Below are 103,654 nucleotides of genomic sequence, written 5' to 3'. Positions count from 1 at the left end.
ATAAATATATGAAAATCAACACTTTAAACCAAAAAATAACATAAAAAAATATAAAAAATTTAAGCAAAATAAAAGGACTGATCATTTTATTTATGATACAGCCCCTTAGCAAATCGAAAATAAATTGAAAGACCAAACTGATTTTTGTTAATTTAGGAAACCATAGTATAAGCAGGGACTTATTTCACAAATTAGGATAAGTGCGCCCGAAGCATCCACGCCATTGTCTCATGCTTTTCCAATAACCCGGTGATGTAATCGCTCGTACCTGCATCCCTTAGGGGACCGGAATAATTATCGATATTCTCCCTAAGATGAATCAATATACTCTCATGGTCAGCAAGAAGAGCCTTAATGTAGCTGACGGCATCATTTTTACCTCGATCATCTTCTGTAAGATGGGTTAGCTCGAGTATTTGCTTTAGTGATGCTGGAGCATAATGCCCAAGCTTACGGATTCGCTCTGCCACCTCATCAACGATAGTTTCCAAATCATTATACTGCTCTTCAAAAAATTTGTGTTTGTTGTAAAAATCTGGTCCCTCTACATTCCAGTGCGCTCTCCTGGTTTTGGTGTAAAGCACATATTCATCCGCAAGAATGTTACTTAGGGAATGTGCAACCTTGGCAAGGTTATCCTGATTGATTCCAATTTTAGCTTCCATTTCTTTATTGATATTAGTTGATTTAGTGAGTATTTATGTATCTATAACCTCATTAGGCCTTTCTGGCTTTAATTTAGATGCCCAATCAAGCTGCCCATAAATATATTGCTGAAGGTATATAGTATACTTAATTGGCGCCTTTTAAAGCAGCAGCAATTATAACTGCTGAAACCTCTTGTGGATGAGTCATGAACACGACATGGCTTCCTTTCATCTGGGTTACAACACTATTTGATCTTTTGTAGCCGTTGAGGGTAATAACCGGATTGATGCTCTTGTCATCCGAGGCTGATATTCCAAATGTTGGCTTGTTTTTCCAGGCGGCTTCGGTCACGCGTGCTGCGAAAGCAGAAGCAGGAATAAATCCTGAGGATGCGAACATAAACTCAGCTGTTTCCTTATTTACATCGGCGCAAAAACCTGCGTGAAACTTCGCTTTTTCATAATAAACATTACCTTTTTGATCAGGTGCCATCAGACCATTTTCCGGTTTTGGAGGTGCACTTCCAGCAAGGTCCAGGGTATTTTCGCCCACTTCCGGCTGAAAAGCATTTACGTAGACAAGCGCCACAACTTTTGCGTTGGCCCCCGCTTGAGTAATTACTGTTCCACCATATGAATGTCCAACAAGCACAACTGGTCCGTCCATCTTGTCTATCGCAAAATTTGCGGCCTCAACATCTTCCTTTAGCGAGGTACATGGGTTTTGCACCAAAGTTACGTTATAGCCCTTTTTGGTAAGCTGTTCATAAACACCCCTCCAGCCTGATGCATCTGCAAAGGCACCATGGACGATCACGATGTTTTTTACAGGCATTCCCTGAGCATTAGTTTTTGAGGTAAAGCAAAAGGTGCATAAAAGGACTAACAAAGCCATTAGATTCCTGAACCAGCTGGTTAATTTTCGTGTTTTCATGTTAAATTGATTTAATTTGCAAGATTTTAATTTTGTACAATATATCCTAAATCAGTGCCAAGACACAAACAACTCATTAACAGCTATTTAAACATAATTTGAATTTATTGATATCGCGGTATATCGACATTTTACAAACCATTAGTTAAATCCCGGAATAGATTTGAGTCATCAGGTGGGTATCTATTTTTTGTTCTCTATTGGTTTTAAGATCCGATTGTTCGCATATCATTCTGAGAGAATAAAAATTGATATCTCGCAGGATCAAATAATACGATAAAGACACAAATTACTGATTTATAACGACATAAACATTGGCACTAAATTTTTACTGTAATAACCTAAAGGAATAAATTTTTAACTAACGATTGCAAAAACAATGAACCTGAATAACTCTACCAAAATTTCATTTATTCAATTTATGCCGGTCAGCCTTTTTGGAAGCGTAATGGGACTGTGCGGATTGTGCTTTTCATGGAGACGTGCAGAAAAATACTGGCATTTTACAGAAGTACCTTCCATAATATTTGGATGGATGGCAGTCGTGTCGTTTATCGCACTGGCTTTTTGTTATAGCGTGAAAAGTATAAAATACCGGGATTTAGTTTCATCAGAATTCAAAAATCCTGTGACACTCTGTTTTTTTGCGACAATTTCCGTCAGCTTATTACTACTACCCGGCGTGATATTACCCTATCTCCCTCTGACTGCAAAAGTCATGTGGATATTCGGCGCCTCAAGTATGTTTCTTTTTGCATGGTACGTCTTTCGAAGCTGGATTGACAATATGCAGGAACAGGAAAAGGCAATGCCGGTCTGGGTTTTACCGATTGTCGGTATGCTTGATTTACCCATAGTGGGTCATCAGATCGACCTGCCTGGTATGAGTGAGATATCAATTATGGCCTTTGGCATCGGATCAATATTTTCGATAATCTTATTGACAATTATAATCAGCAGACTTATCTTCCAGCCCGCGCTGCCCGAGGCCGTCCAGCCCTCGATTTTAATTCTTTTGGCACCGATGGCCCTGGCTTTCACAGTCTACGGACAATTCAAAGGAGTATCCGATACCATTCTGGGTGCACTTTTTTATTTTAACATCTTTTTGCTGCTGGTACTTGGAAGCAAAATATCAATGGTCCTTTATTCCTGTCCTTTCAAGGTAAGCTGGTGGGCGGTGAGCTTCCCCTTATCTGCAGTTACTATTTCTACACAGATATATGCTCAGCACAAACCTGACTGGGTGCATCAGTTATTAGCTGCTGTACTTTTGGTGTTGACTACAGCTGTTATTATCTTTCTATTTTTCCAAACCTTATATAAAATAGCAAAAAGAAAGTTAGCTTAATATTATTAAGAGAAATTGGAGATTTTGAGGGAAGAATAATACTGGCTTGTTGCGGGATTATGCAACACTATTTGCTCCTCAAATATCCCTGACTGCAAGCATATGTTGGCAGAAGTCTTTCACTCAACATGCTAGAGGATACCCTTAAAACCCTTACTTCCAGCCACCTCCAACCGAGCGGTATAGATCCACCATAGCATCTAAACGCTCCTTTTGGAGGTTGGCCAGCTGCAGCTCACTCTGCAGAACATTACCTTGGGCAAGTAGAACCTCTAGATAGCTCGCTAAACCATTTTTAAAAAGTAATTGTGAATTAACAGTAGCATATCTCAGTGTGCTCGCTCGCTGGGCTTCAATGTTTTGCTGCGCTTTTAATTTATCGAGTTTTAACAGTGCGCCTGATACCTCCTCGACAGCGACAAGAACAGATTGCCGGAAGCGAACAATAGAAGATTCGCGTTGTATTTTCGCAAGCTCATACTGTGTGCGCAGTTTCTTCTGGTTAAATATGGGCTGTGTGAGGTTTGCTGCAGCGCTTCCAAACAGGGAGGCCGGGATGTTGAACCAGTTACTGGCTTTAAAAGCATCTAATCCGGTAAGGGCGGTAATAGTCAGTGAAGGATACATTTGCGCCTTGGTGTATCCGACATCCGCATTTGATCTGGCAAGCTCGAATTCGACTGCCCTTACATCGGGCCGATGGCTGAGCAGTTCTGTAGGCACACCTGCACTTAAGCGTTCAGGCAGTATATAATCAGAAAGTTTTTTTGTCCGCTGCACGCTAGATGGAAATTCACCAATGAGCAGGTTGATGGCGTTCTCCTGCAGCGTGATCCGCTGTTGAAATGCCGGAATAAGTTCTTCGGAGGAAAGCCTCTGAGCTACCGCTTGTTCAACAGCAAGAGCACTCACCAACCCAGCATCAAACTGCAGTTTGACAATATTGACAGTGCTGTCGTTAAGCCTTAGATTTTTTTCGGAAATCTCTAGTAATGCATCTAGCATGAGCAGGTTGTAATAACCCTTGGCTACCTCACTTACAATTCTAGTTTGAACGACATTTCTCACTTCCTTGGTTTGCAGGTAACTGGCGAGCGAGGCTGCTTTTTGGCTCTTTATTTTTCCCCAGATATCAGCTTCCCATGATATGTAAGCTGCAAGGCTATAGTCTTGGACATGAGTAGTATTTATTGACTGCTTAAGATTTAAGCTGTTGATACTATTATCAGAGGGGCGATTAATTGAGCTTGTTGCCTGCAGTCCCAAAGCCGGAAGATTAGCAGAACTTACCTGCTGGAAAATAAGTTGGGCAGACTCAATATTTTTTAGGGCAATCTGGAGATCATTGTTTCGCTCGATAGCCTTCGAAATAAGATTGGTCAATTGCTGATCTGCGAAAAAATCCGACCACCTGACCGTAGAAATGGAGTTGGTGTCCATGACTGCAGCAGCATTATTAAAACCTGCTGGAAGATGCATGTCCGGAGCAGGCATATTTTTGGAAACGCTGCAGGACGACCATATACTGGCGGTGAGCATCGCGAAAACCAAAGTGCAGAAATAATATTTAAAGTTCATCATAGCTAAGAGTTTGAAGATGGGTCTGCAACTGATACAACAGGCCTTCTGCTGATTTTTTCCTGGAGGGTCTGAAATACGACAAAGAAGACCGGAATAAATGATAAGCCCAACATCACCCCAAAAAGCATACCGCCCGCAGCAGCAATGCTAATTGAATGATTTCCGTTTGCAGATGGTCCTGAAGCGCTCATCATTGGGATCATTCCGGCAACAAAGGCATAGGAGGTCATAATGATCGGGCGTATTCGGAGCCTGGCAGCCTCGATCGCGGATTTGATAATGGTCTGACCTGCTCTTCTGTGCTGTACGGCAAATTCGACGATAAGGATAGCATTTTTGGAGAGGAGTCCAATCAACATTATGAGCGCCACCTGAACATATATATTGTTTTCGATGCCTGTTAAACCAATCGCTATAAAAACACCAAAGATGCCGTTAGGAATGGAAAGAATTACCGCAAAAGGAAGAATATAGCTTTCATACTGGGCAGACAAAAGAAAATACACGAATACCAAACACAGCGCAAATATGATCAGAGCCTGACTACCAGCGCTAATCTGTTCTTTTGTGAGTCCCGAGAAAGTCTGGGAATAATTTTCGGGAAGGGCGGTTGCGGAGACTTCCTGCACCGCTCTGATGGCGTCACCTGAACTATATCCCTCTTTTGGAAGGGCGGTGAGTGATATGGAGTTGAACAGGTTATAACGGGTTGCTGTCTCAGGGCCGTAGACCCGCTTCAATTTCACCAGGGTATTTAGCGGGAGCATCTCACCGTTTCTTGATTTTACAAAGACTTCGTTCAGTTTTGTCGGGTCCGAACGATCAGAGACGTCAGCCTGCGCTACGACCCTGTAGTATTTGCCAAATCGGTTAAAATCGGAAGCCTGAATACTTCCAAAATAGGTTTGCATGGTTGAAAGAATATCTCTAATTCCGACGCCTAACTGTTTCGCCTTTAATTTATCTATTTTTAGGTCGAATTGGGGATAGTCTGATCGGAAGGTTGTGAATGCGTAGGCAATTTCCTTACGCTTCATCAGGGCAGAAAGGTAATTATTCTCAATATCGCTGAACTTGTTGAGATTAGCATCTCCGGTCCGGTCCTGTAAGACAACATCAAGACCTTCTACATTGCTGTATCCGGGAATGGATGGAAACTCGAATACGAAAAAGTCGAGGCCTTTAACCATTGACATTTTTTGCTGCGCAGCAACCATGATGTCGGGAATACTTTTCACCGGTCCGCGCTGGCTGACCGGCTTTAGGATAATAAATAGTTGAGTTGAGGATGGACTGTTGGAAAAGGTCAGAAAATTAAAGCCCGTTAGGGTATTTACTGCTCTAACTTGTGGCATATCCTCCAGTGATCTTTCGGCCTGGGCGGAAAGCTTTTTCATTCGGTCAAGCGATGCCCCGGGTTGCATGTTTATGGCAATTGCCAAAAAACCAACATCCTCGGTCGGTATGTACCCTGTTTGAGTCTTTTCAACCATTACAGTTGTTACCCCCACGATTAATCCCAATGCAACAAAGCACAGCCACTTAAAACGGATCAGAACATACAGGCTTTTCACATATTTTTGAACCATAAAGCTGAATGCGGCGTTGAAATACATGAAAAATCGCTCCTTAAAGCTGGGCTTCATCAAGCCATCACTTTTCTGGTCATGTGGGCTGCGCAGGATCAGGGCGCAGAGTGCGGGGCTGAGCGTTAAGGCATTCACCGCCGAGATAACTATGGCGATGGCAAGTGTGAAAGCAAATTGCCTGTAGAATAAGCCTGTTGAACCTTTTATCAGACCAACTGGAAGAAACACTGCGGCCATCACTAACGTTATGGAGACAATGGCACCCGAGATTTCATGCATCGCGGCTAAAGTAGCCTCGGCAGGAGCAAGTTTTTCGTGTTCCATCTTTGAGTGTACAGCCTCTACGACCACAATGGCGTCATCGACGACAATACCAATGGCTAACACCAACGCAAATAGAGTCAAAAGATTAATGGTAAAACCAAAAATATCCATGAAAAAAAATGTCCCGATTATCGCTACGGGTACGGCAATCGCAGGTATAAGCGTAGAGCGGAAATCCTGAAGAAACAAATACACGACAATAAAAACCAGGATGAAGGCTTCGATCAACGTATGTTTTACCTGTTCTATGGAAGTATCAAGCGCGGTCTTCGTGTTATAAATGGCCAGGTTATGAACGCCCTTTGGATAATTTTTACTCGCATCACTCAATAATTTGTTGGCCTGGATCTGAATCTCATTTGCATTGGAACCTGGCAATTGTGTCAAGGCTAGGGTAATTCCGGGCTTACCACTTACTGTATTTACGCTGTTATAGGTATATGAACCAAATTCGACCCGGGATACATCTTTGAGTCGCAATGTAGAGCCGTCCGGGTTTGCCCTGATGACAAAGTCTTCATATTCGGCAGGCCTGTTTAGTTTTCCTTCATATTTTATAACATATTCAAAAGATTCCCTACTGTCCTCTCCGAACTTTCCTGGTGCAGCTTCTAAATTCTGATCATCTATCGCTTCCAGCACTTCCCTGGTGGAAAGATGATAAGCCGCCATTTTGCTCGGTTTTAACCAAATCCTCATGGAATACTCCTTATTTCCTCCTATAATGAAGGCCTGACCCACTCCCTCTATACGCTTTAAATCGGGTATGATATTAATATTAGCGTAATTGGTCAAAAACTTCTGATCATACTGACCGGATTTATCACTATATATGGTTTCTACCATAAGTATACTGTTTTCCTGTTTGGAGGTAATTATACCTCTTTGTACCACTTCCGGCGGAAGCTGGCTTGTTGCCTGGGAGACACGGTTCTGTACATTCACTGCTGCCTGGTCCGGATCGGTTCCCTTTTTGAAAAAAATGGAGATCACCAGTGAGCCATCATTACTGGCAACTGAACTGATATAGGTCATATTGTCCACTCCATTAATCGCCTCCTCTAAAGATGGTGCAACGGAGCGAAGGATTGTTTCGGCATTAGCGCCAGGGTAGATAGCGGTTACCTTTACAGCTGGTGGAGCAATATCGGGAAATCTTTCTAACGGTAAACTGTAAAGGCCAATTATTCCCAGAATAACAAGTATAGACGATATCACAGTCGCCAGTACAGGCCTTTCAATAAATCTCTTTAACATATGCTTATATTAATTTTTAACCACGGGTTCATTGCTTATAGGAACCGGTTTGATGAGATCACCTTCATGAAGGTGATCAAAACCGTTAAGCACAATCTTATCACCTGCCTTTAAACCTCCTTTTAATTCTGATTTTATCAGATAGTCTACACCGGATTTACCAATGATGCTGACCAACTGCTTGGAGACCTTATTATGGTTGTCAACAACGAACACAAATGTCTGATCCTGCATTTCCAGGGTAGCGGACTGGGGTACAACCAACTGCCCGCTGAAGTTGAGACCCATTTTGATCTTCCCGGTATTTCCTGCCCGCAGAGTCCTGTCGGGATTGTCGAAAGTCGCCCGAAAAGTAATCGCACCTGTATTGCGGTCGAACTGCCCGTTCACGATATCAACCTTGCCTTTGGTTGCGAAGGTACTGTCATCTGCGGTAAGAAGTTCAACCGGCGGAAGGTTTTTGAGCTTATCCTCAAGTGTCCTTCCTGGATACTGAGTTTTGAAAATTATGAAATCACCCTCCCCCATAGCAAAAAACACTCGCACCTGATTTACCTGCGAGAGCTCTGTCAATGGGGAGGGGTCGCCTGGCCCAACAAGACTTCCCTGCTTTCGAAGCAATCGACCTATGTAACCAGTTGCAGGTGCTTTGATAATGGTATAACCGAGATTGATTCGAGCTGATGCGATATCCGCTTTCGACTGTTCTAGCATACCCTGTGCACTCTCTCTTGCAGCGAGCGCGGTCTTGAGCTGATAATCCGAGACCACATGGTTTTGAACTAGCGGAGTTAGTTTGTCAATTTCGATCTGCGCATGATCGAGGGAGGCTTTGGCAGATTTTAAACTGGCCATCGAATTTTTAAGCTTTTGATCGAAGGGAGCACTTTCAATTCGAAATAACTTCTGCCCTTTGAGCACATACCCACCATCATCCACATAGGTTTGCTCCAAAATGCCGTTTATCTGGGGCCTGATCTCAATATTGAGAATACCTTCGATCGAGGCGGGATAGTTTTGAAAGGTCGTTACTGATTTTTTTGAAACAATTCCTACGGGCAGTTCAGCCAGAGCAGTTTGCTGCTGTTTTTTTTGTGAACAACCAAAAAGGCAGAAGGCCAGTATGGTTAGTGAGATGGAAATTTTCATATCGGATGATTAAGGGTTTACGAAATGTAAATTTAAAAGGCGCTGAAGCTTACTACACACATCGAAACAAGTGATGCCTGCCTTTACATTCACCCAATTCAGTACCAAAAGTTATACACCTGAAAAACAGTTAATTACCAACAAATCAAGTATTTACTTTTAGCGAAATCTCGTTTTATGGATCACACCATTCGAAATAACATCAATTAATTCAGGTATGTAGATAGATTTAGGCTATTCGAATTGGATTTGCTGGGACAGCATGGGGCAAGGGGTGGTATATTGATAAGATAACATCTGCTAAATTAAAACGAAATCAATTCAGCGCTGTTCTCGAAGACATCGAACTCAACAATAAGAACCTCTTTATCAAAGCTTTAGGAAAAACGGACTCAAAAAAAGTTCTTCTTTCTTTAAATTTCATCAATTGGAGGCTAAAGAGCGAAATATGGCTAATAAAAAAAATGCAAGATTAAGGATATAACGCTGTATACCAGCGGAATAAAGAAATGGCATATAGCTTGATTATAAAGTTAAATGGTTATCCTAGTACTTATAACAAAAACAAAATAGACCCATGGAATCAAAAAAAAATCAAAAAGAGGAAGAAAAAGAAGAGGTAAAGGGTTCAGAAGAACAACATCACCATTCACATCCAGAACTGGAACAAGATCATATTCCAGCAAGCGAGCATGAATTTCCCTCTTATGGGCATGCGCAAACTGATTTTGTAACCAGAAACCATGGACGCTCCTCCCATCGCATGACTGATCATGAACCGGGTGGGTTTTAATTACCCTTTTCAAGAATTCCTTAGACAAAGGCTATCAAGGGATAGCCTTTGCTACTCGATCTCAGCCTGGTAATTGCTCCTTCTGTTAGAACACGCTGTTAATTCATTTTTTAGAGTCGGCAATACGCTGACAATCATATAATAGATATCAACCAATTAAATAACGCTTAACGAACATGACTATACTCCTATTAACGGTGACAATCCTGCTGGGCTCTTATTTCGCTGGATTGATTGGCTCAATGACGGGGATGGGAGGTGGATTTATCGTCATACCACTTTTAACGCTCCTTTTGCATGTAAATATCCATTATGCGATCGGTGCTTCCCTACTCTCTGTCATTGCAACCTCATCAGGCGCGGGAGTAGCATATGTTCGCGATGGGGTTGCGAATCTCAGACTGGCCATGTTCCTGGAAATCGCAACCACTGCCGGAGCTATGGCAGGGGCATTATTGTCTGTTTATGTACCCGTTAATATTATACCCATTTTAATCGGCGCTATTTTAATTTTCTCTTCAATTATGTCATTGCGCAGCAAAAAAGAGATTTGTTGCGAAGATGTTTCGAAGTTGGCAGAGCGGCTAAATCTTAATGGAACCTATCAGCTTGATAAGCGGCAGATAAAGTATAGCGTTGTCAATGTGGTGGGAGGCTTCTTCGCTATGCTGTTTGCCGGGGTGACCTCAGGTCTGCTCGGGATCGGTTCTGGTGCGTTAAAGGTTTTTGCTATGGATACCGTTATGCGCGTTCCATTTAAAGTCTCCACTACCACGAGTAATTTTATGATTGGGGTAACCGCCTCTGCAAGTGCAGTGGTCTATTTCCAGCGTGGTTATATTGATCCGGTTATTTCTATGCCAGTTGCAATTGGCGTAATACTTGGATCTTTAACTGGAGCAAAGTTACTAACCAAAATAAGTTCACCGAAACTGTTGCGTTTAATATTTGCTTTTGTTGTCGCCCTCCTTGCCGTCCAAATGATTTATGAAGGCATTAAATCGCATAAATAAATGAAAAAACTGACAAAAAACGGACTTCAGGCCTTCATCGGAAATGCGCTCAGGATTGGGGTAATTACTTCGTTCTCATTTATCCTCTTTGGCGGCATTAGTTACCTGATTGCCCATGGAAGTCACTTTAGTGACTTTACATCATTCAAAATTTATACGGTGCCTTTAAAAGAAATGTTTAAAGGGGTGCTATCGCTCAATTCCAAATCAATTATCCAGTTGGGCATCATTATACTTATTGCCACCCCAATCATGCGTGTTGTCTTTTCTGCAATTAGTTTCGCACTGGCAAAGGATATCCTGTATACTGGAATTACCTTGCTTGTTTTGCTAATCATTGCCTTTAGCATGATAAGCGGCTATACTGGCTAGTTCAAAGGCCGTATCTCTAAAATATTAAAAAAATTACAGCACTATCAGAGCTACCGCTGTTGAACCTCTAGGTATTTGATTATTAGATCCAAAAGTTTTCGATTTTGAAAAAGTTCATTTTTTCCAAAAAATAGACCAAAACGGTTGAAGCAAATATTTTACCCGAATATTTCTGTAACTAAAGGTTAACATCCCTCTCACATCTATTTTAGTGTTACCTTTTTTGCTGTGAAAAACTGGTCGCATCAGCAAAAGCACCTACTTCGGGGTGCGATGTAATTCTTGGTACCGGGTAGATCCGTTCAATATCTTCTAAAGCTTTGCACAGTCCACCGCTACTAGTGTCTGAGGCTCAAATCAGTATAGGTTATTTTGACAGTGGCGAGCGCATTCCGCTGTACAAAATTAGTAGTATGGTTGCAAAATAAGAATGTGACTAAAAGCAGATCGTGTTTATTTTATCCAAACAGGTTTGTGCAAACATTTATCTGAAGAAATAGCTTAGATGTAAAAGTGCTGAGAACTTAGTACCGGGGGTAAAAGTTATTCCATTATCTATGGGTCCGCCCCGAAGCCTCGTTTCTTCCTGAAACTGAGATTCTTTCCATCTTACACCTAGCAGATTATTTATAGTCAAGCCAACTTCATATCTTTTTTTTGTGTAGTTGAGCACCAGGTCATTAATAAAATATCCTCTTGCAATCAGGCTATACGTTTCATCTGCTGGACGGTCCGATAAATACCGGAAGCGAACTGACCCGTTCAGTCCACTCTTGAGAACGCAGGTCATTCCGCCCGAACTGCTCCAGATAGGGGCAAGTGGAATATAATTTTCGCCTGGAGCACTGTCAAGTGAGCGACCATTGGCAAAATTGACATCCACATCGAAATAAAGTGCTGAAATGGGCTGATAACGTGCGGAAATATCGATGCCAAGTCTTCTGGATCTGCCACTGAAGTCTATGGTGCCGCCATCTCCACCATAGACATATTCTTGCTGTAGATAGCTGTACCATAAAACGGCATTGAGCAAAAAATTTCTCATGGGTTTCAGGACTGTACCCAGATCGATCCCATAGGCCGCAGGTAGTGTCGGAAGCCCCTTTGATGCCACCACTGATCTGGTATCGTTAGAGTTGAAGCCCTTGCCTAAAAACAGGTAGATCTGAGAACGGTCATTAATGGTGTAGTAAAAATTTACTTTGGGGCTGATGATCCGATCTTTGGAGCGATAAGCCCCCACTCCCTCAAATGTAGAATCCGAACTCAGTTTATTTTTGTAAAGAAAGAAAAAACGGTCATACCTCACTCCCGCCCTCATCGTAATTTTTGGACTGAAATGAAATGTCTGCGCAAAATATGCGCTATAACTTGATTCTGTGATATCTCCAAGTTTAAGTATCCCCAGGGTAGTATATCGATTAACGGTATGCTCCATTTGCGTGTTGTGGGTTGCATCTAATCTAAAATTTATGCCCGCTTCGATAGTTGTTTTGAGCGATCCTATCGAGCCCTGATGTCTATAGCTTCCATTATAGCCAACCAGATTTCTGGATTCCCGTTGTCTGATTTCATCTCCATTTAGCGTATCGGTTAAAAATAAACTGAAGTTACTATGGAGATCAAACTTGTAATAAGTGTAATATAATTGATTTTTAATCCTATCCTCACCTGCGGTTTTACTTAACAGCTGAATATTCAGGTTCGCCCTAGAGGTTGCCCCTCCTTCGTTGGGATCTACAGCTCCAAAGTAATCCAAGGCTCCAGAATTGACGGCATTTTCCGGAATTTGGCCGGACGCTTTCCAATCGCTGTTTAAATACGAACTGGAGATGGACAAGTAGTTTTTTTCACCCAATTTGTTACGTAACTTGGAGAAGAAATTGAATCTTTTGAAATGTTGGGGGTTTTCAAAATAACTGTTGCTATATCTATATTCTGAAGCGGCATACCATGAATTTTCATTTATACTATTTTTTTTTCCGAGCAGATCAACAATACCAAAGATCCGGTAAGTATCAAATTGCCCCACTTCTACTTTGAACTGGGATTTATCAATGACATCAGCCGTATGGTAATCAACAGCGCCGCTTACCGCTAGATCCCCTTTTTCGGCATTATAAACGCCTTTCTCATAGCTGGTTCTATCAATGGTCTCGGGGATGATAAAATGGCTGTCGGCGTAACCTTGCCCATGAGCATGTGAAACCAAATTTATGGGCATACCGTCGGAATATAAGGCAATGTCTCTGCCATGGTCATTATCAAAACCCCGGAGAAAAATCTGCTCAGCCTTTCCCCCACCCTGATGTTGACTTATAAAAAGACCTGGGACCAGGCGCAGAACTTCCTGCGAATTTGATACCCCACGAAAGCGGATATCTGTCTCGCTAATAAACTTGTTGGGGTTTTTAACATCAGGTGTGATTACAACCTCGCTTAACTGGCTCATTTTCTCATTGAGCACAATATTTATCATTGATCCAAAATCGCTGACAGTAAGCGCTCTGGAATCATAACCGATTGCAGATATGACAACTGAATACTTTTTCCCCGAAACCAGCTTGAAGAAAAAACTCCCCGTCTCATCCGAACTGGTTATAATTTTACCAGGACTTAGCGTAATTGTTGCTCCCACTATCGGTGCTGATGTGATGCTATCGGTTATTCTTCCGGTAAATTTTTCCTGTGCAACACCTGAAATAGCAGCGATTAGCAAAGCCAGGATCGAGATTAATCGTTTCATTAGTATTTAGAATAAGCGTTATGGTCGGTCGTTAAGCCGTAAGAGATCAATTCATATTTTAATTTTCAGAAAACAATGGAATTTGTCAAGTCCCACCAAGTTCTCCTGAAACCGGGACTTCGTTAATCTTTCCTTCTCCAAGAAGATAAAGTAGCTTGTCTGGTTGAAGGTCTCCCTTGATTATAAATTTTTCAACGAAACTTCTTGCATAGGGTACACTCATTTCCTTAAACCACTCTCCCCCGGGCATAGAGATCACAATTGGACCATCTTTACAACGACCGTTGCAAAGCGTTTTCGTTGTATGCACCAAATCACCAAGTTTGTACTCCTGTAGCACTGCCCTAATTGCAGCGGTTGAATCTTCGGCACCTTTGAGTTTACAGCTTCCTCCATTGCAGAGAAATAAGTGCATTTTTACAGTTGTTAAATCTTTAATGGCCATTTATTTCCTGTTTTGACTTGGGTGTTGACCCGTAAATTATATAGAGATAAAAGGCGCTCATCAGTATAAAAAACGAGATTCCAATAAGTGTCAATAATCCTTCGTCTAGCGAAAACTCCGGCAGAACATGCGTTAGAATCTTGTAGCTGCCCACCAATAAAGAAACATAAACAATGATCCAACCGAGTTTCCTACGATAATTCAGCACGGACTCGTTATTGGCCGAACGAAGCATCAGACTGAAAAGAATCCTGCTGTCCAGCGTATCGGTCAGGATCATTCCACAGGAAAAGGAAAGCCCTAAAATTAGCGCATTTCCTATAGTGAGCTTTGAAGTAGCTGCATAAGCCCAGGCTGCCGCCTGGGTATTGGTATCAAAGACCATAGCAAAGAGAATTCCGATAAATACAATAGCCAGTGGGCTTGAGCTGTTTTTAATGCGTCTGGGTACCAGCATCCACTTGATTCCTTGTGGACCATAGTTATCGCTTCTGAGCAACATTCTCAGGTTCATGATTCCTACAGTGATGAGCAGGATTCCCGGAAGCCAGTCCAAAAAATCCCAGACGAGTTTTGGAAAGTGCCAGGAATGACTGATAGCACTAATGGTTACCGTGATTCCGGTAACCACCGAACCGTGGCCAAAGGCGAACAATGTTCCTGTCCACTTAGCCAAGTTAGGCTTTGTTGGAGCGAGCCTCACCCCCACACCATCGATAATGGCGATGTGATCAGGATCAAAGCCATGCCTTAGTCCCAGCATAAGCATTAACAATATTGCTGAATACTGCATTACAGTTCAATATTATATCTTGCTCCTACCTCTTTAGTTTTCAGCGCGATTTCATCCGGTTTTAAAATTCCCTTTTGCAGGAAGCAGTTTGCCGCGGAAACAATCCATTTTTCGTAATACGTCAGCTTTGCTGCCATCTCAGATCCAAGGTTCTCTGTGCCCCTTCTTTTTTCTTCGGTATTGACTACCTTATAGTAATCGAGAACATCCAGCAGGGCGTGGATTCTTTTCTCCCATGGATACAAGGGTCTTTCATATATCTCTATTTTATCATCGCTACATCCCGTACCCCCAAAATCATTGGGAAGATGTTTAACTAATCCTTCTGTTGACATTATCTGTTAATTTAAATTGAACATTGTTTTATTTCAGGAATTGCGCACAACGATACGCCGATCATGGTATCTCTTGTCACCAGCGCCTCTAGCTGCTCATCGGTAAAATCCTCAGTGCCCTCAGGTCTTAGCGGCATTACCATATACCTTTGATTTGCCGTTGAATCGTTAACAACAATCTGTACATGATCCGGCACGATGGTACCGAACTCTTCAAGAACTGCCCTTGGCTCCTTTACGGCACGTTGACGGTATGTTTTATTTTTGTACCAGTCAGGAGGCAGTCCCAGTACAGGCCTGGGATAGCAGGAACAGAGCGTACATACGATCATGTGATGGATCTCCGGGGTATCTTCAAGCACAGTAAAGGCGGTATCGTCATACATCGTGATCCCCATTTCTTCAGCTGCTAAATTACCATCTTGGAGTAATCGCTTTCTAAAAGCATCGTCTTTCCATGCCCTGACAACAAGTTTTGCTCCCAGTGCAGGAGAACGTGAGTCCAATACCTCAATTTGCTTACGCACATCGTCCCTTGAAATAATTCCTTTTTCAACCAGTAATTCTGTTATAGCTATCTCAAGAATTTCATAATATGCCGGTTTTTCGTCTTCAACGATCGGTGTATGATCGTGAGGATGGTTGTGTTCTGTTCCCATATGATGTTTTTAATTAGTTTCTAACCAGTTTTCAAATATCTCAATCTGCAGGGTATCGGACCTTTTCCCCTGGTAATCTGGCCATACCTCAGTCTGCTCAAAGGATACCATGTAATACCAGAGTTTATTTCCCGCATTTTTGCCGAATGATTCTTCCTCAGGATTGATATACTTGCCAAGATTCCTGACAATTATTCCCTGCTTTCCCCTGATGTAGCTGGGTACTCTATAATGTCCGATGGGAAATTTCACGGACACTTTCACCTTGTTACCAACCTTGAATGGCGCTGGATTGTGTTCAACTGTTGTTACCATAATTTTAGTTTTGAATCTGTTATACTCCTCTCGACCAAACCGAATGCCACACATCAAGATGCTTAAAATCAAATACTTAAACAAAATATTAAAAGATTTTACTATCGAAATCCCGTCAGATTTCGCAAGAACCTTGATATACCGCAAATTTAAAAGCACCTCTTGCTCGAATAGCCAAGGGGATTAATTTTGAAATAAAAACGGTCTGGTTTTGTGAGGATTTGATCCCGGCTACTTCTTTATCAAATGCAGGCCGGATATTGAAAAAAGCTAATTTAGATCAGTATGACAAAGTCATGAATCGACGCAGGTTTTTAACCATTGCAGCCTGCCTCAAAGTGGCTCAATAGGAACTGATAAAGGGAGTAGCCGCCTGGCAGGCAGTACCGAATAAATTATGGGTTGAGAACGCTAGTGATGTAATTCAGTAATTGACACCTGGTTGGTTAGTGCGAGCGCAACTTATATGCCCAAGCTGGTTACTCCTGTCTTAAAAAGATTGATCAATGAAGGAGTGATATCTTTATAGTTAGAAATTTTGTGCAAAAATGCCGATGCAACAGCCTTTATTGCCTCACGGATATAAAACTCGTCAATTTCGGAGGATAAGATAACAATTTTAGCTGAGGGCCATCTTTTGATAATTTCAGCTGTGGCTTGTATGCGGTTCATGTTGGGCATGTTTAAATCTGTCAAGAAAATATCCGGCTTTTGCTCGCTTAACTGGGTAAGCTCAAGAAGCTCCCGTCCATCACTTGCAACAATGAGCACCTTAAACCCCTCTTCTTCTAGCATCTCAACTGTACTTTCCCGAAAACAGCGTTCATCCTGGGCATAAGCAATTCAGATTTTTAAATCCTTGAGCAACGTATTGTTCTGATTCATAACTTTGTCTTTTAGGGTATTTAATAATTTAGATATTCATGAATAGCCGACCAAACAGTTTCTATGCAGGTAAAAATAAATACCGGATTCACTGGTCATCATTTCCAAATATCCACATATAGCTCAGGCTCCTTGCGAAATTTTGCTCTTACAAAAGGACAAAGTGGAATTACCTTAAGCTCCTTTTTTCGAGCGTAATCCACCATTGCCTGAATCAACTGGCCGGCGTATCCTTTTCCATTCGATTCCTTTTCTACTTCAGTGTGTAAAACCGTAAGGTCCCTACCATCTGTCTCAACATTCATAACGCCTATTTTCCTTCCATCTTCATAGAAGTTAAAAGCATCGGGCTCCCCGGTACCTGGCTCGTATTTTATCTCATTCATATGCTTAATTTTTTGTGAAATTCTATATAGATGACAAAAAATGATCCCAAGCAAGAAAAGCAATTAAACAATTGATTAACAAAGTATTATATAAAATAAAAGTTAAACTAATTCAGCGGAATAAAACTAAATAGCACCTAATTATTGATATGCTGAGAATGTTGGATTAAAATGAGGTTTAGAAAGCAATCTCAAAACTGTTGACATAGTCGGCGACGGTCGGATTTGAATTATGGCATTGTAGTGAAGCTAATAACTTATCACCCTTATTTATTGCTTCTGGGTCAGCCTTGCAGAGATTTATATAAAGCAAATAGGGTACCCAAGTGTAGGTACCCTGTGACCATCTAAAATCGTCAATGCCCGACTTATTTTTTGGCGGCGTCTATTTGTGGTTTTAAAACGAACTGTATCAAGTTTTTACCATCAACATACTTGTTGAATGATTCGGTTAATTTTTCCGTGGTTAAGGCGTCCAATAATGAGTTGTAGTTTAAGATTTCGCTAAATGGCTCGTCTTGTTGAATCTGTCCGGAAAGGTAAGCGAGCCAAAAAGCATTCGAACTGATCTGATTTTTATAAAAAACCTTTTCCTCTGCTTTAAATTTATCAAGATCATCTTTTGGAATGCCATTGGTTTTTAACAATGAAATTTCCTCCAAAGCCGCATTGATCAATTTGTCGACATTGGCCGGTGCGCAGCTGAATTGTATAGATAAAGTAAATCTTGGTGTTTCTTTTCGCCCCAAATTCAATCCCACCTGTGGAGAATATACACCACTTTCTTTCTCGCGAAGCCTTTGGTTCATTCTGATTCCGAGAACAAATTTTATAGCCCGAAGCTCTAAATTATTTTCGGCGCTACCTGGATTATCACCGCTAAAGGTGAGCTGGACTAAAGATTTATCTGCCGAACCGCTATTGATGGTTTTCTTGATCACCCCTCGTGGAATTTCTACCCCAAGGTTTCTAGTTTTTTCCGTTTTATTCTTTGTGGGAAGCGAGCCGATGTAACGCTCAATAAGCGGCTTAAGCTTCTCCGGATCAATATTCCCGACGAAGATGAATGTAAAGTTAGCAGCGTTACCGAATCTTTCCTTATAAATTTGATATACCTTTTGAGGGTCGATCTGGTTTATTTCTTCAATTGTAATCTGCTTTCTACGAAGATGATTACTGCTCAGTAATGCATTTAACGAATCTGAAAAAATCTTTTCCCCAGAATTCACCTGGCTCGCTATTGCAGCCTTTGAACGGTTAATAATTGTATTGAAAGCTGCTGTATCAATTCTGGGCTTGGTAAAATAGAGGTGGGTGAGTTGAAGGGCAATCTCAAGATCCCTGCCATTACTGGTGCCAGAGATGCCTTCATTCCGCTCGGATAGATAAGGATAGACGGAAATCTGCTTACCGATTAACTTTTCTCGAAGCAAATCTGCGCTGAAATCGCCAGCACCTGAGCTGATAGCCATCGTAGCGCTGAATTCCGCAGCTCTGAAATCACGATCAGAATATAAGGAACTTCCGCCCGGGCTGAATGCAACAAAATTTATCTCATCGTTCCGGAATTCGGTCGGCTTTACAAGAACCCTAACACCGTTGCTGAGCCGATATTCTGTTAAATCTAAGTCCTTTATTTTAGTGGTAGAGATTATTTTACCCTTATCTGGAATAGCCGCAAGTAAGGGAACATCATGGTTATGTGCAGGAATATCAGCTTTGACATCTTTCGAAGATGAGATCGAAGTTCCGAATTTACTGAACCAGTTGTTCAAATCGTTTTCATCGGGAAGGGAGCTTTTGGCCGAAGTAGGTGCTACGATAAAAACATCCCTATTTGTATCGGTGATATAGGTTCTGGCCATCTGAGTCATATGTGCAAGACTGATAGTTGCCAGATAAGCCTCCGCAAGCTGGGCCTCTTTATCTTGTCCTGGGCTCGCCTCATCCTGAGCGAAAAGTCTGACGTATTCCTGAGCATAAAGGGCAGATTCTTTCTTGTCCCCCAAGCTGACCATAGCCTGAAGCTGAGCCAAATATCCTGATTTTGCGGTTTCTAGTTCTGAGTTATCAAAGCCAATGGTTTTAATTTTATTTATTTCGCTCCATAAAGCACCGAATCCCTTTTCAAGTGTTCCTGGTTTAACAGAGAGTAGAATACTGAAAGCATCCACATTCGAAATCAGGGCATTGAGACCAGCACTCGCAAAGAGATAACTGCCAGCATTCTTCTGTGATATTGAACGGAGTCTATTGGACAGCAGAAGATTGAATAGATTTCTTTTTACCAGCTCAAGGTAATCCGCATGGGTGATTAAATTTTTATGGGGAAATTTTATGGTAATCTGCATATTTGTTCCAGGTGCCTCATCGTCCGTGACTGTAAAAAACTGATTTTTACCTGAGAGTTCGATAGCATAGTGTGTCCTTTCCTTTGGGCTATCTCCAACTTTTAAATCGGAGAACATTGATTTTATCTTCTCAACAGTCTCCTTTACATCGATGTCTCCAACAACAATTATAGCCTGCAAATCTGGCCTATACCAATCGCGATAGAAAGAATGGATGTCCTCATAGTTGAAGTTCTTCAAAACCTCTTCCGTACCAATAGGCTCGCGGTCAGCGTATTTGGAGTGGTTGACCAGAAATGGGAAGGTTTGCATTTGAATGCGTTGCTGAAGTCCAGACCTTTGGCGTTTTTCTTCCAAAATCACACCTCTCTCCTTGTCAATTTCAGATTGATCAAGAGTTGCCTCCTGTGCCCAGTCCCGAAGAACCTGTAGACCAGAAACCAACATCCCCGGTTTATCCAGCGGGAGCGGGAGCTGATATACGGTTTCATCGAATGAAGTATAAGCGTTGAGGTCAGCACCAAATCGCACACCTGCTTTCTCCAGAAAATCGACTAGTGAGGATAGTGGGAAATGTTTTGTACCGTTGAAGCTCATGTGTTCGATGAAGTGTGCGAGTCCCCTTTGACTATCCTTCTCCAGGATGGACCCGGATTTGTTGGCCAGGTACATGATAACCCTTTTTTTGTGGCTTATATTTTTCCTGACATAGTAGGTAAACCCGTTAGCCAACTTCCCAGTGGTGAGTTGGGGGTCAAGTGGAAGCTTTTGGGCTTGAGATGGATTTATACCAACTGATATCATGCAAATGATTATAACTATGATTCTGGAGTAAATTTTCATTTAAGTTTATTTTAAATTTATCGTAATGGCTGAATTGCTAGGATGCATTATTTCAAAAGCTGTTATTGTCCCTTCAATGTAAAAATCATACTTTTAGAATTTTGGGCGACCTTATTACCTCCAGCACTGACAATTGAAAATGCAATGAGGTACTTATTGGGGCCTGCTAATTTTGCAGGGATTATCTTTATCGGTAAGTTTACAGTCTGTGAGCCGGCAGGTATGGTTGTTTCCAAATTACCCAGTTCATAGCTTTCTGCGGGAAGGGGCAGATATTTAATGAAAAGTGTCGAGTTATATTGGGTAAAAAGTGCATCGTCCTTAGCGAAAACAATCTTTACATCCTCATTTGGAGGTGTCTGGAAAGAGTATTTACCTATCAGGTTTAGTTTGGTTGTCCCATAAGCACTATCGATGAGTGCTGGGGCAAATAATCCCTTTGATGGATAATTGGCATTAGGAATCATAACCACGGGTTCAATACCTCTATAGTCCAGAATATTGTCTTTTTTGAGGCATCCGCTCAATAGGCACATCGCCAAGAGCATTGTTAAATATTTTTTCATTTTTAAAGATTTTAGTTTCAAATTATGGCATCCACCAGATTCTACCGGTGAACATATCGATCGGTCCAAGCGCCTGCAGATTGGCCGAATTGGTAATTATTTCGTCGCTGGTATAGGCTAGACGAAATGGGACCGTATTACCCACTCTAGCTGGGTCTACTGAAACAGGCAGGTCAGGAAAACGACCGTTTCGCCTGTAATCAATCCAGGTTTCCACCGGGTCTATGCCATTTAAAGCAATATATTTTTGAAACATAACGAGTTTATATTTATCTGGGGCAGCACTCCAGCTCACCTGTGGATTATTCTGCTGGGCATTATACCACTGATCAAAAATCGCATCAGAAAGTGCCGGAATATTTGTGTTTCCTCCCATATTAAGCCATCTGAAAGATTCTTTTACAGCAATCTTATAACTCTGCTCTGCATCTCCCGGGATCCACCCTCGCCATACGGCTTCAGACTGCAGAAACGCGTTTTCTACACTGGTGATTACCCATGCGCTCATATTGTTGCCCTTGATTATTCCTACAGCCGAGGGGGAAACCACTCCGTTATTTGCTGATCCGCCGACTGCAGAAAGATATTGCTTGGTTTGATAAGGATATTGAAAGGTATTGATTGCCAGACCCAACCGACTACCCCTGAAGCTATTTGGCCCTGGCTGGGCGAAAGGCTGAGCCCCGCCAGCTGGGAATGGCTTTTCGATCTGCGAATAAAAGCCACCTATCCTTGGATCGCTATTATTTTTCAAGAGATTAAGGGCGTACTCGTTGGCGTGGGCGAAATCAACGCTGTTGACGCCAGAAAAAATGTCCCCGCGAGATCCCCCGTAACTATTATTATTTGAATAAAGTCCGAAATAAGTGGATACTTTAACTGTGGTCGACCAGCCTGGATTAACAGCTGCATCGGTTCCCATTGGCAAAAATCCAGACCCTTGGGTTTTGATCACCTGGATTTCTTTTGCAATATAATCTGCTCGGTCAGCGCGGTTAGCCTGGTGGATCAAGAGTCGAAGTTTTACCGTATTTATAAACTGTAGCCATTTTATCCTGTCACCGTGGAACATGATATCGGCCTCAGACAGCTTTTCATTTTTAGAAATGTCTGCACTACTGATTAAGCTGCTCGCCAGCGTAAGTTGTTTCATCAGATCCTCATATATAGATTTCCCATCCTCATATTTCGGCTTTAAAATATCCGCTTTGAATGCTTCGGTATAAGGAACATCATTTATTTTATCTACAATACGACTCCAGTATAATGCACGTAGGGTCTTTGCTATTCCCAAGTAAAAATCCATCCCAAGCGACTGCGCCTTTTCTTCCAGAAAGGGAAGGTTTTTAGATGGCATACTCGTATAAGGTATATTATTATAAGTTGTTATGTTAATTGCAGCTGGAAGCGTAGGAGAAGCCCAGTAACCCATCCACATGGATAGAAAATCGAAGTCAGGAGAGAAGTCGGCCGTGTATTCGAGCAGAGGGGCCAGCAATAGATATGGTCTGGCATTCGTATCTGTAAGATCCCTTGGATTGTAATTGACCTCTAACCAGTCTTTTTTGCATCCACTGTAAAGGGTCAGTAGGCACAGCAGAATTGCCGTAAAAAAAATTCTATTTAACGTTTTCATTTTTTTGTCTATAAATATTAAAATGATATACCAAAAGTAAATCCGTAGATTATCGTCCCAGGTGCAACATTGTTATCCGAGCTTCCCCCGCTTATATTGTTCGTCTGGGCCTGCGAACGCTCTCCGAGTCCCTGAATCTGGCTTTTCAGACCAGGTCCACTGCTTGCTACCGGATCCCCGTATATGTTTGAACTGGGATAGAAAGAAAACAGATCTCGGGCATAGATACTTGCCGCTAATTTTTTCACCCATTTGGACTTTAGCGACATTTGATATTGCAAAGCGATTTCTCTGATTTTCCAGTAAGATGCACTGGCTATGGAGTGAATAGTTGCATCCGCAAACTTTGAAAAAAGCTCCTTCCCGGCGTTTGCAGTTGCAATAGTTGTATTTTCAACATAATGTCCGGTAAGGTCCTGTATAACCGAATTAGGAAAAATAAATGGCTGTCTGTTATTTAGCAGGGTCAGTTTACTTATTCCGTTAGATATCAGACTTGGGTCAAAGGCGTGGTCATTCCCTGCGGAATAATCAGCCTGTGAGGAAAGGGTAAAGTTTTTGTAGGTAAAATTTAGCGTAAGGCCACCCTGATATACCGGAAGCGTTCTGCCCATTATTTTTGGATGCTGATAATCTACTGAGGGCATCCCGCTACTTTTATCCACGATCACTCGGCCTTCGGGATCTCTCAAGAAATCCAGTACGGGAAACTCAAAGGCTGAATAGCCTTCTCTGGCGTAATAAGTCTTGCCACCCGGATCCCTGGTTATAAAAGTTCCGTTATAAATATCGGATACCTTTAGCACTTTATTGTTATTGATAGAAAAACGTCCTGTAAGAGAAATACTTATGTCGCTCCCGATATCTACAAGTGGATTAAGTCCCAGATCAAATTCCCATCCGGTATTCCTTAAACTGCCCGCGTTATCAAGATCGGGGTATCCGCTCCATGCCGGAACGCCAACTGCCATAATTACCCCATTGTTAATCTGGCGGTAGTATACCGCATCAAAGTTGATTCGGTTATCAAAAAATCCCATTTCAGTGCCGTACTCCTGAGAAAAAACTCTTTCAGGCTTAATCAGTGGATTTGGATTTTTAACCAAAGTGTAACCAAGCACAGTCTTTGCGGTGTTGGGATCTGTTATTGGGTAGGGGAAGACAAGCTTCAATATGCGTTCACTCTGATTGGGTTCTATGTTCATGTTCGCAGTACGCGTAGCCGACAGCCTAAGTCTCAGGCTGCTGATCCACTCCTGTTTTTTCAAATATGGCACCAATTCTTTGAGTACGATTGAAGAGTTTAGTCCGAAGTAAACATCCTCCCCCCTCGCAACCTTTGCCCTTTTTGAATCCCATTCGTTCCTCCCTGTCAATTCCAGAAATAGCTTATCCTTATACCCAACCGAAACATTTCCCAAAGCAGAAATGCTACGAGTCTGCCGGGTCAGTTCTTCAGAACCTATGCCATAGTCTGAGCGGACAAATATTTGGCTGTATATTGGAATGGAAAGAATAGATTTATTTTTGAGCTGTTTTTCAAAATTGTCCCGTACAGTGGTACCTAAGTTTCCCCGAAGCACAAAATCCCCAGTTTTATGCAGCGCTGAGAGCAGCAAGTCGTTATTTACACCGTAAGCGGAAACTAGATAGTCCTCGGTTTGTGGAAGACCGTCGTATCTTTTAAAGGGATCGGCTCTCGCATATTCGGCATAATTCAGTGGTTCGATGTTTTTCTTTTGATTTTTACCAAGATAATTCATCGAAATCTGATCTTTCAAGGTAAGCCAGGAAAGTATCTTAACATTTGCGGTCAGACTTCCTGTAAAAACATTATCAGTACCTTTCTGCCGTGCGATATCAAGCGATGTGTATGGACTTACGCCCGACCAGTAGTTGTTTATTCCCCCCCAATAAGAGTTCTTATAATCCTGATAACTGAGTAAGGGAATAAAGCTTGGTAGTGTGAGCACCTGCCCTGTGACATCGGCTCCCCTGTCACTGGTAGTCCTTGCATAGTTGATGTTAAACTGAAAATCTGCGCTCCTGCCGATTTTTCTAACTGAATTAAAAAAAAGCGTAGTTTGATCCTGTTTATCTCCTGGCAGCATGCCAGTCTGCCCATTATGGCCAAGACCTAAATACATGGAGGAGTTCTGGTCACCCTGAGCAATCGAAACATTCGTCCTGACGGTTCTAGCAACATTAAAAAAGTCATATTTATCATTGAGATAGGAATAGGGCACCTTTTGATACTGACCGTTTTGATCTGGATAGCCGATTGCAAGAAGGCTTCCGTTGTATGCTGGACCCCAATTACTTACTGCCTTACCGTTTAAGAAGTCAAAGTCATCGCCCACCCCAAATGTATGCTGGTCGCTTCGTTGCCTAAAATCCATCCTTTGGTACGAGGTGTTCACCCTTGCGTTAATATTCAGATCACCTTGTTTTACCTTTTTGGTGTTAATCAAGATCACGCCGTTAACGCCTTCTGGCCCATACATAGCGGTTCCATTGGCGCCCTTAAGTACCGTAACTTCTTCAATATCGGCAGGGTTTAAGTTGTTAATGAACTCTACCGATCGTTGTCCGGCATCTCCATCTGATCCAAAAGAGAGTGGAGCGCCGTTAAAAACAAAAAGCGGCTGGTTATTACTCGACTGTCCAAACGAGCGGATTCCCCTTAAGAGAATTCTCATGTTGGGCGACATCTCAGAACTTTGCGCAGTGATGTTAAGTCCAGAAACTTTTCCCACCAGACCACTTAATATCGTTCCACTATTAGCTTTTGTAAGCTCATCACCAGATACCTTTGCAACCGAATACCCAAGTTCCTTCTTGTTCCTTTCTATTCCATATGCAGTGGTCACCTTAACCTCATCCAGTTTTGAGGATGACATCTGCATAAGGATAGTTTCATTTATATTTGACGCGTTAAGCTCCAGCGTTGTATAACCAAGATAAGACACCACAATCGTCGCCCTTTCATCAACCGAATTTAAGATGAAATAGCCGTTTTCATTTGTAGTGGTCGTCCGTTTTTTACCTTTTACAGTAATGGTTGCACCAGCCAGCGCAGTACCATTTTCTCCGACTACCCGGGACTGTATATCTATATCAGAAAACTGTTCTAACAATCGATCCAGTACATTCGGGATTTTGCTCCGAATGATAATATTGTTTTTATCAATAGAGTAATCCAGCGATTTATCAGTAGCTATCTTGTCCAGTACCTGAAGAACGTCTAGGTTTTTGAAGTCTGCGTCCAGTTTATCGTTTTCGTTTATATTGCCGTTAGAATAGAAAATCAGATACCCGGTCTGCTTTCGGATTTGGGAGAATGTCTCCTTTAAGGTGGCACCTTTTTTTGTAAAGTTTATTTTTTGAGCGAAGCCAGCTGCACTAACCTGAGTCAGGCAAAAAGTCATTATTATTATGACCAGTTTCATAATTAATAAAAGTTTTGGCGGGAGCCTGTCACAGCGCACACCTAGGTTAAAAGCATATATTTTCATACTTTTGGTCAGTTTGAGTTGATGGATAAAAAAGTTCGTATTATTTTTCCCGAATTTTCGGGATGGGTCGGCTCAAATGCTTGCCGGGAAGCGGGTCGAAACGCTTTCCGGCTTTTTTGGCTCCCTCGTTCTGGCTAGAGTATCAAATATCTTTTCATCATGGTTTGGTTTAGTTAGGTTTGGTTTTAGTTGAATTGTTTGCAGCCAAAGGCTACATCTAGTTATAATTACTTGCTGCGCAGGTTAGGACACAGCTAATTTACTACCAGTATTTTTCGGCCAGTCATTTCAAAATTCACAGCTCCGGTATTTTTTATTGCGTTTAAAAGCCTTGAAATATCCTCATATCGGGAAACTTCGCCGCTGAAAGTCTTTTTTCTTAGCCTGTCATCTAAATAAGTTACTTCAACATTGTACCATCGAGAAATCTGGCGCATAACATCCTCCAGGCTAGAATCATGGAAGGAAAAGTAACCGGATTTCCAGGCAATTGAAAGTTCTACGTCCGACTGTTCTACCTTTAATCCGTCCTCTCCCAAGGTTGCAAGCTCGCCTGGTGCAATAATTATTTCTTCTTTGCTACCGAGCGCTCTCAAGCGTATTTTACCTTCCAAAAGGGCAGTTTTTGTGTGTTCGTCATCCTTATAACAACTGATGTTGAAGTGGGTACCTAATACCTCTACGCGCTGCCTTGAAGTGGTGATCGTAAAAGGGTGTGCCTTATCTTTGGCAACTTCAAAATAAGCCTCCCCTTCCAGATAGACATTTCTGGGTGTACCGTTTGCAAAACTTGGGGGGAACTTTAATGTTGAGTAAGCATTTAGCCAAACTTTTGTGCCATCAGGTAGAATAATATTGTAAGTACTTCCTCTGGGGATTATCGCAGAAATTAGGCTTGTTGAGTTTTTGGGGTTGTCCAAATTCTGGTTCTTTTCATTTATCCGATCGGAATTACTGCTATATCGAGGCATTGCTGAGCTGGACCCATCCTGATAAATTAGCTTCTGATCAGTTACGGTTACCACGGAATTGCGTTCGTTCAGTATAATTTCCTGTCCGTTTGGCAAAACCAGGGAAGCTTTGTTTACATTTTGTTTTGGTGGAGAAACCGTGGATAGTAATATGGGAGAAACCTGGTTATTTAAACGGTAAATAAGTCCAGCAGTAAAGGCCAGCACCAAAACTGCAGCAGCTAGACGTAACTTTGGCCATAAGCTTGACTTTTTAGTTTCAACTTTGACAGGAAGTATTTCGGTTGATGGTTCGGGAAGCGTAATTTGCTGGATAATATTTAACCAAATTTCCTCCTTAAGGCCTTCAAGATTATCGCCTGTTGTAGGGCGTGATGATTCTTTCGATATCGACAGGTACCAGCTCTCCAAAAGAACAAGCTCTGCTGGGGAGCAAGATCCTTTTAGATGTTGATTTAACAAGTACTGGAGTAGATTTGATTGCATAGCGGGTTTTCTGTCCTTCAATTGTAAAACAGTTTACCTATGCAGGTAGTATTAGATGAATTTTTAAAAAAGATTAAATAATCACACAAAACCCTGTATAACAGATAAATAATTTTAACAGTCAAAATCTTAGGTAAGATTTCTATCTGTCGGAGAACAACTATCGGCTTGGCTAAATGGAAAGACAACAGAGGCTAAATATTGGGTTATGATTTATGATTCGACAATAGCATGTATATCACGATAGTTGGTAGTCCCATTCTGGAACGCAATATTGATAGCGCGTTACTCACCTGCCGTCTAACAGTATGTTCAGAAATATTGAGGCTTTCAGCAATTTCCTTATAACTTAAGAATTCTTTTCTGCTGAGCTCAAAGACCTCCCGCATCCTTGGAGGGAGAAGAGAAATTTCCCTTTCTATAATTAAAGCTAGTTCCTTTTCGCGTAGATGTTCTTCTGTGATTAACTCCCCTTCTTGAACGAAGTTTCTCAAAGATTCTTCATAATCGCTTTTCACCTTTCTGTGTGCAAGATGATTTAAGATTCTATTTTTAGTGGCGGTAAACAGATATGCGGAAAGTGAATGTCCAAAGTTAAGTTCATCGGCTTTATTCCATAACTGAACGAAAAGCTCTTGCACGATATCTTTGGCATCTTCTTCATCTCCCAAAACCCTGCTTCCATGGAGAAACAGGATTGTCCAATAGCGTTCGTAAATCTCCTTAAAAGCAGTTCCATTGCCATTTTTGACTAATAAAACAAGCTCACTATCAGAATAAGTATTCAGGGATGGCATTTGCTAATTTATCGTGTGATAATTTGAATTGACAGGCAAACTTATTGAAAAAACTTTTCATTTTAAATATACAAGCAAAAAATCTGTTCTGGATGCCAGAATTTAGAGCAGAATTCTCAATTTCTGGGTGTTGGATCGAACAATCAATTAGGGAGCAAGCTCATAATAACTCATAAATGCAATTATATATCAGATTGTTATGTGTCTTTCTGTCGAATTTGCCCAAAAGTGTAGATAAAAAGTCGCAGTTATGAAGCAGATTTATGTGTCTGGAACTATTTGATATACCTTTAAAATCTTCGGTCACATAATCGTAATATCAATGATTCGCAAAATTTAGTAATATATCGTTCAGCAAACAACCACATAAAAAACATAAAAATCTATAAATCAATAAATTAAATTTGGCAAAAGGATTGCAGAATTAAAAATTGGACTGTTTTGGTCTACAAAATCCGGATAGAAAGCGAGTTTCGCCAATTCGGTTAAAATTTATCAATTCAAATAATGAACCATGGACATTCAGGCCTTATTCGAACCATTTAAATACAAGAGTTTAACTTTAAAAAACAGAATTGTGATGCCACCGATGACTAGAAAACATTCTCCAGGAGGTATCCCATCACAGGAGGTAGCAGACTACTATTCCAGAAGAGCAATGAATGCTGGGCTGATTCTCTCAGAAAGCACCGCAATAGCGAGGCCTTCATCTAAACATTTCAATAACATTCCAGATTTTTACGGAGACGGATTAAAAGGCTGGGAAGAGGTGATCAAAAAAGTACATACCCATCAAGGGGTGATGGGTCCGCAGCTCTGGCATGTTGGAAAAGCAAAAGCGGATCCTTCCGGCTGGCGTCCGATTGCAGAATTTGAAGGACCAGACTCTATGGATCTGGAGGACATAGATGGAACGTTAAATGCTTTTGCTTCAGCTGCATTGAACGCAAAAAAGCTTGGCTTTGATTGTGTGGAAATACATGGTGGACACGGGTATCTGATAGACCAGTTCTTCTGGAAACAGACCAATCATCGCAGAGATGATTTTGGCGGAAAGACTATAAAAGAGCGATCACGCTTTGCTTTAGAAGTTGTCAAGGCAGTTCGAAAAGCAGTTGGAGTTGACTTTGTCATCTTGATGAGGCTTTCGCAGTGGAAACTTTCCGACTATGAGGCGAAGATTGCTGAAACACCCGCCGAAATGGAATCCTGGTTACTGCCTTTAGTGGATGCGGGAGTAGATATTTTTGACTGTTCGCAGAGAAGATACTGGCAACAGGAATTCGAAGGCTCAGATTTGAGCTTTGCGGGATGGACAAAAACGATTACAGGGCAACCGGTAATCACGGTGGGTTCGGTGGGACTTTCGTCTGAATTTCTAGGTTCGCTTTTCCAAGGTGAGAGTGCTCAGAAGTCTGGTTTTAGCGAGTTGATCAGGAGATACGAGCGAAATGAATTTGATCTCGTTGCAGTCGGAAGAGCCCTACTGCAGGACCCGCGGTGGATAGAGAAGGTTAAGGAAGGACATTATGATCAGCTTAAGAATTTCAATAAGGATAGCCTGGGCAAGTATTACTAAGGACTGAATTTTAAACCAGCCCTAAGACATCAATTTAAATTAGACGATTTCAATAAAATCTGGCATGTGTATACGATGCAGTATTTGAAGGTTTTTAGGAACAATTTAAAACGAAAAAGAGAAATTCCAGAGTGGTGATAAAAAATGTTCATTCTGAAGGATCATGAGTATTATCAAAGAGGTCTCAATATGATTTGGCCCGATTCAAGCCTAATTTCATAAGGCATGAAATTATTCTAAATAAGCCGATAATCTATACTTTTTTATAATTCAGAGCGCGATGGATATTCTGGAGCATGTTGCCTCCCGATTATGTTTACCAATTTCGGTTTACAATACCACGTCACATTGAAAATTCTAGATAAATGACGGATTGAGTAAACTAAAAGACTTATTTGATGTTTAGGTGGACAAATCAATTTATTTGACCCCACTGCACCCATTTTTAAATATTCGTTAGTGTGTTGGAAAATAGGGTGATATGATAAAACTACATTTTGGCGATAGGGGGTCAATTGACAGCGATTCGTCCAATCGTTACTCCCTTAACTTAGATTCCATTTCGAAGTATCTTAGACTTTGCGGATTCATATTTATTTATGAATTGTTGCAGGCGTCTAATGATTATATCCTTGAGCATAATTTTTTAGTGACTATATATAACCATAAAATTCCGGAGTTACTTTGAGGGAAAATATTCTCTGAGTTTGAAGTGAACGCCAATGAATCTGCAAAAATCTATACAAAACTACCGAATCATATAAATGCCCCTTAATATAAGTCATTAACAATCATAGATGAAGGTCAATAAAAGAACCGTAGTGCGTATTATGTACCTATTTTTGCAGCTTAATGAAAAAAAAACATGAACATAAAGCATAATATATTAGGATTAACGATTTTGACTTGCGCAATGGCAAGCTGTACAGAATCTAGAAATAAATCTGAAGCAAATAAAGCTTCGAACCAAATCATTAATAAAGATTCAATAAAAGGCTGCTATCTTTGCACTGTGAACCGGGATACCTTTCAACTTGCGATAAGGAAAGTTGAAGGTGAAAATATTGAAGGTTCTCTATTATATAATTTTGCAGAAAAAGATGATTCGAAAGGTAATTTTAAGGGAACATTTGCAGAAGGAAAATTAAATGGTGAATATCGTTTTCAAGCTGAAGGAAAAGAATCTATCCGCCAGGTGGCATTCAAAAAAGAGGGTGATGGATTCGTTGAGGGTTTTGGAGAGGTGAAAGAGGTGGATGGTATGGAAACTTTTATCGATACATCAAAAATAAGCTTCACTAATGGAATAAAATTCACTAAAATGGATACCTGCCTTCCATAAAAGACTTGCCCCCTACAACCTTATGAAAGAAATTGGTGTATAATATGCCCTAAAGTATTTTTCTATGTGCATTTGACCATATATTCGTGTTTAACAAAAAGTCCACATAAATTTGATAGGATATAAACTTAGAAAAATCCACATAATAATTGAATCATACTCAATATACAACTTTCAAAATGATAGAACCTCTATCAATATGTAAAATCATCAAAAGAGAGATGAACCCACTTCGGGCATCTCTCTTTAAGCTGAAAGGAAAATTTACTCAACTGTTTGTATATATTTGGTGGCGTAGAAAGAAGCTTCTCTGCTCAGTTAATTTACATTAGCACAGATATGTGATAATTTTGTTGACAAGCTTTCTTTAAAATCTTATATCAAAGCCACGTTATTGCTGATGGAATTGCATTGAATAAATATAGCTTTTTCGCTTTGGGAGGCATGTTTTGCATTATTTTTAATTAAGGAATAGTTATAGAGGTGGTCTTAGCAGATTTATATTTACCACTTGGATCCGTTACAGTTAGCTTTACTTCATAGCTGCCCGCAGTAGCGTATGTTCTCGAAGCGTTGGCTGTTAAAGCTGTGCTATTATCTCCAAATGTCCATAGATATGTTGTTCCATTAGTCGATGTACTTGTCACATTTAACTGTTTACCTGCTATAACGAAGGTAAAATCTGCTGTAGGCAATGTAAATGAGGTTGTTAAGACTGTTCTGTTTAAATCCTCTGTAACACCCAGAGCTGTCAAACTTATCGAATATGGTCCTGCACTTGCATATAGATGTTTCGGAGACGCCTCATTGCTGGTGGTGCCATCACCAAAATCCCAGATATATTTCAAGCCATTTTTTGAAGTGTTCGTAAAATTAATCTGCCTTTCTATTAATGGATCGCTGATAGATGTAAATACCGCTTCTGGAAATAAAAATTTAGTATCAATTAATATTATGGTAGTACTGAGATTTCGATTGACTTTAACGTCGGGGCTTTCTATCTTTAAAGCTATGGCATATTTTTTACCTGGATTGGCTGCAAGAAAGGCCAAATCAACAACTAAATTGAAAGTGCCCAAAGTTGCTCCACCCGATATTACTGCAGACGATGGAATTGAGTATTTTCCTTCCGGTAACGAGACAGCATCAAGAATTATATTTCTTTTTGCCTGCAACCTGGGAATTGTATCGTTGTCGACTTTTATATTAACATTGACACTTTCCTTTATTGAAAGGCCACCACGACCTACCCCTAGAGGAATGGTTAACTTATTACCGGCCACATCTGCCTGATATCTGTAGGTTTGGCCGGGTATGGATACCTGAGATACCCTGTAAATACCATCGAGAAAACCATCGTAACTTATTCTTTCAGCTGACGAGGTTGCTGTCATATACAATGATTGATCCGGAAAAACAGCTTCTTCTACTTCTATAGAACTGCAGCCCGATAACATTGCATATCCACATAGTACGAGTGCAATGAATTGTGTGCGTGTAGATTTTAATATTGACATTTAAGTATAGTTAAATTGAACTTGAATAATAGATGATTGGCTTCCTTACCATAAAGGATTTTGCACTAATCCCCTGGCAACCGTCAGTTCTGTGTAAGCTATAGGATATAAGTACATTTTTGCATTAAAGAACCGTCCTTCAACTTTAATCTTGCTGTGCGCAAAAGTATTTCTGGTAGTTCCAGTTATGTTTACGCCTAGTACATCAGCTTTTAAATTAGTTTCATCCATCCAGCGTCGCAAATCCCAATAACGGTGATCCTCAAATGCAAGCTCAACCTTTCTTTCATTTCTAATTCTTGCCCGCATATCCAACTGACTTAATCCATTAGGCAGAGGGGGCATACTAACCGGGCTTGTTGCTACAACCCCACTACCTCGGCTACGAACTAGATTTACATACTTGGCTATATCAGGATTGCCAGGACTATATTCATTCAGCGCTTCGGCATAGTTAAGGTAAACTTCCGAAAGGCGGAAAAGTACCCAATTGTATAAAATTAAAATTTACTTAATTTATATACTAGCCGTTAAGCATAGTCAATAAAAAACCGTCTTCCCTGTCTATTTGAAATATGGTTTACAAACCAATGAGCTATTTTTCCAGTTTATTGGCTTCTCTGTATTGCCACGCAGAACACTTATTGCAGCGTCCAATGAGGCGAAAGTTATCTCCCTTTATACTTACACACCATTTCAGATAGAGGAATCCAGTATTGTTCGCAGAACTACATCGCGCTGCTGAATGATGACCGCGTAGCAATAAGCATAACCCAAAGTGACAGTCGTTACGAAAATGAACTTACCTAAAGATTCAATGGAATTATCAAAAATGATTTCTTTCCAAAAAAAACATATCAAAACCATAAGGACGCACAGAAAAGCCTAATGACTATCATCGACAATTACAATCTAAGACGACCTCACTCCAGTATTGACTATCTAATACTAAATGACGCGCATACGTTAGGTGAATGAACCGCTGTCAGTTGACCCTATCCCACCAATAATAATTTCACTATAACAACTTAAATTCCAGCCAAATCACAAAAATCATAAAAGTGGAAGGACGGGGATCAAACAAATTGGTTGGTCCATTTTATCGATAAGTTGAAGGTACACTGTTATTTCAATGAAATTAGACGAATTGCGCAGTGACTCGTTTATTTGCTAATCCTCGGCACCTACTATCAAATAAATAATCAAACCGCTCCAGCGCCGCCAATTATAAAAACCAGTAAATAAAATATACTGTTCGGTTTCCATCAGCGATAATCCAAGCCTTTGATAAGCGGTAAAAACCTAATGCTATTAAAAATAAACCTCCGCCCAGACATTTATGCTCTTGCATCAATTTACATGCCTTGATAGTTCCGCACTGCTTTTTGACAGTCACTGATTATATCCAAAAATTACATGATTCACCGGCTAGCAGGTATACATGGACCTGCAAAAATTAAAAAATCTTGTGACTTTCTTGAATTAAAGCTGTCTGCAAGAAATAAAATCAGCAAAAATTTAACTGTGCAAATTTTGTGCAAATAAAAAGCCACACTCGGACGGAGTGGAGCTAACTGATTGAGCATCAGATCCCTCTGCTGGGCTCGAACCAGCGACCCTCTGATTAACAGTAATTTGAGTGGCCTTTACTCCAACCTTAACTTTTCCATCTTGAATAAATCCCTTTTGGGCTGCAAGTTTTTTAAAGTCTTCCACGCTTTTTCCTGTTTTTATCCTGATGTTATCAATATATGCTTGAAACGACATAAATTATTTTTTTAGTTTTTTTAAAAGTTAGTTAACTGCATGCCAATCATGCAGGGCTTATGAGACAAAGCATGGGGTGAAATGCGACAATAATAGGTCGAATAGAATAGGATTTAAGAATGGCCGTACCAAGCTGTTTAGTTATTAGCTCTTGGGTGAATATTACACTAGGTCAATCCCTGTTCCGTTTGTGTTTTAAATGGGAAAATGCCAATCTCCTCATGGCTCATCTCTAATGTCAATTTTGATTTTTACATTTTTCTTTTCAAATTCGTGATAGAGTTTGGTCACATCAGCTACCTCAATGGTCAGGTACATTCCATGGCATGAAAAGGGCTTGTTGGCTTGGATAATCACGAAGGAAAACGAATCTCTGACAGTATACGCTTGCAAGAAATAAAAGTTAGTTCTATGGGGTCAAATTTATTAGTTTGTCTACTAGACACGAAATCCTCGGATTCAGAAATCAAGGAGTCCGCGAAAAAACCTCTGGCAATGTTAAAAAAAATTAATAAAAAAATGCAATCAAAGATTTATTAAAAAACATATATTACACTGCGCTGATTGGGTTAAACGTCTCAAAAAAACCATAAAAAGATTTCAAGCCCTGGTGCCCTTAACAGTGAATAAAGAAACTTCTTTTATAAATGATATTTTATTTTAAAATGCAGGTAAATCCTTTATTTTTACATCGTTAATTTCGCTCAAACCTTTGAAAAATGATCAAGTACCTGACTTTCAGCTTTGCCATTTCCGTTATTTCTTGGATTGTAGGTATGGTAATCAACGCCGTACTCATCAAGACCGAATTCTACAAAAAGAACCTGACAAAGTTTAATTTTATCACAAATGAAAATCTAAACAGGTACATTGGGATTGAACTGTTCAAGTGGATCACCATACATTCCTTTTTCAGATATTTCAACCCGAAGTTATCGGTTAAAAAAAAGATCAGACCAACAGAACTACCTGAGCTGCGCAATGAAATGACCATCGCCGAAATCAGCCATTTAATAGCTTTCTTCTTTGTGAATGTTTTTGTTTTGATAAAACTTATTGGGGGAGCTTATTTATTCGCACTGGTCATCCTGCTGGTGAACATCGTTATGAACCTATACCCTACCTTGCTACAACAACAAAACAAAAGGAGAATCGATAAATATGGCACTATGCTGGCAGCCAGGGAAGCGCACCGCATCCGTACACTTTCCTCAGTAAGGGCCACCGCTCAATAGCATAGTTAATGTTCCATTGATTCGGCTCACGGTATCGCCTCGATTGATCACGCTATGTAAATTTTCGGATGTCCATAACCGTGATAAAAATTAAACATCCATTTGGAACATTGTAATAAAATGCAGGAAGAAATGATTGCAAAAACTCCTGCCAGTGAAAAGGAGTTCAACGAAATATTATTTAGTTATGGAAATGCTAGCTATCTATATCATGCTAATGCAAATCTTTTTACGCCGAACATAGAGGATTATAATGAGTGGCTATCTGGATTAGAACTAATGGCAAAAAAGCGATGGAGAAATGCGGATTTGATGAGTGTTTAAACGCTCTATCTTTTACACGATATGTTAATGAAAAAAATGATATTGGCATGGATGAATATGTAAAACGATTGATGGGAGAGTAAAACTTCGCTTCTCATAAAAATATAGTTAACAATCCCAAATAACTAACGAAAGGGTGATAATTTTGATGAGCGATTTTTAAATCCTTACAGGTAGCTTTTGAAATTAGACAATTAAACAAGGTTCACATCCAAGCGAGAATTACGAAAAGCCTCAAATTTTTGTTAGGATTTTTTGATTCTCAACAAAATACATTTTCAACCTAAATCGCCAGAATCTAAATTTATAGTGTATATGGGATTTTTTTCACAGTTTATAAATCCTAGATTTAAACTATACTTTAGGTGCAAATGGAAACCTTCTGAATAGATTATTGTTCATAGTTACCTGGAAGATAGGCTTATGAAAAAGAAATTTACTATTCAGAATTTTAAACAGTCACTCATTATAGCAACACTCTGCTCTTTAATATTTTATTTATTTGAATCAAAAAAAGACATAAATTGGGTACTAATGGCAATCATGTTTGTAATTTTTTTCTTGATCACCTTTTTCTTCAGAAGTTTTTACAGGTATTTTCCAGAAGCGCGGGAGCAAATATTAAAAGGAAAAAATAAGTTTAATTAAGATAATAATTTTTGCCCTCTGATAAGTATTCCACAAGATAACTTCAACCTCTTCACATCCCCCTAATAGTATCTCAACTATTGTATTTTTTCTACTAAAGAAGTCCTTAAATCACCTACATGTAAGCACCGAACTGTCTTAAAAAACGAAAGCATTTATCCCATACTGTATCTCTTTCTTTCAGCTGTAAGTTTACTTGCACGAATTACGGCAAAGAGAAAAAATGTCTCAAAAAAGGAAAGTATCCCTGCCCTATCTTCTTTTAGCTGTTAATTTTAATGTTAAGTACGGCAAAAGAAGAGGATAACTTCTGCAGCTGTATGGAAGAGGACAACCGAAGTGATAAGATATACATATCTTCCTCTTCCTTAAATATTTGACACTCCTAAAAACGAGCCTTTTCCGAATTCACTTACAGTGAGATAAAAAAAACATGAGCTGTTATATTACATTTTAAAAGATTTGGTTACCTACGATTATAAATATTTTTCTGTTAAGATTTTTTTAAGGATTAACACCTCGTCTATAAAATCATTTGTAAGGTCAGCCAACATCGGGAAATCAACTTGAGTAATGGCTTCTAGTTTAGAAGAATATTTTTGCAGCAGCATCAATCCGGCAGATGAGGAAGTTCCATAAATTTTATGTCCAAGCAATTGGATATTTTCTATATCGCCTATTTTAGCCAGTTCCTTTAGTTGTTCTGCTACCTCTTCTAATTGCATAATGGTTAACGATGCAATTTTTGCAAGCTTTTCTTTATTCTCGCCATAATATATGCTTAATCTTGATGGATCGAAATGCTCATCACCTTCAGCATCCGATTCGATTGCTATAGGTTTATCATCAGTAAGTTTTCCCATCCATTTATTTATAACCAATTCTAAAGCGCCTTGAAAGATTGGTTTCGTAATAAAATCGTTCATACCTGCATCCAAACACTTTTCACGCTCACCAGAAACATTACCAGCTGTTACCGCAATAATTGGCGTATGTTTTTCCGTTTCCAACTCACGGATAGCTTTTGTAGCTTGCAGCCCATTCATTACTGGCATTTGCACATCCATTAAAATAAGATTTGGCGCATGTTTGATAAAACACTCTAAACCATCCTTGCCATTATTTGCTTCAATAATTTCTATTCCATCCAACATATCTGAAATTAAGCTTCTGGTTAAAAATCGGTTTACTTCGTTATCTTCAACTATTAATATTTTTACTTTTCCGGTATCCGTTCTTATCACCGCTTTCGGTTCTTTTTTATTTGAGGCGACGTTTGTTTCAACATCTTGTTTAATATGCAATTTAGATAAGGCATCGTACAAATCGGGCATTTTAATTGGCTTAACCAGCCTGCGGTTAACGTGCAAAGTTTTGCTGGATGTAATTAATGTATTATCATCCGCCGAACTGTGTAGTAAAAGTATTGGCAAGCTTTCATGCGATTCAAAGAAGCTCTTTCTGATTTTATCTATCGTTTCCAAACCATCCATAAAGGGCATGTGGTAATCCATTAAAACAGCATCATACAATCTTCCTTCGGCTAAATACTGCAATGCCTCAAAGCCACTTTTAGCCAAGTCGGTATTAATGCCTTTTAAGTTGAGCATATCTCTAAGGAAATTCCTGTTGTTATCATTATCATCCACAATCAGAACGTTTTTAACCGCATCAATTTCTTTCCACTCAATTGCATCACCCTTTTCGCATTCAAGCCAGATGTCGAAATAAAATGTACTACCTTTTCCTGATTCACTTAAAAGTTCTAATCTGCTTCCCATCATCCTCAACAACTTGTTAGAGATGGTAAGCCCTAGTCCGGTACCTCCATATTTTTTGGTAGTTGAAGAATCCTCCTGTGCAAATGCCTCAAATATTTTATCCTGTTTATCAGCTTGTATACCAATACCAGTATCTCGAATACTGAATCGAAACATGCATTTTTTAGTATCTTCTTCTAAAATTTCTACTTTCAATTCTATCTCACCACGTTCGGTAAATTTAGCTGCATTACCGAGCAAATTGGTTATTACCTGTTTCAAACGAACATCATCAGCCCATACAAATCGTGGCAGTTGCGGACTTAAGTTTAGTAACATTTCCAGGTTTTTTGATTGAATTTGATACGTGGTAATATCAGTGGCCTGACAAGTCATTTCATATAAATCGCACTTATCAATATCCAGTTCGAATTTTCCGGCTTCGATTTTAGAAAAATCTAAAATATCGTTGATGATGTTAAGGAGTGCCCCGGCAGATTGGCTTACAATTTTGAGGTACTGCTGTTGAATTTCGTCGAGCTTAGTTTTTAAAACCAAATCGGTAAAGCCAATTACACCGTTTAATGGCGTTCTGATTTCGTGGCTCATATTAGCCAAAAATTCAGATTTTGCCAGGTTAGCCTCATCGGCATGTATTTTTGCAGTTCTAAGTTCTTCACGCTGGGCAATCATACCAGAAATATCTTGCGTAAAAATCATCATGCCACCAATTTCAGCTTCAGAACGATACCAAGGCCGCATTTCCATGGTTATGAAATGCTTCTCATCCGTTTGAGAATCTATAAAAATATCTTCCTCTCGCCTATCAATTTTGCCTTTTAAAATTTCTTTGTGCCTTGCCTTTCGTTCTTCATCCAAATTTGGAAACATTTGGTAGTGTGAAGCACCAATTAAATCGTTGGTTTTAAATTTATAATCATCAATCCATTTCTGGCTAACTGCCAGATATTTCATATCATTATCAAGCATAGCAACCGCTGCCGGTGTATGTTCTATAAAAGCCAAGAGGCGAGCTCTTTCAGTAGAAAGTGCCTCTTCCATTTTGTTTTGATTGGTGATATCAGTAGCCACACCAAGAAAACCGATTACTTCGCCTTGTGGGTTGGTAATTAAAGAAACAATTAGCGAAACATCGAACTTATTGCCGGTTTTGGATACGAAACTCAATTCGTGTTTGGCAGAAGAATTTTTCTTAGATATCTCAAGGAAATACTCAAAACCAATCAGGTCATTTTCGAAAACTTTAACGGCAGGCTCCTGACTTTCAATTTCATGCCTGATGTAAAGCATTTCAGGATTTTGCTTCCCAATCATTTCTGCAGCAGCATATCCAAGCAAACTTTCTGCACCTGTATTAAAAACGGTAATTATACCATTTAAGTCAGTTGCTATAATGCATAAATCAGAAGCAGCATTTAATACATCGTCCAAAAGTTTTTTAGATTCTGCCAACGCAATTTCCGATTTTTTATGTTCATCTATATCTTGGAAAGTACCGTATAAACGTGTACAAACGCCATCTTGAAATACTGCATTTCCAATAGCCCTAACCCAAATATCTCTGCCTTTTGCAGTTGTAATTTCCAACTCCAAATCATAAGGTTCACCAGTTGTTACATTATTCTGGAAAGCCTTTTCAATCTTCTCTCTACTTTCTCCAGGCTTATAAAAGCTAATGGCAACGGAAATGTCTGGCACAAAAGATTCATCCACTTCATGAATTTCTCTTGTTATTGATGTCCACTCTATTTTATTGGTAGCCATGTCCATCTCCCAACCACCTACTTTCGCAACCTTATTGGTTTGTTCCAAAATGCTCTTTGTTCGAAGTAAATCTTTCTCAAGAGCATGCTGTTCAGTAATGTCAACAGCATTACCAATAACATAAAAACCCCCAGTATCATCTTCCTGCACCACGTTTGAAAACATCCACGTTCTTTCGCTGCCATCTTTAGCTGAGGTTAGCATCTGACCTTTTGCAAATCCTTGTTTTTGTATTAATTGAAGATATTGGTCGAGATATATGTGCCTGTTTCTTGGAACAATATCGTAAAGTGAATATCCATCGAGTTCGACCTTTGTGTAACCCAGGATTTTTGCTCCAGATACGTTCACAGAAATGAATTTACCCGCCAAATCGTGTGTACACATTAAGCCTTGCGAATTTTCAAAGAATAGTTTAAACTTTTTCTCGCTTTGTAGCAGCTTTTGCTGCTTATCAAGCTGTTCAGTTATATCCCTACCAATAGCAGAAACTTTTCTCGTTGTAGGCACTATTGTTGCAACCCATTCTATTGTTTTAAAATCATTTTTCGCGGTTCGCAATCGATGTGTAAATCCTATTCTGCTTGCACCTTTTAGTAAACTGCCAAGTTTAGCTTTGGTGTACCATTTATCTTTTTTATGCACAAAATCGTACAGCAGTTTACCTAAAATCTCTTCGTTTTTCCAGCCAAGAATACGTTCAAAACTTGGATTTACGTTTTCCAGATTTCCATCTAAGCCGCATATGCAAATCAAATCTTCAGAAAGCTCAAATATTTCAGAGAAGTTCTGTAATTCAGTACAGCTCCATTCTTTATTTAATTTTCCGATTTGAGAACATAACTGGCCTATTGCCTCGATTTGTGAAGCTTGTAAAGGTTTTTCATCTTTATCCAACAAACCTAGTAAGGCGGATACTCCATCAGAGTCATTTTGTATGGCGAAAGTGTAAAAAGTTTTGTAAGGTTTTAGATACGAAAAATCACTAGCTAGGAATGTGTCGAAAGCTAGATTATTTTGGGATGTTTTTTCGCGACTATTGGATAGTAACGAATCAAATTCTGCTTCAGATAAAATATCGGTGCTGTGCTCGGGCATATTACCATAGACATCAGTGCCGTTAGAAGTGAGAAAAAAATATTCTAAGCCAGAGATTGACTTCGCAACAGAAGCAAGGTCGCTAAAATGACTAATCGTGTCAGATTTTATGTTACTTAACATAGAGATGGTTTTCTAATTATTTGGTTAGTCAAGATCGGATCGTCCTGGAGATGATTTGAAGTTAAATCAAGTTTTGGTAAAATACATAAATTTTATCCAATGTCATATGACTTCCTTGTTCATAACGATTCAATTTTTTTGTTTATATATTATTTACCGCAGTAAGTATATCAACTTCGATATCTTTATTTTGCGGTGGCTGCGTCTGGCAAACTTGACTTCAAATTTTCGATAAAGCTTATTTGCGGGAACGTTTTTATGGCATTTTCTGCGCCACTCTCTTTGGAATAGGTACCACAGTGGTCATGAAGGTGGAAATACTGTCCTGCGCTATTACCCCGATCTCCATATTATTCAATAACGGCTTTAATATAATAGCTTGATGAACATCCAATTTTAGTTTTTTATTTGTTTTAATGATTATAGAGTTATTTATTTAATTTTTGGGTGCTTTAATGTGGTGAATAATCCTATGCAAATAAAACTTCTTACAGACTCTATATTTTATCAAGATTTCCTAAGTGATGTAGCCAAATATATCGTAAAACCTGATTTCTCAGAATGATACGGCGCCAGGATAAAAGTGATGGTAATCATATCTTTCTAATACTCATTGAATCTATCGGCGATCTTTCCGATTGATGAGCTTTTATGCTCTTATCAAAACTATTGACTCATATCTGTTTCTTTACCCAAACAAATGTTGATATCTGCGAATAAATCAAAATATGGAACACGCGATTTCGCTAAAATCGAACATTAAAAATGCAATAGAAGGGCTGTTTACTATTGATGACCCAAGGCAATATAATCCATAAACTCAGCTGCATGCAAAGTTTTCAAATTTGAAGAATTTGGGATCCTTGTGGATAAACCAATCCATTTGACCCCTTCTCGCCAATTTACTAATATGCAGACAATCAAAAATTTATAACAAATTAATTTCCCGTTATAAGGGATTAATCTACTCCGGTTTATCCAATAATGACCAGTTCGCGTTAAGATAAAGGCTTTTGATGCATAAATGTTATCGAATGTTACCAAGTTAAAGATGTAATTAATAACTAACTTGTAAATCAGATTGTAGATCGGTTAGAGAGTTTAACTGCACCTTATTTTTATAAAAAGATAAAAAAGTTCATGATGATCTTTTTGGACCGAACTTGCGTAGCTAATATTATTTATTTATTAACCCGTTTTCTTACATTTGGTTTCTATGAAAGCTCAGTCCAAATTATTACGCGCTGGTGGAGAGATGGGGGAACTGACCCGTTCCTTCGATTGGTCTAAAACACCCTTAGGAGCAGCTGACTTATGGCCCCAAAGTTTATTAACTCTTTTGAACGTGGTTCTTAACTCTAAATTTCCTATGTTTTTGTGGTGGGGACCAGGACTGATCCAATTTTACAATGATGCTTACCGTCCAAGTTTGGGATTCGAAGGAAAACACCCAAGAGCACTGGGTCAACGGGGAGAAGAATGCTGGCCTGAAATATGGCCGGTTATCAAGCCTATGATTGACCAGGTCCTTTCTGGAGGAGATTCGATCTGGCATGAAGATCAGCTCATCCCAATATTTCGCAATAATAAATTGGAAGATGTTTATTGGACTTTCAGTTATACCAGAGTCGAAGATGAAATGGGCGATCCCGCGGGGGTGCTCGTTATCTGTAATGACACAACCAATACAGTCCAAAACATAAAAACAGTTACCGGGGCAAACGAAAAGTTGCGTATTGCTCAGTTACAAGCGGAAGGTCAGCGTGATAGATTCAACCGCTTCTTTATGGAAACCCCTGTCGGGATTTGTATCCTTGATGGGGCCAATCTGGTTTTTGAGCTGGTCAACCCACTTTATCAACAACTTTTTCCGGGCCGGAAATTAATGGGCAAGGCTTTATTGGATGCCATACCAGAAATCAAGGGACAACCAATTTGGGATATTTTACAGGAGGTTTTTCAAACAGGGAAAACTTATGAAGGGAAAGAATTGCTAATTCCCCTGGCCCAATATGAAAACGGCCCAATTGAAGACCGATATTTCAATTTTATTTATCAAGCTAGAACTGATACCCAAAATGAATCAGATGGTATACTTGTATTTGTTATAGAGGTTACAGATATAATATTATCCAAACAAGAATTGATAAAAGCTCAGGATACCTTAACAATGGCCGTAACAGCTGCGCAATTGGGAACTTTCGATCTTGACATTAAAAAAGGGACTATGGATTGGGACAAGCGCTGCCGTACGCTTTTTGGCATCAGCCATAACGATACGGTTGACTATGAAAAAGATTTCCTGCCGGGTCTTCATCCCGCTGATAGAGATAGGATCGAGACAATAGTCAAGAATGTATTTGTCAAATCGATTAGCAACGGCCATTACGATGTGGAGTACCGCACCATAGGTGTAGAAGATCATCAGCTAAGGTGGGTTAGAGCCATGGGCAAGGCTTATTTTGATGAACAGGACGAACCTGTTCGATTCATCGGCTCGGTAATGGATATAACGGAGCGAAAGCAGGATGAAATCAGAAAAAATGATTTTATCGGGATGGTAAGCCATGAGCTGAAAACCCCGTTAACCTCGCTTACAGCGCTGTTGCAAATGTTAAATTCGAAGCTAAAAAATAGTGCTGATCCTTTTGTTGTAGGGGCAATCTCAAAATCGAATACCCAAGTAAAAAAAATGGCAAATATGATTAAGGGGTTTCTTGACATTTCGCGTTTGGAATCTGGGAAAATACATATCGAGAAAGAACATTTTGCTTTGAATCAGCTGACCAAGGAAATTATTGAAGAGATTAAACTTACAGTAACCAGCCATTCTATCGATCTTTTGCCCTTTGACCCGCTTGATATTTATGCCGACCGGGATAAGATAGGATCTGTTATAACCAATCTGCTTACTAATGCTGTAAAATATTCACCGAAAGGAAAAATTATCCAGGTAGTGTTCGGTAGAGACCAGAACAGTGTGCAAGTTAGCGTTAAAGATCATGGAATGGGCATAAAACCAGATGATATTGAAAAACTCTTTGACCGATATTATCGAATAAAAAGCAAGCATACCAACAATATTGCCGGTTTCGGAATAGGCCTATACTTATGTGCGGAAATCATCGAACGCCATGAAGGAAAAATCTCTGTTGAAAGTAAGTCGGGTGAAGGTTCTACCTTTACATTCACGTTACCATTAACATAATTTAGTATTTAATTTAACGCTTATGTTTAAAGTATGCATATAGTAAATAATTCCTTCTCTGCTGCCAAAATTTGCGAATGCAGCTGGGAGATCAAGAGAAACGAGGTATCTACCTTATTTTTAAAGGCACTGGCGATCCGGGTATTATCGTAGGTGCACCAGATACTGATCCTGTAGATAACGGAAATGCCACTACCCCAACTCCGGGCAGAGGAACCCCCGAAGCAGGTGTTGATGCACCCCCATCGGGAGGCGACAATTCGAATTTATTGTTTGGTAACCCCTCATCTGCATCAACATCAATTGTCTCAGCAGAAAACTATCTGATAGATCAAAAATATTATGCAGAAAGCTACAGCATGAGCCGCGGGATACCCAACTGGGTAAGCTGGCATCTAGACCCAGATAACTTTAACGGAACAGCAAGCAGAAAAGATGATCTCGCTTCATTTACCGGCCTACCCGCAAATTGGTACCAGGTACACTGCCCTAGCGGAGACCGGACAAGCTCAAGTACGGCGAACTCGGCTACCTTCTTAATGACCATATGATCCCACAGGCACCCAACAACAACCAGAAAACAATGGGAATTTTTTGAAAGCTATCTCCGCGCCCCGGCATTAAACGGCTATGAGGTCTATGTGATCATGGGCAATTACGGTACAGGCGGTATCGGTTCGGCAAGTGCCTCTGTTGCCAATACCATAAACAGCGGAAAAGTGACGGTTCCGGCAAACGTATGGAAAATAGCCGTATTACTGAAAACCGGAGATAATGATCTGAACAGAGTGAGCGCTTCGACCAGAGTGATTGCAATCAATACACCGAACATAAACAGCACGAGTGCAAGTTGGAAAGACTATATCGTTTCTGTTCGCGATATTGAAAGCGCAACAGGCTATAATTTACTCTCAAATCTTCCACAAAATATACAAGATGTAGTGGAGAAAGCGAGGGATAGCGGCAGTTAACACACAAAATCATTAATGAAAGAATTTTGGTGAAAAACTAAAATGAAACGTCAAAAAATCTCCTGGCAAAAAATTGCCAGGAGATTTAAAATATCCCAAAACAGTCTTTTTTATTTATTTATCGCTGTTTTTCTTTTCAGTTACTTCAGCTCTGATTTCCTGAGCCAAAACCTTCAAATCCTGCATTGCCTTACGTAGACGGGTACCAGCGGCAGCATTTCCGTTTTCATAAAATTTTGTTGCATCAGCCTCGATAGCTGAGATCACTTCTTTAACTTTTTCAAACTTTTCCATAATTGGGTTTTATAGATAGCCGGAAATCCGGCCACCTGGTTTAACAATTGAATGATTCGTTTTACAAAAAACGAGCCGCGAAATTAACAAAAGGGAATTAAATACCCATACCCTGACTGGCAGAGTGACCTTTTTCTTTGCTGTTTGCTTTGGAAATAACCTTATTCTGGCTAGCCTCTTTGAGGAATTGCTCACGTTTCTCAGGCCTGCCATTCGCGGCAAACATATTGAGCTGAGAATAACGCGGCACGGCCTCTACGTGAAGTTTGACCTGTTCTCCATTCTTTTCCACAGTGATGGTTGGCCGGTCACCGTTTTTTAATTGAGCTTCCAGTTTCTCCCTTTCCTTTGGGGTTTCCAATTCCTTGATATTGAACTTATCGAGCACCTCTTTCAGGTTAAAACCGTATGATGGATCATGATACTGGTTCATGTTGAAATTCATGTGCCTATCTCTCGGACCATCCAGATCCAGCTTCATCCAAGCCTTATACGGCAAACCACCCTGGGTGAGCATATCCTCTCTATAGACCGCACGTCCTTCAATCAAGTTAATCGACTGCGAAGCGGTAAAACCTTTCCCCCTCTCCACCCAAATCGTCTGCGGTAAAGGAGGGTTTCGGAAAGTGCGACCGAAGTCCTTGTCGACATAATTGATTTTGCCTTCTTCCATTGTCGCCAGTTTGGTTTTATGGGCAGCATCTTTACCAACGGCGAGCTCTGCATTTCCGGTATGCTTTTTAAATACCTCGATTGCCTCGGCTACGTTTTCCCTTTTCCAGACATTGTTTTTTCCAGGTGTTTCGCTCGGTGAGATGACCAGATACTGTTGGCCAGGCTCAAGGGGTTTACCTTCATTGAGGGAAACATCGTACTTATTTAAATAATAATTTTCCGACTGGCCGGATTGTTTAAAGTACAGATTCATATCGACTTGTCCCTTATGGCCAGCGACCTGATCCTTTAAGGTAAACTCGGGCACGTTGGCCTTCATATTCTGCTCCATTTTTTCTACCAGCTCCTTTTTGAAGCCAAGATTTTGCATTTCAGATTTGAGATTTTCCAGATTGTTCAAATTCATACTATTGTGTTTTATGGTTATAGAATTGCGCATTTGCGCCTTAATTAAATTTTGGATTCTTTAAGAGTGAAGGGGCAGCAGATCTTTCTGCTGTACACAATTAAGAGTTCACTATTTTCGGATCTGGTTATTGCGAAGCAGTACAGGAAAGCCTGCCTTGACCTTCATTTTCACCCGCCTTACTTTTTTTGAAAACAACCCTTTTGCTGCATCAATCCCCGCTCCTGCCATCTGCACACCAGTTGACTGATCCATGGTTAGCAACTGCAGACTTCTGACCGCATCATCCGCCCCACCGGAAATGGCACTACTGACGACCGCATCGGGCGCCTCTATACCTCGAATGCCGTCAAGTCCATACAATGACAGATCCACTGGAATGATATTGTTTTCCATCCTGATGGTCTTGACATCGACCATTAGCCGTTGATTTGTCAGGTTACAGAGACCATAAATAAAATGCCCCTTGGGCAATACAAAACCGTTAATGAGAAGTGTATCCTGTAAGATAAGCTTCAACACCGCCCCTTGAATAAGCGTTTGTTTTTCTGCAACCTGAGCTGGAATGGCCGCAAAAAGTTCATTAGGTGCCGCATTTACTTCTTTGATGTAAGCATCACGAACCCTTTGCGGATGCTGTATATCCAGCACCTTTTCCAGCATCCCACTAAGCTGCTTCATTTCCTGGTCTTCACCACTACTCCCATTCATAGAGGACATGAGTTTTTCCAGCCTGTCGACATCCGAACTCATACCGGGCACCGTTATGGTTCTATCAACTGATTTTTTCACCACTGGCTCAGCAGGTTGATTGATCTGGTTGTTTAATTGTGCAAGCTTGGCATCAATCTCCCGCGTGGGATCAGCCTGACTGGGCCTCCTAAAGCCAAGGCGATTAGCAATCTGATCAAGCCCATTGCTTTCTGCTTTGACAGAATCCCGCCCTCCCTGCTCATAGATTTCCATCTTATCAGTCGGTTTCTCTTTTTTAAAGCTGGCATCTGGCAGTGTCGCATTGAGACCCCTTTGCTTTTTGGGTCCAAGACTATTCCCCTGACCACCACCCATGGCGTAAAAAGCGAGCGCCAGGAAAGGCAAGATTAGTAAGGGAATGACTAGCAGGATTTTCCTCTTGTCAATTGTTCTTTGATTTTTCATCTTTGTGTTTTTTTTATTAATCCTAAATTAATTTCTGCCCAGAATCAGCCAGAGCAGGTAGGCACTACAAATCGTGCAAAATGCAATAAGCATGGCCAATAGCGCTTTTGCAGAAAGGTTCCGGCAATGCCAGTTCAGCCATGCCGAGATTCTTGACTGCATTTTTAGAAGCTGTCCTTTGAGCTCAACCAATGCGTTTGGTAGTGGCAGTTTTCTATTTTTTATTTTCCCCATGGCTCAATTTTTTAACGGCTCGTCGTAGTTGTCCAGTGTTTCCCAGCGCTGAATGAGAAAGCCATGCGGGTTATTATCCGACCGGGACACGTTTCTCAAAGTTCCTGTAGTGATGAGCTTCCTGGTTACCGTTGAAGTTGCCCGGATCAGTTTCTGGGTCGCATAACATCGAAAAGAGTATGGATATTGGTTGAGGTCTAGCTGTGTGCTATCCACCGTAATTTCCTGCGAGATATTGGCGGAAATCAAATTATTGAAATAGCCTTTCTCTTTCAGGTTATCATAGGCCTTCTTGGCGCTCTCATCAGCCAGGTTTAAAGCGGAAGAGATATTAGCCTGAATCACCTTTTCATCCGGGTCAAGGGTAAAAAAGTAATGGTGGAACATCTTGATGTGATCGCGGATCTCTACCGCAATATTATCCTTTCGCTCTGCCGATACTGCCTCCAGCACTTTCCCATTGGCCAGTATGTAAACGGTACCATTTGCCTTTGAAGCCATTTCAAAACCTTTGTAAATCGCAAACCCGGAAATCAGCGCACAGGCAATGATGAGAAATATACTGAAACGCTTGATGTGGCTAAAGGCGGTATCGATGTTCTTGAATTGTGTAAACATAGTGTTGGAATTTTAAGTGGTTTTACCGGATATCTTGTCCTTTTGATGGCTGTTCTGATCTGGGAAATAATCACCTTGAGCAGCACTGGCATAACCCTGCGACTGCATCCGGGCACCATCCCCTAGCGCATCGGCCACCATTCCACCCGCACCCATGGCAGCGCTAGCGCCCGATCTTGGTGCAGCAATTACCATCGAGTTCACCTTGGTTAGTATCGCATTTCCGCCACCTGCATGAACGATGTAGTTGGCAACATTTGGAACCGAGAAATAACCCACGATCCCAATGATGAGAAAGACGAGATAAGCGGTATCAGTGGAGGAGAAAAAAGTATCGCCCTGCGCCTCAATTTGCGCGAGATCCACTTTTATCATATTCTCCTGAATTTTGCCCAGAATGCTCCCGAAAATATTGGCGATGGGTAGCCAGAGAAATATGTTCACATATCTGGCGAGCCAAACCGTTAGCGTTTGCTGGAAGCCGTCGAAAACCGCAAAACCAAATACGAGTGGACCAAGAATGGCCAGAACGATGAGAAAAAAAGTTCGTATGGTATTGATGCAAAGCGAAGCTGCTGCATAAAGCACTTCCAGCACTTCTTTTAACCAGGACTTAATGGAATTGCGAAGGTTATAACTTTGTTTTTCCATCCAGAATTGCATACTGTTGCCTAGTCCATCAAGGAAGGTTTCATCCTCACGGCCCGGATCCTTGGGATGGGTGTACTTATACCATTTATCGCTATCCCCCTGCCCGCTCTCCCCAACATACATCTGCCAATTTTTGGATTTTTTGATAGCGGCCTCCTTGATTTTCAGCAACCTTTCAATGGCGAGGTTGCTACCGGTCACCATAGCGCCAGTTGCGGACACCGTGGGCTTTAGCACCCCATTCATGACGGCCAGCACTGCGGGAAACATCATGATGCAAAGGCCTAAGGCAAATGGGCGAAGCAAGGGGTAAAAGTCAATGGGCTCGGCGGCTGCAATCTGACGCCAGACCCGGCTGGCGATATACCACAGTGCCCCGAATCCAGCTATTCCCCGGGCAACATCGATCAGGCGGGAACAGAGCGGCAGCATAGGTCACCAGATCAAAGCATAATAATATTTTGATCGAAGCATATAAATTCCCCCTCTGGATTCTTAGCAGCCAGGCGAAGAATGCTGATGAGTATAAAACAATTACTATATATACAGAGGCAGTGTCATTTTGGATGTTCCGGCTTTCAACTTCCATATCTGATCACCTGAATAGTTTACGGTCTGCGCCGGTGGAGATTTGTCTGGAGTTCGAACAGGAAATGTTATTGGTAAGAGATTCCGTAATCTATGCGAATGCTGAACCTTTTACCGGAGAGATTGAATTGACAGTTGAGCAGAATGTAATTACCATATTGATTCCATTTTCCTTGGTCGGTCTTTTTTCAGCAGAGGATAACTTGGCAGAAAAACTCATCATGAAGGTGATCTTGACCGGATTCAATGTCCTGCTTAGAAAATCTGGCAAGGAACAGATGACAAACGCTTTCATCGATCAGGTTATCGATGAAACGTTAAGTCCATCAAATGCAAAAATGATACTGTTTTCGGATAGCTCTAGTAATCCATTGCTTGACAATAGAGATCTTGTACCTGTAAGGTACTTGATGGATACCGAAAAGGAATTGATCGCAGATCATTTAATTTCGATGTTAAACCCAGCCAAACCAATACCGGAGATGATTGAAGATACGAAGGAAAAAAATAAACTCTGCATGACAATAGTGGGAACGCTCCTGGTGAAGGTGGAAGAGAAGCTTTCTGTCTTTAGGGCAGATAAATTATTGGAATATCTGGTGAGGCTGAATGAATCCCTGATCTTTCAATCCGAGTATAACAGCTTGCTGCTTCCATCAAAAATTGCGTGCTACAGCAACTTTGAGGCAGAAGTAAAAGATGTTAAGAAGAAAGATGGAAAAATAGTTCCCACTTCACTGGCCGTAAGGGGGATCATTGAGTTCGTGGCTGCTAGCCCTACATTTGGTTCAGAGCCTGTTAACCTTGACCAAATCGACGAGATCATTGCATTGATGAACGAAGCGATTTTTTGGGCGAATCTGGCGGATTCCATTGAGCTTTTGGGCAACGATCCAAAGGTGGGATTACTTCCATCTGGAAGAATTGGTGTTTTGGATAATTTCTATGAGCTCGTGCTGAAACCGTTTAACAATTCACGAGCCGAAACTGAAGTGCATTATGCGATCCATCCTGACAAACAGGAGGACAAATTTGATGAAGGGGATGTGTTTGTCAATAATGAAGTTACTGATGCTGCCTTTAAATCTGAGTGGGGAGTTAGCTTTACAACCATTACTGCGCTCTTTGGCAGCTTACAGATGCTTGGTATGCAAAATGGATCATCATTTATGTCAATGAAAGAAAGTGATTTCTTTGCAGAAGTTCCAAAGCTTTTCCGCAAGCCTGTTGATGAGCAAGAGCTAAAAATTGCTATCAATCTTTTTATTCTGGATAAAAGGAAGTCTATAAAAAAGGCTCCAGATGGTTTTATCGCAAAGGATATATTGCCATGGAGGTACAACCGGGCATTAAGTTTTGTCAGAAGGCCCGTCATAAGGATAACCTACCCAGGTGACGACCAACCTACCTATCATTGGGGCTTTAGGCATGTTCTGAGATCTTATATGCAGTTGACAGCCCTGATTTCTTCGGGAAAGATCAAGGTTGCCAAAGAAGGGCAAATTGAAAGCAAGGTGATCAGTATTTTTGTCAAACATAGTGGTAAAAAATATAGAAATGAGGTATTCAAATGGCTTAAAGAAAATACCAATTTGCGTTTGATCGATCATGAAGTTACCATAACTGAAAATGGGCACCTCGTTGCTGATATTAATTATGGCGATGTGGATATCATGGCGATCGATGATGTAAATAAAATTATTTACTCAATCGAATGTAAAAATACCGCATCAGCAAGGGTTGTTCATGAAATGAAGACCGAGCTGGACAGTTACATCGGACAGAATGGAGAAGGTGGCCATATCCTTAAACATTCCAAACGTCATAAGTGGCTAAGTACGCACCAAGATCAGCTGGTTAAATATGTGGATAAGTCCGATGATTATAGAATTGTTTCCTTTGTGCTGAGTTCAAATGTGATACCCGTCGTTTATTTGGCTAAAAATAAGGCTGCATTGCCAATCCGTTCTTTTAGGGATTTGGTCAGAAATGGTTTTGAAACAATAGCAAGAGATTTAAACCAATAAATTCTATTCAGCATATTAGCAGCAAATGGGGAGATGATCTGGAAGCGGTACTTTTATGCATTGAAGCTACTGGCGAAAAGGTTGAGTGCATTCAATGGGAGAATATGACAAACATTACTTCTGATTCGATGTGAAGCACGATTTCCGTTCATAAATTGCTTACGTTCATGATACATGAACAATTAGTAGTAATGAACAATTTTAGTGCTTATTATTGAATTATCATAAATGTTCATTATATTTGATTGTTCATGTTACGTGAACGATGATAAAATGTGAACATGAAAGAAGAACAGATCCTGCTTCCAGTCTTAACAAGGTTTACCGAAATTACGGGTATCGAAGCGAGAATTTTACGAATATCAGAAGGGAAAAAAGCTTCATTTGATGCCGTACTTGAAATATCAAGAGGTCAGCAGAACTATATATTGGAGGTAGATGTTAAAAGTGAGATCAGGACTGCGGCTCTTTCCAGCATTCTCAGTAAGCAAAGATCAACTGATGGCAAACTTCTCATGGTTTCAAGATACATTCCTGCTCCAATGAAGGACGAACTAAAGTCGCATGGGATAAGCTATATAGAAGGTTCTGGAAATTGTTATATAGAAACACGTGGAATATATGTTTATGTAAATGACCAAAAAACTGCTCCGTTAAAGATGGCGGAAGAGACAAAACTTTGGGCGCCTTCAGGGATGAAGTTCATCTTTGCAGTTCTTATGGATAAGGAATTGTTAAATTCTTCATACCGTAACATCGCTTATACTGCAGGGGTTGCCTTGGGGAATATAGGAAGTTTCATAAACGAATTGAAAAGAGAGGGCTATGTGATCTTGGGAACCAGACAAAAGCAGGAAGTACTATTGTTGGAAAACCGAATGATGCTGATCGAAAAATGGGCGGACATGTACCGGGCAATACTTAGGCCAAAGCAACTGGTAGGAAAATTTCGCTTCAACAATAAAGAAGATAGAACGAATTGGCATCGCCAAGTTGCGGCCGACATGGGCATATATTGGGGAGCAGAAACTGCTGGTGCTATTCTTACTAAATACTTATCTCCGCAGATTTATACAATTTATTCAGATGGGGATCGTTTCGAGCTGATGAAAAAACTAAAGATCGTACCCGATCAGAATGGTGAGGTAGAGTTGCTCAGGCCTTTTTGGAATGAGGAAGTGTTTTCAACAGATGGAGATACGGTGCCCCCGTTACTCGCCTATGCTGAACTGATCAGCAGTTTTGACAGCAGGAACCGGGAAACCGCGATGCGCATAAAAGAGAAATATGTCAAATAACCCAATTCTTGCACCTGCCGTGGCTGAAATGCTTATCGATTTACAAGTGGTGTTTTCAGCGTTCAATATCGATTTCTATCTAGTTGGAGCAGTAGCACGGGACATACATCTTTCGGCAAATGAACAGCTGATGGCCACTCGTGGCACAAAGGATGTCGATCTGGCCGTAACGATCAGTGATGAAGGACAGTATAATCAGGTCAAGGCGGCGCTGGTTGAAACGGGACTGTTTGAGGCACACAAAACCGAGGCAATCAAACTCATGTACAAAAACAGCATCGAAGTTGATCTGCTACCGTTTGGCGAAATTGAGCAACCCAACAGAAATGTAAGGCTGACAGCCCCTACTTTTGTCCTGAATATGCCTGGTTTTACAGAGGTATATCCATTTGTCAAGGATTTTGATTTCGGAAATGGGCAGCTCATCAAGGTGTGTACAATGGAGGGAATCGTATTGCTGAAGCTTCTGGCAAACAACGACAGGCCCCAGAGAACAAAGGACATTACAGATATCGAGCATATCATCCAAAGCTATTTTGAACTTTATGATGATGACATCTATATGGTTCATTATGAGTTATTGGAATTATACGATACCAAAGATGTCGATTATATCCAGCTTGTCTGTTCTAGGCTGATCGGCAAAAAAATGAAGGTCATGCTGGAAGGCTCGCCCGAATTGGAGCAGCGTATAATTGCCATCCTTTCCAAAAGGGAAACTGCAAGATGGCAGGCCATGCTGGAAGGAATGAAAGATCTAAACACGATATAGGTAAAAGGATCTATTTTTTGTATAATTGATGAAATAATCACCAGATATGACTTCAGAAAACGCGCTTTCTTTACCCATATCCTTTCAGGCAAATTCCTGGAGCGGTATTTCTGATCAGGTACAGGTTGGACAGAGCCTTGAGATGATCAGAAGCGGGGCATACGCAACACTGGTCAACAGGCTCCGTGGATATTTGGATAAGGGCGATAGGGATACCTATGATCAGGAAAAGAGAAGACTTCCTGCGGTAACCTTCTCTGCAAACTTTAATCAAAAGCGGAACAGGTCTTCTATTTCTCAATACAACCAGCTACTGGTGCTGGATATTGACAAACTGAAGGAGGAGCAGATGGTCTCCCTAAAGGCGAATTTTTTAAATGACCCCTATATATTTGCATTTTGGGAGTCTCCTTCAAAAGCTGGGATAAAGGGACTTATTCATTTTGATTTCGGGAATGATTTTCCAGCAGAGGATGTAAATTTTAGACATTCCTATGGGTTTAGAAAAGCCTATGCCTACTTGCTTGGAAAATACGGGATCGAGATTGATACTAGCGGAAGCGATGTAACCAGGTTATGCTTTTTCTCTTATGATCCATTGCTGAAGGTCAAGACGGAATTTGAATCATTCCCAGTAACCTATAACGAGAGTGAGGCAATTGTGATCAGGGAGGCCGTTCGCTCGGCACACTATATCTATGCCGCGGAGCCAACCCAGAACCAGAAATTCAATCCAGCTGGAAAAAACAAACAGTTAGATCGAACTGCTGTCCAGGCCATCATTCGACATCTTAACAAAAGGGGGCTTTCAATCACCGACAGTTTTAACAACTGGTACCAGATTGGCTATGCGATAGCAAATACCTTTACCCATGAACTGGGCGTAAAGTATTTCTTTGCCCTCTCTAAAATGGATGGGAAGAAGTTCAATGAACAGGGTTGCAGGGATATGATCAACTATTGCTTTGCGAACTCGATGGGAAAGTTTAGCTTTGCCACCGTAGTCTATTTTGCAAAACAGGTGGGTTACAGGGAAAAGAGAGAGGTACCTAAGGTGGAAGTGATCCTATGAAAATGGGATATCAGTCGCAAGTATTAACAGCCATTCTGTGCACGACAAAGTTGGGAGGCGCTCTAATAGTTCAGTATTCTTATATCAGGAACCTCGATCTTTTTCTTTATGCTGGTTTTTAAGGATTTTTCCTCTGACAGGGCAATTTTGGAAATCCTTTGCAAAATGAGGGTTAAGCTGGCGCATCGAAGAAATAAAGATCACCTGATACATCTGCACACGTCAAATCCGCAAAAAAACTACCACAGAAGTGGACCGACTAAAAGCGAAGAACTACTCTGTAGTCTTTTTCCTCCAAGAAAAAAGTGGAAGACCGTTTTACAGCACAAACGATTTAAGGACGGAGCAGCAAGGAGCACGAGCGAAAAAACCTTGATTTCCCTGTATGCAACGATCAAGTATTTTGAAAGAACAGAGCCAACTGCCGATTTCCTGGTCCAAATGAACGATTTTATTAAGGAAATACAGAGTGCGTTGCACGAGGGAGGTTATAAAATTGCTTCCCCGAAGATCATTCCCAAGCTCAAGGAAGACAAGCCAAGTTTAACGAAAAAAAATATTTGCAGGCCAATTGCTTCTTTCGGATTAAAGGACAAGATCATTCTTAGTATTACCAACAGATACCTGACTGCCATATTTGATCCATTTTTTATTGATCGTTCATATGCTTTCAGGTACAAACGGATGATCAACGGCAAGGAGATGTGCCCGACACACCATGAGCCTGTGGAAGAAATACTGACCTATAGGAAAGAGCACGATGGGGTGAGCCTATTTGTTGCAGAATGCGATATGAAAAAATTCTTTGACACAGTGAACCATAGTGTTATCAAGGGAATTTTCAGACAGTTTTTTGACCGCAAATTAATTTTGGCATATCCAGTAGAGGACATCGACAATGCAAAACGTATTTTGTATGATTATCTTGATGTATATACTTTTAACCACAGTGTTCTGCCTTTGAATGACGACCAGAAAAACTTTAAGAAATTTAACATTCCTGGAAAATATGAGTGGGTTAAGGAAGAACTGATTTCAAATGGATATTATAAGCGCGTCGCTAGTGCCAAAATAGGAATTCCCCAAGGAGGTGCTTTATCCGGGCTAATTGCGAATGTTGTTTTACATGGGGTAGACAAACAAGTGATCCGTAAAACTGATGCAGAGCTATTGTATGTCAGGTTTTGCGATGATATGCTTATTATTCATCCTGATGAAAAAGAATGCGCATCTGCCTTTAACAGATATCTTTCAGGAATTCGATCGAAAAAGCTAGTGGTTCACCAGCCGGTGAACACGCCTTATTTGAATCCGCGTGACTTTTGGGCTGAAAAATCAAAGAGCTGTTACGTATGGGGAAGTGAACGTGGAATAGGATCGCCCTGGATTGGCTTTGTCGGCTATGAAATACACCATCAGGGCTATTTGAGAGTGAGGAAGAGTTCTTTGATGAAAGAGATGAAAAAACAGTTCAAGGTTGTTGGTGACCTTAAGCTAATCCTAAAGGATCCACATTGCAGGAGCAGCGAGAACACGATATATGAATCGGTCGCCAATAGGTTGATCGGTATGTCGGTTGGCCGGGTGAATCTTTGGAACTACAGGGATATGAAAAATGAGATGTGCTGGACAAGCGGTTACAGGCTATTGACCGACAATAAATATACACGCATTCAGCTCAAACGACTTGATTCTAGTAGGAATAGATTATTGTTGAAACTTCGCAACAAGATTGCAAAAATGAAGTCCAGTGAAAAGACCGAGGAGACTGAAGAAGAAGAAAATGCCATATCAATTGAGCAGATATACTTGGGCAGTCCCTTCAGCTATTACTATCAGACATTAAAAAATAAGAGATAGACAAATGATTTAGGGTTTCGGCATAGACTGGTTTGAAAGTAAACCCTTTTCTGGAAAATCTTTTAAAATAATAGCTCCATTATTTTCACGGCGACCCCTATCAAAACATACAGGCCAGATTCCTTCTTGGCTTTCAACTATACTAGCGAAAAATTTTATCGAATTGTTTAGACACGTGATCCAAATGTAAGCTTCCCTATTTTCAGCCAATATAGAGTACATTTATTTAACTATTTGTCTCAATAAACAAACCCTATTTTAAGGTTTATGATAATTAGCAACTTTCGCTAATTCCTGCAAATCAGATAGGAAGAAGTTCGAAATTTGTCCAATAAGGGCTCCCACTTGCAAGTGTTTAAAAATGATTTCACATCCTCGTCATGACAAGCAAAGTTTTTCAATTAGGTTTTTCTAGAGATGATAACATCCCCCCTTTATAACTCGTATTACACAATGACTTTGCTCATCATATATGAGTACCATAAAATGTTTGCCATTCGGTATAATTGAAGTTGGCAGTTTCTTCCCAATCAGCAGATCCCGAAATCCTACAATCCTGCTTTCAACATGTTGACATGAAACAAAATATTTATATTAAGTCAAGGCAGTAGCGATTTTAGGGTTTTCCCAAGAATAAATGCAGAAAAGTTTATGAATTTGCTTTCCAACTTTCCATTTATAAAGATAATCAACACCCTCCCATTTTCACTGCCAAATACCGGTAGCGCTAAGGTGTTAGTTCTAAGGCCTCTGTAGCTGCCAATAAGCAATTGGGCCGCAACCAAGTTTTGGCAATCTTCACCGATTACACGCGTTTGAATCTTGCCTCTCCCAGTTTATGAGATGTTTTCATCTCTATCTTTAATCAGGCGATTTCCATCATTTCGTAATTGTATAATTATATGTTTTTATTGTTGTTTTCTTGGGTTTCTCTCCTCCAAGCTTTAAGGTGAGTTTAGCCATGTCGTTATCAACCTTTTTATCCATAATTTTCGCATAATGCTGTGTCGTCTTGATATTTTTATGGCCGAGCATCTTGCTTACCGTCTCAATCGGTACATCATTCATCAAAGTTATAGTGGTGGCAAAAGTGTGTCGTGCCAGATGAAATGTGAGAATTGTTTTGATATCACAGACATCTGCGATTTCTTTCAGATAAGCGTTAGTTTTTTGATTTGAGCTGACCGGAAAAAGTTTTTCTGAATTTTTGCAAAGTGGATGATCTTCGTATTTATCTGACAGCTCTTTTGCTTTAGGCAGCAAAGGAATTCTGGTTGGTGTTCCCGTTTTCTGTCTATTGGATATAATCCAACGTTCATCTTCTTTTCCAATGATAACCTCGGTTTTTTTTAACTGGTAAATATCAATATAAGCAAGTCCGGTATAGCAGCTAAACAAAAATATATCTTTAACGCGCTGGAGGCGTTCATTAGGAAAATCTGTTTGCTCGAGTTTGCTTACCTCGTGTTCAGTAAGGCAAACCCTGTCGATTTCCTTAACCGTTGCCTTGAAATTGGAGAATGGATCCTTGATAATCCATCCATTTGCCAAACAGATTTTAATGACCTTCTTTAAGTTTTTAATATACTTTACAGCCGAGTTGTTTGAACATTTTCGCACCGATCGAAGGAAGAAATCGTAATCGGTTAAGAATTTATGATCGATTTGCTTGATATCAATATCCGAAACCTTGTATTTTTCTCTTAAAAATTGGCAGACATGACGTAATGCGGTCTGATATCTCAAAAGTGTCATTCTGGAAAAATCGCGGCCAACCAATTCTTTCATTTCTTTATTATGGTCTTCAAATACCTCAGTAAGCTTCCTTGACTTATCTGATTTACCTAAAAACTCATCCATTAAGCTCTCTGCATTAATTTCTTGACCCAACATCAAAAGCCTTCTTTGTGCATCCTGTACCTGTAATTCAAGTTGATTAAGGTATGCATTTAATATCTTGGCTCGTGTTGAATTCCCTTTTAGCCTCCCATTGTTCCATTCCTTTTCCAAACACTTTTTACCTGTCGCCGTCTCCACACGCTGTTTTGACATCGTTATTCTTAAATAAATTGATTGCTCTTCAACATTGTTGTTTTTTCCTTGTTTAAGGAAGAAGATTAAACTAAAATTTCTTTTCATAAAATTGCTCTTAAAAGGTGAATAAAGTTAAGATTGCAATCAAAAAAAATCAAGATGTTCAAGCATTAAACATCTTGTAAATCAATTACTTACCAACAAAAGAGGTGCGTCTTTTTTTTAACGTGCCTGACGCACCTCTTTACGCACCTCGCATATGCGATATTTAGGCCAAAATGCCACTAAATCCCTAAAAACAAAAGCCTGCAAATCGTTGATTTGCAGGCTTTTAGTGTTTTTTGATAAATTTGAGTACTGATTCCAGTGGAGCCGAAGGGAGTCGAACCCTTGTCCAGTTGTGAGATAACTTATACCTTCTACATGCTTATTTTTCAATTAATTTTCGGGAAATAAACGGGCTGAAAACCGACCTTATTTAAATCCTTAGATACTTTATCTCACTTTAAGTCGTATCTCCTTAAAGCCAGCTTTGTTATTTCGATGCCCCAGATTCTAACCTAACAATGCAGCAATTAGAGGGACAAAAGCTATTTAGTTCTAAACTAAGCAGCTAAGGCGTAAGTATTTTCGCCAACTAAAATGTGAACGTTCACTTTAAGTGCTCTCCGTACAACGCACTGCATGCTAACATAACCTTCGCCACCCTGTCAAATCCAAGAACGGCCCCAGTTTCGAGTTTTCAATTTCAATTGAGAAACAAGACAACAAATGTACATAAAATATCCCATTAGGAAATATTGAATAATTAAATTTTAAAGACTTTTGAGCTTTAATGAATTTGAGCATCTACTCTGCTCACAAAATCATCTATATCAAAAGGTTTATTAATATAATCTTCTGCATTACATCTGCTTCTCATTTCTGCGTCAGAAAAATTAGCCGACATCATTACAATTGGCATGTTCGAAGTTTCCTTATTTGCCTTTAATTCGCAACATAAATCTAATCCATTTCCATCAGGCAACATTACATCAAGCAAGAATAAATTTGCCCGAAATGCATTTGCACCTTTTTTAAAATCCTGTATATTTTTAAAGTATTTTACTTCGTAGTGCTCTTCCTCTAAAATGAAGCCTATGATTTCTATGATATCGTCATTATCTTCGAGTACACATATTCGCTTAGTCATAATCTGTAAATTTTAGTTCTTTCAATAGCAACCAAAATCAAGCTGTAATGTTTTGATTTTTAGAAAGTTAAAAGCACTCCGATAAGGTTTAATGTTTATCGAAGATTTAAAACAATAAGGGCGTCAGTCTGTTTATTTTTTTTGCACTCGATAATTTCTTAAACATAAAAATGGATAATATACTTAAGATAGGCAAAAACTCTAGTAAGCCTTTTGACGCTAATCGTATTGGTTATGGCACTATGCGCCTTACTGGTAAACATTTTTTCGGAGAACCCGAAAACAGACCCAAAGCTTTGCAAATTTTAAAAACAGCAATAGAATTGGGCGTAAATTACCTTGATACCGCAGATTATTACGGTTTGGATGTAACCAACCGATTGATTGCTGAAGCCCTTTATCCATATAATGATAATTTAATAATTGGAACCAAGATTGGCGCAATGCGTAAAGAAAATGCCAGCTGGAATACTTTTAGTACGCCAGAACAATTAAGGCAAAGCGTAGAAAACAACCTTAAAGTACTTAAATTAGAACAACTCGCCGTAGTTCATTTTAGGTATATGCCTGGCAGCCAAACATCTTTTGAGGAGTCGTTAAGTGCCGTTTTTGAAATGCAAGAGGAAGGAAAAATAGCTCATGTTGGTTTAAGCAATGTTTCTAGGGAACAATTAGAAACTGGTATAAAAATGGGTAGAATAAGTACAATACAAAATTTATACGGCTACACACAGCGTACAACTCTAGTAGGCCCAATGGGTGGTGCTGGAGCGGAAGAAATTTTCGATTTACTTGAGGCAAATCAAATACCACTAATTCCATATTTCTCTTTAGAAACATCATTAGGAAAAGGCCAGGAAAAAATAGAAGAAATTGCAAAAAAATATAATGTAAGTACAGCCCAAATGAATATTGCTTGGTTACTACATAAATCACCATTAATCCTGTTTTCCGCACTGGGACACCCAAGATTAAAACATAAGTCTTAGAATTGAATATTTGAAAACAAATTTATTAAAAAAGGCGTTTAGCAAATTCTCAGGGGCTCAAATTTACTTGGGACACCTAACCGCGGAAAACAGGAAAAAATAGAAGAAATTGCAAAAAAATATAATGTAAGTACAGCCCAAATGAATATTGCTTGGTTACTACATAAATCACCATTAATTTTACCAATCCCAGGCACAACCTCAATTAATCATCTTAAAGAAAATATAGCAGCAGCAGAAATTTCTATTTCTAAGGAGGATATGAATTATTTGGGTTAGCGTAAATTACAAGTCCGAATAATTTGTTGGGTAAAGAAACAAGGTTACATTTTTCGAAACATTGTGCTGATACTGTGGTAAGCCACTTATCTTTTTGTAATCGTCGCCAAATGCTGCCCAATGTTTATCTCTATCAGCTTTGTTATTAAATGTAGTTAAATACATCAAATTAGGCATTTTACTTCCCGAAATTACTTGACCATAGAAAACTGCATTAAAATTCAGTTTTGAAAAAATATCAACTTCATAATCGTTAAACATTTCAATTTTATTTGTTGCAAGTTTTTCAGTAGCCGATTCATAGCTTCTTAATTCGTAAACTCTTTCGCTTTTCGGCGAGTTTAAATTCGGAACGGCAAATTCTGGCATTGCCGCAAAGGCTTTGAGCAAAGTTGACTCTATTCTTGTGTAGGGTGCAGAATTATATTCGGCATTTAGATAGTCTGCTCCCGATTTCAGGTATTGTTTATCTGTTGCTAAAGCTTCATTTACCCTAATAATATCATCAAATTTTTTAAAAGGAATGAATACATAAATCAACTGTTCTAAAGTATCTGCTACAATAGGCTTGAAAACGCCAATGCTTTTAATTCCTGCCCTATGCAATGCGGGTAGATATGCATCTTTTAAATAGTTATCAACTTTGGTTTCCTGCAATTTAGTTTTTAAATGGTAAACTTTTAATTGATAATAATAGGATGTTTTAACTGCAAAAACATTTCCTGATGCAATGGCTAAAATTGCAAAAACAAGCAGTAGTTTAATTGATATATATTTCAAAATTTCGACTTTTTTAAGATTTAACTATTTACGCCCATGGCATATAAAATAATATTTACAGCAAACTTAGTATTATCTTCTGCAAGAAAACGCTTATTTCTGAAATCGTAGTCCCATTCACATCCGTAATCTTTATTGCTGTACAAAACACCAATTCTATTGTTAAATGATACAGCTTTCAAATAATCGTGAACCAAATCATCTCCCCAGCCATTTAATTCGAAAGAAGTAGTGGGTGGCCCCTTTTCAAATTTAAAGAATGAATTATAAATAGCATGGTTATTCGGAATCTTTTTTAAGGCCGATGCTCCAAATAAATTACTCATCTGAGTTTCAAAAGAACGGGCAAATAAACCATCAATATCATGATTACAATCATCTACAAAAACAAACCCACCGTTTTGAACATACATTTTAAAATTAGCGGCTTCTTGCTGGTTAAATTGAACGAGTTTATGCCCACTTAAATAACAGAATGGATATTTAAATAAGTCTGGGCTACTCAACTCTACTATTTTTTCTTCTTCATCGAGTGGAATTGTAGTGTACTCTAATAAAGAATTTAATACATTCGAAGGCATACGCTGGTCGGTATCCCAATCGCCCGAGTTGTATTTTAACCTAGCAAATGTAAATCTGGATCTTTGCATCGCTCTAAATTAGTGTCAATTTTTATTAATTAATGTTTTTAACGAGAGAATCTTGTAAATTTTTTGATATTCTTTCACTATAGCGAAAAATATATGCCTTAATGCGCTATATTGAGGCACAATATTCATACAAACTAAAAAAACTATTGTTTTGGAGCGTTCAGAAACTAACTTAAAAATATTGATCAGTAAGATCTCCCAATTAAAAAGCGAAATACAAAAAGTAATTGTTGGGCAGGATGTAATAATCGAAGAAATGTTAATTGCTTTAATGGCTGGTGGACATTGCCTTTTAGAAGGTGTACCGGGTTTAGCGAAAACCTTAATGGTTAAAACCATGTCGCAAGCACTTGATTTATCTTTTAGAAGAATTCAGTTTACACCCGATTTAATGCCTACCGATATTGTTGGAACGGAAATTTTGGAGGAAGATCATGTTACAGGAAAGCGTTTCTTTAAATTTAACAAAGGGCCTTTGTTTGCAAATATTGTTTTAGCAGATGAAGTTAACAGAACGCCTCCAAAAACCCAATCGGCACTTTTAGAAGCCATGCAAGAATTCGAAGTAACTTACGGCGGACAAACTTATCCATTAGATAGACCATTTTTCATCCTTGCAACACAAAACCCAATAGAACAAGCGGGCACCTACCCCCTGCCTGAAGCACAACTCGATCGCTTCTTATTGTATATTAAAATTGGTTATCCAACTGCGGCAGAAGAGTCAAGAATATTAAGCAGCACAACTGGTGCTAAGAAAGTAACAATTAACCCAATTATAGGTGCCGAAGAAATTAAAGAGTTACAAGCAATAACTCGCGAGGTAAGCATAAGCGATGACTTAATTACCTATGTAAGCGAAATTATTAGGGCAACAAGACCAGATACAACTACTGTACCTTTTGTTAAAGAATGGGTACGTTGGGGTGCCGGACCAAGAGCTGGTCAAGCCTTAATTCTTACCGCAAAAGCCAGAGCGTTATTCTATGGTAGATATGCTGTAATTATGGACGATTTACAAACAATGGCTTATCCAGTACTTCGACACAGGGTTTTAATGAACTTTAAAGCAGAGGCTGAAAATGTTTCATCGGATAAAGTTACAGATGAATTGATTAAGGCAATATCAAAACCAAAAGCTAATATTTAATGAGTAAACTGCTCAATCCAAAAGTATTAATGGCAATTAAAGACCTGAATTTGTCTGCTAAAATGACAATCGATGGTTTTATGAGTGGCATTAATAAAAGTACGGTTAAAGGGCCTGGATTGGAATTTAGCCAATATAGAAGCTACCAGCCTGGCGATGATTTACGCTCTTTGGATTGGAAAATGTTTGCCCGTTCTGACCGTTATTATATTCGGGAATCGGAGGTAGAAACCAATATTTCGGTTCGCATACTAATTGATGCAAGCGCATCGATGAATCATAGCGATGGAGATTTTACCAAAATTGAATACGCAAGATATCTAGGCGCTTCACTCGCCTATCTAGCTAATTTACAAGGAGATGCAATAGGCTTGTATGTTCTTAAAAATTCGGGTATTTTTTCAATGACACCGAAACAGGATTATCAACATTTGGCAAGACTATTTTATCAATTAGAAAATATAAATCCTAATGGAGAATTTACCAAACCAATATTTTATAAGGAACTTTTTGCTGGTGCACAAAAACGAGAGCTCTTAATTTTTGTTACCGATTTATATCAAACAGATGATGAAATTATTCATCTTCTGGATACTTTAAATACACTTCGCCACGAAATTGTTGTGTTTCATATACTCTCCAGAAACGAACTCGATTTAGATTTTAAAGGTTACTCTACATTCGAAGATTTGGAAACCGGAGAAACCATTCAAATCGACCAGTCGAAAGCAAGAACAGAATATAAAAACAAGCTAAATGCTTATTTAGAAGATACAAGAATTAAAATGCTCGACAGAAGAATTTTTTACCGAACAATTTCTACTGATGAGCCTTTAGATCAAGCGTTAAGAGATTTTTTAAAACAAAGAAGTAAACTTAGAATTTAGCCTGTGCAATTGTTATATCCCATCGGTTTACTCGCATTAGCAGGTTTAATTATTCCGCTAATTATCCATTTATGGAATGTTAAAGAAAGTAAAACGCTAAAAATTGGCAGCATTTCGCTATTGGGTGCTAGTGCCCGTACAAGTTCTAAAAGTTTTCGCATTACCGACTGGTTGCTTTTTATTTTACGTTGTCTTTTAGTTATTTTAATTGCTTTTCTTTTGACTCAACCTTATATCAGAAAAACTATAAATTCTAAAAATAAAGGTGGATGGATTCTGGTTGAAAAATCTAAATTCCCTGAAGTTTTTAAAAATAACCGAAAGCAGATAGATTCATTAATAAAAATTAATTACGAGATACACGATTTTAATCTGGGATTTGATTTACTGACGCTAAAAGACACAATAGCCCCGGAAAACCGAAAACAAGCCAATGAAGTAAAATATAGCGCTTTAATTAGTGAAATTAACAGTAAAATTCCATCAGGTTCTTCAGTTTATCTATATGCGAATCAACCTCTAAATCAATTTGATGATGAATTACCTTCAATTAATTATAAATTAAACTGGAAACCGATAAACCAAACTGATACAATAAGTAATTGGATTACACAATTTGCCGACAAAAAATACGAAGCAAAATCTACGCCTTCTTCTGTTTATTATAATGCTTTAAATAATGAGAATACTTCAGTGATTTCAGTTACAATTTATGATGAAACTGGTAACGATGCTAAATATATAAAAGCTGCTTTAAATGCTATTTCTAGTTTTAGTAAAAGAAAAATTGAAATCAATCAACAAAATAAATCATTCGATGTGGGTTTTTGGTTATCTGAAAAAGCAGTATCTAATAGCTTTAAAAATTCAATCAAAGCAGGTGGAAGCCTTTTTGAATATGAAACAGGAAAAATTATTTCAGAAAAATCAATCATTAATACCGAAGCCGGGAGCGTTGATTTAAACAAGAGACTGACATCTGCTAAACCATTTACAAAATTATGGACCGATGGCTTCGGAAATTCAATTCTATCAGAAGAAAAAAAGGATCGTTTAAATATTCTTCACTTTTACAGCAGATTAAATCCACAGTGGAATGATTTGGTATGGAATGAAATTTTTGTAAAAACCATAATGCCAATTGTAATTACGGATAAAAAAAATAGTGATTTCGGTTTCGAAGATAATCTCAACGACCAAAGAAAAATGCCTTTAATTCAAACGGAAAATATTGAAATAAACAAAGGAGAAAAGCAGGTAAATATTACAACAGATGAACCTGTAAACTATATTTTTTGGACTGCTGCATTGTTGATTTTAGCGCTCGAACGCATTTTATCATTCAGAAAAAAACCAGGTTATGTTAAAAACTGAAGGACAAGATTGGATTCATAACTTAAGAATAAAGTGGATTGCACTTTATCTGATTAGAACAATTGCTATCAGTTTGGCCATTGCCTTAATTTTATCTGCAATTGGCATTTATATGCTTCAGCTTTCGGCTTGGATTTTTGCAATTGCGTTTACTTTAATTTTAGTGCTTATTTTGTTTATCAAGCCTATTTGGAAAACAACCGATGTCGATATCTCCAGATACATTAATAATCAATATCCTGAGCTTGAAGAAAGTGCCGATTTATTATTAAAAAACCCAGCAGAACTTTCATTATTACAGCAATTTCAAAGAACCAAAATTGAGGCAGTATTACCAACCATTCGCCAGCCTGAAGAACCTTTAAAAAGACTTTACATCGGTTTAGGAATTCTTGCTGCAGCTTTACTAATAAGTTTTATTGTTTCAAAAGTTCCTGTTTCAACTAAAAAAGAACAATCTGTTGTTCAAAAGCAAAATTCAATTCCTAGAATAAAAGAGCAAATCCCAGTCGAGATTTCGGATTTCAGCGCTACAATTACTCCGCCAGCTTATACAGGAAATAATGCCAGAGCACAAAAGCAATTCTCAATAAAAGCCGAAACTGGTGCAAAAGTTAACTGGAAAATTGAAACAAATGTTGCCATTAAAAAGCTTAAAATCATTTTTAATGATAAAGAAATAACGACATTAAAACCTACAAATTCAACTTCCAGTAGTTTTGCTTATTCAAAAACAATAGATAAGGCTGGTTTTTATCAGTTGGAATTAGATGGCAAAAAATCAGACTTATATCAAATAGAAGTTATACCAGACTTGCCTGTTAATATCAAAATTACCCAGCCAAAACAACGTACAACAATTGATATTGGCAAGCCCCAAAAGTTTACCTTAAATGCAACTTTAAATGATGAATATGGAATAAAAGATGCTTTTATTTCGGCAACAATGGCCAGTGGAAAAGGTGAAGGTGTAAGTTTTACAGAGAAAAAAATATCATTCGATACAAATTTTGGAAATAGAAAAAATATATCCTTAACAAAACAAATTGATTTAAAAACTCTGGGAATGAAACCCGGCGACGAACTATATTTCTTTATCAAGGCGATGGATAATCATGGTCAGTCTAGCCGTTCTGATGTTTATTTTGTTTCGATTGTAGATACTACTGAATTGATGAGTTTAGTCGGTATGACAAATGGCGTAAATCTGGTTCCAGAATACTTCAGAAGTCAGCGGCAAATTATTATCGACACAGAAAAACTGCTTAAAGAACAAAGTACTATCCCAGCCGAAGCTTTCAAAAACCGCAGCAACAATTTAGGAATTGATCAAAAACTATTAAGGCTAAGATATGGGCAGTTTTTGGGTGAAGAAAATGAGACTGAAATTGGAGGCGACCATGATGACCACGACGAACATGGTGAGCATAAAGAAACAGAGGAAAAATTTGGTGATGTAACCGCTATAATGGATAAATATTCTCACAAACACGATATCGCTGAAGATGCTACCTTTTTTGAGCCAGAAATGAAAGCCCAGCTAAAAGCCGTTTTAACTGAAATGTGGAATTCGGAATTGCGATTGAGAACATATAAACCACAAGAAGCTTTACCATACGAATACAAAGCACTTAGATTACTTAAAGATTTACAGCAAAAATCGAGAGCTTATGTGGCAAAAACAAACGTAAAAACGGCTTCATTAAAGCCAGAAAAACGGCTAAGTGGAGAGTTAGATAAAATTACTCAACCTGTTCAAAAAATGAGTTTTGAGCAAAAAGAGTTAAGAAACGCATATTTAAAAAACACACTTTCACTTTTAGAAAGCAGAAAAGAAGGCAGAAAATTTACAACTAATGATAGATTTTTGTTGAGTGAAACGGAGAAATATATGATTGGTTCGGCGGCAGACAATCCGGCTACCTATTTAAACGCCTTAACCAGTTTAAGAAAATTATCTTCAAGCAATAAAATTTTAATTAAAGATATTGATATCGCACAAGTTGCAATACAAAACATGCTGAAATTCGAATTTTCTAAACCACAGATTCAAAGCTCAAAACCTGCTTCGTCTTTGTATCAAGGTTATTTCAAAAACCTAAATAAAACAGGGAAATAGATATATGGAATTTAAATACATCGCTATTCTTGTTTGTTTAATATTGCTTGCATTTAGTCTGTTCAAAGAATTTAAAAGAACCGATAAATCCAGATTAATCTGGAGGATTTTAGCTTCTGTTCTAGCAATTGGTTGTTTTGCCTTATTAATCATTCCAATAAAATATGAAACACATTTGCAACAGCGGGCAAACGAAATCTTTTTGTTAACGGATGGAACAAATCCCGATTCTGTTTCAAAAATTAAAGGCAAAAAATACATTTTATCATCCGCCAATGCTACTGAATTAAAAAGCAGTAAAGCCAAATCGATTGAAAATCTCTCCTATTTTTTAAAGGCCAACACAACGATTAAAAAACTTAACATTTACGGGTATGGGCTAACGGATTCAGAATTAAAAAGTTCTAAAGGGTATGAGATTTCCTTTCATCCATCTGCAAATCCCACTGGAATAATTTCGGCTAACTGGCAGCCAAAAATAAAAGCTACTAAATCTTTCCTGGTTCAGGGAATTTTTCAAAACGCAGGCAAAAAACCTGTTAAACTTATATTAAAAGGCTTAGGTTCAACAATCGATTCGGTTAATATTAATGCGCAATCTACATCACCATTCTCTTTTAAAAATAAGCCAAAGCAAACTGGAAAAGCTATATATCAATTAATTGCACTACAGGAAGGCGATACGATTGCTAAAGAACCTGTTCCATTTATTGTTGAAGAGCAACCACCGATGAAGGTTTTAATCTTAGCTTCATTTCCAGATTTTGAATATAAGTTTTTAAAAAAATGGCTTTATGACAATCAATATCCTTTAGCTTTTAGAAGTCAGATAAGCAAAAACAAATACAGCACAGATTTCCTGAATATGGATAGTTTGAATCTTAACCGAATTAATAGCACTACATTAAAAAGATTTGATGTTTTAATTATTGATGAAGAGGAACTAGCTGCCATAAACACCGAAGAGCGCTCTTCTATTGATAATGCTGCTAGCAATGGAATGGGATTATTTATTAGGATCTCAACTGTTAAACCAACAACCACTTTAAGCGCAAAATTCAGTCGTTACGAAACTCCTGCACTAAAAGAAAAAACGCTAAGCCTAAACATAAAAGACGAAAATTCTAAACTAACAAAGTTACCTATTGAACAAAACTTATTCCTTAAAGCAGGTACTAATGACCAACCATTAATTACCGATAACACTAATAAAATTTTGGTTAATAGCAGAATTAGTGGTGCTGGCAAAATCATAATTTCATCATTATCTGCAACCTATAATTGGCTTTTATCTGGAAAAAAAGCAGATTATACGGACTATTGGTCTACTCTTTTATCTAAAATAGCTCGTAAAAAATTAGAACTACAATCGTTAAGAATAATTCCACAATTCCCTGTCGTTAATCAAAAAATAAGGTTTATTGCAGATTTGAGTGAGGAAAATAAAATACCTTCAATAAAAATTGATGACGTAAAGCTGAGTCCTCGTCAAAACATGGAATTGCCATTTCAATGGGATGCAATTTCATGGCCACAAAAAGAAGGTTGGAATAATTTATCGGTTAATCAGCTTAATCAATCATTTTATGTTTATCAGAGAAATGACTGGCAATCATTAAAAAATCAAGCAAAAATAGAATCTAGAGAGCAATTTTTAAAAAATAGCGTTGATGTAAGCGATAAGAATGCAAAAACCAATCAGATTATCTATAACGAAGTATCTAAATGGTATTTCTTTGCCGGATTTTTATTATCAGCAGCTTTTTTATGGTACGAATCGCGTATCATCAAAGATAAATAACCGATTGAAACTAAAATGTTATATTCAAAATAGGTCAATTCATTATACAATTGGCTATCTTGTAATCGTAAACCACCTAAACTGAACCAATTGAAAAGAAAAGATTTCCTCTATTTGTCCGGAATGGGTATGGGCGCTTTAATGCTTCCCGACCTCTCCGCATTCGGAACTCCCATAGACCCACTACAGGCCCTGGATGGAGTTGATGTAAAAATTAAAAAAGAACTAGCTGATGTTGCACTTAATGCAGCAAAATCGAAAGGTGCAAACTATGCAGATATTCGCATTGGCCGTTACTTAAACCAGTTTGTTGCAACCCGCGAAAAACGCGTTCAGGGTGTTGCAAACACAGAATCTTATGGTGTAGGTATTCGCGTTTTAGTTAACGGCTGCTGGGGTTTTGCCGCAACAAACAATGTTACTAAGGATGCAATTGCTAAGGCCGCAGAACAAGCCGTTGCTGTTGCAAAAGCAAATGCTAAAATTGGGGGCGAACCTGTGCAACTTGCCCCTCAAAAGGGTTATGGCGAAGTAAGCTGGAAAACACCAATTGAAATTAATGCATTCGAAGTTCCGGTAAAAGAAAAAGTAGATTTACTACTTAATGTTAACGATGTTGCCATGCAGAATGGCGCTAACTTTGTTAACTCTGTAATTTTTGCCGTTAATGAGCAAAAGTATTTTGCATCAACTGATGGCTCTTATATCGATCAGGATGTTCATCGTATATACCCTAACTTTAATGTGACCAGAATTGATAGAGAATCGGGCAAGTTTAAAACCCGCAACTCGCTCAGTTCGCCAATGGGCAAGGGTTACGAATACATGCATGCACGCCCGGAAGATAAAGTTTCTGGCATTGTAACTCGATATAAAGGCCGCTACGATATGCTTGAAGATGTTAAGGAAGCTGCTCGCGTAGCTACTGAAAAGATAAAAGCAAAATCTGTTGAACCTGGTAAATACGATTTAGTTTTAGATCCATCTCATCTTTGGTTAACCATTCATGAGTCAGTTGGTCACCCAACGGAGTTAGATCGAGTATTGGGTTATGAAGCAAACTACGCTGGTACAAGTTTCTTAACACTCGATAAATGGGAATCTAAAAAATTCAAATTCGGAAGTGATAAAGTAAATATAGTTGCAGATAAAACCCAGGTTGGCTCATTAGGTGCAGTTGGTTATGATGATGAGGGTGTGAAATGCAAGAAATGGGATTTGATTAAAGACGGTACATTGGTAAGTTATCAAGCAATTCGCGACCAAGCACACATCATAGGTTTAACCGAATCAAACGGATGTTGTTATTCTCAAGGTTGGGATGATGTGCAGTTTCAGCGTATGCCAAATGTTTCACTTCAACCGGGAAAAGAAAAACTTAGCGTTGATGATATGATTAAAAATGTTGAAAAAGGCATTTATATCATTGGTGATGGAAGTTTTTCTATTGATCAGCAACGTTACAATTTCCAATTTGGTGGACAAATTTTCTACGAAATTAAAGAAGGAAAAATTGTTGGCATGTTAAACGATGTTGCTTATCAGGCAAATACCCAAGAATTCTGGAATTCTTGTAATGCAATTTGCGATGAAAGCGATTACCGATTAGGTGGCTCGTTTAACGACGGAAAAGGTCAACCAAGTCAAAGTAGTGCCGTTTCTCATGGTAGTTCTACTACAAGGTTTAATGGAGTTAATGTTATAAATACAGCTAGAAAAATATAATTATGGCCATATTAAGTAAAGAAGAAGCCCAAGCGATATTAAAAAAGGTAATTGGCTTTTCAAAAGCAGATTCCTGCGAAGTAAGTTTAAGGGGATCAGACGGAGGAAACATTCGTTATGCACGTAATGCAGTTTCTACAGCGGGCCAAATTAGTGTAATGAGCTTAGGTGTAAGTTCTACATTTGGTAAAAAAACTGGTTCTGCAACAATAAATGAATTCGATGATGCATCGTTGCAAAAAGTTGTAAAAAGAGCAGAAGAATTAGCCATGTTGGCGCCCGAAAACCCTGAGTTTATGCCACTTTTAGGCCCACAAACTTTTGCAGAATCTAAAACATTTAATGCCGCTACAGCAGCTATTACGCCTGATACCAGAGCGGAAATGGTTGGAAAAAGTTTAGGTGTTTCTAAAGCTGCAGGTTTAGACGCCGCAGGTTTCTTAGAAAACTCTACGAATTTTAATGCGATAATGAACTCCAAAGGTTTATTTGCATATAATAAAGGTACGAATGTTTCATTCTCCGTTACGGTTAGAAATAAGCAAGGAACGGGTTCTGGTTATGTAGAACAAGATTTTAATGAACTTGCAAAAATGGATACACTTGCTTTAAGTAAAATTGCTGCAAGTAAAGCAAATGGTTCGGCAGGTGCAAAAGCTATTGAACCCGGTAAATACACTGTTATTTTAGAACCTTTAGCAGCAAGCGATATGCTTGGCAATATGTTTAGAGGTTTTGACGCTAGAAGTGCAGACGAAGGCCGTAGCTTTATGAGTAAAAAAGGAGGTGGCACACGTTTAGGAGAACAATTATTTTCTGAAAATGTGAACATCTACTCAGATCCAATGAATCCTGAATTACCTTCTTCTACATGGACAGGCGATGGTTTACCTGTAAAAAGAACACAATGGGTAGAAAAAGGTGTGGTTAAAAATCTATCATATTCTAGATATTGGGCTGCTCAAAAAAATGTAGAACCAATTCCTTTTAGCCGTAGTATTGTAATGGAAGGTGGGAACCAATCATTGGAAGACCTAATTAAGAGTACAGAAAAAGGGATTTTAGTAACTCGTTTCTGGTATATCCGCTCGGTAGATCCTCAAACTTTATTGCTTACAGGACTAACACGTGATGGTACTTTTTATATTGAGAATGGCGAAATTAAATTCCCACTTAAAAACTTCAGGTTTAACGAAAGTCCGGTAATTATGCTAAATAATGTTGAGGCATTAGGCAAACCAGTAAGAACCGGAACAGGTATGATTCCACCAATGAAAATTCGTGATTTTACATTTACATCATTATCTGATGCTATTTAAATAATTAAAAACAGCGACGATTAATTTCTTCGCTGTTTTTTTACCATCAAAATTACAAAAATTGAGAAGACGAGATTTTTTATATATGACTGGTGTTGGAGTGGGTACAACCATTCTTCCGAACCTATCCGCCTTTGGCAAAATTATTTCTGTTGAAGAATCTTTAACACCTGTTGATGTAGCCTTGAAGAAAAAAATGGCCGATGTTGCTTTAAACGCAGCAAAAACCAAAGGCGCAACCTACGCCGATGTTCGCATTGGCCGATACCTAAATCAAGTTGTAGCTACAAGAGAAACACGGGTAGAGAACATTTCCAATTCAGAATCTTATGGCTTAGGTGTTCGTGTTATTGCTAACGGAAGCTGGGGCTTTGCCGCAACTAATAATTTAGATAATGCAAGCATTGCAAAAGCTGCCGAAGCTGCAGTAGCAATTGCAAAGGGCAATTCTAAGTTAATGGAAGAACCTGTTCAGTTAGCTGCTCAAAAGGGCTTTGGCGATGTTAGCTGGAAAACACCTGTAGAAATTAATGCTTTCGAAGTTCCCATTAAAGACAAAGTCGATTTGCTTTTAAATGTGAATAGCGAAGCTATGAAAGGTGGGGCAAAGTTTATTAGTTCGAATTTATTTATGATAAATGAACAGAAATATTTTGCTTCTACTGATGGTTCGTACATAGACAAAGATATTCACAGAATTTGGCCAACTTTCACTCTAACTAAAACCGATGCGGCAAGTGGCAAATTTGAAACCAGAAATGCATTAAGCGCTCCGATGGGAATGGGTTTTGAATACTTAAAACCGAGGGATGAAGAAAAAATTAAAGGTGGCCCAGTAACCATGTACAAAAAGCGTTACGATATTTTAGAAGATGTTCGTGAAGCTGCCGTTCATGTCGATGAAAAACTTAAAGCTAAACCAATTGCCCCAGGTAAGTATGATTTGGTGTTAGATCCTTCTCACCTATTCTTAACCATCCACGAATCTGTTGGTCACCCAACAGAATTAGACCGAGTTTTAGGTTACGAAGCAAATTATGCAGGAACTAGTTTCTTAACGCTAGATAAATGGGAATCAAAAAAATTCAACTTTGGAAGTAAGGAAGTAAATATTCTGGCAGATAAAACTGAACCTGGTTCTTTAGGCGCTGTGGGTTATGATGATGAAGGTGTAAAGTGCGGTAACTGGGATATTATTAAAGATGGAATTTTGGTTAATTACCAAACAATCCGCGATCAGGCACATATTTTAGGACTGAAAGAATCTCAGGGTTGCTGCTATGCAGATAGCTGGGATAGTATTCAATTTCAAAGGATGCCAAATGTTTCATTAGCCCCTGGTAATGCCGCCTTAAGTGCCGCCGAGATGGTTAAAAATGTTGAGAAAGGTATTTACATGTTTGGTAGAAACTCTTACTCCATTGACCAGCAACGTTACAATTTCCAATTCAGTGCGCAGTTAGCCTACGAAATTAAAGAGGGCAAAATTGTTGGTATGTTAAAGGATGCAGCATATCAAGCAAATACACAGGAATTCTGGAATTCTTGTGTTCAGCGATGTGATAAAAATGATTATCGCTTGGGTGGTACTTTTTCTGATGGAAAGGGTCAGCCAGGACAAGCAAGTGCGGTTTCTCATGGTAGTGCAACTACACGTTTTAATGGCGTAAATGTTATTAATACAGGAAGAAAGTTAGGTTAAATAATTGCCAGAGTTATGCTCTGGCAATTTTATCATATGATTTTATAATCATCCTATTAAGCTACGAATAGCCTCTTTTAGTCTGAATAGAGTCGAAGGATACTTATGTTTACCACCTAAGAAACCTTAGAATATTTTAGCATGGCATTCTTCTTTAGGATTTCAGCTTTTAGCTAGCCTGTCAATCCTGAACACAGTCGAAGGATACTTATTTTAGAATCTATAAAGCTACAATTGACGTTATATAAACTGATGTTTTAAGGTATCTAAGAAAATCTAAGCTGATCCATGGTCTGTGTCTTCACAGAACATAATCATTCATTCCCCTAGTTTACTTACTGTTAACGTCACTTATATTGATTTTATGAAATAAATTAACCCTCAGACTAACACTAAACCTTTTCCTCCACTTAAACATCTGAGAATAGAACTCATATTAGGAACGATATAGTTTGGCCTAAAATCGGTTGATTTGTTACAATCAACAGAAAATGAAAATATGTTCATATTTAATGAAACATGGGCAAACCAAAATGGACTAAACTTATATAACGAACAACCTTATCTAAAGGCTTTTCAAAATGAATCAAAGGCAATTATTGATGAGGTAATAATTTATAAAAGTGACAAAATAGACTAAGTAATCCACTACAAATCAATGCAATAAAAAAGGCTGGCTTAGTAACATTCGAAGTCGATTTTTTCAAACAACAAGCAACAAACATTCCTTATAGTTTTAAAATACAATTAAATAGCGATATATTTGAATTTAAATACAAATTCAATATCATATCAAGCTTATGGTTCATAATAGAACAATAATAATTCTATTATCTATTTTACTTTGGTCTTGCAAACCACCATTAAAAAATAATCCAGACAATAAGTTAGCTGTAGATAAGATTATTGACGAGGCTACTAATCTTTACGATTTAGAACAGCCAGACAAAGCAAACTCATTTTTACATTCATCTTTTAATACATTAAAAAACCCAGGAATCGGAGATTTGTGGCAAAAGTATAATCTAAAAGGGAAAAGAATTTTTTTAGCGCTAAGAATAAAAAATGATACTGCAGGCTTAGCTAAAGCAAAAATTTATGCTGATAGCATGTTTAATATTATCAAAGATAACAAAGTAGAAGAGCGATATAATAAACAACTTTATTCATCATATATTTTTAAAGGTGATATAGAGCTGGAATACGAAGCCTACTACCAGGCATATAAATATTTCTATTCAGGCAAAATACTTGCAGACAAAACATTAACAGATTGTGATAAATCTGATTTTTATAATCGTTTTGCTGCATTATGCTTTTTACAAGGAAAATTTAAGCAAGCAGCGCATTTGTATTTAGAGGCATATCGTGGCAAACAAAAATGCGAAACCAACTTTAAAAATTACCAAGAAATACAAGGTGCACTAGACAATGCTGGTTTAAGCTACCAAAACATTAAAATGACGGATAGCGCATTTATTTGCTATCAAAAGGCATTGAAATTTATAGATGAAAATGCTTACAGATTTCCAAGTAAAAAGAATTTCATAAGAGAGGCTCGAGGCGTTGTTTTTCATAATATAGGTGATATCTATCTGGATAGTGGCAAAAATGAACAAGCAGAATTTTATTTTAATAAAAGTATTGAGAATAATGGCTCTGTAGGAATTGAAAAGCGAAATGCCCAGGTTGCTCAGCTAAAATTGGCTAGATTATATCTTAATTTAGGAGAACTAAAAAAAACAAAAGTTTTAATTGATAAATCTCGAATTCAAATAGATTCGATACCCAATGAAAGATGCGAGTTATTATGGCTAAAATTAAATATTGATTATTTAAACTTTACTCATCAGTACGCTGAAAGTAGTCGGTACCTAAATAGTTTCTTAACATTGCAGCAAAAAATAAACAATAAAGAAAGAAAACTGAATGAAGCTGATGCAAATAATGAATTTTTTAACTTAAAAAAAGATTATGAGTTAAGCTTACTCACAAAAGAAAATCAATTAAATAGCCTGTATTTAATTTTAGCAGTTGGTTTTTCGGTTATGGCTTCTTTTATTCTTTATCAAATGTGGAAGAATTTTAAAACTTCAAAAAAGACCAATATACCTTTAACATTACTAAACAAGCAAGTTAATGAGCAGAATCTAAATCTTCAAGACACACTAAACGCCTTAGAGCAAAGTCAGGAAGAAAACAAACGCGTAATGAAAGTTGTTGCCCACGATTTACGTAGCCCCATTGGAGCAATTGTAAGTTTAGCAGGATTTATGATGGAGGATGAGAAATTACAAACGGAGGAATTGCAAATGATAAGCTTAATTAAATCTTCTGGTTCGGATTCTTTGAAGTTTGTTAATGAGCTGCTAAACAGAGAGTCTACTGTAAGAGAACTAGATAAAGAACTTGTTGATTTAAATACTTTATTAACTTATTGTGTAAACCTATTGCAATACAAAGCTGATGAGAAAAAGCAAAAAATCATTCTAAAGAGTAGGTCCATAAGTTTTAATCTGAACAGAGAAAAAATTTGGAGGGTTGTAAGTAATCTAATCACCAATGCAATTAAATTTAGTTATCCAGAATCAGAAATAAATGTTAACCTTGATATAGAAATAGATAAGGTTTTGATTACAGTTACAGACAAAGGTATGGGTATTCCGAATGAAATGATCAGTACCATTTTTACAATATCTGAAGATATAAAAAGGGCAGGTACAGAAGGAGAAAAATCATTCGGAATGGGACTTGTAATTTCTAAACAAATTGTAGAGGCACACGGGGGTAAACTTTGGGTTGAAAGCATTCCATCGAACGGAACTACTTTCTACGTAGAATTACCAATCGTTTAATTATTCTACTCCTTTTGCGTTAGTATTGATTGAATAAAGTGATTTAGAAGCCGTAATAAACAAGATGTTCCGGTCTTTACCACCAAAACAAATGTTACCACACCAATTTTCTGGCACATTAATGTGTCCAATCTTTTCGCCAGTTGGTTTATAAATATCAACACCTTTTCCTGTTATATAAATATTTCCCTCGCTATCCAAGGTCATCCCATCAGAGCCTTGCTTTAAAATTAGTTTTCGATTGCTCAACGAGCCATCATTTTTTATTTCGTACTGATAGGTTACATCGGCAACCCTATCGGCAACATATAAAATTTTACCATCGGGCGTACCTACAATTCCATTTGGCCTTACTAAGCTATCTGCAACAAGAACTGCTTCCTTTTTCCCTTTTGGAAGATAATAAACTTTTTCTCCAACAATTTCAGGTGCTTTTCTCGTCCAGTAATCACGTTGATAATACGGATCGGTGAAATAAATCCCCCCCCTTTTGTCAAGCCAGATATCATTCGGACCATTTACCTTTTTGCCCTCAAAATCTGTAAATAAAACTTTTATTTTTTTGTTCTTATCTATAGACCAGATTTGGTTATTTTCATCAGCGCAAACAATTAAATTTCCTTTTTTATCGAAATAAGTTCCGTTAGCCCTCCCCGATTTATCCATGTATAAACTTAGCTTTCCATTGATATCATATTTCCAGATTTTATCGTTTGGTTGGTCGGTAAAAAATATATTTCCATTCTTATCAACTGAAGCACCTTCTGTAAATGCAAATTGAGAAGAAATTAATTTCAAACTATCCTGTACAAAAATTGGATGAGCAGATTGAGCAAATGATCTTATCGAAATGGATATAAATACCAAAAGGATTAAATATTTTTTCATAAATGATTTTTATTGGGCTTGCAAAGTGGGGATTAATCAATTGGTTTGCAAGTAAAAATGTTGTGAAAAACTGTTCGTCAATCGCGAGTTTTCTACATAATTGATGAGTTTCCGATTAACTAACCCTTTTGCCTTTCAATAACATATCCAAAGCATCGTTAAGTGTTCCTGCCATTTGTACCTCACCTTCGTTTACAAAATAAATTTCATCTGCATTTTCGATTGTGTTTAAACGATGTGCAATGATAACCAAAGTTGTTTCTTTTGATAATTTATTCAGAATAATGCTGAGTAATTGTTCGGTAATAGTATCAATATTAGCTGTAGCTTCATCTAGAATCAACAGTTCTGGATTACGAAGAACAGCCCTCATAAAAGCAATTAATTGCTTTTGGCCCAAACTAATACTATCAGAACCTGATATAATTTGCGTATTCAATCCTTCATCAAAAATGGCTAAAAGTGCATTTAGGTTAGCATCTTCAATAATTTTTTTTAGCTCATCATCGCTTACATCTCTATACTGACTATTTCCATAAAGAATATTATCCTTCACTGTTCCAGTAAATAAAAATGGTTCTTGTAAAATAAAACCGATTTTCTTGGTGCGTTCTTCTGCAGAGAATGAACGAATGTCTTTTCCATTTAACAAAACCGTTCCTTTAGTAGCATCGTAAAGACGAGAGATTAAAGATGCAGTTGTTGTTTTCCCACCACCTGTAGGTCCAATTAAGGCATAAGTTTTACCTTTTTCGAATCGTAAGTTAATGTTATGCAAAATCTCTTTAGAATCATCATATGAGAAATGAACGTTTTTAAATTCTAGCAAAGCATCTGATTTTTCAGTTTGGTTATCCTCAACCTGATTCAGATTATTATCCAACAATAGGATTTGCGAAATTCGATCCCAACTCGCCATAGCCACTTGAAAACTTGTCCAAAGGGCAGCCAATTGCCTTAAAGGATTATAAAAATTTGTACAATACGAAATGTAACTTACTAATAAGCCTAAAGAAAAGTTACCAATAGAAATTAGATATATACCAAATAGCAAAACAATTAATTGTGCTGAGCTGGAAAGTAAACCATAAACAGGTACAAAAATATTATTAGCTAAGCCAGCGCCAATTGCCATTTTATAATTTTCTTTGTTGGCTTCATTGAAACGTTTTCTAAAATAATCGCGACGGTTAAAAGCGATAATCACCTTAAAATTGTTTAAACTTTCTTGAATTTCGGCACTTAAACCGCCCGTGCTTTTTAAACTTTTAGCATTCTTTGCTTTAACCCAAGGCGATAACACAACCGTAAATAATACGATTACAGCCGCTGGCGAAAGCGCCGCAGCACCAAGTTCTAAATTAATGGATAGCAGAAAAATGCCAGCACCAATCATGGTTACAATACTGCTTACAAACTGCATTAACGACTGGGAGAAAAATTGGTTTATTTTATCAGTATCGCTATTTACTCTAGAAATTAAATCGCCAGCTTTATTTTGATTGAAAAATGAAACAGGTAATTCCTGTAGCTTATTAAAAATTGCATTTCTTAGTGCAAAAAGCATTCTCTGGCCAATACCGCCCATTAGTTTTGTTTGCGTGTAGCCAGTAATCATCGCAATCATATACATCACTAATAAGATTCCTCCAAAAAGCAATACTCCATCAAATTGTTTGGTGCGAATGTAAGTATCGATGGTATGGCCAACCAAAAGCGGACCAAGCAAAAGCAAACCAGCATTAACCAAGATGGCAATGAGTGCAAGCCATAGATTTTTTTGTTCTTCAGAAATGAATTTCAGCAATCTTTTAAGCGCTTTGTAGGTCGATTGCTTTTCCTGACTTTCGCTTATCTGGTTAAGATTGTATTTCATAATTGCTGGTGCTCTGTTGTGAATTGTAAATTTGAACATATTCGGCACTGCTTTTTAGCAATTCCTGATGAGTTCCGGCGGCAATGATTTCGCCTTGCATTAATAAAATAACTTTATCGTAATTTTCTACCGATGCTATTTTTTGTGTAACGGATAACAATGTTAATCCTGGATAATTCTGTTGGATATTCTCTAAAATCTGCTTTTCTGTGTTGGTATCAACCCGAGCAGTAAAATCGTCCAACAATAAAATTTTTGGATTAACCGCCAAAGCTCTCGCCAGCATAATCCGCTGTTTTTGTCCACCAGAAAGGCTATTTCCACGTTCAGATATAATGGTATTTAATTTATCAGGCAAAGCATCTACAAAATCTTTTAATTCGGCAGTTTGGATAGCTTTTGCTAGAGATTCATCCGTTACTGTATCACTAAAAGCAATATTCTCGCGAATACTCATGTTAAACATTATACTATCCTGAAAAACGAACCCAACTTGTTTATGAAAATTTTCTTGATTGTAGTTCTTGATTTCTTTGCCATCTAAAAGAATTTCGCCACTATTGGCTTCTATTAACCCAGTTAAAATATAAAGGAGTTGTGTTTTTCCAGCTGCCGTTGGGCCGATAATTGCAGTTTTAGAGCCAGCTTTTGCGGCGAAAGAAATATCTTTTAAGATTAGTTTTTGCCCTGATGATAATGAAATATTTTTAGCTTCAACATCTCCACTAAGTTCATTTCTTAGCGTACCGGGATGTTTAATTTCTGGTGCATTTAATACACTTTCAATTCTTTGGTAAGATGCAGTAGCTTGAGCAATTACGTTGCTCATAAAACCAATTACTAAAATTGGGAAGATAATTAATGCCAAATAGCTGTTAAATGCAGCAAATTCTCCTAAAGTCATGCTACCCGTTATAACGAAATGCCCACCAAGTACTAAAATGGTTAAACCTGCAAGGTTGGCCACAAAAACTATAATTGGAATTAAACCCGCAAATAGACGAAGAATAGATAAACCTAAATTTCTGGCTTTGGCATTTGCATCTAAAAATTTATTATATTCTAACTGCTGCGAGTTGATTACCCGTATTAATGCTGAACCAAAAATACTCTCACTAATTACTTTATTTAACCAGTCGATTACTTCCCTGCTTTTGATAAATAACACCCGCACTTTTTTCAAAACAAAGAAAAAGGCACCACCAATTATCGGAACAATTGCAATGATGCAAAGCGCAAGTTTCCAGTTAATTATTAACAGAAAAATACTTGCGCCAAAAATCAAAAAGATAGATGATGCTAGCGAAACTATTGCTTGCGAAACAAACATTTTTATCGAATCTGCATCCGATGTGAGGTTTGTAAGTAACTTTGATGGATTTGCCTGAAGAACATAAGCATGGCTTTGATGCGAAATTTGGTCAGAAAGTTTGGTTCTTAAATCTCTTGCCACACGCTCAGATGCATAAGTTTGAACAATGCTTTGCAAGTAGGTAAAGATGAAAACCAATATAATTGCACCTGCAAATTGGATTAAAATTGAATTTAAATCGAAAGTTTTGTTTGTATACGAATCGATACCGTGAGCAATAATTTTGGGCAGTAATAAATTAATACCATTGCTTAATAAAGCGAATAAAATCAGCAAAAAAATTAAGCCTTTGTATGATGCAAGTAAACTAAAAACACTAGGTTTTTTAGCCTCTTTTGGTTTTGCCATGTTAATGAATGAACACTTTTGTGAATATCAAATTTAACCGTTTTATTTGATATGATTTGTAAGAAAAACATTAAAATTAGATTAGTGAATGATTAATTGCATTGATAAGAGAAATTCTCGCTATAAATTAACCATTCACTCAATTTTTATTAAATCGCTTACTTACTTTCTTTCAAAACCATATCAATAGTAATAGCAGTTGCTACTATAGCTACTTTATGATTACTTTCAGCATAATTCGGATCGATAGAAACATTATACTTATCTGCAGTAGTAAATACCTCTTTTAATGCGCCAGCCCACTTCTTGCTAATTTTACCAAGTTCTAAACCAGCAATATTGGTTATATTAAAATTCCATGCTTTCCAGTCGCCGGTTATTTTTGCAATTTCTGTTCCAGAAACCGGGTCAGAAATTGTAAATGTTGGTTTAAACAGCTTAAATTTCTGCTTAATGATACCCACCTCTACTCCAATTGGGTCTGTAACAGTAATTTTCGACATCCAAAATGTCCAGCCTCTGCTTATAGTTGCTTGCAGTTGATCATTTACATCCGTAATTTCCAATTTAAATGGCATCATACGTTTATCAACCAGCAAGGTTAATGCTTTTTGCCAACCACTTATACGTTGCTTAATAATACCAATTTGAGCACCTTGTTCGTTATATACTTTATACTCATTCGCAAATTTTAAAAAGTTTACCTTTTCATCTATAAAATATTCGTCGCTTAAAAAAAATGTAGGAATCTCCTTATTCATAATGTAGTTTTATTTAGATAAGCCGCTAAATTATATAAAAAAATTAAAATCGGCTGTTGCCTTTAAAGATTACTACATTTGCAAAGAACCATTGAAGAAAATGGTTAACCCACATTATGATTGAAATAGGAAAATACAACGAGCTAAGAGTTTTAAGTAAAACTGAAGCTGGTTTAAATTTAACAGATGGCGATAAACTGGTAGTTTTACCCTACCAATATGTACCAAAAGGCTTGGAAATTGGCGATAACGTTAACGTTTTCGTTTACATTCAAAAAGACGGTCGCTTAACCGGAACTACACAAAAAGCTTACGCAGAAGTTGGAGACTTTGCTTTCTTAAAAGTTGTTTCGGATGGTGATGATGGTATTTTTATGGATTTAGGTATCGATAAAGATGTTTATGTGCCTACCAAAGAACAAAAAAGACCAATGCAAAAAGGCTATAAATATGTAGTTTATTTGTATCTGGATGAAAATAACGATCGCTTACTGGCATCATCAAAACTATATGATTTTGTTGAGGAAGAAGACTTCGATTTTGAAGAGGGCGATGAGGTAAGTTTATTAATTACCGAAGAAACAGATTTAGGTTTCAATGCCATTATTAACAATACTTATATTGGTTTACTTTACCATAACGAGGTTTTTGATAACATCCAAATCGGAGAGCAGCGTAAAGGTTGGATTAAAAAAATACGTGTGGAAGGGAAAATTGATTTGACTTTACAGCCAAGTGGATACGGACACATTTTAGATTCGAAAGAAATGATGTTAGCAGAGTTGAAAAAGAGCGGCGGCGTGATTGAATTGGGCGATAAAAGTTCTCCAGATGAGATTTATCATCGCTTCCAGATTAGCAAAAGTGCTTTCAAAAAAACAATCGGTTCGCTTTACAAAGAGCGCTTAATTGTACTTTCTGACGATTCTATTAGGTTATTAACCGACGAAGACGCAGAATAATAATTCTATTTTTAGCCACAGATTTACAGATTACTTAATTTATTTTAAATCTGTAAGTCTGTGGCTATTTTAATTTCGATTCTTTTCCGTGTATTCCGAGTTTCCGTGGCTAATATTTTTATATGTAACACAGATAAAAAAAATATTATCTTTGGTCATCTTTGAAAATCAGTGGTTAACATCTTAATTCAAATTAAATTTCTCATTTTGAATCTTAACCGCATTTGATGCAGAAACTATAGACACTATCATAATCCCAATAACGATGGCCAAAATTACCTGTATAGTAGAATAAACCTTAGTACCAGAAACAAAGATTTTCGAATCCTTAATTAGCTCATTTCCAACATTAGATTGAATTTTTATTAAAGCCGAAAGCTTAGCCAGAGTTTCGCTAGATGCATTTCTGCCAATAGATTCATAAACTTTTTTACCTTCTCCACCTGCCAAATTAAGCACCTTATTTTCAAGCTTCTGTTGAACCTGAAGGGCATTTTTCAAATCGTTCAAAAAAGTTTTTTCTTGTTTCACTAATAAAGTTAGTTCGTATTTATTAATAACAGAGTCAATTTTGCGATTGTGATTATTAATTTTAGATACAATTTCCGATGGATGCACCACATTTTCAACCAAAGCATCTTGAAGAATCGAATTTTTATGGTAAAGATTTTCGGCAATGAAATATAAATCTGTTGCCGGAACCAACCTATCGTTATACATCGAAATAAACGACTCATTTATTTTCTTAACACTTTTATCCTCCAAAAAACGAATAAGCAAAGTGCAACACATAATGCAAAAAAGCAGAAAAGCTATTTTTAACTTATTTTTAAGACTAAAAGCGAATTTCATAGTATAATTGGTTAGCAGTTATTTTCAACATCATTAACCACAAATAATTGGAATAAACATAGATAAGTACATTTAAATCTGTGAGAATCTGTGGCTAAAAAATCGGCAAAAGTTCTCTAAAAATAATCTTCCTGCGCTGTCTTTGCGAAAAGCTGTGGCGCAAAATTCACTAAATATAGTTCTTTTTTTGCTCGGGTTACAGCGGTATATAACCATCGCAGAAAATCCAAGTCAATCATTTCTTCTGTCAAATAACCTTGGTCGGCAAAAACGGCATCCCATTGCCCACCTTGCGCTTTATGGCAGGTTACCGCATAAGCAAATTTAATCTGCAAAGCATTGTAAAATGGGTCGGCTTTAATGGCAAGCATACGTTGACGCTTATTGGCAATGTGTTCATAATCTTCGTTCAAACCATCAAAAAGCTTTTTATTTTGCTCGTAAGGTAAATTTGCCGATTCTAAATTCAGTGTATCCAACATTACTTTACAACTGATCTGGCCAGCCGCCGGAAAATCCAGAAACTCTAAAGTAGCATCGGCAAAACGGAACCCGTAACGCTCTTCCTCTCCCCTTACCCTAATCACTTTCGCCATGTCGCCATTGGCGATAAAGGCAGTTTCCTCATTTTCTGGCAACCAAAAATAATTATTTCGAACCACCATAATCTGGTCGCCACCAGTTAATTCCTCTTCGCGGTAAAGCAACCGAGCCCTAATCTGCTGATTATAAATATTAGCCGATTTATTAGAACGACAAACCACGAGTGTATTTTCAATCCCAAATTTTCGGTAAGCATATTCTAATCCCTCCACTAATCTGGCGCCCGCCATATTGTAAATATCCTTGTAGTTTTTGGTCAGAAATTTAGGTAGAGGTTTTTCAGGATTTTTAGAAATTTGGTTTCTGAGCATCGTAGCATTTGCCAAAATCCCTGATTTCTTTTCCTGCCTAACCACCTCTTTCAACTCCACAGAAGTTATCGTTAAAGCAAATTTATCTTTCAAATATTGCTCATTCAGTGCCGGACTATCCAAGCTTCCGACAGGGGGTAATTGTGCTGTATCGCCAACAAAAAGCAAGAAACAGTTTTTAGTGTTGTAAACAAACTCCAACAAGTCTCTCAAAATAGAAGAACCCGTTTCATTAAATTCGTCGGCAATCATCGATGCCTCATCAATAATAAAAAGGGTATTTTCAGATAAGTTTGGTGCAATTTGAAATTGCATTTCTGGCGATGCTGCCGAACGTTTTCGATAAATCCGTTTATGAATCGTTAACGCTTTTCGGTACGAATATTGGCTCATTACCTTCGCCGCTCGTCCGGTTGGCGCCAACAATTCGCTGCGTAAATTAAATTGCGCCAATACTTTAACCAATGCCGCAACCGAAGTTGTTTTACCAGTTCCGGCATAACCTTTCAAAACAAAACACTTGTATTCATCGTCTTCCTGCAAAAACCTCGACATCCGCTCGCAAAAAAGCAATTGCTCTTTCGTTGGCGTATGCTCGTAAGCCTGGGCAATAAGTTGACTTTTATCTATGTACATTATTATTGAATGGTTTTAATGTTTAATTGTTTTGAAATACGTTGGCCTATTGATTTGGAAAGCATTGCAATGCTAATTGGTTTCAGCAGCCCGTCTTTCCGCTATATCTTTTGGCTGTCCTTCGACTACGCTCAGTATGACAGCAAAAAATGCCGCTGCAATACGGTTTAAACGGCAAAGATAAGCGCTATTTTTAATGTTTGTTTAGCAAAACACTAACAATTGATTTACATAATACAAAGCCTTTTAATGTTGTAGTAAGAAGCTGCGACTAGTTTGGGGAACAATACATTTATTACTTGCTATAGCCGCCCTGCTGAACGACATAGGAGATGATGGATAGAGAAGCAGTTGAAAATTGTGCAGCATTTTTCATTTAGTAATTTCCAAAACAGCGGCAAGTCTGATTTTTTCATCAGACCTAGTCCGCTGTTGCAATTAAATTTTCGAATGGCTTATCAGGCATCAGGTCCAAGTCTTGATTTTTTGTTTCTTTTGTATCAAGACAAAAGAAAAAATGCCTCCCGATGAAATATCGGGACAGGTTATCCGGCCAAAACAAATAAAATATCAAATTGCTTTAAGATTCCCGCATACGCGAGAATGACGACTTCGCGAAAATAAATAATCTTTGAGAAAATGACTTGGCGAAAAAACTATAATAACAACGTTTCAATCCTATGCGCCATTACCATATCTTGCTTATTACTCCAGCTAAAAATAGTAAAATGACCGTCCTGAGAAGCTACCAAACCAATAGCTTGCGGTTGATCGTTAACAAACTGCGCTACCGAAAAATGCCTTGTTCCACCCAATTGCCCGGGATATAGAATCTTATCCTCACCACCAACAATTGGCTCAGAAAATGCAATCTGCTCAACCGTTGGCTTACCTTTAGCACGACCAATTTTTGCTCCAAAAGCAATTAAATCAAATTCTTCATTAATAATTGTTGCACCATCAACGGCAGTTAAGCCTGCCAAATGCTCAACCTCTCTACGAACAGCGCCTTGAGAAAAAATTTCTGTTTGGTTACCACCTTGTTTCGCAAGATTAGATAATCCATTAAAAGGCGGTTCTACTAAATATTGAATTGGATGAATAATAGATTCTGCCCATTTTTCATCACCCTTTGGAACAATTAGTAAAGCACCTCCTCGACCGTGAGCTCGCATAGAAACTGCAAATTGTATCAAAATATTTATCGGGTCGTTCCAGCTTGCCAAAACCGTTAAATCAAGCAAAGCTTTCAAAATCGGCGGACAATCACGATTTGTGCAACTAGTATCATCTACAATTCTAATTTGTTCGCCTTTTAAAACCGCTACATTGGTAAATTTACCAATCCCATATATCCTTCGGTGTTTGATAACAATCAAACCCGGCTCAGAAACATCTACAACAAAACAGAAATTTGGAATATTTAGCGTAGTACCCCAAATGTAAAGCTCGCCATCCTCTTCCCAAACCCCCAAGTGGATACCAGATCGCTCTATTCCAGGCGCAATTTTGGTTAATGTATTTGCATTTAAAGCCAATCGTTTTGCAAAATGCAATGGATTTGAAGTTTGCGAGGGTGGTAAAAAAGCTATCGAAATTCGAGGGGAATGTCCCTCTTCCTTACGTAAACTGCTCCAAAAAGCGACATCAATTATGGCCTCAATTATATTTTTATTTGGTTGTGTAGCCAAATCTACTTCACCTTGCGCAATTGCATTTTTATGCAGCTTAACAAAATGTTGCTCAATTGTTGCCGAAATAGTATTTGCGGCTTTATAAGTAGGCTTGTAACTCATGTTTCGAATTTAAGTCGAATATTTCGAATTTTTGATAAGCTAAAGGTTTGATTTTGGTAAAAATATTTATCGTTGTTTTACCGCAAAGAAAGATTTTCATCACCACTAATGTGCAAAGAACCAAAGCTTGGTTTATTATTTTTAGTTGGGCAAAATAAAAGTAAAACCTTGAAAACCCTACTTTGCGTTCTTTGCGAAAAAACTTTGCGCCCTTTGCGGTTAATCCTTAAAAAACTCTATTTTTGTTTCAATGAGTAAAAACAGTCTTTTATTAGTCGACCCGAATTTTAAAGCTGACACATCTGCAAACTGCCATTTATTATTAAAAATAACAAATGATAGTTTTTCTTACGCAATAATAAATAAGGATTCTGAGCAGATTAACGTAATTTTCGACAGACAAGGTTGCGAAGATATTGCACAAGTTTTAAAAGCTGCTTTTGAAACTGATGGTTATTTATCTCAAAAGTATGGTGCGATAAAGGCAGCTGTTCACACTCCTAATTTTATTTTCATTCCTGATGAATGGTTCGACGCAGATAACCTTTCGGTTTATTCTAAATTCTTAGGTTCAGACGGAAAATTTCACACTAAACATCATGAGGATTTAGGTTTTAACACACTTTTCTCTTTAAATGAAAAAGTTGAAGAGAAACTCCCTAAAAATACAATTGTTTATCCGCAATCTTCACCGCTCCTGGCACTGTTTAGTCATTTATCAGGCGAAGCCTTATTAATCGATTTTACAGCAGGATCATTTAATGTGCTGTTTGTTAAAAACGAAAAAATTAATTTTCAAAATCATTATCAGGCGGAAAATGCAGAAGAGTTTAATTACTTTTTGCTTTTAATTATGGAGCAACTGGGCTTGAATGATTCTATTCCTGTTTATTTACAAGGCATTATCAATGAGGATGATGATTACTACAATACCTTATTAAAATATTTCAATAACCTTTATTTCTTTCTTCCTGCTAGAAAACAAAAAAGTGAATTACTGGCCGATATGCCACAACACTATTTCAGCGGATTACTTGCTTTAGATTTATGCGAATAATTGGAGGCAAATTAAAAGGTATCCGTTTGCAACCACCAGCAAATTTACCTGTTCGCCCAACAACAGATATGGCTAAAGAGGCCTTGTTCAATATATTAAATAATAAATTCGACTTCGAAACTTGTACCGTTCTCGATTTATTCTGCGGAACGGGAAGTTTAACTTTTGAGTTCGCATCTCGCGATGCGGAAAGTATTTTAGCAATTGATATGGATTACGGCTGCGTTAACTGGGTTAAGAATACAGCTAAGAAATATGAGTTTAGTCAGGTTGATGTACGCAAAGGCGATGTTTTTAAATTGCTTAAACAAATGACGGGTTCTTACGATTTAATCTTCGCCGACCCGCCGTACAATATGCCAAATATTCCGCAATTGCCTATTTTGGTTAAAGAACAGCAATTACTTAAACAGGATGGTTTGCTGGTAGTGGAACATCAAAGCAATATGAAATTGAATACCCAACCTGGTTATTTAGAAACACGAAAATACGGTAATTCGTCGTTTAGTTTTTTTGAGTACGTGGCGGCTACTTAACCGCAAAGAACGCTAAGTTTTTCGCAAAGAGCACAAAGGTTTAGGTTATTAGTTGAACGGGAGGTCGTCAGCTAGGCACGAATGCCAAGCTTTAGTCTTTAATCTTTTTGCTTTAAGCTTTCCACATAAAAAATCTATATTTGAACTATGAAAATAGCGCTATTTCCAGGTTCGTTTGACCCGATAACAATTGCTCACGTTAATATTTTACAACGTGCTATGCCCCTTTTTGATAAAATTGTGATTGGAATTGGCTTGAATAGTTCTAAGCAAAATTTTCTAACAGCCGAGCAACGCTTGCAAATTTTAGAAACCGTTTTTACGGGTTACAAAAACATCGAAATTCAAACTTATGAGGGTTTAACTGTCGATTTCTGTCGAAAAATTAATGCTACTTATATGGTTCGTGGTATTCGTTCCGCATCAGATTTCGAATACGAAAGAGCAATTGCTCAAATTAACCAAACAATGATGCCAGAAGTAGAAACAATATTACTTTTAAGCAAACCAGAATATTCTGCCATCAGCTCTACCATCGTTCGCGATATTTTAAGAAATCATGGCGATGTTAGTCCTTTTGTACCAAAAGAGGCTTTAGAGTTTCTTTAAAATCATCATTCATCTGCATAAAGCTGACAAATTATTTTTTCCAAATAAAATGTAACGTTTTAGAAAATCGAATACCAATTGAGTATATAATATAAATTTATGTATACTCGAACAGTAGAAATTTTCAACCAAGCAATAGTTTCCATCAATCATTAATTCAGTTCATTAAGTCTAGCCAAAATGCCTTAAATGAAAGAAAGTGAAACGATATTTCTTACCCTGATTAATCAGCATAAAGCGATTATACATAAAATTTCAAAAATGTATATGAATGATGCTGAAGAACAGCGAGACCTTTTTCAGGAAATTGTGATGCAGCTTTGGAAAGCTTACCCAAGCTTTAAAGGAAATAGTAAATTCTCTACCTGGATGTATCGGGTATCGTTAAATACAGCATTGATATATTTTAAGAAGGACAGCAGAAAGGTTGATAAAACACCACTTGATGAAAACATCGATATTATAGATATTAATGAAAGTGAATCGAAAGAAGAAAAACTAGCCTACTTATACAAAGCCGTTCATGAATTAAACACGGTTGAAAGAGCATTGATATTTCTATTCTTAGAAAATCAATCTCACAGAGAAATTGCGGAAAATTTAGGCATCAGTGAAGTTAATGCAAGAGTAAAACTAAACAGAACTAAAGAAAAATTACAATTCATCATAAAGAAAAATGGCTATGAATTTTGACGAAATAAAAAACGAATGGAATGCTAAAAACGAGCAAGAAGACAACATTTCTGAAAACATGCTTCAGATAAAGCAAGCTCGAACACCAATAGATATCATAAGAAAAAAGATGAAACACGAGTTCATTTATCAGCTTTTGGCGCTTATTATTATTGCATTATTGCCTTATTTATTAAATTTTTCAGCGGAAATGAAATTGGCCTATCTCGCTTTCTATGCCATAACCTGTGGTTTTACCGCTTATTATTTTTTCAAATTTTATAGGTTCTACAAAAACTCTTACGATATGAGTTTAGATAGCCGAAAAAACATCCTTTGGTTTTATTACGAAATGAAGTTAAATATAGAACTTTACAAAGCACTTACTTACATTATTGCTTTTATTGGATTAGCCTTTTTTGCCCTTTACTTATTCTTGGAAAAGGCTACTACCTTTAGTAAAATCATGAGCAAACTCTCTCCAACATATTTAATTTTAAACTGTTTTATTTCCATTCTGATTATCGGAGTAATAACAGAACTTTGGGCCTGGCATTATTATGGAAAATATTTAAAACGAGTAAAAACCGTAATCGATGAGCTAGATTTTGAAAATTAAGCTATTATGGATTGAAAGTGCATAGCTTACCGTGGGAAGAATGAAATTCTTTCTAAAAATCCACACGGTCTAAATGATGACTATATAATTTACAAAATTCCTCCAGCTCTCAATACATCCATAATTGATGGAAAAGTATTTTTAATTACGGGAGCAATATGGTTTTTATCTAACCAAACCGCTTCATCAATCCCCTCTTCTTTTTGAGGAACCAATTTCGGTTCGCCTTTAACTTTCATTTTATACCAATTCGTTTTTTTAATTACCAGTTTCGAACCGTTTGGATAAACATGATACGTTTTGCAAAGCTTTTCTTCGCGTTTAAAAACCTTAATCCCACACTCCTCCTCAACCTCACGCACAGCAGTTTCTTTCATATTCTCACCATCTTCAAGCTTACCCTTTGGTAAATCCCACTTCTTATTTCTGAAAATAAAAAGGTAATTTCCTCTTGTGCTTTCTACTAAACCTCCGGCTGCCTTAATAATCTCACAATCCTTTTTTAGTCTCCTAAACGTTTCCCGAGGGTTTTTAGTTAAGAAAATGTAGCTTTTTTTAGACCCATTTTTTAATTTTTTGTAAAAAGTTTGTAAATCAAAATCCTGAATTTCAAGCTGTTGAATTTTTTCCTTTTGTTCTGGTAAAACATCTGAGATAAACAAAGTGTTATCGTTGATATAAATTCTGTAATTTTGGGCCATGTATAATAAAAGTGATATTGAATTAAAGGTAGCGGAATTTTTATTACAAATAAAGGCAATTAAATTACAACCTAATAATCCTTTTACTTGGGCGTCTGGTTGGAAATCGCCAATTTATTGCGATAACCGAATTACCCTTTCCCATCCTCAGGTTAGAACTTACATTCGTCAGAAACTTGCGCAGGCAATTCAAGAAGAATTTGGTTCGGTAGATGTTATTGCTGGCGTTGCAACTGCCGGAATTCCACAAGGAGTTTTGGTGGCACAAGAATTAGGCTTACCATTTATTTATGTTAGAGCAAAAGCCAAAGAACACGGAACAGGAAGTTTAATTGAAGGAGAAGTTGTAGAAGGCCAACGTGTAATGGTTATCGAAGACTTAATTTCGACTGGTAAAAGTAGCTTGCAAGCTGTTGAAGCATTAAGAGCTGCTGGTTTATCGGTTGCAGGTTTAGCTGCAATTTTTACCTATGGATTTGAAAAAGCTGATGAAAACTTTGCTGAAGCTAAATGTCGTTACATTACTTTATCTAATTATGCTGCTTTAATTGATTATGCCGCAGAGCATAGTATTATTGCTAAAAGCGACATGGAATTATTGAGTAAATGGCGTTTAAATCCTGCTGAGTGGGGTCAAAATCAGATTTTAAATTCAGAATCTTAATACACAACAATCCCTAATCCAAATATATCCACTCAATGACAATTATTGAAAGCACCGTAGAGGTTAACAAACCTATTAATGAGGTTTATACTTTTCTTTCTAGCATGAATAACCATCAGCAATTGATGCCAGAAAACATTTATAACTGGGAATCTACTGAAGATGAAGCACGTTTTACCATTCAAAATATGGCTAAACTGGCGATTAAGATTTCAAATCGTATAGAGAACCAGGAACTTATTGCTATTCCAACAGAAAAACCACCTTTCGATTTAGAGTTGAAATGGAATGTAGCTGAAAATGGCGATGGAACCATCGCAAAGCTGACCATTTCTGCAGATTTGAATATGATGATGAAAATGTTAGCTTCTGGTCCACTTCAAAAATTAGCAGACCACCAGACACAAAAGCTAAAAGAAATTTTAGGATAAGATAACTCAATACTAAATGCTTGAAGCGTTTTATGGATGCAAAAAATATAAACACTATTCTTAAAAGGATGGTGTTTTTTGGTTAATAAAAACATTCCAATCCCCGAAGAATTACTTTCCAAATAAACGCGATAAAAATAGCTTCCTTTTATTAAATAAAATTCTTATGATTGTGTTTAACACAGTTTATGGGCTTTTACTATTTGCTATTCGTAATTATTGGTTTAATTTTATTTTCGTCTGTTTTAACTTCTATTTTAGCAATTTGGGTTAAAAAAAAAGCTCTAAGGATAATTTAGATAATATTTACGGCTTTTTCCTTTACTTTTTACATTTTACTATTATTTCAAGCCAGCTATTCTAATCAAATATTTGATATTCCGATTGATAAGATTTTTTTAGTAATCACAGCGATTCCACTAATATTACAATTTCATTTTGCTATACAATGTGTAAAAAACGAAATTATTAAAAAACTATTTTTCGGTTTAATTTGCCTATTAATTATACGCATTTTTGATGTCTTTTTAATGATTATTTTCCGATTAATAACTGAAATTATCAACCAAAATCTAAATATTTTAAGTAGTGTAATTTCTTTTATTCTTTTCTTGATACTTTTTGTTGGTTTGGGTTACGTATTTGCTCTTTTATTTTACAATAGCTTAAAATCCTTCCAAACAAACCTGATAAATAGCTTAATCTTTTTTACAATTTTTATCGTAATTGATGAATTGTTGAGGATGATCAATATTTACATCATGTTTAATCGTTTTCTTGTTCATGATGGTTTTACTTATATAATTATCTTCGGCACTGCAATACTTCAAGTTTTGATGGGTACTGTAATTAGTTCTTATCTTTATAAAAACAAGACAAAATTTCAGCATAATTAACTTATTTACAGTAAATTAGTCATTATAAACAAAATCCTAACGACAAAATTTCCGATTATAAAATCAAAACTGCTATGGCATTTGTTTTGACTGAAACGGTTATATGAACTTCAACAATTATACAATAAAAGCCCAGGAAGCAATTCAACAGGCTTCCGAAATAGCTCAAGGCAATCAGCAGCAGGCTATTGAAACGGCACACCTACTTAAGGGTTTGCTTACTGTTGATGAAAACGTGGTTTCTTATGTTTTAAAGAAGTTAAACGTTAACCTGAATTCACTAAATCAAAATTTAGATGATGAGATTGCCAAATTCCCGAAAGTGAGTGGAAGCAATGTCTATTTGTCATCAAATACCAATAATGTTTTACAAAAAGCACAGTCGTTTTTAAAAGAATTTAAAGATGAATTTGTATCTGTAGAGCACTTATTACTTGGAATATTAGCCGTTAATGATAACACTTCTAAGCTTTTAAAAGAACAAGGTGTTAACGAAAAAGATCTTAAAAAAGCAATTGTAGAGTTACGTGGCGATAATCGCGTTACGGACCAAAATGCCGAAGCCACTTACCAGGCTCTAGGTAAATATGCCCGTAATTTGAATGAATATGCAGAAAGCGGAAAGCTCGACCCAGTTATTGGTCGCGATGAAGAAATACGTCGCGTAATTCAGATTTTATCTCGCAGAACAAAAAATAATCCAATTTTAATTGGCGAGCCAGGTGTTGGTAAAACTGCAATTGCAGAAGGCATTGCGTTTAGAATTATTAAAGGTGATGTACCCGAAAATCTTAAAAGTAAAGTAGTTTACTCTTTAGATATGGGTTCGTTAATTGCTGGCGCAAAATATAAAGGTGAGTTCGAAGAGCGCTTAAAAGCGGTAGTTAAAGAAGTTACGCAGAGCGATGGTGATATTATTTTGTTTATCGATGAGATACACACTTTAGTTGGTGCAGGCGGTGGCGAAGGTGCTATGGATGCCGCAAATATTTTGAAACCAGCTTTGGCTCGTGGCGAATTGCGTGCAATTGGAGCAACAACTTTAGATGAATATCAAAAATATTTAGAAAAAGATAAAGCTTTGGAGCGTCGTTTCCAGAAAGTTATGGTTGAAGAACCTGATACGCAGGATGCCATTTCTATTCTACGTGGTTTGAAAGAACGTTACGAAACACACCACAAGGTTCGAATTAAAGATGAAGCCATTATTGCAGCCGTAGAAATGAGTCAGCGTTATATTTCTGATCGTTTTTTACCAGATAAAGCTATTGATTTAATGGATGAAGCAGCCTCTAAATTACGCATGGAAATGGATTCTGTTCCGGAAAATGTAGACGCTTTGGACAGAGAAATTATGCGTTTAGAAATTGAACGGGAAGCCATCAAACGTGAGAAAGATGATAAAAAGGTAAAAGAGTTATCTGAAGAGATTGCAAATTTATCGGCAGAGCGTGATGAATTAAAAGCAAAATGGCAGGGTGAAAAAGATTTGGTTGATAATTTAAACAACCAAATGGAACTTATAGAGCAATATAAATTAGAAGCTGAGCAAGCTGAACGTGCAGGAGATTATGGCAAAGTTGCCGAAATCCGTTACGGAAAAATTAAAGAAGCACAAGATACTTTCGAGAAACTTAAAGCCGATTTAGAAAGTCAGCAAACAGATAGCAGAATGCTCAAAGAAGAAGTTACTGCCGATGATATTGCTGGTGTTGTTGGCCGCTGGACAGGTATTCCGGTTACAAAACTGATTGCTAGTGAGCGTGAAAAATTATTAAACTTAGAAGCAGAATTGCACCAACGCGTTGCCGGGCAAGATGAAGCTATTGAAGCTATTTCTGATGCCATTCGTCGCTCTAGGGCAGGTTTGCAAGATAAACGCAAACCAATCGGTTCGTTCATATTTTTAGGAACAACAGGCGTTGGCAAAACCGAATTGGCCAAGGCATTAGCAGAATTTTTATTCAACGATGAGAATGCTTTAACCAGAATTGATATGAGTGAATACCAGGAACGCCATGCGGTTTCTCGTTTAATTGGTGCGCCTCCTGGATATGTGGGCTACGATGAAGGGGGACAACTGACTGAAGCCGTTAGACGTAAACCCTATTCGGTTGTATTGTTAGATGAGATTGAAAAAGCACATCCTGACGTATTTAATATTTTATTGCAGGTTTTAGATGATGGCCGCTTAACTGATAATAAAGGTAGAACGGTGAATTTCAAAAACACCATCATCATCATGACTTCGAACATCGGAGCGCATTTAATTCAGGATAATTTTAAAGATCTGAATGATTTGAACCGTGATGAAGTAATTGCTAAAACTAAAAATGAGTTATTTGAGGTATTGAAGCAAACGATTCGTCCGGAGTTTTTAAACCGTATTGATGAGCTGATTATGTTTACACCATTAAACCGTAGCGAAATCAGGGATATTGTAAGCTTACAGTTTAAACAGGTGCAGCAAACTTTGGCCGAAATGGGTATCACTATGGATGCATCGCCCGAGGCTTTAGATTGGTTAGCACAGTTAGGTTACGACCCTCAATTTGGCGCAAGACCATTGAAAAGAGTTATTCAGAAAAGAATTTTGAATGAGTTATCGAAAGAAATTCTTGCAGGTAAAATTGATAAAGAAAGTAAAATCAAACTGGATATGTTTGACCATAACTTTGTTTTTATAAATCAGAATTAAGCTTAAATAAATTAGCATAAAATCCTACAGAATATCTTCTGTGGGATTTTTTTATGCTTAAAATTTCAACCAGCATTACTGGTATTCCGGTGTTTGTTTTTTGTAGTAGAAATTACTATTTTTAGTTACACACAAAAAACCAATAAAATGAAATCTAGATTAACCATCTTGGCGCTTCTATGCGCCATCAGTTGGCGCAGCTATGGCCAAACTGATAAGGGAACAGGATTTGCCGGCTTAAGTCTTAGTTTTGGCACTTCCAAACAGAATAACTCTACACCGGGCATTAATACCTTTACTGCTACCCCTAGAGGAGGCTATTTTGCAGCGAATAATTTAGCTATCGGATTAGAAATTCCCTTGAACTTATCTAAGCTTCGAGGAGAAAATTATACCAAATGGGATGAAGAAGAAGGAAGGTATAAAAGTGTTAACGGAATCAAAGAATTTAGTTTTGGAATTTCGCCCTTTATAAGAAAATATGTAAATGTAAAAGAGCGGTTCAAGTTTTTTATTCAAGCTAATTTATTGCTCCAAATTAATACTTTTAACCGCGTAGACGATAAAGGTTATCTAATTCGTACCGATGCAAGACCTAAAGGCTGGGGCGCGAGCTTATCACCTGGCTTTGCTTATTTGCTTACAGAAGATTCGAGCATTGATTTTTCATTCCCTATTATAACTTTTTTCCACCAAAATTATTACGCTGAAGAATCTTTGTACAATTTCGATAAGAAGAATAATTTACGATTGGCACTTGATAACTTCACGCCAATATTTAGTATCAACTACCATTTCTAATTGTGGAAAAGCAGAAAAAACTGTTCAGATTTTATAGCAAGTTAATTTGAAAAGTTTCTAAATCTTCTCAAATTTAATTAATAGAACGCAATTGTGATTAACAAGCCTCTAATTCGCCATTTACCCAGAAGTTTAAAATCCAGAAAACTATTTTTAAGTTAAAATTCCTTTTAAAAATCTTTATTATACCTTTGCACCACCAAATCGGTTTGCTAATATTCCTTATAGCAATTACATCCTGTAATATCAGCTTTTAGTTAAAGCTGTATAAAATTAAAAGAATCTTTTTAGTAATGTTTATTTCCAATTGGAATAAACTGTTTTTAATGCGAGCCAGCCCTTCTAATTAATACAGATTTGAGACATTAAAAAGATTTAAATGAGAATTTATTAATTACTTATAAAATCAATTGTTTAAAATGAAAAGAATTATTACAAGCTTATTTCTATTATTTATCGGTTACACACAGGCAAATGCGCAAATAGATGCATATAAAGGAAAAGGCGATTTAAGATATCAAGTTGGTGCCAATCTACAAAAATGGGGAACAGGAATTGTTACCTCTTTAGATTATGGAATTGGCGAAAGTTTTTCAATTGGTGAACAAACCAGTTATTTATTAGGCGTTAAATCTTTCGCTGGTATCGATAAGCCAGGTTTTGGAGATAGATTTGATGTTAAAGCCAGATTCAATGCAAATTTAGGTAGCTTTATTGGCTTACCATCAAACGTAGATGTTTACCCAGGTTTAAATCTTGGTTTAAAGAACTTTGGTGGCCACGTTGGCGGAAGAGTATTTTTCGAAAAAGGTTTTGGATTATTTACAGAGGCACAATTTCCTATTGCAAAATACAATTCTGATGCGATTGGTTACGAGCATCTAAACAATCAGTTCTCTTTTAACATTGGCGTAGCTTTCGATTTAGGAAAATAGAGCTTCACACATCAACAGTACATATATGAGGCTGTATCACAATAAAAAAATCAGCTATTGTAAAAGAATTTAATTTGGTGGTATCGTCATGCTCAGCTTGACTGGGCATCTTAATGCTTTAAAAGGCTTTTATTTCACAACCTTTCTATCGCTTTAAGATTCCCGTTTTCACGGGAATGACGACCGCTCAAAATATTATTCTGCTAATAGTCCTTCAAAATCAATTTTGAGACAGCTTCATTTTCAAGTTATACTATGTGGATTGAAGACTTTGAGGTTACTACGAGTTTTTGTTTCCAAGCCACGAAGCTTGAAATAAAAAAAATAGAATAACACTGTTTTTACAAAAAAATAAACTAAAGACATAGTTTTTGGATTTTTTTTATCTATAATTGATTACACAAAAAAACACACAAATGAAAAAACAACTATTAATGGCTGCTATGGCAGTGCTATGCTTTTCTGCGCCTGGATTTGCACAAACCAAAGGAACAAGTGCATTAAGTTTTGGTGTAAACATTGTTTCATACAAAAACACTTATGACAATGTGGAACAAAATGAAACTAAAAACAATTTGTTTACACTTGGCTATGGCTATTTTTTTAAGGACAATAGTAAAATGGGGCTGGAATTGAATTATGGAGAAAATAAATATATTTCAACTAATCAATACGAACAGACAACCAAAACCTATGGAGGCAACGTTTCTTATCAAAAATATTTCCCGATTGTAAAAACATTATTTGCCTATGCTGGTGGTAAAGCGGCTTATGCAACTGGAACACAAAAGCAGTCTCAAACACAAAATAATGCTAATCAAGAATACATCAATAATTCTTATTCTATTGGTGCTTATGGTGGGATAACATGGTTCTTATCTAAAAGGTTTGCATTCGAAACCAGCTTATTGTCGGCCGATGTAGCTTACAATTCATCTGAACAAACTCAAAATACAAATCCCTCAACTTTAAAAACCAAGAATACTTCGTTCAATCTTAGTAGCCAAGGTTTTATTAACAATTTAGGATTTAAAATTTATATCCTTTTTTAAACAAATTTTCATCCACCTAATGTTGATATCCCATCGTTAATTTGATGGGATATTTTTACTTCCTGTTGGTTTCAATATTTGGTAAAAAACCTGTTAACAATCCGATTAAAGGCAGGAATGCACAAATAGAAAACACATATTCTATCCCCTTAGCATCTGCAAGTTTACCCAGAAGCGCAGAACCGATTCCGCCCATCCCAAAGGCAAAACCAAAAAACAAACCTGCAACAAGTCCAACTTTTCCTGGTATTAATTCTTGCGCATAAACTAAAATTGCAGAGAAAGCTGATGCTAAAATCATCCCTATTGGAACAATTAAAACACCTATCCAAAATAAATTTGCATGGGGTAATAAAAGTGCAAAAGGCGCTGTTCCTAATATCGAGGCCCAAATAACATATTTACGCCCTATTTTATCACCAATTGGTCCACCTAACAAGGTTCCAGCAGCAACAGAAAACAAAAATACGAATAGGTAAATTTGCGAGGTTTGCACTGAAACATGGAATTTATCAATCAAATAAAAAGTAAAATAATTGGTTAAGCTTGCCATATAGAAATACTTTGAAAAAATCAACAACAACAAAATAACTATTGAGAAAATAACCTTTTTACGAGAAAATTGATTGACTACAGCCTGATTGACTGTTTTTTTACTTCTGGCAATCATAAAGCCTTTGTACCAGTTGCCAACATAAGTTAAAATTATAATCGCCAAGAGCGCAATTGCCGAAAACCAAATTATACTAAACTGGCCATAGGGCACAATAATCCAGGCGGCTAATAATGGGCCTAAAGAACTACCGGCATTGCCACCTAATTGAAATACAGATTGAGCCAACCCACGCTTGCCGCCAGATGCTGCATGAGCCATTCTAGAAGCTTCCGGATGAAATATAGAAGATCCAATTCCTATCATCCCAACAGAAAATAGCATTGTGTAAAAATGAGCAGACATTGATAGCATGATTAATCCGCTTAGTGTAAATCCCATACCAATAGCTAACGAATATGGCTGTGGTTTTTTATCGGTGTAAATACCAACAAATGGCTGCAAAAGCGAAGCTGCGAGTTGAAATGTTAAAGTAATTAATCCGATCTGCGAAAAGCTTAAATGGTAGCTAGTTTTTATTACGGGATAAATTGCAGGTATTAAAGATTGAATAGTGTCGTTAAGCAAATGCGAAAAACTTAATGCAAAAAGTATTGGGAATACTGTTTTTTCAATTAAAGTTTGTTGGTTAAAATTTTCGGGCATAATTTATCTGAAAGAAAGCAAAGTTAACATTTGATATTTTATAGGTCTAAAAAATCAATCAAAACTTTTACCTTACATTATAAGTTTATTTAACTATGGATAAAAACGGAAAAATTGTTGGCCTTTGTGGAAGCCTTAGAAAAGGTTCTTATAACGAAATGTTGTTAAAAATTGCTGGAAGTTTAATGCCAGATGGTATCGACTTTGAAATTGTCCGATTTGATGAGATTCCAGTTTACAATGCCGATAATGATATGCCTATTGTAGATGCTCGCCCTGAAAGTGTTATAAAATTTAGAGATGCATTAGCAACGGCAGATGCCTTTATAATTGCATCTCCAGAATATAATTATTCTATTCCAGGTGGCTTAAAAAATGCAATTGATTGGGCGAGCCGTGGCAAAGATTCGCCATTAATGCACAAGCCAGTAGCTATTATGGGTGCAACGCAAGGTATGTGGGGAACTGTAAGAATGCAAACCGCTTTTCTACCCGTACTAACGTTTTTAAATATGAATCCTGTGCTACAACCAGAGGTTTTGATTAGCCAGGCTCAAAACAAATTCGATGAAGACGGAAATCTGAACGACGAAAAAACAATAGACATTATAAAGAAGAAAATTGAAAATCTAATTTCTGCTTGCAGAGTTTAGCAGAAAACATTTATTATTCCAGATGGCTCTGCCAAATTTTCTAAATTAAAACCTGACATTTATACAAAAAAAGTCAGATTGTCAATCTGTCACGCTTCAAAAGTTAATCAATCGATTAACTTTTGGTCACAGCAAAATAATATTGATTTAACATTAAATTCATATCTATTTATTAATAAGTGAGTTAACCAAAAACTGATTCTCAGGTGACTTTTTGCCTGTTTTTTGGCACAGGTATTGACTTTTAGCCAAATATAGTCAGAAATTAAAAAGTATAAATTGACTATATTTTTAAACAAATAAATAATAAAAAAGATGAAAAAACTATTATTATCATTAGTAGCAGTTGCAGGTTTAGTTTATGGTGCTAATGCACAAACAGAAAAAGGAAAAGTAATTTTAGGTGGTAGCGTTGGCTTCAATTCTACTAAAGTTGAAGGTGCAGCAAAATCAGATGTTAGCTTCAATGTTATACCAAGTGTTGGATATTTCGTAGGTAACAACTTCGCAATTGGTACAGGTGTTGGTTACACTTACAATAAAGAAGTTAGCGATTTAAATCAAAATGAGGCATTCGTAGTTGCACCTTTCGGTCGTTACTATGTTAACTTATCAGATCAATTCAAATTCTTTGGTCAATTATCGGTACCAATGGCATTTGGTTCTAACAAAGTAGTTAATGCAAATGGCGATACAGGTGCTAAAGTTGCTTCTACCACTTCAATCGGTGTAAATGTTGCTCCAGGTTTTGCTTTCTTCCCTACTAAAAGAATTGGTATCGAAGTTTCAGTTAATGGCTTAGGTTACCAAAACTTCCAAGCTAAAAACGAGGCCTCAGGTGCTAAAGTAACAACAAACTCTTTCGGCTTAGAGGCTGATACATTCGCTCCAAAATTAGGCGTAATGTTCCACTTCTAGAACCAAGAAATAAATTCAACAAAAAAAGTCCCGATGAAAATGAGGGCACTGAAAAAGTGGACTTAAAATAGTTTGTTTTTGCAAAGCGGATGAATGAGTTCTGAACTCTTCATCCGCTTTATTTTTTTTATGTCATTTGATATT

Annotated in this window: 82 protein-coding genes, 1 other RNA gene and 1 pseudogene; 41 read left to right on the top strand and 43 right to left on the bottom strand. The window is 37.8% G+C overall.

Going from position 1 to position 103,654, the window contains the following annotated elements:
• Positions 1 to 191: 191 nt before the first annotated feature.
• A complete protein-coding gene (locus ACFOUY_RS08890; RefSeq protein WP_378960152.1) occupies positions 192 to 665 on the bottom strand; it encodes a Dps family protein in 474 nt (157 codons plus the stop codon).
• A 127-nt stretch (positions 666 to 792) separates the two neighbouring features.
• Positions 793 to 1,581, bottom strand: coding sequence for an alpha/beta hydrolase (locus ACFOUY_RS08885; RefSeq protein ID WP_378960151.1), 789 nt, complete (start codon positions 1,579 to 1,581; stop codon positions 793 to 795).
• A gap of 379 nt (positions 1,582 to 1,960) precedes the next feature.
• On the opposite strand from ACFOUY_RS08885, the gene ACFOUY_RS08880 reads away from it, so the two are divergent.
• On the top strand, positions 1,961 to 2,932 hold the full coding sequence (locus tag ACFOUY_RS08880) for an SLAC1 anion channel family protein (protein ID WP_378960150.1): 972 nt from the start codon (positions 1,961 to 1,963) through the stop codon (positions 2,930 to 2,932).
• Between the two features lie 153 nt (positions 2,933 to 3,085).
• Here the strand turns inward: ACFOUY_RS08880 and ACFOUY_RS08875 are convergent, their stop codons facing one another.
• Genes ACFOUY_RS08875 through ACFOUY_RS08865 form a run of 3 tightly spaced genes read right to left on the bottom strand, consistent with a single transcriptional unit; the run spans position 3,086 to position 8,832 of the window.
• On the bottom strand, positions 3,086 to 4,513 hold the full coding sequence (locus ACFOUY_RS08875) for an efflux transporter outer membrane subunit (RefSeq protein ID WP_378960149.1): 1,428 nt from the start codon (positions 4,511 to 4,513) through the stop codon (positions 3,086 to 3,088).
• Between the two features lie 2 nt (positions 4,514 to 4,515).
• A complete protein-coding gene (locus tag ACFOUY_RS08870) occupies positions 4,516 to 7,683 on the bottom strand; it encodes an efflux RND transporter permease subunit (RefSeq protein ID WP_378960148.1) in 3,168 nt (1,055 codons plus the stop codon).
• Between the two features lie 9 nt (positions 7,684 to 7,692).
• Positions 7,693 to 8,832: an efflux RND transporter periplasmic adaptor subunit gene (locus tag ACFOUY_RS08865; RefSeq protein WP_378960147.1), complete on the bottom strand. Its 1,140-nt coding sequence runs from the start codon at positions 8,830 to 8,832 to the stop codon at positions 7,693 to 7,695.
• Between the two features lie 577 nt (positions 8,833 to 9,409).
• On the opposite strand from ACFOUY_RS08865, the gene ACFOUY_RS08860 reads away from it, so the two are divergent.
• From ACFOUY_RS08860 to ACFOUY_RS08850, 3 genes are all read left to right on the top strand, one after another.
• Positions 9,410 to 9,625 (top strand): hypothetical protein, encoded by a 216-nt coding sequence (locus ACFOUY_RS08860; protein WP_378960146.1) that lies wholly within the window; start codon positions 9,410 to 9,412, stop codon positions 9,623 to 9,625.
• Between the two features lie 176 nt (positions 9,626 to 9,801).
• Positions 9,802 to 10,638: a sulfite exporter TauE/SafE family protein gene (locus tag ACFOUY_RS08855; protein ID WP_378960145.1), complete on the top strand. Its 837-nt coding sequence runs from the start codon at positions 9,802 to 9,804 to the stop codon at positions 10,636 to 10,638.
• Positions 10,639 to 11,010 (top strand): DUF1634 domain-containing protein, encoded by a 372-nt coding sequence (locus tag ACFOUY_RS08850; RefSeq protein WP_378960144.1) that lies wholly within the window; start codon positions 10,639 to 10,641, stop codon positions 11,008 to 11,010.
• 484 nt (positions 11,011 to 11,494) lie between these two features.
• On the opposite strand, the gene ACFOUY_RS08845 is transcribed toward ACFOUY_RS08850, so the two are convergent.
• The 14 genes from ACFOUY_RS08845 to ACFOUY_RS08780 all read right to left on the bottom strand — a co-directional run bounded on the left by ACFOUY_RS08845 (position 11,495) and on the right by ACFOUY_RS08780 (position 28,739).
• Positions 11,495 to 13,756, bottom strand: a complete 2,262-nt coding sequence (locus ACFOUY_RS08845) for a TonB-dependent receptor (RefSeq protein ID WP_378960143.1) — start codon at positions 13,754 to 13,756, stop codon at positions 11,495 to 11,497.
• An 85-nt stretch (positions 13,757 to 13,841) separates the two neighbouring features.
• The gene (locus tag ACFOUY_RS08840; RefSeq protein ID WP_378960142.1) at positions 13,842 to 14,201 is read right to left on the bottom strand and encodes a (2Fe-2S) ferredoxin domain-containing protein; all 360 of its coding nucleotides are present in this window, start codon (positions 14,199 to 14,201) and stop codon (positions 13,842 to 13,844) included.
• Positions 14,191 to 14,994, bottom strand: a complete 804-nt coding sequence (locus ACFOUY_RS08835; RefSeq protein ID WP_378960141.1) for a HoxN/HupN/NixA family nickel/cobalt transporter — start codon at positions 14,992 to 14,994, stop codon at positions 14,191 to 14,193. Before ACFOUY_RS08835 ends, ACFOUY_RS08840 begins: the two co-directional genes overlap by 11 nt.
• Positions 14,994 to 15,329 (bottom strand): hypothetical protein, encoded by a 336-nt coding sequence (locus tag ACFOUY_RS08830; RefSeq protein WP_378960140.1) that lies wholly within the window; start codon positions 15,327 to 15,329, stop codon positions 14,994 to 14,996. Before ACFOUY_RS08830 ends, ACFOUY_RS08835 begins: the two co-directional genes overlap by 1 nt.
• 11 nt (positions 15,330 to 15,340) lie before the next feature.
• The gene (locus ACFOUY_RS08825; RefSeq protein WP_378960139.1) at positions 15,341 to 15,988 is read right to left on the bottom strand and encodes a nitrile hydratase subunit alpha; all 648 of its coding nucleotides are present in this window, start codon (positions 15,986 to 15,988) and stop codon (positions 15,341 to 15,343) included.
• A gap of 9 nt (positions 15,989 to 15,997) precedes the next feature.
• Complete coding sequence (locus ACFOUY_RS08820) at positions 15,998 to 16,303, bottom strand: SH3-like domain-containing protein (RefSeq protein ID WP_378960138.1); 306 nt, start codon at positions 16,301 to 16,303, stop codon at positions 15,998 to 16,000.
• Between the two features lie 462 nt (positions 16,304 to 16,765).
• Positions 16,766 to 17,146: a response regulator gene (locus ACFOUY_RS08815; RefSeq protein ID WP_378960155.1), complete on the bottom strand. Its 381-nt coding sequence runs from the start codon at positions 17,144 to 17,146 to the stop codon at positions 16,766 to 16,768.
• Positions 17,147 to 17,286: 140 nt separating this feature from the next.
• Positions 17,287 to 17,574 carry a GNAT family N-acetyltransferase gene (locus tag ACFOUY_RS08810; protein ID WP_378960137.1) on the bottom strand — a complete coding sequence of 96 codons (288 nt, stop codon included), beginning with the start codon at positions 17,572 to 17,574 and terminating at the stop codon, positions 17,287 to 17,289.
• 368 nt (positions 17,575 to 17,942) lie between these two features.
• The gene (locus ACFOUY_RS08805; RefSeq protein ID WP_378960136.1) at positions 17,943 to 20,768 is read right to left on the bottom strand and encodes a M16 family metallopeptidase; all 2,826 of its coding nucleotides are present in this window, start codon (positions 20,766 to 20,768) and stop codon (positions 17,943 to 17,945) included.
• Between the two features lie 62 nt (positions 20,769 to 20,830).
• Positions 20,831 to 21,334 carry a DUF1735 domain-containing protein gene (locus tag ACFOUY_RS08800; RefSeq protein ID WP_378960135.1) on the bottom strand — a complete coding sequence of 168 codons (504 nt, stop codon included), beginning with the start codon at positions 21,332 to 21,334 and terminating at the stop codon, positions 20,831 to 20,833.
• Positions 21,335 to 21,356: 22 nt separating this feature from the next.
• Entirely contained in the window at positions 21,357 to 22,970 is a 1,614-nt protein-coding gene (locus tag ACFOUY_RS08795; RefSeq protein ID WP_378960134.1) for a SusD/RagB family nutrient-binding outer membrane lipoprotein, read from the bottom strand.
• 17 nt (positions 22,971 to 22,987) lie between these two features.
• A complete protein-coding gene (locus ACFOUY_RS08790) occupies positions 22,988 to 26,485 on the bottom strand; it encodes a SusC/RagA family TonB-linked outer membrane protein (protein WP_378960133.1) in 3,498 nt (1,165 codons plus the stop codon).
• Between the two features lie 254 nt (positions 26,486 to 26,739).
• The gene (locus ACFOUY_RS08785; RefSeq protein ID WP_378960132.1) at positions 26,740 to 27,942 is read right to left on the bottom strand and encodes a FecR family protein; all 1,203 of its coding nucleotides are present in this window, start codon (positions 27,940 to 27,942) and stop codon (positions 26,740 to 26,742) included.
• A 206-nt stretch (positions 27,943 to 28,148) separates the two neighbouring features.
• Positions 28,149 to 28,739 carry an RNA polymerase sigma factor gene (locus tag ACFOUY_RS08780; RefSeq protein WP_378960131.1) on the bottom strand — a complete coding sequence of 197 codons (591 nt, stop codon included), beginning with the start codon at positions 28,737 to 28,739 and terminating at the stop codon, positions 28,149 to 28,151.
• Positions 28,740 to 29,253: 514 nt separating this feature from the next.
• Between ACFOUY_RS08780 and ACFOUY_RS08775 the strand changes: the two genes are divergently transcribed.
• Together ACFOUY_RS08775 and ACFOUY_RS08770 are read left to right on the top strand one after the other, a co-directional pair.
• The gene (locus ACFOUY_RS08775; RefSeq protein ID WP_378960130.1) at positions 29,254 to 30,318 is read left to right on the top strand and encodes an NADH:flavin oxidoreductase; all 1,065 of its coding nucleotides are present in this window, start codon (positions 29,254 to 29,256) and stop codon (positions 30,316 to 30,318) included.
• 865 nt (positions 30,319 to 31,183) lie between these two features.
• Complete coding sequence (locus ACFOUY_RS08770; RefSeq protein ID WP_378960129.1) at positions 31,184 to 31,660, top strand: hypothetical protein; 477 nt, start codon at positions 31,184 to 31,186, stop codon at positions 31,658 to 31,660.
• A gap of 464 nt (positions 31,661 to 32,124) precedes the next feature.
• Here ACFOUY_RS08770 and ACFOUY_RS08765 read toward each other — a convergent pair whose 3' ends face one another.
• Both ACFOUY_RS08765 and ACFOUY_RS08760 read right to left on the bottom strand, forming a co-directional pair.
• The gene (locus tag ACFOUY_RS08765) at positions 32,125 to 33,177 is read right to left on the bottom strand and encodes a PKD domain-containing protein (RefSeq protein ID WP_378960128.1); all 1,053 of its coding nucleotides are present in this window, start codon (positions 33,175 to 33,177) and stop codon (positions 32,125 to 32,127) included.
• Between the two features lie 45 nt (positions 33,178 to 33,222).
• Positions 33,223 to 33,678 (bottom strand): RagB/SusD family nutrient uptake outer membrane protein, encoded by a 456-nt coding sequence (locus tag ACFOUY_RS08760; RefSeq protein WP_378960154.1) that lies wholly within the window; start codon positions 33,676 to 33,678, stop codon positions 33,223 to 33,225.
• A gap of 321 nt (positions 33,679 to 33,999) precedes the next feature.
• Here ACFOUY_RS08760 and ACFOUY_RS08755 point away from each other — a divergent pair, with 321 nt between their 5' ends.
• Positions 34,000 to 34,155 carry an integrase core domain-containing protein gene (locus ACFOUY_RS08755; protein ID WP_378960153.1) on the top strand — a complete coding sequence of 52 codons (156 nt, stop codon included), beginning with the start codon at positions 34,000 to 34,002 and terminating at the stop codon, positions 34,153 to 34,155.
• Between the two features lie 540 nt (positions 34,156 to 34,695).
• On the opposite strand, the gene ACFOUY_RS08750 is transcribed toward ACFOUY_RS08755, so the two are convergent.
• Entirely contained in the window at positions 34,696 to 34,944 is a 249-nt protein-coding gene (locus ACFOUY_RS08750) for a DUF4287 domain-containing protein (RefSeq protein WP_378960127.1), read from the bottom strand.
• Positions 34,945 to 35,663: 719 nt separating this feature from the next.
• On the opposite strand from ACFOUY_RS08750, the gene ACFOUY_RS08745 reads away from it, so the two are divergent.
• Positions 35,664 to 36,179: a glycosyl-4,4'-diaponeurosporenoate acyltransferase CrtO family protein gene (locus ACFOUY_RS08745; RefSeq protein WP_378960126.1), complete on the top strand. Its 516-nt coding sequence runs from the start codon at positions 35,664 to 35,666 to the stop codon at positions 36,177 to 36,179.
• Between the two features lie 102 nt (positions 36,180 to 36,281).
• The gene (locus ACFOUY_RS08740; protein WP_378960125.1) at positions 36,282 to 36,503 is read left to right on the top strand and encodes a hypothetical protein; all 222 of its coding nucleotides are present in this window, start codon (positions 36,282 to 36,284) and stop codon (positions 36,501 to 36,503) included.
• 1,124 nt (positions 36,504 to 37,627) lie between these two features.
• Here the strand turns inward: ACFOUY_RS08740 and ACFOUY_RS08735 are convergent.
• Positions 37,628 to 41,917, bottom strand: coding sequence for a PAS domain S-box protein (locus ACFOUY_RS08735; protein WP_378960124.1), 4,290 nt, complete (start codon positions 41,915 to 41,917; stop codon positions 37,628 to 37,630).
• A gap of 1,216 nt (positions 41,918 to 43,133) precedes the next feature.
• Between ACFOUY_RS08735 and ACFOUY_RS08730 the strand changes: the two genes are divergently transcribed.
• Entirely contained in the window at positions 43,134 to 45,125 is a 1,992-nt protein-coding gene (locus tag ACFOUY_RS08730; protein WP_378960123.1) for an ATP-binding protein, read from the top strand.
• Between the two features lie 77 nt (positions 45,126 to 45,202).
• Positions 45,203 to 46,096 (top strand): annotated as a pseudogene (locus tag ACFOUY_RS08725) (DNA/RNA non-specific endonuclease).
• 114 nt (positions 46,097 to 46,210) lie between these two features.
• Here the strand turns inward: ACFOUY_RS08725 and ACFOUY_RS08720 are convergent.
• The 6 genes from ACFOUY_RS08720 to traJ all read right to left on the bottom strand — a co-directional run bounded on the left by ACFOUY_RS08720 (position 46,211) and on the right by traJ (position 50,564).
• Complete coding sequence (locus ACFOUY_RS08720) at positions 46,211 to 46,390, bottom strand: histone H1 (RefSeq protein WP_378960122.1); 180 nt, start codon at positions 46,388 to 46,390, stop codon at positions 46,211 to 46,213.
• 97 nt (positions 46,391 to 46,487) lie between these two features.
• Positions 46,488 to 47,471 (bottom strand): hypothetical protein, encoded by a 984-nt coding sequence (locus tag ACFOUY_RS08715; RefSeq protein WP_378960121.1) that lies wholly within the window; start codon positions 47,469 to 47,471, stop codon positions 46,488 to 46,490.
• Between the two features lie 111 nt (positions 47,472 to 47,582).
• Positions 47,583 to 48,629 carry a conjugative transposon protein TraM gene (gene traM, locus ACFOUY_RS08710; RefSeq protein WP_378960120.1) on the bottom strand — a complete coding sequence of 349 codons (1,047 nt, stop codon included), beginning with the start codon at positions 48,627 to 48,629 and terminating at the stop codon, positions 47,583 to 47,585.
• Between the two features lie 27 nt (positions 48,630 to 48,656).
• Positions 48,657 to 48,863, bottom strand: a complete 207-nt coding sequence (locus tag ACFOUY_RS08705; RefSeq protein ID WP_378960119.1) for a hypothetical protein — start codon at positions 48,861 to 48,863, stop codon at positions 48,657 to 48,659.
• 3 nt (positions 48,864 to 48,866) lie between these two features.
• Complete coding sequence (gene traK / locus ACFOUY_RS08700; RefSeq protein WP_378960118.1) at positions 48,867 to 49,481, bottom strand: conjugative transposon protein TraK; 615 nt, start codon at positions 49,479 to 49,481, stop codon at positions 48,867 to 48,869.
• Between the two features lie 12 nt (positions 49,482 to 49,493).
• The gene (gene traJ / locus ACFOUY_RS08695; RefSeq protein WP_378960117.1) at positions 49,494 to 50,564 is read right to left on the bottom strand and encodes a conjugative transposon protein TraJ; all 1,071 of its coding nucleotides are present in this window, start codon (positions 50,562 to 50,564) and stop codon (positions 49,494 to 49,496) included.
• Positions 50,565 to 50,593: 29 nt separating this feature from the next.
• Here traJ and ACFOUY_RS08690 point away from each other — a divergent pair, with 29 nt between their 5' ends.
• The 5 genes from ACFOUY_RS08690 to ACFOUY_RS08670 all read left to right on the top strand — a co-directional run bounded on the left by ACFOUY_RS08690 (position 50,594) and on the right by ACFOUY_RS08670 (position 57,749).
• Positions 50,594 to 52,747, top strand: coding sequence for a hypothetical protein (locus ACFOUY_RS08690; protein ID WP_378960116.1), 2,154 nt, complete (start codon positions 50,594 to 50,596; stop codon positions 52,745 to 52,747).
• A gap of 281 nt (positions 52,748 to 53,028) precedes the next feature.
• The gene (locus tag ACFOUY_RS08685; RefSeq protein WP_378960115.1) at positions 53,029 to 54,045 is read left to right on the top strand and encodes a type IV toxin-antitoxin system AbiEi family antitoxin; all 1,017 of its coding nucleotides are present in this window, start codon (positions 53,029 to 53,031) and stop codon (positions 54,043 to 54,045) included.
• Positions 54,035 to 54,817 carry a nucleotidyl transferase AbiEii/AbiGii toxin family protein gene (locus tag ACFOUY_RS08680; protein WP_378960114.1) on the top strand — a complete coding sequence of 261 codons (783 nt, stop codon included), beginning with the start codon at positions 54,035 to 54,037 and terminating at the stop codon, positions 54,815 to 54,817. Before ACFOUY_RS08685 ends, ACFOUY_RS08680 begins: the two co-directional genes overlap by 11 nt.
• A 46-nt stretch (positions 54,818 to 54,863) precedes the next feature.
• Positions 54,864 to 55,889, top strand: coding sequence for a BT4734/BF3469 family protein (locus ACFOUY_RS08675; protein ID WP_378960113.1), 1,026 nt, complete (start codon positions 54,864 to 54,866; stop codon positions 55,887 to 55,889).
• Positions 55,890 to 56,054: 165 nt separating this feature from the next.
• Positions 56,055 to 57,749: a reverse transcriptase domain-containing protein gene (locus ACFOUY_RS08670; protein WP_378960112.1), complete on the top strand. Its 1,695-nt coding sequence runs from the start codon at positions 56,055 to 56,057 to the stop codon at positions 57,747 to 57,749.
• A gap of 879 nt (positions 57,750 to 58,628) precedes the next feature.
• On the opposite strand, the gene ACFOUY_RS08665 is transcribed toward ACFOUY_RS08670, so the two are convergent.
• From ACFOUY_RS08665 to ACFOUY_RS08655, 3 genes are all read right to left on the bottom strand, one after another.
• Positions 58,629 to 59,888, bottom strand: a complete 1,260-nt coding sequence (locus ACFOUY_RS08665) for a site-specific integrase (RefSeq protein WP_378960111.1) — start codon at positions 59,886 to 59,888, stop codon at positions 58,629 to 58,631.
• A gap of 259 nt (positions 59,889 to 60,147) precedes the next feature.
• Positions 60,148 to 60,513, bottom strand: a transfer-messenger RNA (tmRNA) gene (gene ssrA, locus ACFOUY_RS08660).
• A gap of 102 nt (positions 60,514 to 60,615) precedes the next feature.
• Positions 60,616 to 60,975 carry a response regulator transcription factor gene (locus ACFOUY_RS08655; RefSeq protein WP_378960110.1) on the bottom strand — a complete coding sequence of 120 codons (360 nt, stop codon included), beginning with the start codon at positions 60,973 to 60,975 and terminating at the stop codon, positions 60,616 to 60,618.
• A gap of 170 nt (positions 60,976 to 61,145) precedes the next feature.
• On the opposite strand from ACFOUY_RS08655, the gene ACFOUY_RS08650 reads away from it, so the two are divergent.
• Both ACFOUY_RS08650 and ACFOUY_RS08645 read left to right on the top strand, forming a co-directional pair.
• Entirely contained in the window at positions 61,146 to 61,964 is an 819-nt protein-coding gene (locus ACFOUY_RS08650) for an aldo/keto reductase (protein ID WP_378960109.1), read from the top strand.
• Positions 61,965 to 62,105: 141 nt separating this feature from the next.
• Positions 62,106 to 62,243 carry an aldo/keto reductase gene (locus tag ACFOUY_RS08645; RefSeq protein ID WP_378960108.1) on the top strand — a complete coding sequence of 46 codons (138 nt, stop codon included), beginning with the start codon at positions 62,106 to 62,108 and terminating at the stop codon, positions 62,241 to 62,243.
• Positions 62,244 to 62,249: 6 nt separating this feature from the next.
• Here the strand turns inward: ACFOUY_RS08645 and ACFOUY_RS08640 are convergent, their stop codons facing one another.
• Both ACFOUY_RS08640 and ACFOUY_RS08635 read right to left on the bottom strand, forming a co-directional pair.
• Entirely contained in the window at positions 62,250 to 63,023 is a 774-nt protein-coding gene (locus tag ACFOUY_RS08640) for an NIPSNAP family protein (RefSeq protein WP_378960107.1), read from the bottom strand.
• Positions 63,024 to 63,043: 20 nt separating this feature from the next.
• Positions 63,044 to 63,673, bottom strand: a complete 630-nt coding sequence (locus ACFOUY_RS08635; RefSeq protein ID WP_378960106.1) for a DUF4159 domain-containing protein — start codon at positions 63,671 to 63,673, stop codon at positions 63,044 to 63,046.
• A gap of 151 nt (positions 63,674 to 63,824) precedes the next feature.
• On the opposite strand from ACFOUY_RS08635, the gene ACFOUY_RS08630 reads away from it, so the two are divergent.
• The 9 genes from ACFOUY_RS08630 to ACFOUY_RS08590 all read left to right on the top strand — a co-directional run bounded on the left by ACFOUY_RS08630 (position 63,825) and on the right by ACFOUY_RS08590 (position 78,605).
• Positions 63,825 to 64,823, top strand: a complete 999-nt coding sequence (locus ACFOUY_RS08630) for an AAA family ATPase (RefSeq protein ID WP_378960105.1) — start codon at positions 63,825 to 63,827, stop codon at positions 64,821 to 64,823.
• The gene (locus ACFOUY_RS08625) at positions 64,823 to 65,710 is read left to right on the top strand and encodes a DUF58 domain-containing protein (RefSeq protein WP_378960104.1); all 888 of its coding nucleotides are present in this window, start codon (positions 64,823 to 64,825) and stop codon (positions 65,708 to 65,710) included. Before ACFOUY_RS08630 ends, ACFOUY_RS08625 begins: the two co-directional genes overlap by 1 nt.
• Before the next feature lie 3 nt (positions 65,711 to 65,713).
• Positions 65,714 to 67,084, top strand: a complete 1,371-nt coding sequence (locus tag ACFOUY_RS08620; protein ID WP_378960103.1) for a BatA domain-containing protein — start codon at positions 65,714 to 65,716, stop codon at positions 67,082 to 67,084.
• Entirely contained in the window at positions 67,071 to 69,203 is a 2,133-nt protein-coding gene (locus ACFOUY_RS08615) for a DUF4175 family protein (protein WP_378960102.1), read from the top strand. The genes ACFOUY_RS08620 and ACFOUY_RS08615 overlap by 14 nt, the downstream gene beginning before the upstream one ends.
• A 4-nt stretch (positions 69,204 to 69,207) precedes the next feature.
• On the top strand, positions 69,208 to 71,004 hold the full coding sequence (locus tag ACFOUY_RS08610; RefSeq protein WP_378960101.1) for a hypothetical protein: 1,797 nt from the start codon (positions 69,208 to 69,210) through the stop codon (positions 71,002 to 71,004).
• A gap of 90 nt (positions 71,005 to 71,094) precedes the next feature.
• On the top strand, positions 71,095 to 72,729 hold the full coding sequence (locus tag ACFOUY_RS08605) for a TldD/PmbA family protein (RefSeq protein ID WP_378960100.1): 1,635 nt from the start codon (positions 71,095 to 71,097) through the stop codon (positions 72,727 to 72,729).
• Positions 72,730 to 72,731: 2 nt separating this feature from the next.
• Positions 72,732 to 74,048 carry a TldD/PmbA family protein gene (locus tag ACFOUY_RS08600; protein WP_378960099.1) on the top strand — a complete coding sequence of 439 codons (1,317 nt, stop codon included), beginning with the start codon at positions 72,732 to 72,734 and terminating at the stop codon, positions 74,046 to 74,048.
• A 61-nt stretch (positions 74,049 to 74,109) separates the two neighbouring features.
• The gene (locus tag ACFOUY_RS08595) at positions 74,110 to 75,750 is read left to right on the top strand and encodes a TldD/PmbA family protein (protein WP_378960098.1); all 1,641 of its coding nucleotides are present in this window, start codon (positions 74,110 to 74,112) and stop codon (positions 75,748 to 75,750) included.
• Positions 75,751 to 76,550: 800 nt separating this feature from the next.
• Complete coding sequence (locus ACFOUY_RS08590; RefSeq protein WP_378960097.1) at positions 76,551 to 78,605, top strand: tetratricopeptide repeat-containing sensor histidine kinase; 2,055 nt, start codon at positions 76,551 to 76,553, stop codon at positions 78,603 to 78,605.
• On the opposite strand, the gene ACFOUY_RS08585 is transcribed toward ACFOUY_RS08590, so the two are convergent.
• The 4 genes from ACFOUY_RS08585 to ACFOUY_RS08570 form a co-directional block, all read right to left on the bottom strand.
• Entirely contained in the window at positions 78,606 to 79,493 is an 888-nt protein-coding gene (locus tag ACFOUY_RS08585) for an SMP-30/gluconolactonase/LRE family protein (RefSeq protein ID WP_378960096.1), read from the bottom strand.
• A 115-nt stretch (positions 79,494 to 79,608) separates the two neighbouring features.
• Entirely contained in the window at positions 79,609 to 81,408 is a 1,800-nt protein-coding gene (locus ACFOUY_RS08580; protein WP_378960095.1) for an ABC transporter ATP-binding protein, read from the bottom strand.
• Positions 81,353 to 83,089, bottom strand: coding sequence for an ABC transporter ATP-binding protein (locus ACFOUY_RS08575; RefSeq protein WP_378960094.1), 1,737 nt, complete (start codon positions 83,087 to 83,089; stop codon positions 81,353 to 81,355). Before ACFOUY_RS08575 ends, ACFOUY_RS08580 begins: the two co-directional genes overlap by 56 nt.
• A 158-nt stretch (positions 83,090 to 83,247) precedes the next feature.
• Positions 83,248 to 83,850, bottom strand: coding sequence for an LURP-one-related/scramblase family protein (locus tag ACFOUY_RS08570; protein ID WP_378960093.1), 603 nt, complete (start codon positions 83,848 to 83,850; stop codon positions 83,248 to 83,250).
• A 116-nt stretch (positions 83,851 to 83,966) separates the two neighbouring features.
• Between ACFOUY_RS08570 and ACFOUY_RS08565 the strand changes: the two genes are divergently transcribed.
• Positions 83,967 to 84,812, top strand: coding sequence for a CvfB family protein (locus ACFOUY_RS08565; RefSeq protein ID WP_378960092.1), 846 nt, complete (start codon positions 83,967 to 83,969; stop codon positions 84,810 to 84,812).
• Positions 84,813 to 84,995: 183 nt separating this feature from the next.
• Here ACFOUY_RS08565 and ACFOUY_RS08560 read toward each other — a convergent pair whose 3' ends face one another.
• From ACFOUY_RS08560 to ACFOUY_RS08550, 3 genes are all read right to left on the bottom strand, one after another.
• On the bottom strand, positions 84,996 to 85,664 hold the full coding sequence (locus ACFOUY_RS08560; RefSeq protein WP_378960091.1) for an MCP four helix bundle domain-containing protein: 669 nt from the start codon (positions 85,662 to 85,664) through the stop codon (positions 84,996 to 84,998).
• A 116-nt stretch (positions 85,665 to 85,780) separates the two neighbouring features.
• The gene (locus tag ACFOUY_RS08555; protein WP_378960090.1) at positions 85,781 to 87,214 is read right to left on the bottom strand and encodes an ATP-dependent DNA helicase; all 1,434 of its coding nucleotides are present in this window, start codon (positions 87,212 to 87,214) and stop codon (positions 85,781 to 85,783) included.
• Between the two features lie 656 nt (positions 87,215 to 87,870).
• On the bottom strand, positions 87,871 to 89,010 hold the full coding sequence (locus ACFOUY_RS08550; RefSeq protein WP_378960089.1) for a putative sensor domain DACNV-containing protein: 1,140 nt from the start codon (positions 89,008 to 89,010) through the stop codon (positions 87,871 to 87,873).
• 250 nt (positions 89,011 to 89,260) lie between these two features.
• Here ACFOUY_RS08550 and ACFOUY_RS08545 point away from each other — a divergent pair, with 250 nt between their 5' ends.
• The 5 genes from ACFOUY_RS08545 (at position 89,261) to ACFOUY_RS08525 (ending at position 92,503) form a co-directional block, all read left to right on the top strand.
• The gene (locus ACFOUY_RS08545; RefSeq protein WP_378960088.1) at positions 89,261 to 90,067 is read left to right on the top strand and encodes a DUF3822 family protein; all 807 of its coding nucleotides are present in this window, start codon (positions 89,261 to 89,263) and stop codon (positions 90,065 to 90,067) included.
• Positions 90,058 to 90,603, top strand: a complete 546-nt coding sequence (gene rsmD / locus ACFOUY_RS08540; protein ID WP_378960087.1) for a 16S rRNA (guanine(966)-N(2))-methyltransferase RsmD — start codon at positions 90,058 to 90,060, stop codon at positions 90,601 to 90,603. Before ACFOUY_RS08545 ends, rsmD begins: the two co-directional genes overlap by 10 nt.
• Before the next feature lie 147 nt (positions 90,604 to 90,750).
• Positions 90,751 to 91,212 (top strand): pantetheine-phosphate adenylyltransferase, encoded by a 462-nt coding sequence (gene coaD, locus ACFOUY_RS08535; RefSeq protein ID WP_378960086.1) that lies wholly within the window; start codon positions 90,751 to 90,753, stop codon positions 91,210 to 91,212.
• A gap of 189 nt (positions 91,213 to 91,401) precedes the next feature.
• Complete coding sequence (locus tag ACFOUY_RS08530) at positions 91,402 to 91,905, top strand: RNA polymerase sigma factor (protein WP_378960085.1); 504 nt, start codon at positions 91,402 to 91,404, stop codon at positions 91,903 to 91,905.
• Complete coding sequence (locus tag ACFOUY_RS08525) at positions 91,895 to 92,503, top strand: hypothetical protein (RefSeq protein ID WP_378960084.1); 609 nt, start codon at positions 91,895 to 91,897, stop codon at positions 92,501 to 92,503. The genes ACFOUY_RS08530 and ACFOUY_RS08525 overlap by 11 nt, the downstream gene beginning before the upstream one ends.
• 89 nt (positions 92,504 to 92,592) lie before the next feature.
• On the opposite strand, the gene ACFOUY_RS08520 is transcribed toward ACFOUY_RS08525, so the two are convergent.
• Entirely contained in the window at positions 92,593 to 93,204 is a 612-nt protein-coding gene (locus ACFOUY_RS08520) for an NUDIX hydrolase (protein WP_378960083.1), read from the bottom strand.
• Here ACFOUY_RS08520 and pyrE point away from each other — a divergent pair.
• From pyrE to ACFOUY_RS08490, 6 genes are all read left to right on the top strand, one after another.
• The gene (gene pyrE, locus ACFOUY_RS08515) at positions 93,203 to 93,868 is read left to right on the top strand and encodes an orotate phosphoribosyltransferase (protein WP_378960082.1); all 666 of its coding nucleotides are present in this window, start codon (positions 93,203 to 93,205) and stop codon (positions 93,866 to 93,868) included. The two genes, ACFOUY_RS08520 and pyrE, sit on opposite strands and share 2 nt — an antisense overlap.
• 35 nt (positions 93,869 to 93,903) lie before the next feature.
• Positions 93,904 to 94,299: an SRPBCC family protein gene (locus ACFOUY_RS08510; protein WP_378960081.1), complete on the top strand. Its 396-nt coding sequence runs from the start codon at positions 93,904 to 93,906 to the stop codon at positions 94,297 to 94,299.
• A 999-nt stretch (positions 94,300 to 95,298) separates the two neighbouring features.
• Positions 95,299 to 97,893: an ATP-dependent chaperone ClpB gene (gene clpB / locus ACFOUY_RS08505; protein WP_378960080.1), complete on the top strand. Its 2,595-nt coding sequence runs from the start codon at positions 95,299 to 95,301 to the stop codon at positions 97,891 to 97,893.
• Positions 97,894 to 98,040: 147 nt separating this feature from the next.
• Entirely contained in the window at positions 98,041 to 98,694 is a 654-nt protein-coding gene (locus tag ACFOUY_RS08500) for a hypothetical protein (RefSeq protein ID WP_378960079.1), read from the top strand.
• A 419-nt stretch (positions 98,695 to 99,113) separates the two neighbouring features.
• Positions 99,114 to 99,629, top strand: coding sequence for a DUF6646 family protein (locus ACFOUY_RS08495; protein ID WP_378960078.1), 516 nt, complete (start codon positions 99,114 to 99,116; stop codon positions 99,627 to 99,629).
• Positions 99,630 to 100,045: 416 nt separating this feature from the next.
• Positions 100,046 to 100,681 carry an outer membrane beta-barrel protein gene (locus tag ACFOUY_RS08490; protein WP_378960077.1) on the top strand — a complete coding sequence of 212 codons (636 nt, stop codon included), beginning with the start codon at positions 100,046 to 100,048 and terminating at the stop codon, positions 100,679 to 100,681.
• A 55-nt stretch (positions 100,682 to 100,736) separates the two neighbouring features.
• Here the strand turns inward: ACFOUY_RS08490 and ACFOUY_RS08485 are convergent, their stop codons facing one another.
• A complete protein-coding gene (locus ACFOUY_RS08485) occupies positions 100,737 to 101,939 on the bottom strand; it encodes an MFS transporter (protein WP_378960076.1) in 1,203 nt (400 codons plus the stop codon).
• A gap of 95 nt (positions 101,940 to 102,034) precedes the next feature.
• Between ACFOUY_RS08485 and ACFOUY_RS08480 the strand changes: the two genes are divergently transcribed.
• Both ACFOUY_RS08480 and ACFOUY_RS08475 read left to right on the top strand, forming a co-directional pair.
• A complete protein-coding gene (locus ACFOUY_RS08480; protein WP_378960075.1) occupies positions 102,035 to 102,592 on the top strand; it encodes an NADPH-dependent FMN reductase in 558 nt (185 codons plus the stop codon).
• Positions 102,593 to 102,907: 315 nt separating this feature from the next.
• Positions 102,908 to 103,510, top strand: a complete 603-nt coding sequence (locus ACFOUY_RS08475) for an outer membrane beta-barrel protein (RefSeq protein WP_378960074.1) — start codon at positions 102,908 to 102,910, stop codon at positions 103,508 to 103,510.
• The last annotated feature ends 144 nt before the right edge of the window (positions 103,511 to 103,654 follow it).

This window comes from Pedobacter jamesrossensis (genome assembly GCF_042650905.1).
Classification (GTDB): domain Bacteria; phylum Bacteroidota; class Bacteroidia; order Sphingobacteriales; family Sphingobacteriaceae; genus Pedobacter; species Pedobacter jamesrossensis.
The sequence above is the reverse complement of the archived record's forward strand: the minus strand, read 5'-3'. Positions and strand labels throughout refer to the sequence as shown.

What these genes read in the sequence shown, in the direction of transcription:
- ACFOUY_RS08890 (WP_378960152.1), bottom strand. Translation starts at nt 665, where the DNA reads ATGGAAGCTAAAATTGGAATCAATCAGGATAACCTTGCCAAGGTTGCA.
- ACFOUY_RS08885 (WP_378960151.1), bottom strand. Translation starts at nt 1,581, where the DNA reads ATGAAAACACGAAAATTAACCAGCTGGTTCAGGAATCTAATGGCTTTG.
- ACFOUY_RS08880 (WP_378960150.1), top strand. Translation starts at nt 1,961, where the DNA reads ATGAACCTGAATAACTCTACCAAAATTTCATTTATTCAATTTATGCCG.
- ACFOUY_RS08875 (WP_378960149.1), bottom strand. Translation starts at nt 4,513, where the DNA reads ATGATGAACTTTAAATATTATTTCTGCACTTTGGTTTTCGCGATGCTC.
- ACFOUY_RS08870 (WP_378960148.1), bottom strand. Translation starts at nt 7,683, where the DNA reads ATGTTAAAGAGATTTATTGAAAGGCCTGTACTGGCGACTGTGATATCG.
- ACFOUY_RS08865 (WP_378960147.1), bottom strand. Translation starts at nt 8,832, where the DNA reads ATGAAAATTTCCATCTCACTAACCATACTGGCCTTCTGCCTTTTTGGT.
- ACFOUY_RS08860 (WP_378960146.1), top strand. Translation starts at nt 9,410, where the DNA reads ATGGAATCAAAAAAAAATCAAAAAGAGGAAGAAAAAGAAGAGGTAAAG.
- ACFOUY_RS08855 (WP_378960145.1), top strand. Translation starts at nt 9,802, where the DNA reads ATGACTATACTCCTATTAACGGTGACAATCCTGCTGGGCTCTTATTTC.
- ACFOUY_RS08850 (WP_378960144.1), top strand. Translation starts at nt 10,639, where the DNA reads ATGAAAAAACTGACAAAAAACGGACTTCAGGCCTTCATCGGAAATGCG.
- ACFOUY_RS08845 (WP_378960143.1), bottom strand. Translation starts at nt 13,756, where the DNA reads ATGAAACGATTAATCTCGATCCTGGCTTTGCTAATCGCTGCTATTTCA.
- ACFOUY_RS08840 (WP_378960142.1), bottom strand. Translation starts at nt 14,201, where the DNA reads ATGGCCATTAAAGATTTAACAACTGTAAAAATGCACTTATTTCTCTGC.
- ACFOUY_RS08835 (WP_378960141.1), bottom strand. Translation starts at nt 14,994, where the DNA reads ATGCAGTATTCAGCAATATTGTTAATGCTTATGCTGGGACTAAGGCAT.
- ACFOUY_RS08830 (WP_378960140.1), bottom strand. Translation starts at nt 15,329, where the DNA reads ATGTCAACAGAAGGATTAGTTAAACATCTTCCCAATGATTTTGGGGGT.
- ACFOUY_RS08825 (WP_378960139.1), bottom strand. Translation starts at nt 15,988, where the DNA reads ATGGGAACAGAACACAACCATCCTCACGATCATACACCGATCGTTGAA.
- ACFOUY_RS08820 (WP_378960138.1), bottom strand. Translation starts at nt 16,303, where the DNA reads ATGGTAACAACAGTTGAACACAATCCAGCGCCATTCAAGGTTGGTAAC.
- ACFOUY_RS08810 (WP_378960137.1), bottom strand. Translation starts at nt 17,574, where the DNA reads ATGAATGAGATAAAATACGAGCCAGGTACCGGGGAGCCCGATGCTTTT.
- ACFOUY_RS08805 (WP_378960136.1), bottom strand. Translation starts at nt 20,768, where the DNA reads ATGAAAATTTACTCCAGAATCATAGTTATAATCATTTGCATGATATCA.
- ACFOUY_RS08800 (WP_378960135.1), bottom strand. Translation starts at nt 21,334, where the DNA reads ATGAAAAAATATTTAACAATGCTCTTGGCGATGTGCCTATTGAGCGGA.
- ACFOUY_RS08795 (WP_378960134.1), bottom strand. Translation starts at nt 22,970, where the DNA reads ATGAAAACGTTAAATAGAATTTTTTTTACGGCAATTCTGCTGTGCCTA.
- ACFOUY_RS08790 (WP_378960133.1), bottom strand. Translation starts at nt 26,485, where the DNA reads ATGAAAATATATGCTTTTAACCTAGGTGTGCGCTGTGACAGGCTCCCG.
- ACFOUY_RS08785 (WP_378960132.1), bottom strand. Translation starts at nt 27,942, where the DNA reads ATGCAATCAAATCTACTCCAGTACTTGTTAAATCAACATCTAAAAGGA.
- ACFOUY_RS08780 (WP_378960131.1), bottom strand. Translation starts at nt 28,739, where the DNA reads ATGCCATCCCTGAATACTTATTCTGATAGTGAGCTTGTTTTATTAGTC.
- ACFOUY_RS08775 (WP_378960130.1), top strand. Translation starts at nt 29,254, where the DNA reads ATGGACATTCAGGCCTTATTCGAACCATTTAAATACAAGAGTTTAACT.
- ACFOUY_RS08770 (WP_378960129.1), top strand. Translation starts at nt 31,184, where the DNA reads ATGAACATAAAGCATAATATATTAGGATTAACGATTTTGACTTGCGCA.
- ACFOUY_RS08765 (WP_378960128.1), bottom strand. Translation starts at nt 33,177, where the DNA reads ATGTCAATATTAAAATCTACACGCACACAATTCATTGCACTCGTACTA.
- ACFOUY_RS08750 (WP_378960127.1), bottom strand. Translation starts at nt 34,944, where the DNA reads ATGTCGTTTCAAGCATATATTGATAACATCAGGATAAAAACAGGAAAA.
- ACFOUY_RS08745 (WP_378960126.1), top strand. Translation starts at nt 35,664, where the DNA reads ATGATCAAGTACCTGACTTTCAGCTTTGCCATTTCCGTTATTTCTTGG.
- ACFOUY_RS08735 (WP_378960124.1), bottom strand. Translation starts at nt 41,917, where the DNA reads ATGTTAAGTAACATAAAATCTGACACGATTAGTCATTTTAGCGACCTT.
- ACFOUY_RS08730 (WP_378960123.1), top strand. Translation starts at nt 43,134, where the DNA reads ATGAAAGCTCAGTCCAAATTATTACGCGCTGGTGGAGAGATGGGGGAA.
- ACFOUY_RS08720 (WP_378960122.1), bottom strand. Translation starts at nt 46,390, where the DNA reads ATGGAAAAGTTTGAAAAAGTTAAAGAAGTGATCTCAGCTATCGAGGCT.
- ACFOUY_RS08715 (WP_378960121.1), bottom strand. Translation starts at nt 47,471, where the DNA reads ATGAATTTGAACAATCTGGAAAATCTCAAATCTGAAATGCAAAATCTT.
- traM (WP_378960120.1), bottom strand. Translation starts at nt 48,629, where the DNA reads ATGAAAAATCAAAGAACAATTGACAAGAGGAAAATCCTGCTAGTCATT.
- ACFOUY_RS08705 (WP_378960119.1), bottom strand. Translation starts at nt 48,863, where the DNA reads ATGGGGAAAATAAAAAATAGAAAACTGCCACTACCAAACGCATTGGTT.
- traK (WP_378960118.1), bottom strand. Translation starts at nt 49,481, where the DNA reads ATGTTTACACAATTCAAGAACATCGATACCGCCTTTAGCCACATCAAG.
- traJ (WP_378960117.1), bottom strand. Translation starts at nt 50,564, where the DNA reads ATGCTGCCGCTCTGTTCCCGCCTGATCGATGTTGCCCGGGGAATAGCT.
- ACFOUY_RS08685 (WP_378960115.1), top strand. Translation starts at nt 53,029, where the DNA reads ATGAAAGAAGAACAGATCCTGCTTCCAGTCTTAACAAGGTTTACCGAA.
- ACFOUY_RS08680 (WP_378960114.1), top strand. Translation starts at nt 54,035, where the DNA reads ATGTCAAATAACCCAATTCTTGCACCTGCCGTGGCTGAAATGCTTATC.
- ACFOUY_RS08675 (WP_378960113.1), top strand. Translation starts at nt 54,864, where the DNA reads ATGACTTCAGAAAACGCGCTTTCTTTACCCATATCCTTTCAGGCAAAT.
- ACFOUY_RS08670 (WP_378960112.1), top strand. Translation starts at nt 56,055, where the DNA reads ATGAGGGTTAAGCTGGCGCATCGAAGAAATAAAGATCACCTGATACAT.
- ACFOUY_RS08665 (WP_378960111.1), bottom strand. Translation starts at nt 59,888, where the DNA reads ATGAAAAGAAATTTTAGTTTAATCTTCTTCCTTAAACAAGGAAAAAAC.
- ACFOUY_RS08655 (WP_378960110.1), bottom strand. Translation starts at nt 60,975, where the DNA reads ATGACTAAGCGAATATGTGTACTCGAAGATAATGACGATATCATAGAA.
- ACFOUY_RS08650 (WP_378960109.1), top strand. Translation starts at nt 61,146, where the DNA reads ATGGATAATATACTTAAGATAGGCAAAAACTCTAGTAAGCCTTTTGAC.
- ACFOUY_RS08645 (WP_378960108.1), top strand. Translation starts at nt 62,106, where the DNA reads ATGAATATTGCTTGGTTACTACATAAATCACCATTAATTTTACCAATC.
- ACFOUY_RS08635 (WP_378960106.1), bottom strand. Translation starts at nt 63,673, where the DNA reads ATGCAAAGATCCAGATTTACATTTGCTAGGTTAAAATACAACTCGGGC.
- ACFOUY_RS08625 (WP_378960104.1), top strand. Translation starts at nt 64,823, where the DNA reads ATGAGTAAACTGCTCAATCCAAAAGTATTAATGGCAATTAAAGACCTG.
- ACFOUY_RS08615 (WP_378960102.1), top strand. Translation starts at nt 67,071, where the DNA reads ATGTTAAAAACTGAAGGACAAGATTGGATTCATAACTTAAGAATAAAG.
- ACFOUY_RS08610 (WP_378960101.1), top strand. Translation starts at nt 69,208, where the DNA reads ATGGAATTTAAATACATCGCTATTCTTGTTTGTTTAATATTGCTTGCA.
- ACFOUY_RS08600 (WP_378960099.1), top strand. Translation starts at nt 72,732, where the DNA reads ATGGCCATATTAAGTAAAGAAGAAGCCCAAGCGATATTAAAAAAGGTA.
- ACFOUY_RS08590 (WP_378960097.1), top strand. Translation starts at nt 76,551, where the DNA reads ATGGTTCATAATAGAACAATAATAATTCTATTATCTATTTTACTTTGG.
- ACFOUY_RS08585 (WP_378960096.1), bottom strand. Translation starts at nt 79,493, where the DNA reads ATGAAAAAATATTTAATCCTTTTGGTATTTATATCCATTTCGATAAGA.
- ACFOUY_RS08580 (WP_378960095.1), bottom strand. Translation starts at nt 81,408, where the DNA reads ATGTTCAAATTTACAATTCACAACAGAGCACCAGCAATTATGAAATAC.
- ACFOUY_RS08575 (WP_378960094.1), bottom strand. Translation starts at nt 83,089, where the DNA reads ATGGCAAAACCAAAAGAGGCTAAAAAACCTAGTGTTTTTAGTTTACTT.
- ACFOUY_RS08570 (WP_378960093.1), bottom strand. Translation starts at nt 83,850, where the DNA reads ATGAATAAGGAGATTCCTACATTTTTTTTAAGCGACGAATATTTTATA.
- ACFOUY_RS08565 (WP_378960092.1), top strand. Translation starts at nt 83,967, where the DNA reads ATGATTGAAATAGGAAAATACAACGAGCTAAGAGTTTTAAGTAAAACT.
- ACFOUY_RS08560 (WP_378960091.1), bottom strand. Translation starts at nt 85,664, where the DNA reads ATGAAATTCGCTTTTAGTCTTAAAAATAAGTTAAAAATAGCTTTTCTG.
- ACFOUY_RS08555 (WP_378960090.1), bottom strand. Translation starts at nt 87,214, where the DNA reads ATGTACATAGATAAAAGTCAACTTATTGCCCAGGCTTACGAGCATACG.
- ACFOUY_RS08550 (WP_378960089.1), bottom strand. Translation starts at nt 89,010, where the DNA reads ATGAGTTACAAGCCTACTTATAAAGCCGCAAATACTATTTCGGCAACA.
- ACFOUY_RS08545 (WP_378960088.1), top strand. Translation starts at nt 89,261, where the DNA reads ATGAGTAAAAACAGTCTTTTATTAGTCGACCCGAATTTTAAAGCTGAC.
- rsmD (WP_378960087.1), top strand. Translation starts at nt 90,058, where the DNA reads ATGCGAATAATTGGAGGCAAATTAAAAGGTATCCGTTTGCAACCACCA.
- coaD (WP_378960086.1), top strand. Translation starts at nt 90,751, where the DNA reads ATGAAAATAGCGCTATTTCCAGGTTCGTTTGACCCGATAACAATTGCT.
- ACFOUY_RS08530 (WP_378960085.1), top strand. Translation starts at nt 91,402, where the DNA reads ATGAAAGAAAGTGAAACGATATTTCTTACCCTGATTAATCAGCATAAA.
- ACFOUY_RS08525 (WP_378960084.1), top strand. Translation starts at nt 91,895, where the DNA reads ATGAATTTTGACGAAATAAAAAACGAATGGAATGCTAAAAACGAGCAA.
- pyrE (WP_378960082.1), top strand. Translation starts at nt 93,203, where the DNA reads ATGTATAATAAAAGTGATATTGAATTAAAGGTAGCGGAATTTTTATTA.
- ACFOUY_RS08520 (WP_378960083.1), bottom strand. Translation starts at nt 93,204, where the DNA reads ATGGCCCAAAATTACAGAATTTATATCAACGATAACACTTTGTTTATC.
- ACFOUY_RS08510 (WP_378960081.1), top strand. Translation starts at nt 93,904, where the DNA reads ATGACAATTATTGAAAGCACCGTAGAGGTTAACAAACCTATTAATGAG.
- clpB (WP_378960080.1), top strand. Translation starts at nt 95,299, where the DNA reads ATGAACTTCAACAATTATACAATAAAAGCCCAGGAAGCAATTCAACAG.
- ACFOUY_RS08500 (WP_378960079.1), top strand. Translation starts at nt 98,041, where the DNA reads ATGAAATCTAGATTAACCATCTTGGCGCTTCTATGCGCCATCAGTTGG.
- ACFOUY_RS08495 (WP_378960078.1), top strand. Translation starts at nt 99,114, where the DNA reads ATGAAAAGAATTATTACAAGCTTATTTCTATTATTTATCGGTTACACA.
- ACFOUY_RS08490 (WP_378960077.1), top strand. Translation starts at nt 100,046, where the DNA reads ATGAAAAAACAACTATTAATGGCTGCTATGGCAGTGCTATGCTTTTCT.
- ACFOUY_RS08485 (WP_378960076.1), bottom strand. Translation starts at nt 101,939, where the DNA reads ATGCCCGAAAATTTTAACCAACAAACTTTAATTGAAAAAACAGTATTC.
- ACFOUY_RS08480 (WP_378960075.1), top strand. Translation starts at nt 102,035, where the DNA reads ATGGATAAAAACGGAAAAATTGTTGGCCTTTGTGGAAGCCTTAGAAAA.
- ACFOUY_RS08475 (WP_378960074.1), top strand. Translation starts at nt 102,908, where the DNA reads ATGAAAAAACTATTATTATCATTAGTAGCAGTTGCAGGTTTAGTTTAT.